At 62.2% G+C, this 115343-nt stretch carries 101 protein-coding genes (1 of these 101 running past the window's edge); 59 read left to right on the plus strand and 42 right to left on the minus strand.

The features are described 5' to 3' along the window. Nucleotides 1–111: 111 nt before the first annotated feature. Nucleotides 112–1488 (minus strand): MFS transporter, encoded by a 1377-nt coding sequence (locus CSQ95_RS17930; protein WP_099410493.1) that lies wholly within the window; start codon nt 1486–1488, stop codon nt 112–114. Between the two features lie 118 nt (nt 1489–1606). Between CSQ95_RS17930 and CSQ95_RS17935 the strand changes: the two genes are divergently transcribed. Further along, nucleotides 1607–2437 (plus strand): helix-turn-helix transcriptional regulator, encoded by an 831-nt coding sequence (locus tag CSQ95_RS17935; protein WP_099410494.1) that lies wholly within the window; start codon nt 1607–1609, stop codon nt 2435–2437. A gap of 458 nt (nt 2438–2895) precedes the next feature. On the opposite strand, the gene CSQ95_RS17940 is transcribed toward CSQ95_RS17935, so the two are convergent. Beyond that, the gene (locus tag CSQ95_RS17940; RefSeq protein ID WP_099410495.1) at nt 2896–4476 is read right to left on the minus strand and encodes an isocitrate lyase; all 1581 of its coding nucleotides are present in this window, start codon (nt 4474–4476) and stop codon (nt 2896–2898) included. Nucleotides 4477–4813: 337 nt separating this feature from the next. Continuing rightward, nucleotides 4814–6118 (minus strand): MFS transporter, encoded by a 1305-nt coding sequence (locus CSQ95_RS17945; protein WP_099410496.1) that lies wholly within the window; start codon nt 6116–6118, stop codon nt 4814–4816. Nucleotides 6119–6270: 152 nt separating this feature from the next. Between CSQ95_RS17945 and CSQ95_RS17950 the strand changes: the two genes are divergently transcribed. After that, a complete protein-coding gene (locus CSQ95_RS17950; protein WP_099410497.1) occupies nt 6271–6987 on the plus strand; it encodes an SDR family oxidoreductase in 717 nt (238 codons plus the stop codon). A gap of 3 nt (nt 6988–6990) precedes the next feature. Here CSQ95_RS17950 and CSQ95_RS17955 read toward each other — a convergent pair whose 3' ends face one another. From CSQ95_RS17955 to CSQ95_RS17965, 3 genes are all read right to left on the minus strand, one after another. After that, on the minus strand, nt 6991–7509 hold the full coding sequence (locus CSQ95_RS17955) for a hypothetical protein (protein ID WP_099410498.1): 519 nt from the start codon (nt 7507–7509) through the stop codon (nt 6991–6993). Nucleotides 7510–7537: 28 nt separating this feature from the next. Next, a complete protein-coding gene (locus CSQ95_RS17960) occupies nt 7538–7918 on the minus strand; it encodes a DUF1993 family protein (RefSeq protein WP_218963617.1) in 381 nt (126 codons plus the stop codon). A gap of 189 nt (nt 7919–8107) precedes the next feature. Next, the gene (locus tag CSQ95_RS17965; protein ID WP_143449999.1) at nt 8108–8602 is read right to left on the minus strand and encodes a hypothetical protein; all 495 of its coding nucleotides are present in this window, start codon (nt 8600–8602) and stop codon (nt 8108–8110) included. Between the two features lie 130 nt (nt 8603–8732). Here CSQ95_RS17965 and CSQ95_RS17970 point away from each other — a divergent pair, with 130 nt between their 5' ends. The 14 genes from CSQ95_RS17970 to CSQ95_RS18035 all read left to right on the plus strand — a co-directional run bounded on the left by CSQ95_RS17970 (nt 8733) and on the right by CSQ95_RS18035 (nt 25279). After that, nucleotides 8733–9158: a hypothetical protein gene (locus CSQ95_RS17970; protein WP_099410500.1), complete on the plus strand. Its 426-nt coding sequence runs from the start codon at nt 8733–8735 to the stop codon at nt 9156–9158. Between the two features lie 27 nt (nt 9159–9185). After that, nucleotides 9186–9611 carry a hypothetical protein gene (locus CSQ95_RS17975; RefSeq protein WP_257218100.1) on the plus strand — a complete coding sequence of 142 codons (426 nt, stop codon included), beginning with the start codon at nt 9186–9188 and terminating at the stop codon, nt 9609–9611. A gap of 98 nt (nt 9612–9709) precedes the next feature. Continuing rightward, the gene (locus tag CSQ95_RS17980) at nt 9710–10666 is read left to right on the plus strand and encodes a bifunctional helix-turn-helix transcriptional regulator/GNAT family N-acetyltransferase (protein ID WP_099410501.1); all 957 of its coding nucleotides are present in this window, start codon (nt 9710–9712) and stop codon (nt 10664–10666) included. A 107-nt stretch (nt 10667–10773) separates the two neighbouring features. After that, nucleotides 10774–11412, plus strand: coding sequence for a TetR/AcrR family transcriptional regulator (locus CSQ95_RS17985; RefSeq protein ID WP_218963618.1), 639 nt, complete (start codon nt 10774–10776; stop codon nt 11410–11412). A 116-nt stretch (nt 11413–11528) separates the two neighbouring features. After that, nucleotides 11529–12338, plus strand: a complete 810-nt coding sequence (locus CSQ95_RS17990) for an alpha/beta fold hydrolase (RefSeq protein WP_099410502.1) — start codon at nt 11529–11531, stop codon at nt 12336–12338. 307 nt (nt 12339–12645) lie between these two features. Further along, nucleotides 12646–14856: a TonB-dependent receptor gene (locus CSQ95_RS17995; RefSeq protein ID WP_180279092.1), complete on the plus strand. Its 2211-nt coding sequence runs from the start codon at nt 12646–12648 to the stop codon at nt 14854–14856. 124 nt (nt 14857–14980) lie between these two features. After that, entirely contained in the window at nt 14981–15976 is a 996-nt protein-coding gene (locus tag CSQ95_RS18000) for a PHB depolymerase family esterase (RefSeq protein WP_099410504.1), read from the plus strand. Nucleotides 15977–16050: 74 nt separating this feature from the next. Further along, entirely contained in the window at nt 16051–16914 is an 864-nt protein-coding gene (locus CSQ95_RS18005; protein WP_143450000.1) for a hypothetical protein, read from the plus strand. Between the two features lie 81 nt (nt 16915–16995). After that, nucleotides 16996–19791: a type VI secretion system Vgr family protein gene (locus CSQ95_RS18010; RefSeq protein ID WP_099410506.1), complete on the plus strand. Its 2796-nt coding sequence runs from the start codon at nt 16996–16998 to the stop codon at nt 19789–19791. Between the two features lie 18 nt (nt 19792–19809). Further along, the gene (locus CSQ95_RS18015) at nt 19810–22080 is read left to right on the plus strand and encodes a DUF3274 domain-containing protein (RefSeq protein ID WP_099410507.1); all 2271 of its coding nucleotides are present in this window, start codon (nt 19810–19812) and stop codon (nt 22078–22080) included. Nucleotides 22081–22161: 81 nt separating this feature from the next. Continuing rightward, entirely contained in the window at nt 22162–23781 is a 1620-nt protein-coding gene (locus tag CSQ95_RS18020; RefSeq protein ID WP_099410508.1) for a DUF2875 family protein, read from the plus strand. Between the two features lie 13 nt (nt 23782–23794). Then, nucleotides 23795–24061, plus strand: coding sequence for a PAAR domain-containing protein (locus tag CSQ95_RS18025; protein WP_070218167.1), 267 nt, complete (start codon nt 23795–23797; stop codon nt 24059–24061). Nucleotides 24062–24146: 85 nt separating this feature from the next. After that, nucleotides 24147–24806 (plus strand): hypothetical protein, encoded by a 660-nt coding sequence (locus CSQ95_RS18030; protein WP_099410509.1) that lies wholly within the window; start codon nt 24147–24149, stop codon nt 24804–24806. A gap of 38 nt (nt 24807–24844) precedes the next feature. Continuing rightward, nucleotides 24845–25279 carry a DUF695 domain-containing protein gene (locus CSQ95_RS18035; RefSeq protein WP_099410510.1) on the plus strand — a complete coding sequence of 145 codons (435 nt, stop codon included), beginning with the start codon at nt 24845–24847 and terminating at the stop codon, nt 25277–25279. Here CSQ95_RS18035 and bla read toward each other — a convergent pair whose 3' ends face one another. Then, on the minus strand, nt 25280–26173 hold the full coding sequence (gene bla, locus CSQ95_RS18040) for a class A beta-lactamase (RefSeq protein WP_099410511.1): 894 nt from the start codon (nt 26171–26173) through the stop codon (nt 25280–25282). Further along, complete coding sequence (locus CSQ95_RS18045; protein WP_099410512.1) at nt 26166–28841, minus strand: PAS domain-containing hybrid sensor histidine kinase/response regulator; 2676 nt, start codon at nt 28839–28841, stop codon at nt 26166–26168. Before CSQ95_RS18045 ends, bla begins: the two co-directional genes overlap by 8 nt. Between CSQ95_RS18045 and CSQ95_RS29190 the strand changes: the two genes are divergently transcribed. Together CSQ95_RS29190 and CSQ95_RS18050 are read left to right on the plus strand one after the other, a co-directional pair. Continuing rightward, nucleotides 28840–29049: a hypothetical protein gene (locus tag CSQ95_RS29190; RefSeq protein ID WP_143450001.1), complete on the plus strand. Its 210-nt coding sequence runs from the start codon at nt 28840–28842 to the stop codon at nt 29047–29049. The genes CSQ95_RS18045 and CSQ95_RS29190 overlap by 2 nt on opposite strands. Nucleotides 29050–29357: 308 nt before the next feature. Then, nucleotides 29358–31589, plus strand: a complete 2232-nt coding sequence (locus tag CSQ95_RS18050) for a TonB-dependent receptor (protein ID WP_099410513.1) — start codon at nt 29358–29360, stop codon at nt 31587–31589. Nucleotides 31590–31780: 191 nt separating this feature from the next. On the opposite strand, the gene gluQRS is transcribed toward CSQ95_RS18050, so the two are convergent. The 8 genes from gluQRS to CSQ95_RS18085 form a co-directional block, all read right to left on the minus strand. After that, nucleotides 31781–32701: a tRNA glutamyl-Q(34) synthetase GluQRS gene (gene gluQRS / locus CSQ95_RS18055; RefSeq protein ID WP_099410514.1), complete on the minus strand. Its 921-nt coding sequence runs from the start codon at nt 32699–32701 to the stop codon at nt 31781–31783. Between the two features lie 167 nt (nt 32702–32868). Beyond that, nucleotides 32869–33297: a hypothetical protein gene (locus tag CSQ95_RS29195; protein ID WP_143450002.1), complete on the minus strand. Its 429-nt coding sequence runs from the start codon at nt 33295–33297 to the stop codon at nt 32869–32871. A gap of 8 nt (nt 33298–33305) precedes the next feature. Further along, nucleotides 33306–37622, minus strand: coding sequence for an RHS repeat-associated core domain-containing protein (locus tag CSQ95_RS18060; RefSeq protein ID WP_180279093.1), 4317 nt, complete (start codon nt 37620–37622; stop codon nt 33306–33308). Continuing rightward, nucleotides 37558–38868: a DUF2169 domain-containing protein gene (locus tag CSQ95_RS18065; RefSeq protein WP_099410516.1), complete on the minus strand. Its 1311-nt coding sequence runs from the start codon at nt 38866–38868 to the stop codon at nt 37558–37560. The genes CSQ95_RS18060 and CSQ95_RS18065 overlap by 65 nt, the downstream gene beginning before the upstream one ends. A 2-nt stretch (nt 38869–38870) precedes the next feature. Beyond that, nucleotides 38871–41012, minus strand: a complete 2142-nt coding sequence (locus tag CSQ95_RS18070; RefSeq protein WP_099410517.1) for a type VI secretion system Vgr family protein — start codon at nt 41010–41012, stop codon at nt 38871–38873. Nucleotides 41013–41090: 78 nt separating this feature from the next. Then, on the minus strand, nt 41091–42131 hold the full coding sequence (gene tssG / locus CSQ95_RS18075) for a type VI secretion system baseplate subunit TssG (RefSeq protein WP_099410518.1): 1041 nt from the start codon (nt 42129–42131) through the stop codon (nt 41091–41093). Then, nucleotides 42095–43936: a type VI secretion system baseplate subunit TssF gene (gene tssF / locus CSQ95_RS18080; protein WP_099410519.1), complete on the minus strand. Its 1842-nt coding sequence runs from the start codon at nt 43934–43936 to the stop codon at nt 42095–42097. Before tssF ends, tssG begins: the two co-directional genes overlap by 37 nt. Before the next feature lie 78 nt (nt 43937–44014). Then, complete coding sequence (locus CSQ95_RS18085; RefSeq protein ID WP_080753567.1) at nt 44015–44827, minus strand: outer envelope protein; 813 nt, start codon at nt 44825–44827, stop codon at nt 44015–44017. A 440-nt stretch (nt 44828–45267) separates the two neighbouring features. Here CSQ95_RS18085 and CSQ95_RS18090 point away from each other — a divergent pair, with 440 nt between their 5' ends. The 6 genes from CSQ95_RS18090 (at nt 45268) to CSQ95_RS18115 (ending at nt 52589) form a co-directional block, all read left to right on the plus strand. Next, a complete protein-coding gene (locus tag CSQ95_RS18090) occupies nt 45268–46782 on the plus strand; it encodes an ABC transporter ATP-binding protein (protein ID WP_099410612.1) in 1515 nt (504 codons plus the stop codon). After that, nucleotides 46775–47851 carry an ABC transporter permease gene (locus tag CSQ95_RS18095; RefSeq protein WP_099410520.1) on the plus strand — a complete coding sequence of 359 codons (1077 nt, stop codon included), beginning with the start codon at nt 46775–46777 and terminating at the stop codon, nt 47849–47851. The genes CSQ95_RS18090 and CSQ95_RS18095 overlap by 8 nt, the downstream gene beginning before the upstream one ends. Beyond that, entirely contained in the window at nt 47844–48773 is a 930-nt protein-coding gene (locus tag CSQ95_RS18100; RefSeq protein ID WP_099410521.1) for an ABC transporter permease, read from the plus strand. Before CSQ95_RS18095 ends, CSQ95_RS18100 begins: the two co-directional genes overlap by 8 nt. Nucleotides 48774–48794: 21 nt before the next feature. Beyond that, nucleotides 48795–49871: a BMP family ABC transporter substrate-binding protein gene (locus CSQ95_RS18105; protein ID WP_099410522.1), complete on the plus strand. Its 1077-nt coding sequence runs from the start codon at nt 48795–48797 to the stop codon at nt 49869–49871. A gap of 120 nt (nt 49872–49991) precedes the next feature. Next, entirely contained in the window at nt 49992–50828 is an 837-nt protein-coding gene (locus CSQ95_RS18110) for an HDOD domain-containing protein (RefSeq protein WP_070218149.1), read from the plus strand. A 135-nt stretch (nt 50829–50963) separates the two neighbouring features. Beyond that, nucleotides 50964–52589, plus strand: a complete 1626-nt coding sequence (locus tag CSQ95_RS18115; RefSeq protein ID WP_099410523.1) for a M28 family peptidase — start codon at nt 50964–50966, stop codon at nt 52587–52589. A gap of 162 nt (nt 52590–52751) precedes the next feature. Here the strand turns inward: CSQ95_RS18115 and CSQ95_RS18120 are convergent, their stop codons facing one another. Together CSQ95_RS18120 and CSQ95_RS18125 are read right to left on the minus strand one after the other, a co-directional pair. Then, complete coding sequence (locus CSQ95_RS18120) at nt 52752–53966, minus strand: MFS transporter (RefSeq protein ID WP_099410613.1); 1215 nt, start codon at nt 53964–53966, stop codon at nt 52752–52754. A 171-nt stretch (nt 53967–54137) separates the two neighbouring features. Next, on the minus strand, nt 54138–55136 hold the full coding sequence (locus CSQ95_RS18125) for an LLM class flavin-dependent oxidoreductase (protein WP_099410524.1): 999 nt from the start codon (nt 55134–55136) through the stop codon (nt 54138–54140). A gap of 216 nt (nt 55137–55352) precedes the next feature. Between CSQ95_RS18125 and CSQ95_RS18130 the strand changes: the two genes are divergently transcribed. Together CSQ95_RS18130 and CSQ95_RS18135 are read left to right on the plus strand one after the other, a co-directional pair. Continuing rightward, nucleotides 55353–56858 (plus strand): dipeptidase, encoded by a 1506-nt coding sequence (locus tag CSQ95_RS18130; protein ID WP_099410525.1) that lies wholly within the window; start codon nt 55353–55355, stop codon nt 56856–56858. 194 nt (nt 56859–57052) lie between these two features. Then, entirely contained in the window at nt 57053–58180 is a 1128-nt protein-coding gene (locus tag CSQ95_RS18135) for a peptidase M24 (RefSeq protein ID WP_099410614.1), read from the plus strand. Nucleotides 58181–58255: 75 nt separating this feature from the next. On the opposite strand, the gene CSQ95_RS18140 is transcribed toward CSQ95_RS18135, so the two are convergent. Then, nucleotides 58256–58723 carry a hypothetical protein gene (locus tag CSQ95_RS18140; RefSeq protein ID WP_099410526.1) on the minus strand — a complete coding sequence of 156 codons (468 nt, stop codon included), beginning with the start codon at nt 58721–58723 and terminating at the stop codon, nt 58256–58258. Between the two features lie 252 nt (nt 58724–58975). On the opposite strand from CSQ95_RS18140, the gene CSQ95_RS29695 reads away from it, so the two are divergent. Further along, nucleotides 58976–59146 (plus strand): hypothetical protein, encoded by a 171-nt coding sequence (locus tag CSQ95_RS29695; RefSeq protein ID WP_180279094.1) that lies wholly within the window; start codon nt 58976–58978, stop codon nt 59144–59146. Nucleotides 59147–59160: 14 nt separating this feature from the next. Here CSQ95_RS29695 and CSQ95_RS18145 read toward each other — a convergent pair whose 3' ends face one another. The 5 genes from CSQ95_RS18145 to CSQ95_RS18165 form a co-directional block, all read right to left on the minus strand. Then, nucleotides 59161–59586, minus strand: a complete 426-nt coding sequence (locus CSQ95_RS18145) for a VanZ family protein (RefSeq protein WP_257218101.1) — start codon at nt 59584–59586, stop codon at nt 59161–59163. A gap of 542 nt (nt 59587–60128) precedes the next feature. Beyond that, entirely contained in the window at nt 60129–60893 is a 765-nt protein-coding gene (locus CSQ95_RS18150) for an SDR family NAD(P)-dependent oxidoreductase (protein WP_099410528.1), read from the minus strand. Nucleotides 60894–60980: 87 nt separating this feature from the next. Then, a complete protein-coding gene (locus CSQ95_RS18155) occupies nt 60981–61502 on the minus strand; it encodes a TPM domain-containing protein (protein WP_099410529.1) in 522 nt (173 codons plus the stop codon). Next, complete coding sequence (locus CSQ95_RS18160; RefSeq protein ID WP_099410530.1) at nt 61502–62332, minus strand: YgcG family protein; 831 nt, start codon at nt 62330–62332, stop codon at nt 61502–61504. The genes CSQ95_RS18155 and CSQ95_RS18160 overlap by 1 nt, the downstream gene beginning before the upstream one ends. Nucleotide 62333: 1 nt before the next feature. After that, nucleotides 62334–62948 (minus strand): LemA family protein, encoded by a 615-nt coding sequence (locus CSQ95_RS18165; protein ID WP_070313665.1) that lies wholly within the window; start codon nt 62946–62948, stop codon nt 62334–62336. Nucleotides 62949–63105: 157 nt separating this feature from the next. Here CSQ95_RS18165 and pyrF point away from each other — a divergent pair, with 157 nt between their 5' ends. Next, the gene (pyrF, locus tag CSQ95_RS18170; RefSeq protein WP_099410531.1) at nt 63106–63930 is read left to right on the plus strand and encodes an orotidine-5'-phosphate decarboxylase; all 825 of its coding nucleotides are present in this window, start codon (nt 63106–63108) and stop codon (nt 63928–63930) included. Between the two features lie 225 nt (nt 63931–64155). Here pyrF and sbcB read toward each other — a convergent pair whose 3' ends face one another. Further along, nucleotides 64156–65604 carry an exodeoxyribonuclease I gene (gene sbcB, locus CSQ95_RS18175; protein ID WP_099410532.1) on the minus strand — a complete coding sequence of 483 codons (1449 nt, stop codon included), beginning with the start codon at nt 65602–65604 and terminating at the stop codon, nt 64156–64158. 158 nt (nt 65605–65762) lie between these two features. Here sbcB and CSQ95_RS18180 point away from each other — a divergent pair, with 158 nt between their 5' ends. Beyond that, on the plus strand, nt 65763–66404 hold the full coding sequence (locus tag CSQ95_RS18180; RefSeq protein ID WP_257218102.1) for a DUF5610 domain-containing protein: 642 nt from the start codon (nt 65763–65765) through the stop codon (nt 66402–66404). Here the strand turns inward: CSQ95_RS18180 and CSQ95_RS18185 are convergent. From CSQ95_RS18185 to CSQ95_RS18205, 5 genes are all read right to left on the minus strand, one after another. Beyond that, entirely contained in the window at nt 66394–67359 is a 966-nt protein-coding gene (locus CSQ95_RS18185; protein ID WP_099410616.1) for a GGDEF domain-containing protein, read from the minus strand. The two genes, CSQ95_RS18180 and CSQ95_RS18185, sit on opposite strands and share 11 nt — an antisense overlap. A gap of 261 nt (nt 67360–67620) precedes the next feature. Beyond that, on the minus strand, nt 67621–67998 hold the full coding sequence (locus CSQ95_RS18190) for an HPF/RaiA family ribosome-associated protein (RefSeq protein WP_070221366.1): 378 nt from the start codon (nt 67996–67998) through the stop codon (nt 67621–67623). 201 nt (nt 67999–68199) lie between these two features. Next, complete coding sequence (locus tag CSQ95_RS18195; protein WP_070221367.1) at nt 68200–68865, minus strand: DUF1345 domain-containing protein; 666 nt, start codon at nt 68863–68865, stop codon at nt 68200–68202. Between the two features lie 38 nt (nt 68866–68903). Continuing rightward, on the minus strand, nt 68904–70175 hold the full coding sequence (locus tag CSQ95_RS18200) for an MFS transporter (protein ID WP_099410533.1): 1272 nt from the start codon (nt 70173–70175) through the stop codon (nt 68904–68906). Between the two features lie 78 nt (nt 70176–70253). After that, on the minus strand, nt 70254–71279 hold the full coding sequence (locus tag CSQ95_RS18205; RefSeq protein WP_099410534.1) for a CDP-6-deoxy-delta-3,4-glucoseen reductase: 1026 nt from the start codon (nt 71277–71279) through the stop codon (nt 70254–70256). Nucleotides 71280–71291: 12 nt separating this feature from the next. Here CSQ95_RS18205 and CSQ95_RS18210 point away from each other — a divergent pair, with 12 nt between their 5' ends. The 4 genes from CSQ95_RS18210 to CSQ95_RS18225 all read left to right on the plus strand — a co-directional run bounded on the left by CSQ95_RS18210 (nt 71292) and on the right by CSQ95_RS18225 (nt 73510). Next, nucleotides 71292–72209 (plus strand): SDR family oxidoreductase, encoded by a 918-nt coding sequence (locus CSQ95_RS18210; RefSeq protein WP_099410535.1) that lies wholly within the window; start codon nt 71292–71294, stop codon nt 72207–72209. 83 nt (nt 72210–72292) lie between these two features. Further along, nucleotides 72293–72553, plus strand: coding sequence for a hypothetical protein (locus CSQ95_RS18215; RefSeq protein ID WP_070221371.1), 261 nt, complete (start codon nt 72293–72295; stop codon nt 72551–72553). A 205-nt stretch (nt 72554–72758) separates the two neighbouring features. Then, a complete protein-coding gene (locus tag CSQ95_RS18220) occupies nt 72759–73028 on the plus strand; it encodes a hypothetical protein (protein WP_099410536.1) in 270 nt (89 codons plus the stop codon). A 242-nt stretch (nt 73029–73270) separates the two neighbouring features. Further along, the gene (locus tag CSQ95_RS18225; protein ID WP_029496207.1) at nt 73271–73510 is read left to right on the plus strand and encodes a hypothetical protein; all 240 of its coding nucleotides are present in this window, start codon (nt 73271–73273) and stop codon (nt 73508–73510) included. Nucleotides 73511–73597: 87 nt separating this feature from the next. On the opposite strand, the gene CSQ95_RS18230 is transcribed toward CSQ95_RS18225, so the two are convergent. The 3 genes from CSQ95_RS18230 to CSQ95_RS18240 form a co-directional block, all read right to left on the minus strand. Then, on the minus strand, nt 73598–74311 hold the full coding sequence (locus tag CSQ95_RS18230) for a glycine-rich domain-containing protein-like (protein ID WP_099410537.1): 714 nt from the start codon (nt 74309–74311) through the stop codon (nt 73598–73600). Nucleotides 74312–74498: 187 nt separating this feature from the next. Then, nucleotides 74499–76346 (minus strand): CHASE domain-containing protein, encoded by a 1848-nt coding sequence (locus CSQ95_RS18235; protein ID WP_257218103.1) that lies wholly within the window; start codon nt 76344–76346, stop codon nt 74499–74501. A gap of 203 nt (nt 76347–76549) precedes the next feature. Beyond that, nucleotides 76550–78316 carry a glutamine--tRNA ligase/YqeY domain fusion protein gene (locus CSQ95_RS18240; protein WP_099410538.1) on the minus strand — a complete coding sequence of 589 codons (1767 nt, stop codon included), beginning with the start codon at nt 78314–78316 and terminating at the stop codon, nt 76550–76552. A gap of 162 nt (nt 78317–78478) precedes the next feature. Here CSQ95_RS18240 and CSQ95_RS18245 point away from each other — a divergent pair, with 162 nt between their 5' ends. From CSQ95_RS18245 to CSQ95_RS18260, 4 genes are all read left to right on the plus strand, one after another. Continuing rightward, entirely contained in the window at nt 78479–78772 is a 294-nt protein-coding gene (locus CSQ95_RS18245) for a DnaJ domain-containing protein (protein ID WP_010395442.1), read from the plus strand. A gap of 106 nt (nt 78773–78878) precedes the next feature. Beyond that, a complete protein-coding gene (locus tag CSQ95_RS18250; protein ID WP_070221376.1) occupies nt 78879–79391 on the plus strand; it encodes a hypothetical protein in 513 nt (170 codons plus the stop codon). After that, the gene (locus tag CSQ95_RS18255; RefSeq protein ID WP_099410539.1) at nt 79381–80166 is read left to right on the plus strand and encodes a hypothetical protein; all 786 of its coding nucleotides are present in this window, start codon (nt 79381–79383) and stop codon (nt 80164–80166) included. Before CSQ95_RS18250 ends, CSQ95_RS18255 begins: the two co-directional genes overlap by 11 nt. 19 nt (nt 80167–80185) lie before the next feature. Then, a complete protein-coding gene (locus tag CSQ95_RS18260; protein WP_070288596.1) occupies nt 80186–81058 on the plus strand; it encodes a hypothetical protein in 873 nt (290 codons plus the stop codon). A 115-nt stretch (nt 81059–81173) separates the two neighbouring features. Here CSQ95_RS18260 and CSQ95_RS18265 read toward each other — a convergent pair whose 3' ends face one another. Next, complete coding sequence (locus CSQ95_RS18265; protein WP_099410540.1) at nt 81174–82076, minus strand: LysR family transcriptional regulator; 903 nt, start codon at nt 82074–82076, stop codon at nt 81174–81176. 103 nt (nt 82077–82179) lie between these two features. Between CSQ95_RS18265 and CSQ95_RS18270 the strand changes: the two genes are divergently transcribed. Then, on the plus strand, nt 82180–83460 hold the full coding sequence (locus CSQ95_RS18270; RefSeq protein WP_254679441.1) for an MFS transporter: 1281 nt from the start codon (nt 82180–82182) through the stop codon (nt 83458–83460). A gap of 6 nt (nt 83461–83466) precedes the next feature. Here CSQ95_RS18270 and CSQ95_RS30305 read toward each other — a convergent pair whose 3' ends face one another. Further along, nucleotides 83467–84114, minus strand: a complete 648-nt coding sequence (locus CSQ95_RS30305; protein ID WP_099410541.1) for a hypothetical protein — start codon at nt 84112–84114, stop codon at nt 83467–83469. Nucleotides 84115–84278: 164 nt separating this feature from the next. On the opposite strand from CSQ95_RS30305, the gene CSQ95_RS18280 reads away from it, so the two are divergent. Further along, nucleotides 84279–84605 (plus strand): hypothetical protein, encoded by a 327-nt coding sequence (locus tag CSQ95_RS18280; protein ID WP_070221866.1) that lies wholly within the window; start codon nt 84279–84281, stop codon nt 84603–84605. A 17-nt stretch (nt 84606–84622) separates the two neighbouring features. On the opposite strand, the gene CSQ95_RS18285 is transcribed toward CSQ95_RS18280, so the two are convergent. Then, on the minus strand, nt 84623–85486 hold the full coding sequence (locus CSQ95_RS18285; protein WP_099410542.1) for a LytTR family DNA-binding domain-containing protein: 864 nt from the start codon (nt 85484–85486) through the stop codon (nt 84623–84625). After that, entirely contained in the window at nt 85483–86598 is a 1116-nt protein-coding gene (locus CSQ95_RS18290; protein ID WP_099410543.1) for a sensor histidine kinase, read from the minus strand. The genes CSQ95_RS18285 and CSQ95_RS18290 overlap by 4 nt, the downstream gene beginning before the upstream one ends. Before the next feature lie 185 nt (nt 86599–86783). Between CSQ95_RS18290 and ugpQ the strand changes: the two genes are divergently transcribed. Next, nucleotides 86784–87527, plus strand: coding sequence for a glycerophosphodiester phosphodiesterase (gene ugpQ, locus CSQ95_RS18295; protein WP_099410544.1), 744 nt, complete (start codon nt 86784–86786; stop codon nt 87525–87527). A gap of 163 nt (nt 87528–87690) precedes the next feature. On the opposite strand, the gene CSQ95_RS18300 is transcribed toward ugpQ, so the two are convergent. Further along, nucleotides 87691–89748, minus strand: a complete 2058-nt coding sequence (locus CSQ95_RS18300) for a TonB-dependent receptor domain-containing protein (protein WP_180279096.1) — start codon at nt 89746–89748, stop codon at nt 87691–87693. Between the two features lie 159 nt (nt 89749–89907). Here CSQ95_RS18300 and CSQ95_RS18305 point away from each other — a divergent pair, with 159 nt between their 5' ends. The 6 genes from CSQ95_RS18305 to CSQ95_RS18330 all read left to right on the plus strand — a co-directional run bounded on the left by CSQ95_RS18305 (nt 89908) and on the right by CSQ95_RS18330 (nt 97562). Beyond that, complete coding sequence (locus CSQ95_RS18305) at nt 89908–90354, plus strand: Fur family transcriptional regulator (protein ID WP_099410545.1); 447 nt, start codon at nt 89908–89910, stop codon at nt 90352–90354. A gap of 119 nt (nt 90355–90473) precedes the next feature. Next, nucleotides 90474–93086, plus strand: a complete 2613-nt coding sequence (gene alaS / locus CSQ95_RS18310) for an alanine--tRNA ligase (RefSeq protein WP_099410546.1) — start codon at nt 90474–90476, stop codon at nt 93084–93086. A gap of 237 nt (nt 93087–93323) precedes the next feature. Then, nucleotides 93324–93551 carry a sulfurtransferase TusA family protein gene (locus tag CSQ95_RS18315; protein WP_010395510.1) on the plus strand — a complete coding sequence of 76 codons (228 nt, stop codon included), beginning with the start codon at nt 93324–93326 and terminating at the stop codon, nt 93549–93551. 243 nt (nt 93552–93794) lie between these two features. Further along, the gene (locus tag CSQ95_RS18320; protein ID WP_099410547.1) at nt 93795–94544 is read left to right on the plus strand and encodes an electron transfer flavoprotein subunit beta/FixA family protein; all 750 of its coding nucleotides are present in this window, start codon (nt 93795–93797) and stop codon (nt 94542–94544) included. A gap of 42 nt (nt 94545–94586) precedes the next feature. Continuing rightward, nucleotides 94587–95519 (plus strand): electron transfer flavoprotein subunit alpha/FixB family protein, encoded by a 933-nt coding sequence (locus CSQ95_RS18325; protein WP_070221858.1) that lies wholly within the window; start codon nt 94587–94589, stop codon nt 95517–95519. Between the two features lie 252 nt (nt 95520–95771). After that, nucleotides 95772–97562: an acyl-CoA dehydrogenase gene (locus tag CSQ95_RS18330; protein WP_099410548.1), complete on the plus strand. Its 1791-nt coding sequence runs from the start codon at nt 95772–95774 to the stop codon at nt 97560–97562. 234 nt (nt 97563–97796) lie between these two features. Here CSQ95_RS18330 and CSQ95_RS18335 read toward each other — a convergent pair whose 3' ends face one another. Next, on the minus strand, nt 97797–98423 hold the full coding sequence (locus CSQ95_RS18335; protein WP_070221856.1) for a glycine zipper 2TM domain-containing protein: 627 nt from the start codon (nt 98421–98423) through the stop codon (nt 97797–97799). Between the two features lie 135 nt (nt 98424–98558). Then, complete coding sequence (locus CSQ95_RS18340; RefSeq protein ID WP_099410549.1) at nt 98559–98993, minus strand: NINE protein; 435 nt, start codon at nt 98991–98993, stop codon at nt 98559–98561. Between the two features lie 277 nt (nt 98994–99270). Between CSQ95_RS18340 and rpsP the strand changes: the two genes are divergently transcribed. From rpsP to CSQ95_RS18390, 10 genes are all read left to right on the plus strand, one after another. After that, nucleotides 99271–99522, plus strand: coding sequence for a 30S ribosomal protein S16 (rpsP, locus tag CSQ95_RS18345; protein ID WP_010395524.1), 252 nt, complete (start codon nt 99271–99273; stop codon nt 99520–99522). Nucleotides 99523–99535: 13 nt separating this feature from the next. After that, nucleotides 99536–100093: a ribosome maturation factor RimM gene (gene rimM / locus CSQ95_RS18350; RefSeq protein WP_099410550.1), complete on the plus strand. Its 558-nt coding sequence runs from the start codon at nt 99536–99538 to the stop codon at nt 100091–100093. A 50-nt stretch (nt 100094–100143) separates the two neighbouring features. Continuing rightward, a complete protein-coding gene (gene trmD / locus CSQ95_RS18355) occupies nt 100144–100890 on the plus strand; it encodes a tRNA (guanosine(37)-N1)-methyltransferase TrmD (RefSeq protein ID WP_099410551.1) in 747 nt (248 codons plus the stop codon). Between the two features lie 131 nt (nt 100891–101021). Beyond that, nucleotides 101022–101405 carry a 50S ribosomal protein L19 gene (gene rplS / locus CSQ95_RS18360; protein WP_010395528.1) on the plus strand — a complete coding sequence of 128 codons (384 nt, stop codon included), beginning with the start codon at nt 101022–101024 and terminating at the stop codon, nt 101403–101405. Nucleotides 101406–101485: 80 nt separating this feature from the next. Beyond that, nucleotides 101486–102145, plus strand: a complete 660-nt coding sequence (locus CSQ95_RS18365) for a CoA pyrophosphatase (protein ID WP_099410619.1) — start codon at nt 101486–101488, stop codon at nt 102143–102145. Nucleotides 102146–102242: 97 nt separating this feature from the next. After that, the gene (locus tag CSQ95_RS18370; RefSeq protein ID WP_070221851.1) at nt 102243–103202 is read left to right on the plus strand and encodes a CobD/CbiB family protein; all 960 of its coding nucleotides are present in this window, start codon (nt 102243–102245) and stop codon (nt 103200–103202) included. A gap of 223 nt (nt 103203–103425) precedes the next feature. Next, nucleotides 103426–103761: a DUF3579 domain-containing protein gene (locus tag CSQ95_RS18375; protein ID WP_070221850.1), complete on the plus strand. Its 336-nt coding sequence runs from the start codon at nt 103426–103428 to the stop codon at nt 103759–103761. Between the two features lie 82 nt (nt 103762–103843). Then, a complete protein-coding gene (locus CSQ95_RS18380; RefSeq protein WP_099410552.1) occupies nt 103844–104293 on the plus strand; it encodes a CBS domain-containing protein in 450 nt (149 codons plus the stop codon). Nucleotides 104294–104498: 205 nt separating this feature from the next. After that, a complete protein-coding gene (locus CSQ95_RS18385) occupies nt 104499–105317 on the plus strand; it encodes an AraC family transcriptional regulator (RefSeq protein ID WP_099410553.1) in 819 nt (272 codons plus the stop codon). Further along, nucleotides 105314–106777: a carbon-nitrogen hydrolase family protein gene (locus CSQ95_RS18390; protein WP_099410554.1), complete on the plus strand. Its 1464-nt coding sequence runs from the start codon at nt 105314–105316 to the stop codon at nt 106775–106777. Before CSQ95_RS18385 ends, CSQ95_RS18390 begins: the two co-directional genes overlap by 4 nt. Nucleotides 106778–106970: 193 nt before the next feature. Here CSQ95_RS18390 and CSQ95_RS18395 read toward each other — a convergent pair whose 3' ends face one another. Continuing rightward, on the minus strand, nt 106971–107711 hold the full coding sequence (locus CSQ95_RS18395; RefSeq protein ID WP_070221847.1) for a GntR family transcriptional regulator: 741 nt from the start codon (nt 107709–107711) through the stop codon (nt 106971–106973). A gap of 387 nt (nt 107712–108098) precedes the next feature. Here CSQ95_RS18395 and CSQ95_RS18400 point away from each other — a divergent pair, with 387 nt between their 5' ends. From CSQ95_RS18400 to CSQ95_RS18410, 3 genes are all read left to right on the plus strand, one after another. Continuing rightward, nucleotides 108099–110759, plus strand: coding sequence for a TonB-dependent receptor (locus CSQ95_RS18400; protein ID WP_099410555.1), 2661 nt, complete (start codon nt 108099–108101; stop codon nt 110757–110759). 202 nt (nt 110760–110961) lie between these two features. After that, nucleotides 110962–113676, plus strand: coding sequence for a TonB-dependent receptor (locus tag CSQ95_RS18405; protein WP_180279097.1), 2715 nt, complete (start codon nt 110962–110964; stop codon nt 113674–113676). A 64-nt stretch (nt 113677–113740) separates the two neighbouring features. Next, nucleotides 113741–114862, plus strand: a complete 1122-nt coding sequence (locus tag CSQ95_RS18410) for an acyltransferase family protein (protein ID WP_099410556.1) — start codon at nt 113741–113743, stop codon at nt 114860–114862. Here CSQ95_RS18410 and CSQ95_RS18415 read toward each other — a convergent pair. Then, nucleotides 114859–115343 carry the end of a DUF5009 domain-containing protein gene (locus CSQ95_RS18415; protein WP_180279098.1) on the minus strand. 715 nt of this gene lie beyond the right edge of the window, so 485 of the gene's 1200 nt are visible here — the last part of the coding sequence; its start codon lies beyond the right edge, outside the window; the stop codon is at nt 114859–114861. The genes CSQ95_RS18410 and CSQ95_RS18415 overlap by 4 nt on opposite strands.

Genomic DNA, 115343 nt, shown 5'->3' on the forward strand with positions numbered 1-115343 from the left:
CCTGCGGCGCTCCTGGCTCACCGTCACCACCTCGATTGTTTGCTTGTTCCTAGTCATATGCACAGTCCTATTCCTATCCGTAAGAATAACGCATAGGCTGTGTCTGGTGAATCAAGGGGCTATTTCAAATGCGAACCGGTAACCCGCAAGTTCGGCCGCCTGGGGGAGTTGCCCGGTGGCCAATTGCGTCGCCATTACTGAATGGGCGACTGCACCTAGTACTGCTATCCCCACGGCTCCACCCAACTGGCGTGCAGTGTTCTGTAGTCCTGCTGCAAGACCCGAGTCTTTCCGTGGAACGCCTGCAAGAACTGCTTGCGTGGCACTCATCATCACCAAGCCGTTGCCAGCGCCGACCAGCAATGTAGGCAGCAGAAATTCGCTGACCTGCAATGGGTGAACAGGTAGCCAATTGAGCCAGATCAGGCCTGCTGCCGACACGAGGCTGCCAATGAAGGGCAACTGTTTAAAGCCAGCGTCCCGCAAATAGCGTGATGCGATCGATGCGATAGCCAGCGCCGAAGCCATTGGCAGTAAAGCCAGTCCGGTGTCGAGCGGACTGCGCCCGTCGATCCGCTGCAGCGCCTGCGACAGAAAGAACATCGACACCGTGAGAACCGCGCCGAGGCTCAACACCATAGCCATTCCGACCGTTACGTTTCGCAGGCGAAATATTTCGAAATTGATCAGGGGCTGGGCCGAACGGCGTTCAGCTGCGATGAAGGCGACGAACATGATCAGCGCGGTAGCCAAGGCACTGAGCACGGTACTGGATGTCCAGCCTGCATGTACCGATTCTGAGATCGCATAGAGAAACGAGGCCAACGTCAGGGTGACAGTGGACGCTCCCAGAACATCGAGCTTCGCCCGGGCGTCGTCCGTGAGCTGTGGTCGCAGACAGCCGGCAACAACCGCAGCCAGGACGATACCGACAGGTATGTTGACGAACATCACCCAGCGCCAGCTGGCTAGGCTCGTCAGCAAGCCGCCAATGACCACGCCAAAGGCGGAGCCCATCGCGGCGCAGGCCGCCCACAGGCCGATCGCTCGTTCCTGACTCGACCCCTTGGGATGGGCGGCGACGATGACTGCCAGCGGTGAGGTCGCCAGTACCGACGCGCCCAAACCCTGCACTGCGCGCGATACCAGCAGCATGCTCCCGGAAGTCGCAAAGCCACCTGCCAGGCTGGCTCCAGTGAACAGCGTCAAACCCCACAACAGAAGGCGCCGGCGCCCATAGATGTCGCTGGCGCGTGCAGCGAGCAACATGAAGCCACCCAGCAACAGCAGGTAGATGTCGACTACCCACTGCAATTGGACAGGTGACAGACCCAGGTCATCGCGCATCGCCGGTAGCGCGACGTTCACGATGGCACCGTCCACCACGACCATGAAGGCACACACGCAGGCGACGAAGGTAGCAATCCAGGTCGATACGCCACTGCGCAGCAGCGGTGGCGGCATCGCCGGTACGGAAGATATAGACATTTGTTGACCTTTCAGCACGATGACGGCGGCGACTGCCGCCTAAAAGTTTGGTAGGAGCCAAGTATGCTGAACAGTATGAAAAGTCATATAACGGTAAATGGACTTAAAATGGTGATAAATGGCCAAACTGAATCCTGAGCATGAGCAACCGGAAGACGACTTCAGCGAGTGGTCGGATGGCCCTCGTCTGATCGCGTTGTTGGGGAATGACGATCAGGCCAGCGAGTACCGCCTCGGAACACGCGAGTACGGTTTGCATCACCACCATCGAGGGCAGGTGTTCTGCGTAGAAGCCGGGCTCATCCATGTGCGGACAGCTCAAGGATCGTGGTTGCTCCCGCCGAACCGGGCCGGCTGGATGCCGCCAGGGGTACCGCATCAAGTACGTGTCAGCGGTGCTCTTGCCGGCTGGAGCGTGTTCATCACGCCGAAATCCAGTGCGTGCTTGCCGAGCCAGCCTTGCGTGATCGGCATCACCGAGGTGTTGCGCGCATTGGTGCGCCGGGCCGCCGAATGGGACAAGTCCGCTCAGCTGGCACTGGACCAAGAGCACATCGTTACCGTCATCCTTGACGAAATCCGTCGCGCGCCGCATGAGTCGCTGCACTTGCCAATGCCGACAAATGCTCGGCTGGAGCGCATCGCTCGGGCGATCCTGGACGATCCAGGTTCGATTCGAACTTTGGAAGCTTGGGCAGATTGGGGCGCGATGTCGGCTCGAACGCTGCGCCGTCAGATGCAGGCTGAAACAGGCCTGAGCTTTGCCCAATGGCGCCAGCAGGCACAACTCACGCATGCCCTGGAAATGCTGGCGCGTGGAGACTCGGTCACGCATGTTGCCGACACGCTGGGCTATGCCTCACCGAGCAACTTCATCGCCATGTTTCGCCGTTCCTTCGGCAACTCCCCGGCACGATACTTTGCGGCGCGTTCTGTTGGCGGCAGTTGAAGCACTGACATCAATCGGCTGCCTCCCATCATTGAGATCGGGCAGGCACGCGCTTGGACGATGCGTACACGCTGGCAGTATCTTTAAAAATGACAGCGGGGATATTCATGCCTGTTTTCTCATGTAATATTGGTCGAACTCGGTAGCCCGGAGGAGAGGTGCTGCTCTCTGCAACATCGGTCCAGGCCGCATGGACGACAGTGTCAGCCTGTGCGAGTTCATCTACAGGAAAGGCCGCAAGGCCGGGCAGAACGAGATCGATATTGATTGCCGGTAAGTGAGTTGGTATCAGCGATATTGCTGGGTGAATCGCAGGCCGTTGCAATCAGTGCCTGCGGCTGTGCATGTCGGCTTACGCGTTCCGCTAAGCCGACCTACGCAACTGCCGCCCGCCGGCGGGCCAGACGCAAAAAAGCCCGCCGAAGCGGGCCTTGTCACTCTACAGTCAAGCCAAAAGCTCAGAACTGGTTCATGGTGTTGTCTTTACCAGCCGCCTTGAGCGCCGCTTCGCCGCTGAAGTAATCCTTGTGATCGTCGCCGATGTCCGAGCCGGACATGTTTTGATGTTTCACGCAGGCGATGCCCTGGCGGATTTCCTTGCGCTGCACGCCGGCCACGTAGCCCAGCATGCCCTGGTCGCCGAAGTATTCCTTGGCCAGGTTGTCGGTCGACAAGGCGGCCGTGTGGTAGGTCGGCAGGGTGATCAGGTGGTGGAAGATGCCGGCTTCGCGGGCCGAGTCGGCCTGGAAGGTGCGGATCTTCTCGTCGGCCTGGACCGCCAGTTCCGTCTGGTCGTATTCCACGCTCATCAGCTGGGCGCGGTCGTAGGCGGACACGTCTTTGCCTGCCGCTTTCATCGCATCGAAGATTTGCTGGCGGAAGTTCAGGGTCCAGTTGAACGATGGGCTGTTGTTGTACACCAGCTTGGCGTTCGGGATGACCTTGCGGATTTCGCTGACCATGCCGCCGATTTGCGCGATATGCGGTTTTTCCGTTTCGATCCACAGCAGGTCGGCGCCGTTTTGCAGCGAGGTGATGCAATCGAGCACGCAACGCTCTTCGCCGGAACCGGCGCGGAACTGGAACAGGTTGCTCGGCAGGCGTTTTGGACGCAGCAGCTTGCCTTCGCGCTTGATGATGACGTCGCCATTGCCCAGCGCGTCGGCCGACACTTCTTCGCAGTCGAGGAAGGAGTTGTATTGGTCGCCCAGGTCGCCTGGTTCAGTCGTCACGGCGATCTGCTTAGTCAGGCCGGCGCCCAGCGAATCGGTGCGGGCGACGATGATGCCGTCGTCCACGCCCAGTTCCAGGAAGGCGTAGCGGATGGCGCGGATTTTGGCCAGGAAGTCTTCGTGCGGCACCGTGACTTTACCGTCCTGGTGGCCGCATTGTTTCTCGTCGGAGACCTGGTTTTCGATCTGGATGCAGCAGGCGCCCGCTTCGATGAATTGTTTTGCCAGCAAATAGGTGGCTTCGGCATTGCCGAAACCGGCGTCGATGTCGGCGATGATGGGCACGACGTGGGTCACGTGGCCGTCGATCTTGGCCTGGATCGCTTGCTTTTCAGCGCCTTGGGCCGCATCCAGCTGGCGGAACAGGCCGCCCAGTTCGCGGGCATCGGCCTGGCGCAGGAAGGTGTACAGCTCGCGGATCAAGCTGGTGACGGCGGTTTTTTCATGCATCGACTGGTCTGGCAGCGGGCCGAACTCGGAGCGCAGGGCGGCGACCATCCAGCCGGACAGGTAGAGGTAGCGGCGGTCGGTGCTGTTGAAGTGCTTCTTGATCGAGATCATCTTCTGTTGACCGATGAAACCATGCCAGCAGCCGAGCGACTGGGTGTACTTGGATGGGTCCGCATCGTAGGCGGCCATGTCGTTGCGCATGATCTTCGCCGTGTACTTTGCGATGTCCAGGCCGGTCTTGAACTTGTTCTGGGCGCGCATGCGGGCGGCGGACTCGGGATTGATGGCGTTCCATGCGCTGCCTTGTTGGTCTTTCAAACCAGCAACAGCTTTGATGTCGTCTTGATATTGGGACATGTGAATCTCCTAAAAAGAAAAGCTATGTTTGAGAAAATCGCCGAGTGCGCCACAACGTCTTGTCGAAGCAAACTGCATGACTAAATAGTAGGCCGATTCGCGCCGATCTTCAAGTCTTATATAAGACATATAACTTAAATTAAGTCTTTGTTTTTCAAAGGCTTAATTATGATTTTTCAGAATATGAAATGAATTTTCAAAAAGTGAGAGGATTTATTGCTGAGTCTGCTGTTCGGAATTCCGCGATGTGAAACGTCTTTTCAGAATTTGGTGCAGCGCGACAAAATCGGGGCGAAAAAAAGCCACCCGAAGGTGGCCTGGGCCGCTGGCGGCTGATCTAGCGTCCCACGGTTTGCCGCTGATCCTTGATGAACAGCGCCGTCAGCATGCCGATCACGCACACGCCGATCACATAATAGGCGGGGCCCAGCACGTTGTTCTTCAGCATCAGGGTCACGACCACGGGCGTCAGGCCGCCGAATATCGCGTACGACAAGTTGTAGGAAAACGACAATCCCGAGAAGCGCACCTGCGCCGGGAACGCCTGCACCAGCACGTAGGGCACGGCGCCGACGACGCCGACGAACAGGCCCGTCATGGCGTACAGAGGCAGCAGCAGGTCGGGGCGGCTGCCGACGGTGGTGTAGAAGATATAGGTACTGATGGCCAGCAGCACCGAGCCGGTGAAGATCACGCGCTTGCCGCCCAGGCGGTCGGCCAGCATGCCGGCGATGATGCAGCCGAAGGCCAGGCAGAGTGTTGCCACGGTATTGGCGACCAGGGTGGTGCGCGGGGCGATGTGGTGGATCTTTTGCAGCAGGGCAGGCGTCATCAAGATGACGACGACGATGCCGGCCGACAGCATCCACGTCAGCAGCATCGACACGGCGACGGCGCCGCGGTGGCTGCGCAGCACGGATTTCAGGGGCATTTCCGTGGCCAGCGCCTTGCGCTGCTGCATTTCCGCAAAAACAGGGGTTTCATGCAGCCAGCGGCGCAAATACATGGCGCCGAAGCCGAAGATGCCGCCCAGCAAGAACGGATAGCGCCAGGCGCCCTCGGCGATTTCTGCCGGCGTGTAGACGGTGTTGAGGCCCGTCGCGACGAGCGAGCCGAGCAGGATGCCCACCGTCAGGCCGGCCGTCAGCACGCCGCAGGCAAAGCCCGTGAAACGGCTCGGTACGTGTTCGGACACAAACACCCAGGCGCCCGGCACTTCGCCGCCCACGGCCGCGCCCTGGAAGATGCGCATCAGGAGCAGCAGCAGCGGGGCGGCCAGGCCGATGGTGGCGTAGGTCGGCAGCAGGCCGATCAGCAGGGTCGGCACGGCCATCATCAGGATGGACAAGGTGAACATGCGCTTGCGGCCAAGCAAGTCGCCGAAGTGGGCCATGACGATGCCGCCCAGCGGACGCACGACGTAGCCGGCGGCGAAGATGCCGAAGGTTTGCAGCAAACGCAGCCATTCCGGCATTTCCGGCGGGAAGAACAACTGGCCGATGGCGTTGGCAAAGAAGACGAAGATGATGAAATCGTAGAATTCCAGCGCGCCGCCGAGGGCGGCCAGCGACAGGGTTTTGTAGTCTTGTTTGGTGAGGGGACGGCTTGCGGCGTGGATGGCGGCGGTGTTGGAAGTAGGCATGTGTCTCGTTCTTGTATGTTATCGGAGATTGCCAGATCTAGCATACGCATTTCCGCCGCGTGAGTAAACGCGGCGCGTATGGGGATCAGCCTCAGCTGTGCTTAATACAACGCCGCTATCATCGGCGTTGACTTCATTGGAAAGGACACAGTATGCATATCATGATCGTGGGCGCCAGCCGGGGCCTGGGACGCGCACTGGTGGACGGTTTGCTCGCTGACGGACATGCCGTCATCGGCGTATCGCGCCAGCAACCCGCCGACTTGCCTGCCGGCCAAGGCACGCGGCTGCAATGGATCGCGGCGGACCTGGCCGCACCCGCGGAGGCGGTCGAACGCATCGCCCACGCAGCGCCGGCCGTGCTGGACGCGGTGATCTACAACCTGGGCATATGGGAAGAAAAGGCCTTCAGCGACGACTACGCTTTCCTCGGCGATGCGGACGATACTATCGTCGACATGGTCAATACCAACATCACGTCAACGATATTGCTGCTCAAGCGGCTGGTGCCGCGCTTGCTGGCCAGCAGCAAGCCGCAGCTGATCCTCACGGGGTCGACGTCCGGCTTGCGCCAGAGCGGCCGCCCGGAAGTGACGTTCAGCGCCTCGAAATTCGCCCTGAACGGCATCGCCGATGCCTTGCGCGAAGGTTTCCGCGCACAGGGACTGGCCGTGACGGCGCTGCAGCTCGGCTATCTGAATACCTACGATGGCTTGTCCGTGCCGCTGGCGGACGCCGCCGCGCGGGGCGAAGGCGAGCTGATCCCCGTGCATGACGTCGTCGCCGTCGTGCGCATGCTGCTGAACCTGTCGAATGCCTCGTTCGTGCGCGAACTGGTGCTGCCGGCGCTGCGCGACGAGCGTTTTTAGCCGCTAGGCGTCTGCGCCGTAGACCTCGGACCAGCCGAGACGCTCTTCCAGCCACTCATCCGCTTCGGACGAGTCCATGTGCAGCAGCAGGGCGCCCAGGCGCAAGCTGTCCTTGGCCAGGGCCAGCACGGCGAACACGGATTCCAGCATGACGGTGTCCAGCTGGCCCTGCAGGTCGCGCGCGGCGATGGCGGGCAGTTGCGCCCAGGCTGCCTGGTAGCTGGCGGCCAGCCAGTCCGGCAGCGGTGGATTGTGCGGGCGGTGGCGCTCCAGCTCGATCAGGGCGATGAGCGCATAGAAATCTTCCTCGCGCGATGGTGCGTTGCCCAGCAGGTGGACGAGCTGGGGCACGGCCGCATACGAGGCGACGCCCACGTCGCCCTGGTGGTGCAGCTCTTCCCACAGCTCATGCCAGACGTCTTCGCCCGCCTGCATGGCCTTGAGCGCCCCGGCCACGTCGTAGGGCATGCGGTAGCCGCCTTCCAGGGTGGGCCAGATGGGATCGTCGAGTGATAACAGCATGGGTTTCCTTCCTCAAATATACAAGTCATTATGGTTGGCGCGCATACGCAAACATATGCTGCACATACTCGGCCTTGCCGAGCGGCACGCCGTTATGGCGCAGGATGTTGTACGCCGTCACCAGGTGAAAATAGAATTGCGGCGTGGCCCAGTTGAGCGCGTATTCCAGGCCCGTCATGTCGAAGCTCAAGCCGCCGGCCAGGGTGATCGATACTTGCTGCTGAGCACTGTTGTCGATGGCGGTGCGGTCCGCGGCGGCCAGCAAGTCCAGCGTGTGCGCGATCAGCGCCTTGGCTTCCGTCATGCTGGCGGGCGTGGCGACCTGGGGCAGCGCCTGCCGCGTCAGCCGGCACACGGCTTCCTGCGCCTGCGTACACGTGAATTCCACCTGCCGCGCCAGGGTGTGCATGTCGGGCGCCAGCCGCGCGTCGAGCAAGTGTTGGGGGGGCGAAATCCAGTGCCTGGGCGCGTTCTTCGCCTTTAGTTAACAGCGTCGTCAGGGAGCGCAGCATCTGTGCAAAGCAGGGGATGGTGATGGCGTAGACCGACATGGATATTCCTCAAGTAGTTATATGACAGGGGGAATGGCAGGCGGCCCCTACGGATGCCCCAGCACGCCGGGGCAATGCTCGAACCAGCCATCGTCTTCTTCCTGCGCAATAAATGCCGCGATCAGCGCCTGCTGCGCGGGCGGCGCTGCGGCCAGCAGGGTGTTGAAGCAGGCGATGACCGAGGCGTGGGGTGTGTCGGCGCCGTTGGCGATGCCGACGAGAAAGTCGCCCGCCCAGTCGGGCAGGGTGGCGATCAGGCGCGGCAGTTCGTGCAGCAGGGCCGTGCAATACGCCGTCTCGCCGAAACGCCAGGCGGCGCGGCTGGCCGTCTGGTAGGCGCCGTAATCGTGCTCGGCCTGCACGGACTGCACAATCGCCAGCGCGTAGTGCGCGCCTTCCTTACCCGTCAGCGCATCGAGCATGGCGCAGTAGCGCTGGAAGCGCCGCTGGGCTTCGTCGGGCGGCATGGAGGTATCGTCATCCTGGACGATGTTGCCCACAATTAGTAATTCGGCTTTCCAGAGTTCAAAGGCTGTCGGCATGGCTGTGGCTGGCGAGAGTGGCGGCGACCATGATTATGCCCCGACCATTGGTGTTTCAGCGTGCTGATTGAACATGCTACAGTCCGCCTTTGCCGCCAGCCCGGTGCGGCTTTGCCTGGATCAATGCGCTATGCCCACCTGGACTTCTCCGCCCCAACTCGTCGCCCTGGCCGCCTTTTATGCGCAGGCGCAGGCCCATCCTGAAACGATCAGCGACGCGGCCTTCCTCGATGCCGTCAAGGCTGCCCACTGGCCCACCAACTGCTGGAGTTACGCGGAAGCGTCGTTCGCCATCATCGCCCCAGCCTGCCTGCTGCGTCCGCATCTGACCGCCGGGCTGATTGCATGCCCCATCGACGCCTTGATCGCGGGTGGCCTGGAGGATGCGGGCGAGGTCATTGCAATCGGCCTGGACTGCGCCACGCGCGACGCGCCATATGTCGAGGTGAGCGAGGAGGGCAGGCGCTGGCTGACACAGGTGTGGCCGGGACTGGGGGAGGCGGTCGAGACCGTGTTCCGGGCCAGGCTGCAAGCGGCGCTGGCCGATGAAGATTAATGTAAATATAAATTGATAGGAATACAAATGATTGCAGGAAACTTCTTCCCTTCCGACTATAAAACTTTTCCTTACAAACAAGGAGATCTGCTGCTTTCCCAAGGCGAAGACGGCAAGTTCTCTGTTTCCAAGGTATTGACGATCGATGCGATCGAAGTTGGGCACGGCGAGGCGATTTACATGGGTGGCAAGGACATCGTGACAACGGAGGACGATTACCTGCTGATCATCGGCTGTGCATACGGCGAATACGAGTTCGACACGGCCGAGGAGGCACAGGCCGCTGCGCTGGACGGCAGTTGGACGGTCAGGATAGGTCACGCTCCGAATCGCAGTCCGGGCGCGGCGGCGGGGCAGTCATTGATTGGCCATGAACCCGTTCATGAAAGCGAGCTGGAGGGCTACCATATGTGGAAGGAAGCGTTTGATGCGGGCGAGGCTGGCGTGTTCTGACTTCGGCGTGGTCTGTTGTGCGGCGGATACTTCTTCTTGACCAGGGAAACTGGTTTACGTTATGGTATACGTAACTACTTACATATATTCTGCTCAACATGTCCTCCAACCTGCAAACCTATGGCTCGCTGATGCTGGCCAGCCGCCTGCGCCGTCTTTCCGATCAATTGTATGCGGGCGTTGATACCAGCTATCTGGCGGCCGGCGTCGAGCTGACGTCACGATGTTTCCCCTTGTTATTGCTGCTGCGCGACAATGGCCCCACGGCGATCACGGCCCTGGCCGCGCAGATCGGGCAGACGCACCCGGTGGTGGTGCAGCTGGGACGCAAGCTGCTCGATGCCGGCGTGGTGGCGGAGCTACCGGACGCCAGGGATGAGCGGCGCCGCCTGCTGGCGCTGTCCGACGCCGGGCAAGCCTTGCTGCGCAACATGGCGCCCCTGTGGGACGACGTGCGCGCGGCCGTCGATACGGTATTCGAGCAAGGCACGCCGCAGCTGATGGCCAGCCTGGACCGGGCCGAAGCGCGCTTGCAGGCGCAGGGCTTTGGCGAGACGATCGCCGCGTGCCGGCGCCAGCGCGAGCGGGCGGCCGTGGAAATCATCGACTACGACGCCGATTACGCGGCCGACTTCAAGCGCCTGAATATCGCATGGCTGGAGCGCTATTTCTATGTCGAGGCCCTCGACGACAAGGTGCTGTCCGATCCGCAACGCTCGATCCTTGACGATGGCGGGCAGATTTTCCTCGCGCGTTTGGACGGCAAGATCGTCGGCACCTGCGCCCTGATCCGCGCCGGCGGAGACAGCATCGAGCTGTCGAAGATGGCCGTCACGCCCGAATGCCAGGGCCTGGGCATCGCGCGCCGGCTGATCGAACGGGCCTTCGACGCCTTCGAGGCCAGCGGCGCCAAGCTGCTGTTCCTCGAGTCGAACAGCAAGCTGGCGCCCGCCATCCGCCTGTACGAAAGCAGCGGGTTTACCCACGTGGCGCGGCCGGCCGGCGACGCGCATTACCAGCGCGCCGACGTCTACATGGAATGGCAAGGCAGGTAGCACATGCCAGGGTGCCACGCGGCGCTCCCCATCGGCCGTCTCCCGCGTTACAATACGTGCTCCCATAACGGAACCACGGTTCCACTATCGAGAGACGCCGACGCCGCATGCCTTCCTTCCCGATGCCCTTCCCGCAGATGATCGTTCCACCGGAGCCCACCCAGGCGCGCAGCAAGCAGGCGTTCGAACGCCTGCTGCAGGTGGGTGAACAGTTGTTGGCGGAAAACCGTTTCGATGAAATCGGCGTGGCCGACCTGGCCAGACTGGCGGAAACCTCGGTGGGTACGTTTTACCGTTTATTGGGCGACAAGGACACCCTGAGCCGCTTGCTGCTGCAGCGCTTTTTTTCCGACATGGTGGAAAAGGTCGAGACCCTGACGGAACTGCGCCAGTGGGAAGGGCGCAGCCTGGAAGAGTTCATCCGTGCCATGGTGGCCATGTTCGTGGCCGTCAACACGGGCCGGCGCGGCGTGTTGCGCGCCTTGATCACGCGTGCGTCGCAGGATGCGCAATTTCGCGACAGGGTGCACCAGATCAATCATCTGATCTCGCAGCGCACGGTCGCCGTGCTGGCCAGCAAGTCGTCCAGCATCCGCCACCCGAACCCCACGCAGGCGATGATGGTGGTGCCGCCCGTGCTGCTGGGCATCCTGAACCAGCATACCTTGACGGGTTCGCTGTCCTTTTTGTCGGGTGCGGCACTCGAGGATGAGCTGGTGCGTGTTGCTTTAAATTACCTGACCTAAGATATTTAGCGATTTAACTTGAAATCGGAATTCGGATTCCGTATTATGTTTTCCAACAGCAGGAAAACATATTCCTGCACCTGAACACAAAGCATGTTCAACAGCAAGGAGACAGAATGCGGCGTCACACGACATCCGATGTTCCATTGCATTACCTCGACCTGGGCAGGGAGCAGGGCGATCCTGCGCAGTCAGAGCCTATTTTTCTGTTGCACGGCCTCGGTTCCTGCGCCGAAGACTGGCGTCCGCAGATCGATGCCCTCGGCAGCAGCTATCGCCTGATCGTGCCCGACCTGCGTGGCCATGGCGCCAGTCCCGCGCCAAACGGCGACTGGCTGATCGGCGACTTCGCCAACGACCTCTTCAATCTGATGGACCAGCTCGACGTGCCGCGCGCGCACATCGTCGGCTTTTCCCTGGGCGGCATGGTAGGCCTGGAAATGGCCAACCGCGCCCCGGGCCGGGTGGCCAGTTTGTGCCTGATCAACTCGCAACCGTTCCAGGGCAGCAAGCCTGCGTCGCTGCTGTTTGCCTACTGGCTGCGCCGCACGGTGATCGCCACTCTGGGTTTGAAGCCCATGGGCAAGATCATCGGCAAGAAACTGTTTCCCGATCCGGCACAGCAGCCCCTGGTCGAACGCTTCGCCACGCAGATGGCGGGCATGGACAAGCGTGCCTACCTGGCCGCGCTCGATGCCATTTTCCACTGGGATATCGACATCCATTTCCAGGCCCTGGCCATGCCCGTCTTCATCATGGCGGCCGACCAGGATTACACGCCCGTCGCCAGCAAGCGGGCCTTTGCCGCACAGTTTCAGCAGTGCGAGATCGAGATCATCGCGAACTCGCGCCATGCCACGCCCCTGGACCAGGCGCAGCGTGTGAATACCTTGTTGCAGTCCTTCCTCGCCACACATTCAAAATAAACAGGCCACTCGCCGCACGGGCAGGGGCCGGGAAACAGTCATCGCAGGGCAGGTGCTCGCTAAGTAATCCTCAGGAAATTATTGTGAATTTATGACGAACAGAACCGGATGCTGTGCAAGGCGCCTGCAGCGACGCAGTGCGAGCACTGCTAGCTGCGGGCAACACCGCACAGCGCCGGTTATGGAAGTCAGAAATCACAATAATTTATTGGGGGTTACTTAGATGCGCACCGGTACCGTGACGTCTTGCGATTCTGCAAACCGGCCGTCTTCCCTGGTGGTAAGCAAGCCTGACATTGGAGACGCTATGAAACTTGCTTTGAAATTGATGCCCGCCGCCCTCGCCGTTGCCGGTGCCTTCAGCTTTTCCACCCAGGCCCTGGCACAGGAGGCCTCCACGTCTGGCGCCGCCAGCGCCCAGGAAGCCAGCGACGCAAAAGAACGCATGGAAACCGTGACGGTCTCTGCCCGCCGCCGCGAGGAACGGCTGCAGGACGTGCCGCTGGCCGTCACGGCGTTTTCCGCCAAGGCCCTGGAACGGGCGAATATCCAGAACCTGGCCGACTTGCAGGAGCGCGTGCCGAACCTGACCGTGTACGCTTCGCGCGGCACGAATACCACCCTGACCGCGTTTATCCGCGGCGTGGGCCAGGCCGACCCCGTCTGGGGCGTGGACCCGGGCGTGGGCATTTATTTTGACGACGTCTACATGGCCCGTCCGCAAGGCGCGCTGCTCGACGTGTTCGACGTGCAGCGCATCGAAGTGCTGCGCGGCCCGCAAGGCACCTTATACGGCAAGAACACCATCGGCGGCGCCATCAAGTACATTTCGCGCCCCCTGGCGAAGGAAAACGGTGCCTCGGCGGAAGTGGGTATCGGTAATTACAATCAGCGCAACTTCAAGGCCGCCTTCAATGTGGCCAACGAGAGCGGCACCTGGCGCGCGCGCCTGGCCGCTGCCAAGCTGGACCGCGACGGTTTCGGCCGCAACACCTTTAACGGCGAACAGGTCAGCGACCAGGACAGCACGGCCGCGCGCCTGTCCGTTGGCTACTTTCCGCAGGACATCCCCCTCACCGTCGTGCTGAGCCTGGACGCCACGGACGACAAGTCCGGCGTGCGCGGCTTCCAGCGCATGGGCGTGAGCGCGTTTGACCCGCTCAAGCGGCCCGCCAGCACGAGCGCCTACGATATCCAGAGCGGCATGCCGGGCAACAACTTCACGCACAACCGGGGCGGTTCGCTGGTGGCCAACTACACCTTGTCGAACGACTGGTCCGTGAAAGTGATCGGCGCCAAGCGGCGCAGCACGTCCGAGCAAACCATCGACTTCGACGGCTTGCCGCAACCGATCGCAGACGTGTTCGGCGATTCGCGCGACGAACAGAAAAGCCTGGAATTGCAGGCCTCGTACAGCGGCGACTACGGCGCCGGCGTGATCGGCCTGTACCGCTTCGAAGGCACGGCCGGCGGCGGCATCTACAACAACTTCCTGGGGCGCCAGTTTACGACCGCCGTCAGCACGGTGGAGACGGACAGCACGGCGCTGTACACGGACTGGACCTGGCCGCTGGGCAAGGTGTGGAGCATCAATGCGGGCTTGCGCCATACGCGCGAGGAAAAGCGCGCCATCGTGCTCAACCGCGCTTTTGCCGATGTGGGCTTCACGCGGCCCATCCAGACGGCGGCCGACTTCGACAAGTCCTTGTCCGTCAGCAATACCTCGCCGAAAATTTCCGTGCGCTATGAAGCGTCGAAGACGACGAATTTCTACAGCAACCTGTCGCGCGGCTTCAAGTCGGGCGGCTACAACGTGCGCGCCAACAACCTGGTGGTGCCCGATTCCGCGCGGCCCTACAAGGATGAAAAACTCGACGCGCTGGAGGTGGGCATGAAGTATGCGGCGCCCGACGACACCTTCGACGCCAACGTGGCCCTGTTCTACAACCGCTACAAGGATATTCAATTGTCCGTCTTCACCAGCTATGTGCAGCCGGGCGGCGTGCCGGGCTTCTATGGCGACTTCACGAATGCGGGCAAGGGCACCGTGAAAGGCGCGGAGTTCGAATTCTCGTGGCGGCCGAACCGCCAGTGGGAAGTCAACGGTTTCCTCGCCTTGCTCGATGCCAACTATGACGAGTTCATGAGCGGAGGCAAGAACATTGCGGATACGCAAAAGTTCAGCAATACGCCAGCCCGGCAAGTGGGCTTGAACGTGACGCGCACGGACCGCGACGTGTTCGGCGGTGCCTTGCGCAGCATGGTCGGCTATGGCTATCGCAGCAAGGTCTATCCGACGACGGACTTGAGCGAAACCCTGGCGCAGGGCGGCTACAGCATCTGGACGGCCGGCGTCGTGTGGGAAGCGCCAAAGAACTGGACCTTCAGTTTGCATGGCAGCAACCTGGGCAACAAGCGCTACCGCACGGATGGCTACAACATTCCCGCCGTGTTCATCCTCGACGGTTTCTATGGACCGCCGCGCCAGATCATCGCCAAGGCCGGTTACAAATTTTAGAGTTCTTCACTGCCGGGGCTGGACCCGCTGGGTCCGGCCTCGCGGGTCGGAAGTGCCGGCTTGACGGGCGTCAAGCCGGGTCGTTGTCGCTGTTTTCGTCGTGAATAATAATCAGGAGACTGGCATGGCACATCTGCATCAGCAACTGCGTCACTTGTTATCTGCACTCATCGCCGCCTGCGGCTTGCTGGCCGCGCTGCCGGCTTCCGCCGGGCAGTGGGACTTCGGCCTGTACGCGAGCCTGTGGGGCTCGCGCGAATACCAGGTCTGGCTGCCGAGCAATTACAATCCGAACACGCCGCTGCCCGTGGTGCTGATGCTGCACGGCTGCGGTTCGGAACCGAACAGCATGGCCGCCGTCAGCCGCTACAACCAGCTGGCCGACAGCGAAAACTTCATCGTCGTCTATCCGCGCCAGAACGTCACGGCCAACCCCATGCGCTGCTGGAATTTCATGTTGCCCTTGAACCAGGAGCGGGGCACGGGCGAGCCTGCCGTGCTGATGGGCATCTTGAACAAGGTCAAGAGCAAATATGCGGTGCAGGACAGCCGCGTGTATGTGACCGGTATCTCGGCCGGCGGCGCCATGGCTTCCATCATGGCCGCATGTTATTCCGACGTGTTCGCTGCCGTGATGGTGCATTCGGGCGGCATGTACAAGGGCGCCACCGGCCTCGTCACGGCGGCTGATTCGCTGTTCAACGGCAGCTCCTTCGACCCGAAAGTGCGCGGCAAGGATGCCTGGCGCTGCTCCGGTTCGCCACGCCGGCTGATGCCGACGATGGTGTTCCACGGCACTTCCGACATCGTCGTCAATCCCGTCAACGGCGAGCAAACCATCGAGCAATTCCTGCAGACCAGCGACTACGGCGACGATGGCCTCGACAATGACAGCGTGCGCTACCGTGCCGACAGCATCGTGCGCCAGACGGTGCCGTACGGCCGCAGCTATTCCATCGACACCTACCTGCATAACGGCGCCGTCATCGCGCAAAAGTACACGGTCGAGGGCATGAACCACGCGTGGAGCGGCGGCCCTCCCGGCTGGCCCTTCAGCGATGAGCTGGGCCCGGACGCCACCGTGATCAGCTGGAATTTCTTCAAGAATTACCAGCGCTGATGCTGTAAGGAACTAGCAGCTTGTACAATGGGGCGCAGCAATTGCGCCCCATTTTTATGCCCGTGAAAGATCCCATGCCTGCTTGCCGTTTGCTGTCCTGTCTTGCCGTTGTATTGCTGTCCGCTTGCGCCGGCGCCGGCCCGTCCGTATCATCGGCGGCCGACCTGCAAGCGTTCGAGCGTGCAGCCCAGCAAGACAGCATGCGCAGCGAGTGCGACTGGAACGTGCGCTATGCGCCCGTCGCGCCCAGGGACGCCAGCGTGGCGCAATTGCAGGCCATCGCCACGGCGCGCCTGGCGGCCCTGCAACTGGCGCCCGCCTGGACCTTGTCCATGCCCGGCAGCGAGGCGCACGCCTTCAGTGACTCGGAGCAAGACCGTGCCGGGCTGCAATTGCTGCTCAGCATCGTCTTGCCAGCCATGGAGCGCTACCCGGCCGGCGTCTTCGCGCGCACGGGCTTGCGCCACGTCGTGCTGGTGAAGGATTTGAGCGTGGACGGCCAGCGCCGCCTGGCCATGCCGGCGCCGGACATCGACAGCGTCGTCTACGCCGACAACCTGCTGGCCGCCCTGTGTCCGTCCGGCATGGAGTTGCGCGTGCACCACGAGTATTACCACTTCATCGAATACCGGCTGTTCAACGATTTCTATTACCGCGACCCCGCCTGGCTGGCCCTGAATCCGGCTGGCACAGCCTACGGCCAGGGCGGCGCCACGGCCTACGGCAAGGGTTTCCAGAACCTGGGCCACCCGCAGCCCGGGCTGGTGAGCCTGTACGCCGCCTACGGCCCCGAGGAAGACAAGGCGGAGGTGTTCGGCTGGATGATGGCGCCCGCGTATGCGTTGCGGCTGCAGCAGTGGACGGCGTTTGATCCCACCCTGCTGGCGAAGCGGCAAAGATTGATGGAAGTATTGGGAACCTTGGAGAATTCTTACTAAATATCAAGTATTTCCTTGCCGTCCCATGGCATTGTCGTTTCTCCAGCTTGATTAAATGCAAGTAAGAATGAGGAGAACGCCATGGACGGTGATGATTCGATATCGGGTGGCGAACGTCCCTTGCGCCTGCGCCTGGGCGTATCCCCAAAGGTGCCCGCCGGTGCGCTGATACCGCAGCGCGTCGCCGGAAGCGAGGCCATCTGTGGCGGGATCGAATACCGTGTGCTGTGCGTCTCGACGCATGCGGATTTGCCGCTGAGCAGTTTCATCGCCTTGCCGGCCGCTATCGATATCGTCACCGACCAGGGGAAGTTGCGCAGCATCTGCGGCATCGTTACGCAAGCGAGTGCCGGTGACAGCGATGGCGCGCTGGCCAGCTATCAGCTGGTGCTGACGGACGCCTTCGCCGTCATGGAAAAGCGCTGCAATACGCGTGTTTTCCGGCGCCTCACGGATATCGAGATCATCAAGATCCTGCTCGACGAATGGATACGCAGCAATTCCGTGCTGGGGCATGCCTTCCAGTATGTGTTTGCCGATTTCTTCGAGGCACAGACGTATCCACAGCGCGAATTTGTCATGCAGCACAATGAGTCCGATGCGGCCTTCGTCCGGCGCCTGCTCAAGCGCAGCGGCGTCGCCTGGTTTTTTCGAGCGGAAGGCAATGCGGATGCGCATGCCGAGCCGGCACATACCCTGGTGCTGTTCAACCATGCCGATGGCTTGCGGAAAAACATGGCCGATACCGTGCGCTATCACGCGGACCGCGCGACGGAACAGCGCGACACCCTGACGTCGTGGAACGAAGTCCGCAAGTTGCAGGCGGGCAAGGTGACGCGCCATAGCTGGAATGAGGAACATCCACGCGCGCGGCCGTTCATGACTGCCGACGCCATGGGGCAGGGCCGGCAAGGCATGCATGGCAATGCCGTTGCCGCCAGCCTCGATGATTACCGCGTGCTGCCGCCACGTGCGGGGAGCGATCATGATGCCTTGTGCCAGTTGGGCATGCTAGCCATGCAGCAGCATGACTACGAAAGCCATTGTTTTCATGCCGAGGGCAGCGTGCGCGACCTGTGTCCGGGCGAATACTTTAGCCTGGCCGAACATCCCGATATCGACGCACTTCCGCCGGCCGAGCGCGATTTTGTCGTGACGGCGCTACAGGTGGCGGCGCAGAATAATTTACCCCGGGAACTGGCCGCCAGGGTGGCGCGTTTGTTCGCGCGCAATCGCTGGCTGGCCGATGATGCATCGCTGCCGCAGCGCGAACTGGCGACGGCGGTGGACGATGGCCCCTTGCGCATGCATATCGAATTGAGCGCTGTGCGGCGCGGCGTGGCCATCGTTCCGGCCTACGACACGCGCATCGACCTGCCGCCAGTTACCATGCAAAGCGCCGTGGTGGTGGGGCCGGCGAATGAAGAGGTTCATTGCGACGCCATGGGCCGGGTCAAGGTGCGCTTTCCCGCCACGCGCAAGGTGGACCATGAGCATGCAGGCGGCACGGGCGCTTCCGACACGGATGCCGATTCGGCCTGGGTAAGAGTCGCGTCGAGCTGGGCGGGAAGCGGACCTGGCAGCATGCAGCAATGCGGCTATCTGGGCTTGCCCCGCGTGGGCAGCGAAGTTCTGCTGGCTTTCCTCGGCGGCGACCCGGACCGGCCCATCATCGTGGGACAGCTGTACAACCACAGTGCGTTGCCGATCGCATTGAGCAAGGCGGGCGACTTGCCGGGCAACCGTTATTTGTCCGGCATCAAGAGCCGCGAGATCAAGGGCACGCGTGGCAACCAGCTGCGTTTCGATGATGTGCATGGGCAAATCAATGCCCAGCTTGCCAGCGACCATGGCTCCACCCAGCTCAACCTGGGCTGGCTGACGCAGGACCGGCGCAATGGCCAGGGAGAGGCGCGCGGCGAGGGCGCCGAGCTGCGTACCGATGAGCAACTGGCGATGCGGGCGGGCAAGGGCATGCTGATTTCTGCCTGGAAGCGCCTGAACGGCGACGGCGGGCACATGGCACGCAGCGAATATCTGGGGCTGATGGAAAATTGCCTGGAATTGTTTCGCTCGCTGGGCAGCTATGCTGCCACGCATCAGGCGCTGGAGAATACGGATGAAGCGCAGCAGGAGCTGCAGCACAGCTTGAAAAGCTGGGAAGGAGGCAGCAATACGCAGCCCCGTGCCGAGCTGGGCGGTGCGGCGGCGATTGCTGTCACGGCGCCGGCCGGCATCAGCTTTGCCAGTTCGAAGGCCATCATCAGCTATGCCGCCGGCAGCATCGATACGGTGGCGCAGCAGCATCTGCAAGCGGTGGCGGGCCAGCGCTACAGTGTGAACGCGGGCAAGGGCATTTCGCTGTTTGCCCATGCGGACGGCATCCGCGCCATCGCCCACCATGGCAAGTTCCTGCTGCAAAGCCAGCATGACGACATGGACCTCAACGCGGCGAAAAATTTGAAGCTCACCGCCAGCGAGGGCAAGCTGACGGGCATGGCCGATGAAATTGTGTTGATTTCCAAGCATGGCGCTTTCATCCGCATCGGCGACGGCATCACCTTTGGCAGCAAGTCGCCACTGAACTTCAATGCACCCAATTTCGTCTTCAATGACCCGCAGAGCATGGCAGTGCAATTGCCAAGCTTTGCCGAAGGCAAGGCCGATCAGCAATTCATCTTTCAATATGAGGGCGACGACAGTCCCGTCGATGGCGTGCCGCCAGCCCCCCAGCTGGCGCCGCAAGTCCAGTTTGCCGTGAAGCTGGAAGATGGCTCGTCGGCCGATGGCCGCAGCGACGGGGACGGCAAGACGGAGGTGCTGGAGCGCGCGGCCATGCACCTGGCCGCCATCGAAGTGTTCAACAACAAGGATTGATGACGCCAGGAGAGTGCAATGGGCAGCTATCCGAAAGTGCCGTACGTGGTGGGCGAAGACGTGACGCTCCTGCATTGCGAACGCAGCGTCTGCAAGAAGGTGAAAATACGCCGCAACTTGCCGGGTAATATCATCGTTATTCACGGCGTCAACGATGTGGGCGTCAGCTACAAGGCGGTGGAGCACGGCTTGTGCGAGGGATTGACGCAAAGGCTGGGCCGCGGCTTTACGCCAGCTTCTTACCGCATGCCTGTGGCGGCGGACAAGGACAGGCTGGAAGACGATCCCGACGCCGTGTTCTTCAAGCGCACGATTGCCAAGGATACCAACAGCCCCGTGATCCCGTTTTACTGGGGCTACCGTGAAGTGGGAGTGAAATGCAAAACGATCAACGGCCAGTTTGTTGACCGCTACGGCAACCGCCTCGACAAGGACCTGTCCAAGGAAGGCGGTCCCTTCGGCAACGCCACCAGCAGCTTGCCCGACATGTGGCGTCCGGGTATCTATGCGCCTGCGGATCCCATGGGCGATGCCTTGCGTCCATTGAGGACGGCGCCTGGCCGCATGTACATGGTATTGGCGGCGCAGCGTCTGGCCGCACTGATTTCCATGATCCGCGATTATGATGCTGACGATACCGTCAGCATCGTCGCGCACAGCCAGGGTTGCCTGCTGTCGCTGCTGGCGCAAGCCATGCTGATGGAAAAGGGGCTGGCGCCGGCCGATAATTTGATACTCACGCATCCGCCATACAGCCTGGTGGACAGCCTGCCTCTGCTGATGCGAGGCGCGGCCTGGTTCGACGGCGGCGAGGATGCGGCGATGAAGCCTTATTACCATTTGCTCAGTGGTGCGCAGACCATGGGCGCCCGCCTGAAGACTTTGGCGAATATCGTGGCCGGTGTGGCAAAGGGCAGTGGCCAGGCCTGCCAGCCGCCGTTTGCCGAACTGAAAAAGGATGAGCATCGCGGCATGGTCGGCAGCCGCTGGCAGAGCGGAGAGGACCGCGACAATCGCCGCAAGGTTTATCTGTATTTTTGTCCCGAAGACATGACGGTGGCGCTGGATAATATCCAGGGCATGGGGTGGGATGGCGTGCCGGATTATGCAATGGGAAGTGAACTCATGGAAGAAGAGGAGACGTCCAGCATTGATGGAAACAGCGTTTTTACTGGACATACCCGCATCGTGGAACGCGAGCAGGTACGCAATGCGCTGGCGGAACTGGGCGGCAGATTTTATCAGCGGATATTCAGCAACAAGACCAGGCTGGATCCGGCCACTGGAAAGACCACGGTGTCGTTGGTAGGCAAACCGCCGCCTTTTGACTTTCCACTGCGTCTCACGACAGAAAGCGAACAGGCACACGTCGATGTTTCATTACGAAAATACCGTGCGCAACACAAGGCGGTGGCCTGGCCTATCAATACCAGGTTGAGCAAGACGGAACAGCGTAACGGCATACGCACCATCACTGGCGAAACATTGAAACAGCCGGTGCCGGCCGATTTGCGCGGCACCTCGCAAATCGATTCGCCCAATATTCCCAAAACTTCCATGATGCGTAACCGTAAACCTGAAGATCAGGGACCTGTGGAAGAAGTCGATCCCTGCGATGCATCAGTAGCACTTACCAGCGGAAGCGGCCTGCACACAAGCGTCGAGGATCGCCCGGATCCGGCCGGCTATCGCCGCTTTCCGGAGCGCGATGAAGCCATACGCGGGGCCGAATTAGCCTTGATGACGGCTGCCTATAACAAGGAAAAGAAACTCGATGGCAAAGGGCCGCTCGATCAACGCAACGTCATTGCCGCCACCCGCTACACGGACGGAAATGTCTTGGCAACCATCCAGGAAAGCCCGAATGAGGCACGCTTGCGCTGGCAGCGGGAGGTCAGCGCCAAGTCTTTTCATAGTTCTATTATCGGTAGCGCGAAGAATCATAGTCAAGTGACCGCGTATGACGTGGCGATTGGCAGCGGCAAGGCTAGTTCGGATCCGCAGTTTTATGCGTATTTATGTGCGGTGGCGGATTGGCGGGTGAAGAGATTACAGACGAAAGAAAAACCTAGAAAGGGAATACTTCTGGAGGAGAGCTTTCTTGCTGATTTTGCAGCATATTTAAGTGCTGAATCACCGTGGCGACGAACAGTTATTGACGGCAATATCAAGTATTACAACACGGGAATTTTGCCTGCAGGATTGCCCTTGCTAACAGGGGCGTTGTGGAAAATTGTAGTGTCACAAACCAAAAACATAAAAGTAGTGAGCGAAAAAAAAGCAAAATAAATGGTTGTCGAACCTCGCCAGTAGCAATTTTCTCGGATCGACTACCGTTTCTCCAGAACTGCATACCCATAGGTGATAGATATGATGACGCTTCGGTGGTTGGGAATATCGATAGTTATTGTCGTTTTATTTTTTGGTTTGTTATGGCTCAGTGCCTTATCGAAGAGCCAGGCACGTGAAATTGCGTTACAGGTGACGGCGCAACAGCTAAAAATACCTGTGGAATCAGAGCGAGAATATGTGTTGGAAGTGATCGGATTTGGTGTGACGCTCGATAAATACCGGCAGGGTAAATTATGGGAAGCCTTGCGAAAGGGAAGTGCTTATACCAGCATACGTGAGCAAGATCCGAAAAAATATCCCTGGACTGGATATGACAAGGATGGAGATGGCGGTAGTAGGGCCTGCGATGCATTGGAAAACGGTGCAAATCTCACTCCCTTGTATTGGGGCTTGCCATCGTTTTATGCTGGCTCGCCGATACTTAATCCCGCCGCGCAACCCAGTGCGGATGAACCGATGGCCGGTCTGGTAGCGGGCGCAAGCACGACGGGTTTATCCTTTCATCTTTTTTCAATTGCACCTTGGAAGTTAGACGAGAGACCGGATCGTTTGTTGATAGATGTTTTTGATTTTTTTGATCGTCATCCTGACGTCCCCTATGTGTTGGTGCATTCCGAAGACAGCCCAGGAACCCGCGATGGCGGGCGCAAGCCAGGAGATAAGAAGACGCTGGTTGATGGCTACTATATCCCCGAAATGCCTGATGCCACAACCGTGTTTATCCTGGCTCGTAGGAAGAGGGTGGAATTTTTGCGTCCATATGTGTGGGAAGACCCCGAGAATAAGTTTGTGCAAGAGAAATTCAGGTCTATGTACTATGATTTGAAAAATTCTCTGGCAAAACAGGACAAAAAACTGGATGAAAACTCCTTTTCTATGCCCCGCCAACCCACCGTCGCCGAATGGCTCGCCGCTGCCGCTGCTTTCGCCCAGCGGCCCGATATCCGTGGCGTCGGCTTGCACACCTTCGATAAACTCAATCCCTGGGAAAATCGTCCGCCGCGCGACTGGAAACCGACGCCGTGGTTTCCCATTCCGTGGAACCGGGAACAGATGGAAACCTTCGACCGATTGCCTTCGTTTGGATTCGTGCACCGGCCCGTGTTCGTCAAGTTCGCGGATGAGGAAGGCAAGCCCGTGACGCGGCGCGATGCGCGCCAGAAGATATTCAATGCAGGCTGGCAGCAGGCGCTGCAGACCTTGCCGGAAGCCGAGCGCGGCAAGGGGCCTTCGCGCATCGTGGCCGGTACGGGAAACCAGCCGGAACAGTCGCTGATGTTGGAAAGCATGCTGCATGACTATGCGGCACAGGGCGGCCCCGAAATCGACAGCAGCAAGAGCGCGCAGTTCATCAATACTGATCTTCGCCTGGGCAACACGGGCGCGGCCACGTGGTTCATGCAGATGGCCATCGGCGTGATGGGCAGCTACCGCGATGGCGGCGCCAGTGCGGCGATTAATTTACGCGACAGTAATGAGGCCAGCATTATTTTTATTACGCCACCATCGGATGCCAAACGTCAGCAGCAGGATGCCAATGGTGATATCTTCCGCAGCCGCATCACGCCGGCCGTCGATCCGGCCAACTACGTGGCGCCATCGGTGGAAGCCATCCTGGAAAGCTCGGCGGGCAAGTAGAACGGGAGGTAGCATGCGCAAAGTCATCCGTTTGGGCGACGCAACGTCGCATGGCGGCAAGGTGCTCAGTTGTGCCGCCACGCACTTCACGGTCAATGGTATCGCTGTCGCCTGCGTCGGGGACTTGTGCAGTTGCCCCATCAAGGGGCACCAAGGCTGCAAGATTGCCAGCGGCTCGTCCCGGCATCGCATCAACGGCATCGCCATCGCCTTTGAAGGCGACACCACTACCTGCGGCGCCAGGCTGCTGGCTGGCGGCGTCAACTTCCGTACCTCCTGACGCGGCGCGCTCCTGGTATTTCCTGCTAACTATATAATCGGCGCTTGGGCAATACCCGTCCCTGAACGTCGATTGAAGGAATGCCATGCCCAGATATATCGTGCGCCCTTTGGCGCTGTGTGTAGTGTCGGCTGTCTGCCTCTCTGCCAGTGCCGCCGAGGCGGTGGTGGATGCGCAGCAGCGCGCGTCCTTGCTGGAGTTTTATGCGCAGCAATATCCGGGCGAACCGGCCACGCGCACCGTGTTCGAGAGCGTGCCCGTGGTCGGTGGCCATGGCAGCGAAGTGGTGGGCAGCGTGGAAACGCCGCCGTATCGCGGCCATGGTGCGCTGTGCCGGACCCAGCGCACCAAGTTCGTGCTGCACGGCGAGGGCAAGCAGGCGCGCTGGCAGGAGGCGGGCATGGAGTATTACGCCTGGCTCGACCGTGGCACTTGCCGCGCGGTGGCCGAACCCGTGCGCATGCTGCAACGGATTCCCGATGTGGAACTGGAAGGCGTGTTGCTGTACCAGAAGCCGCTGCTGGAACGGGCGCGATTATTGATGGCGGGTAACACGGCCTGCGCCCCATTGCGCGCGCTGAAGTTTACGCTGGCGGCTGTCGACGTGGGCGCCGCCGCACCGCGTGCCGAAGAGCGCTACGCGCTCGTGTTCAAGAGCGACCGCGACAGCTACACCCGCGTCTGGCTGCGCAAGAGCGGCGCCCAGTATGACGCCTGGAATGTGACTTGCCCGCCAGTGCTGTAAGCTGCGCTCCCTCGATTTATTTTTTGACTATTGCAACCATGAACGAAAATTCCACTTCCGCCCGCAGCTGGGGCACCATCGTCACGCATAGCGACGAGATGGCCATCATCTACCGCTATGTCGACACCTTCCATGACGACTGGGACCTGTCGTCGCAGCCGGACCGCATCATCATCGCCTGGCGCTATGAGGACGAGACGGGCATGCCCGCGCCGAACGAGCGCGAGCATATGGAAGAGCTGGAGGCGGCGCTGGCGCCCGTAGTGGAAGAAGAGGGCTTCGCCACCCTGGCGCTCGTGTCGACGGGTGAAAACTTGCGTGAATGGATTTATTACACGCAGTCGGGCGAAGAATTCTTCAATCGCCTGAACACGGCGCTGGCGCCGCGTCCAAAGTTCCCGATTGAAATTCGCAGCGCGGCCGATCCGGCCTGGTCCACGTATGCAAGCTTCATGGCAGCTCTGCCGAAGTAATTACGCCAGCGCAGCCGTCACGATACGCGTGGCGGCCGTGATGATGTCCTGATTCGTATCCGCGTTTTTCTGTTCGCGCGTGTAGTACACGGCGATGAGCAGCGGCGCGCCGCTGGGCGGGTAGGCCACGCCGATGTCGTTGACGCTGCCATAGGCGCCCGAGCCCGTTTTATCCGCTACCTGCCAGCCGGCCGGCACGCCGGCGCGGATGCGTTTGTCGCCCGTGGTGTTGCCGCGCATCCATGTGGCCAGTTGCTGGCGCTGCGGCGCCGGCAAACTATTTCCCAGTAATAATTGCTGCAAGCTGTGCGCCATCGACGCGGGGCTGGTCGTGTCGCGCACTTCGCCGGGGATGGCGTTGTTGAGTTCCGTTTCCCAGCGTTCCAGCTGGAATACCGTGTTGCCGATGCTGCGCGCAAACGCCGTCACGGCTTGCGGCCCGCCCAATAATGTCATCAGGAAATTGGCCGCGCTATTGTCGCTGTACTGCAAGGTGGCGGCGCACAGCTCGGCCACGCGCATGCCGTCGGCCAGATGCTTTTCCGTGATGGGCGAATAGGTGACCAGTTCCTTTTTCTCGTAACGCACGTGCTGGTCCAGCAAGCCCGGCTGGCTGACGCTGCGGGCCAGCACGGCGCCCGCCAGCATCGCTTTGAAGGTGCTGGCCAGGGGGAAGCGTTCGTCGGCGCGATAGGCAACGCGCAGCTCGCTGCCCTGGCGCCAGGCGGCAACGCCCAGGCGTCCGCCGGCGGCCTGTTCCAGCGCGGCCAGCTGCGTGTGGGCGGCGGCGATGCTGGTGGCGGGCGCGGCAAACAGCAGCGGTGCCGGGCACAGCAGGGTGGTGCCAGCGGCCAGCAGGAGGGTGCGGCGGATGTGGTTCGGGGAGTCAGTCATGGTCTGTAGGTATTTTCGGAGTGGAAAGGGTAGCCAGCAGTTCGCCGATGGCGAGCAGGTTGGCCGGTTTGGTCAGGTGGTGGTCGAAACCGGCCGCGCTCGATTGACTGCGGTCGTTTTCGGCGCCCCAGCCCGTCAAGGCAACGAGCACGACCTTGGCGCCGGCCGGTATCCGGCGCAGCGCGCGCGCAACTTCGTAGCCGTTCATGCCGGGCAGCCCGATATCGAGGAAGATGACGTCAGGCAAGAACTGCGGCGCCACGGCCAGGGCCTGCGCGCCATCGTGGGCCACTTGCGTGGCATGGCCCATCATGTCGAGCACGGCGGCAAGGGTTTCGGCCGCATCGACATTGTCGTCGACCACCAGCACGCGGAAATGGCGGGCGTTGGCGGCGGGTGCGGGCGCGTCCGGTGCGGCGGGGGCCTTGGCTTCCTCCTTCAGCAGGGGCAGGCGCACGGTAAATGTACTGCCCAGGCCGGCGCCGGGACTGGCCGCCGTGGCGCTGCCTCCATGCAACTCGGCCAGGCGCCGCACCAGCGACAGGCCGATGCCCAGGCCGCCCTGGGCGCGGCCCATGTTTTGGCCCACCTGCGTGAACATGTCAAAGACGGTGGCGATCGATTCGGCGGGGATGCCCACGCCGCTGTCTCTGACTTCGATCAAGACCTCGTTCCCATCGCGTACGGCGCGCAAGGCGATATGGCCGCCGGCGGGCGTGTACTTGGCGGCATTGTTGAGCAAATTGCCCAGCACTTGCGCCAGCCGCGTGGGGTCGGCCTCGAGCGGCAGCGCCTGCTCGTCGAGCGTCACCTGCAACTGGTGATGGTTCGCTTCGATCAGCGGCATGCTCGTTTCCACGGCGCTGGCGATGATGGTTTTCAAGTCCGCGCGTTCGAGCTTGAGTTCGATCTGCCCCCGCGTGATGCGCGCCACGTCCAGCAAGTCGTTGACCAGGTGCACCATCTGATTGACTTGCCGCTCCATCACGTCGCGCACTCTCGCCACGGTGGCGGGCTTGTCGGCGGCCAGGCGCATGATTTGCAAGCCGTTGCGGATCGGCGCGAGCGGGTTGCGCAGTTCGTGCGCCAGGGTGGCGAGGAATTCCGTCTTGCGCCGGTCCATCTCGGACAGGTTATCGGCCAGCTGGCGCAGCTGCTGTTCCGAGCGCTTGCGCTCGCTGATGTCGCTGAACAGCACCGTCAGCAGGCGGCTGCCGGGGCCGCCGAGGCGCGCGGCGAAGACTTCAAACCAGCGCTCCATGGCCACGGCTTCGTTTTCGTAGCGCACGGGCTCGCCCGTCTTGACGACCTGGTCGTACAGGTCGAACCAGTGCTGGTCATGGTCGGGCACGAAGCTGCGGATGGTCTTGCCGATGGCATTGTCGAGGCCCGACTGCTTGACGAAGGCGGCGTTGCCTTCCAGGTAGCGGAAGTCCACCGGGCGGCCCTGCTCGTCGTACAGCATTTCAATCACGCAAAAGGCCTGGTCCATCAGCTCGATCAGGGTGCGGTAGCGTTCCTCGCTGCGGCGCAGCGCATCTTCCACCTGTTTCTGGCGCGTGATGTCGAGCAGCACGCCGGGCAATTGCAAGGGTGTGCCATCGGGCGCGTATTCCGCGCGGCCCCGCGCGATGACCGAGCGGTACTGACCATCGCCGGCAGCGACGCGGTAGCTGGCCTCGAACGGCGCGTGCGCGTGCAGCGCCTGGGCAATCTGCGCACTGACTTGCTCGCGGTCATCGGGATGGATGATGTCCAGGTAGCGCGCCAACGGCGCCGCCGTGGCCGCATCGGCATTGACTGGGAACAGGCGCGCCATATTGCTGTCGGCCGTCACGCGGTCGGCAACGATGTCCCAGTTCCAGGTGGCCACTTCGCCGGCCGCCAGGGTCAGGCGCAGGGTTTCCTCGTTCTGCTTGCTGGCCGTCAGGTCGAGCGAGATACCGGACAGGGCGATCACATTGCCGGCCCCATCGCTGGCGCAGGTGCCGCGCATGTGCGCCCAGTGCAGCGCGCCATCGGGCCAGCGCACGCGGATATCGATCTCGAAATCGCTGGCGCTGGCAATGGCTGCATGCACCACCGCTTGCCATTGCTGCAGATCGCCGTCGAGCATGGCACCCGTCAGCTGCGCATAATCGATGTGGCTGTCAGGCGGCAGGCCCAGATTGGCCTTGAACGCATCAGAGCCGGCCATACTGCCGCTGCCCAGGTCGATCTCCCACGTGCCCATACGTCCGCCCTGCATGGCCAGGCGCAGCCGCTGTTCCGTCTGCCGCTGCTGCGTCACGTCGCAATGCGAGCCCAGCCATTCAACGATGCTGCCGTCGGGCGCCAGCACGGGCAGCATGCGCACGAGCATGTTGCGGTAGCTGCCGCTGACGTGGCGCAGCCGGTATTCCGCCTCGAACACGCTCGTCAGGTGCGACGGCATGACGTAAGGCAAGTTGCGGTCGTCCGGATGCAGGGAATTGAGCCAGCCGCGGCCCAGCAGTTCGGCTTCCGTCTGGCCCGTGAAGGCGCGCCAGGACGGCTGGTCCGCGTCGAACTGGCCGAAGGTTTTCGTGCTCCAGACGATGTCGCAATGGGCGCCCAGCAGCCTATGCGCGGCCTGCGCGGCGGCGGGGGAGAAAATGATGTCGTGGCTGTGCTGGCTTGGTTCTGGCATGGATAAGGTCGGCAATGGTGCGGCGCGCCGCCGCTGCACTGGGATGGGGCAGCACGGCAAGGGCAAGTATGGCGATATTACAGTCAAATACCGGCCCGGGCCTGTCTTGCAGGCAGCATTTTGCCGCCTCGCCGCAATGGCGGCGCCAGGGCCGGAAAATGGGCAAAACAGCAAGCCCCTGAGCGTATTGTGGCTGAATAACCACTAGTCAGGCTTTTATGTTGGTGAATAAATATTTTACATAACAATATTCTTGCAGCGCATAAGCCGCTTGAATTAAATTGGCGCCTTACTTAAAAGTTGGTGTTCATCAGACATCCGAGAGATGCGGCCGGAACCGCTGTCAACTTGAGTGACAGCCAGGACAGAGCCAGTGACGCCGAGAGCGGGGGAACATCCGCTTGCGCTGCTGCACCGTGATGGTGCAAACGATCGTCCAGCGCCGTATATAACCCGGAGACAGGTTGCAAGAAAGACAGATTTCGCAATTCTTTTTTTAAACTTCTGGGAAACCACATGATCAAGATGTCCAAGATGCACAAGCGTTTGTGCGCCAAAAGCGCTGCTATGCTGGCACTGTCCGCTGCCTTGCCTATCGGCTCGGCTTATGCTGATGAAGTCGCTGCTGATACGACCCCTGCCGCCAGCCAGCTGGAAACCGTGACCGTGACGGCACAGCGCCGCAAGGAAAATATCCGCGACGTGCCCGTCTCCGTGTCGCTGCTGCGCGACGAGAAGCTCGACGTGCTCGTGTCCAGCGGCCAGGATATCCGCGTGCTGGCCGGCAAAGTGCCGAGCCTGAACGTGGAATCGTCGAATGGCCGTACCTTCCCGCGCTTCTACATCCGCGGCTACGGCAATACCGACTTCAACATCTTTGCATCGCAACCTGTTTCCCTGATTTACGACGATGTCGTGCAAGAAAATCCCATCCTCAAGGGCTACCCGATTTTCGACGTGGCTGGCGTGGAAGTACTGCGCGGCCCGCAAGGCACCTTGTTTGGCCGCAATACGCCGGCCGGTGTGGTCAAGTTCGAATCCGTCAAGCCGAAGCTGGACAAGGTTGAGGGCTATTACAACGTTTCCGCCGCCACGCACAACACGACCAACTTCGACGGCGCCGTCAACGTGCCGCTGAGCAAAGAATGGGCGCTGCGCTTCTCGACCCTGCGCCAGCACCGCGACGATTACGTCGACAACACATTTACGGGCCAGAAAAACGCGCTGGACGGCTACAACGAACATGCTGAACGCGTGCAATTGCTGTACGCACCGAACACCACGTTCAACGCCCTGTTCAATGTGCACCAGCGCAACACCACGGGCAGCGCGCGCGTCTTCTACGCCAACCTGATCAAGCAGGGCACGAACGACATCGTCGACGGTTTCGACCCGAACAAGTCGTTCACGAATGCGCCGAATTTCCAGCGCCTGCGCACCAACGGCGCCAGCGCCCGCCTGAGCTGGGACCTGGACGGCGTCAAGTTGTACTCGATCACCGGCTTTGAACAGGTCGGCAATTACGTGTCGCATGGCGACATCGACGGCGGCACGCCGACGGGCCCCGGCTTCATTCCTTTCCAGGTTGAAACGGCCGGCGGCATCACCAGCGTGAAACAATACTCGCAGGAATTCCGCGCCGAATCGAAAAATGCCGGTCCGCTGAACTGGCAGGCAGGCGTGTACTACTTCAACGAAGATGCCAACGGTTTTACCGACAACTTCAATACCGACACGCATGTGCTGGCCACGCACCTGGCCAGCCGCCAGAAGAACTCGGCCTGGGCCACGTTCGGTTCCGTCAACTACGCCGTCAACGATGACTTCATGCTGCGCGCCGGTTTGCGCTACACCAAGGACAAGAAAGATTTCAACACGGTGGAAGCGACCAACATCGTGCAGGTCAACCCGACCAGCGCCGATGTCAGCAAAGCCAAGGTCAACTGGGACTTGAGCGGCACCTATAAATACAACAAGGACGTGAACTTCTACGCCCGTATCGCCACTGGTTTCCGCGCGCCAAGTATCGCCCCGGCCAGCGACAAGGTGTCCGTGACAGTTGCCGATGCGGAAACCATCACTTCGTACGAAGCCGGTATCAAGGCCGATTTGTTCAACCGCCGCGCCCGCGTCGCGTTCAGCGTGTATGACTACCAGGTGAAAAACCAGCAACTGACGGTGGTGGGCGGCACGTCGAACATCACGCGCCTGATCAATGCCGCCAAGACGAACGGCCGCGGCGCCGAGCTGGAACTGGAAGGCTTTGTTACGCCGAGCCTGAAGATGTCGCTGGGCGGCAGCTACAACTTCACGGAAATCAAGGACCCGAGCCTGTCGATCGCCACCTGCGCGCAAACGCGTTGCACCGTGACGGACCCGCTGACCACCGGCAACCGTGCCATCATCGACGGCAATCCATTGCCGCAAGCGCCGAAGTGGACGATCACCGCCACGGGCCGCTATTCGATCCCGATGGAAAACGGCGAATTCTTCGTCTTCACGGACTGGGCTTACCGCAGCAAGATCAACTTCTTCCTGTACGAGGCAACCGAGTTCACCGGCAAGCCGATGGTCGAAGGCGGCTTGCGCGTGGGTTACACCTGGGATGCCGGCAAGTATGAAGTGGCCGCGTTCGGCCGCAACATCACCGACACCCAGCGTATCACGGGTGCCATCGACTTCAACAACCGCACGGGCTTCATCAATGAGCCACGTCAATTTGGGGTGCAATTCAAAGGCAACTTCTAAGAACACATAAGCAAACCTGCTGCGCGTCGTGATTTGCGGCCTGCGATGCTCACTGTGCTAAAGCACAGCTGCGCTTCTCGGCCGCAACTCACCGCCGCTCGCTACGGTTTTCTTAAGTGTTTAGTTCCAGGCGCCGGCCATGTGCTGGCGCCTGCATTGCCACCCGCCCGGCTCGCGCCGCGGCGGGTTTTTTATGCGTGCCCGGGAAGGCGCGCCAGCCGCAGCGCCCAGGCGGGAATGGCTTGCCGCCAGAAATCTTCCACGTCGTCGGCGCGCACGTCGAGACCGAGGAAGCGGGCCGCCGGCAGCAGCGCCGACGCCAGCAGTTCGGCCACACCGGTGCCCGTATCGAAGGCGAGGGCGCCTGTCTGTTTCGACAGTTTCTCGCCGCTGTCATTGACTACGACAGGCACGTGCAAAAAGCCGGGATGGGGCAAGCCCAGCACATCCTGCAGATACAGCTGGCGCGGCGTGGAGTCGAGCAAGTCCGCGCCGCGCACCACCTGCGTGACCCCCTGCGCGCCATCGTCGACCACCACGGCCAGCTGATACGCCCAAAAGCCGTCGCCGCGCAGCACGATGAAGTCGCCCACTTCGCTGGCAAGGTCTTGCCGCTGCGGACCCGCCCAGCGGTCCGTAAAGCCGTACACGGCTTGCGGCCCCTGCGGCACACGCAACCGCCAGGCCCGCGCCGCCTTGCCCTGCGCCAGGCCATGGCGGCAGGTGCCCGGATACACGGCGACTCCCCCCTTGGGCGCCCCCGCCTGCAGCACCGAATCCTGAATCTCCTTGCGCGAACAGCCGCACGCATACACGAGGCCATCGTCCTGCAAATGTTTCAGCGCCGCCTCGTACAACGGCAGCCGCCGGCTCTGCCACGTCGCCTCGCCATCCCAGTGCATGCCGCAGCGCCGCAGGCTGGCCAGGATACCCAGATCAGCACCCTCGACATTGCGGTCATAGTCCAGGTCTTCGATGCGCAGCAACCACGTGCCGCGATGCACTTTGGCATCGAGATAACTGGCCATGGCGGCAACGAGCGAGCCCATGTGCAGGGGACCGGAGGGGGAGGGGGCGAAGCGGCCGATGTAGGGGGCGGTCGTTGAGGTCATGCGAAATTTTTTACGAGAATCTGATGTGTTAGTGCCGCAGTATTGGGTGGCATGTGCTACGGCTGCAAGGGAAAGTATCGTTCAGAGTGAAACGCAAGTCAAATCTCGAACTTGATTTTATGAAAATTTTGTTCTTAAAAAGGCGTCTTAATTGTCTTCCATGCAAACTAATATCGATAGTGGCAAATAATTGATGTGGTAAGGTTATGAGGATCATAAAATGCATCTACCTCACCCCATGATCCAGATTGCGGAAGAGTAAGTTGAAAGTTTTCAAAAAACCATTTCCTCATTAATTTCGTGTATTTACCTTCTGGTTTTGATTGAATTTCCTCAATATTTTTTTCTGGACCGAAGTCCCAGAATTTTATAGGCCCATCATTTTTTTCAAAAAAAACAATTACAATTAAAGTTTCCCTTGGATTGTTTTCATTTTTCAAATTTGCTTTATAAGATATGATCTGATCATCTCTTGTTATCCAGTCTTTCCATATTTCTTTTTTTGACTGTGAAAGCAAATCATGTCTTTTCATGCCTTTAAATAAGGTTATGTATTTTCCGACATTTAATGATCCGTTGGAGGTGTTTATTTTCATTATATGTGTCATTTTAGTTTTATTTTTGGACCGATTTTTATAACCTTGGTTTTGAAATCAGACAGGAAGAATTGTTGGCCTCCACCATTGCCAAATATAGTAGCATCTTGAGCCATTGCAACGCTTGTTGCTACACACGTGTCTTTTTTAACTCTATAAGCCTGTACGTCTGGACGATAGCCAAATTTTCTATGCGGTAATACTTGCAATAATTCCCCTAGTTTTGATTTGCTTCCCGATGCTTTTGTTAATGTATCTTCGTCAAAATAAAATCCCGATTGGCCTGGAACTCCTCCGTAAATAATGGTATTTGCTTTTAAGATGGTGTTTTTCCAGTTGTCTCTGCCTTTGTATATACCATGTCCTTGCCATTGGCTTGCCCAAGCTGCTGGATTTTTTCCAATGCATGGATCACAATTTGTGTTTTTATTGCATTTTCTTGATAGTCCTAGTGGGTCGACCCAACCCGTTGGATTTGTGGCATATCGATAGCTATTCAATCCTCCCAGTAATCTGATGGGATCTTGCGTCAGGTAACGTCCTGGCTCTGGGTCATAGTACCTATATCGATTGTAAAACAGCCCCGTTTCCCCATCCTCATACTGCCCCTGAAACCGCAGCGGCTGCTTGATTTCTCCCTCGACGTGCAGCAAGCGTCCCCATGCCTTGTAGCGTCCGCTCCAGACCACGTTCCCTTGCGCATCCGTCAGTTCGCGCGGCGTGCCCAGGTGATCGCAGTGGTAGTAGGTGATGCGGTCGTGCGCTGCCGCGCCGTCGGCTGCCGCCAAGGTATGCTGCCATGCCGAGGCATGCAGCGCTTCACTGTCCGCCTGTTCTTGCGCAATCGCCGCTTGCAGTTCGGCATCGTGCCGGGTGGCGGGTAAATCCCACTGCGCCACGCGTGGCCGGTGTACGGCGCTTGCCTGTCGGCAGGCTGGCGAAGCGATCCTGGCCAGCGGCACGAAGCTGTCCGGCTCGTACAGGTATGTGACCGTTTCTTCGTGTCCAAGTTCCTGCGCCAGCGTGTCGCCATCCCAGACGAAGAAAGTGGTGCTGCTGCCACAGTTGGCGGGCTGGTCTTTGCTGATGTCCTGTTGCTTGCTCCAGCGTGCTTCTTCTACCCGCTTGGCGATGCGACGGCTGAAGGCGTCATAAAAGTAGCGGGCGCGGTGGCGCGACTGGCGTTCCGTCCTGCTGGCGTGGCTGAGGCGGTTTTCGGCGTCGTAGTGCAGTTCCAGGTCGCTCCAGGTCGACTCCCTGCCTGGAGGATGGAAGCGCTTGCCGGTGGCGTTGCCTTGCTCGTCGTAAGCGTATTCGGTATCGCCATAGTTGTTCACGACGTTGCCGGGCGCGGGAGCCTTGTCGACCAGATTGCCTGCGGGGTCGAAGGCGAAGCGTTCCGCCAGGCCCGGCTGCACGGCGGCCAGCAGCTGGCCGACGGGATCGTAGGTATAGCTGAGTTTGCCAAGCGGGCCGGCAGCGGTGGCGCCTGTCTGAAAAATGGTTGTCAGGTTGCCTTGCGCATCGTATTCGAAGCGGCGTTCGCGCACGGGGGCGGGTGCGTCGGCGCCGCGCGCCAGGGTCAGCTGGGTGAGCCGCGATTGCGGGTCGTACAGGCGCGTGGCGAGCAGGCCGCTGTTGCCCAGGGTGCGCTGTTTTTCGCGGTGCAGTTTGTCCCGCTCAACATCGACCACGGTCTGGCCTTGCCACAGCACGCCATGCCAGTGGCCGGAACCGTAGCGCAAGGTGTCGATGCGGCGGCCGTTCGGCAGGACCGTCTGGATGCGGTTGCCCAGCTCATCATAGGCGTGCGTCATGACAAAGCTGGCGTCCGGCGCGCGCGGGGCGTTGGGCAGCCTGCCGGCGTCGGGCAGGGATTGCAGGAAATATGCGCTGTGCTCTTCGGTCAGCTGGCCCAGCGCATCGTGGAAGAAACGCTGTTTGGCTTGCGGCGCGGACACGCCCGTCAGCCGCCCCAGCGCATCGTAGGCGTAGCGCACCACGCCATCCGACGTGGTCTTGACGGATAACAAACCGAGCGCGTCGCGCAGCAGTTCCGTGCGTTGCTTGCCGCACTCGGTGGCGCTCAGGTTGCCGGCCTGGTCATAACTGTATTGCGTGCGCTTGCCGTCGAAGCCCGTTTCCGACGTCAGCCAGCCTTCCGCGTGATACGCGAGCCGGTAGCTTTCGCCCTTGGCGTTGATCAATTCCGTCAGTTGCAGTGCGGTATCGTAGCGGTACTGCACCGTCTGGCCGATGGCGTCCGTGCGTTCCACGGGCAAGCCCTGGCCGTTGTAGCGGTAGCGCGTCTGCTGGCCGGCACCATCCTCGTGCAAGACCAGATTGCCGTCCGCATCGTAGGCGTACTGTTCACGGGTTTGATCGGGCGCCGTGAGGCGGATCAGGCGGCCCAGCGCGTCATATTCGTAGCGCGTGGCATGGCCCAGTGCATCGCGCGTCGTTTCCAGCCGTCCCAGCGCATCGTAGGCATATTCGCTGGTGTGGCCGGAGCAATCCGTATAGGCGGTCAGCCAGCCCTGGCGGTTGTACTGAAAATGCTTGCTGCCGCCCCTGGCATCGACCAGTTCCACCAGCTGGCCGCGCTGGTCGTAGCGGTAGCGCGTGACGTGGCCCAGCGCATCGGTGATGCTGACGGGGCGGCCTGCCGCATCGTATTCGCGGCGTGTGGTATTGCCCAGCGCATCCGTGAAGGCGACGGGCTGGTTCTGGCCGTCGTAGTCGATGTTGCTGCTGTGCCCCTTGGCATCGGTGCTGCGGGTCAGGTTGCCGGCTGCATCGTAGGCGTAGCGCGTGGCGGCGCCGTTGGCGTCGATATCGGCCAGCAGCATGCCGTCGCGGTCCCATTCGCGCCGGCCCAGCGAGGCGGCCTTGCCGTCGATCACGCGGCGCACCTCGGTGACCAGCCAGTTGGCGTCGAACGTATATTCGAGGACGCCGCCGTTTTCCGTGACGCGGCTCGTGTCGTTGTCCACGTAATCGATGCGCGTGTGCTCGCTGCCATCCCGGGCGCGCGTGGCGATGGCGCGCGCCTGGTAGCTGTTGGCCACGGTGACGGGATGGCGCTGCGCCAGTTCCTGTTCGCTCAATGGCGAGCCGCGCCAGCGGGCGCGCAGCGCGTCCAGGCTGATCCATTCCAGTTCGTACGTAAAACCCGTGTAGCTGCTGCACGACGTGAGCAGGTGGTGACGATAGCTGTAGCGGCGCGTGTCGCCCAGCGCATTCGACTGGCTGACCAGGTTGTAGCGGGGCGCGAAGGGCGGCTGGCTACCGTCCGTTTCGCTGGCATAGGCGTAGCGGACATGGCAGAGCCGGCTGCCGTCCGCCAGCACTTCGTCAACCCGGCCGATGCTGCAGGACAGTTCTGTCTCGCCGCGCATGGCTTCGAGCACGCTGCCATCGTCGCTGCGCAGGCGCAGCAGTACTTCGCCCGGTTTGGCCTCCATGAAACGGTCGATGCTGATGCCGCGTCCATCGCGCCCTTCGCTGCGCACGAGCGCAAAACGCTGCGTGGCAATCGGCGCCGACGGGGCCAGCATGGCGTTGACGCCGTCGTAGCCGTGCGGCAGCCAGCCGCCTTCAGCGCGCGCGTAGCGGTCGCTGCTGCCGTCGCGCCACAGCACGATAAAGGAGTCGGTGCCGTCGCGCGTGAGCGTAAAACCTTCCTTGCGGCTATCGTGCTGCTGGCCCGCTTCCAGGCCAGGCAGGCGCAGGGCGCGGCCGCTGTCGTCGTGCAACACGATGCCGGCGTCGCTCAGCGACAGGCTGGTGGTGTAGGGCGTGGACCAGCGCGCGCCCAGCAAGCCCCAGTCTTCGCATTCGGCGCCGGAGCGGTAGCAGCGCGTCCAGGCGATGGGGATGCTGCGCTCGAGCGCGAAATCCGTCTGGTACAGGATTTCCTGGCCCGTGCCGAAATGCACGGGCTTGCGGCCCTTGACGGGTTTTTTCGCCGGGCCGCTATTCTTGGGACAGCAGTCAGAGGGCGGTTCCGATTTCGGTTCTTTCTTGCCACGGCTCTTGCCGTCGTCGCCGCCGTTTTTCGGGGGAGGTTTGTCGAGTTTTGGGGGCGGCTTGTCCGGTTTCTTGCCGACCAGCTTGTTCTTGACCTTGTTGATGGTCGGGGCTGTTTTTTTTCCGAGAAACTTGCTCAGTATTTTTCCACCAGGAATCTTGCTGAACACCGCCGCTTGCAGTGCTGTGCCTGCCGCATTCATGACGATGTCCGAGGCCGTATGGAGTAAATCAGGGGTCTTGCCTGTCAATACGTAGTCGGCCGCCTGGTCGAGCACCGTGGCCGACGCTTCCATGGCCGTGCCTGTTGCAAGGGTCGCCGTGCCGGCAACCGCGCCGGTTGCTGCCGCTGTTTCCATCGCGGCAGCTGCCGGCAGGCCAACGCCGGTTGCTGCAGCGCCCAGTCCGGCGACACCCAATACGGCGCTGCCTGTCAGGACGGCGCCGCCCGCGTCCACCAGGTCTTCGGCGGCGCCATGCATTTTCTTCGAACCATGATCCTTGTAGTCTTGTGCCGCTTCCCGTACCGCCACCTTCAGTTCCTTGAGCACGGGCTTGGTCGTGGCGGCACAGGTTGGTCAGCGTAAATTGTTCCAGTCCCGCCAGGTACGGACATTGCTGGTCGGGAGGCGTGCTGTTCCAGTACGCGAAATCGAAGTCTTCCGGTAACAAGGGGACTTCGTCGGCACCCCATGTGTCTTTTTCCACGATGTGTCCGGCCAGTGCGCGGCGCGGCAGCCAGCCACGGCCGATAACGGCCAGCCCCGCCGGCGCGGGCAGCTCCTCGCCGCCCGCGCCTTGCCAGAACTGGGCGGCCGTGCACGGCAGCGACGGCTGCGTGATGCGGGGGGCGGGCACCTCATCGATATGTTTCCCATCCAGATACCAGTGCCGCGCAAAACCGCGCCCCAGCGGATTGGCCTGGCAGGTATCGTGCTTCGCCGCGTTGCAGTCATCGGCCTCGATGCGGCATTGCCCGCCATACGCGTAGGCATAGTGCAGCGGTATTTGCAGGAACGGTTCAGGCGTGGACAAGTACCACGGATTGGGCCGCAGCAAACCCGCCGTGGCAATGCGGGCGCAGCCTTGGGCCAGGCGCGTCAGGATGGCTTTCTTGCGGAAGGCGCGCTCGCCGCACACTTGCAGGGTCTTGTCGATCAGGGTCTTCTTTTCTGACCGCACCTTCAGATTGACGAGAAATTGCGGCATCGCGTGCCCGCGCGGCGCGTGCGCCACGCCATTGACGATCACGTCGCAGCGCGGCTTGTAGGGCGCGAAGTCGCTCTCCTGCACCGTGCCCGCCTGCGTGTCGTCATGCAGGTGCCGGTCTTCCGTGGCCAGCGGCGACTGGCGCGCCATGGGCAGCAGGCTGGCCACGCCATCCGCGCCGCAGGGGCCGAGCGTGTAGCCCATGCGCGCCACCACCACGTGAAAGGCTGCGCCAAACTGGTCGACCATGTCGAACTGGCTGGCCGCGTGCGGCGTGCGGTTGTCGAACAGCAGGTTGGGAACGTTGAAATGGGCGGTGCCGGCGTCGTTCATCGTCAGCCCGGATTATTGTCGATGTCGTCGCCGTGGATCTGCACCTTCGATCTGCCGCGGATGATGATTTCATCGGCAACCAGTTCAATGCGTCCCGGCGTGATGGTGATGCTGGACGTACCTACCGTCATCGTGTGCGAATCGGCGGCCGTGAGTGTGCTGTCGGCGCCGACGATGACGCTTTTCGCCAGGCCGATCTGCTCGGCCTGCGCCAGCACGACGGTGGTGTTCATGGCGCCGATGACGGTGGTCTGGTAGGCGGCGCCGATGGTCAGCACCTTGGCCAGGCCGATCGTTTCATCCTTGGCCAGGGTCACCCGTTCCGAGCGGTGGCCGTCGATCTGCACCTGCTCGTTGCCGCCCACGTGTTCGCGGCGGTTGTCGCCGATGTCGATGTGTTCGTCGTGGTCCACACGCTCCCTGCGGTTGTTGTGCACGGTGATGTCTTCATCGTGGTCCACCGTCTCCGTGCGGTCGCGCTTGACGTGCACGGTTTCATCGCGGTCAATGGTTTTGCGCCGGTCGTTGCCGACCCAGTGCGACTCGTCATGCTCGACTTCGATGCGCTGGTCCTTTTCCGCGTGCAGCCACAGCTCTTCCGCGTCCTTGCGGTCTTCGAAGCGCAGGGCGTTGGCGTGCGCGGCGGAACCTTTTTTTGACGAGCGGCTCAGCATGCCGCTCTGCGTCTTGTTGGCCGGTAGCTCCCACGGCGGCATATTGCGCGCGTTGTAGACGCAGCCGATGATGATGGGCATGGCGACGTTACCGTCGAGAAATTGGACGGCCACTTCCATGCCCACCCGGGGCAGGCTGATGTGGCCGAAATTCGGGCCGGCCCAGTTCGATATCACCCGTATCCAGGGCGAGCTCTTGTCGTCGAAGGTACCGAGTCGGTCCCAGTGGAATTGCACCTTCACCCGTCCGTAACCATCCGTGTGGATTTCTTCGCCGGGCGGCCCGACCACGGTGGCCGTCTGCACGCCGTAGATCTTCGGTTCGCGGCTATGGAAGTTGCGGCCGGGGCGCCAGGGGATGTCACGGGCGATGCAGGTGAATGTGTTGCTGTAGTGAGAGGTGGCGCCGTGTCCCTGCTGATAGTTGTTGCTGGCGTAGTGGTGCACGGACAGGATCAGGTATTCGCTGGCTGCGCGGTCGAAATGCCCGCCCAGGGTGAACCAGCGTCCCGGTTGCGCTGTGCGGTCGTTGCCCTGCGCCTCGAACAGCTGGCCCTGGGCATCGCGCTCTTCCATGCGGCGCTGGGCCAGTTGCTCGCCATCATTGATGTTTTTAAAACCGTAGCTGCCCGTGTTTTCATATACCTCCAGGGCGGGCACGGCGCCTTGCCGGTTCAATGAGTCGCGGCTGGCGCGGGCGCTGCGCGGATTCTTGAAATTGAAGCTGGCCACCGTCATCTGGCTTGGGGCCATGCGCCGTACCGTGCTCCATTGATGCACGCCATCGTCTTCCAGGGAACCGGCCTGGTGCTGGAAGGGCATTTCGCTCAGTTCGCCATCGATGGCCTGGCCGGTGGTGCTGTCGTCGGACAGCCACAAGGTGTGGCCGTCGGCACGGTGTTCGTAGCGGTAGTGCCAGCCCAGCTGCTCCCAGTGGCGGTGCAGCAGGTTGTGGTCGCTCTCGTTTTGCTGGCAGGTGTAGGTGATGGCGGGGTCCAGGCCGCTGGCGGCCAGCTTGTAGTCGCGCATCAGGTAGTCATCGAAGACCTTGTCCGTCAGCGCCGCCACCGTCAAGCCGTGGAAGGCGACATTGTTTCGCCGCAAGTGCAGGTGCGACAGCCACGGCTCCAGCACCATTTCATAGAAAGCAAAACCGCCGTCCGTGCGCAGGAAGCGGAATTCGAACACATAGCCATTGAAGTAGCGCAAGGTGCCGTCTTCGCGCACCAGTTCGATGGTCACCATCTTGCCCATCACTTTGTCGAGGGCGATGCAGGCGTCGTCGGACAATACTTCCACCACATAGGAAAAATTGCGCGACAGGCTTTCGCTGGCAGTGAGGCTATTGGCCAGGAACTGGACGCCGGCGGGGCCGTCGCCATGCGGAAAGTGCAGGCGCAGCAGGCGCTGGCCCTGCATGTCGCCCACTAATGCCGTCCATGCCGCCGTCGTATCGGGGAACTGGCTCATCGTGCATCGCTTCACGTTAGGAATCGTTGGCCGACTGTAGCAATAGCGAACACAAGCGTTTTTGCGCGGCAACAAGATTCAATCGTTGAGTGAGGGCATCAATTGCATTTCGTAATGCATGTCATCGCGGTGGCGCGGCGTTGTTGCATCGCCGAGGAAACTGTTGCGGCCGAGGCCAGCTTGCCCGGTGGCCGTCAACGCCATTCCCCGCACATCGCTGGCGCGCAGCACCAGCACGATGTCGTAGCGCACGAGCGGCTGACGGAACAGCATCAGCATGTGCCGCAGCGCCGCGCTGGCCGGGGCGCGCGGCAGGAAGCCGGCGTGCTGTTCCGCAGTGAGCGGGCCGAGGCGCAGGTGCACGGCCAGGTCCGGGCGGCGGCAGCGCTCGCCGACGGTGGCGCGCTGGCCCAGCACGGCGTTTGCCATGCCCAGCGCCGTTTGTTCGCGCGGCGCCAGCACGTCCATGGCGCCCGTCGCCTCGTCGATATGGCAGGGCACGCCAAAGTGGTCGGCGAGGATGCGCGCCATGACGACGGACGAGATGTTGCGCTGCTGGAGCAAGCCGCTGTACAGGCCGGCGGCGGCCTCGTCCTGGCTCGGGCGGCATGCGGCCAGGGCCAGCAGGCGCGTCAGGAAGTCCCCGCTGTGGCCGGCTTGCTCGATGCGGTATTTTTGCCAGGCCTGGTAAAACAGGACGACGGCGCGGCTGGAAAACAGGTCGAGAAAAGCGCGCGGGCTATTCTCTCGTTCGCTGTACTGGTGCGCGGCAATGCGCTCCGAGTAGTGGCTGGGCAAGCTGCCCTGGCAACCCAGCAGGCCCATGAAGGTGGGCGTGATGTGGATATGGTGTACATGACCCGACAGCAGCGCCTGCAGCAAGGCATCGGCGTCGGCGATGCCGTTTGTCGTGAGCGTCTCGACCTGGCTGGCTGGAAAGCGCAGCGAGACGCTATTGTCGAAGCGCATGACCTTCGCCAGCGCCGCGTGTTCATCGATGCCGTGTTCGGCCAGCCAGGCCAGCAGCAGGCGCAGCACCTGGAAGCACTCGAAGCGCTGCGGCGCGTCGAGCAATTGCTGGATCACGCTGGCGTGGCGTCGGCGCTGCGTTCTGGGCATCGTAGGATTTCCTCGCCGCTGCGATGGGACAGCAGCGTCAGTTGGCTAAAGCAGTTGAGCTGGCTGTTCAGGGCGAAGTAGCGCTGCAGCACCTGCGCGAAGATGTACACGCTGCTGCCGACAAACGCTTGCTCGTCAATGCCCAGGCGGATGGCGATGCCGGGCATCAGGGTGGGAAACGGCACGGTTGGCATCCACGCGCGCGTGCTGCCGTGCTCGAGCGTGACGATGCCCTGGATCAGCCGTTGCGTGGTGGGCGAATGGGGCAGGTCGTACAGACTCAGCATTTTCTGGAAGTCGCCCAGGCCAGCCTGCGTCAGGCTCGAGTAATTGAGCGACAGGTGCGCAATCAGGCGCCAATGCGTGTCCGCCAGGAAACGCATGCTGGGCGTGGGCTTGCGCAGGAAGCGCGCGGGGATGCCGTCGGGCACGTCTTCGGCCAGCAGGTCGCCGCTGGGCGAGCCATAGTGCAGCTGCGTGGGCAAGTCGCGGTTGCTGCACAGCAGCTGCGTCGAAACGGTGGCGCAGGCCGCGCTGCCCGGCGAAAACTGCGGGTCGATCAGGCTCAGGCGCATTTCATGGCCGGGGCTGACGGCCGCCACGGCTTCGTCGCGGTGCGCCAGCCAGTATTGGCCATGCTCAGTCCGAGAACCCTGCGGCGTGGCATACAGCGGCAAGAAGGTGCTCAGACGCTCGCCGGCCTCGTCCTTGCGCACCAGGGTGACGGTCTCGATGCTGTGGATGTCGTAGGCAAACGCATGCGTGGCATCGGCCACCAGCGCGTAGTCGGGCTCCGTGTGCGTGAGGCGGATCGGCACGCCGGACTTGGCAAACAGGTTGACGACGGGCGTGCAGCCGGGCAGCAGGTTGTCGCGGCTGACGCCGGACAGGAGCCGCGCCTCGTGGCTGTCGCTGCGCACGCCTTTGAGCGGCAGGTGCAAGGTGAACTGGCGGCACTGTTTCGGCAGCAAGGCGGCCAGCAGGGACCAGGCGACATCGATGAAATGGAATTTTTCCGGGAAGGCGAAATACTCGGTCAGCAGGCGCAGGGCCGGGTGCGAGCGGGCGGAAACGGGGATCAGCGCATCGTCGTCGGCATAGCCGGCCGGCGCCATCGGCGTGCCGTCGACGGCCAGCCACGGACTGTGTTCGTCCAGCGCCACATACGCGCCCATGCCGCGCAGGAACAGGGCGTCGAGCAGGGCCGCGCGCACGGACGGTTCGCCATCGGCAAACAGGCGCAGGCTGGACAAGCCGGCCTGGTCCAGTTGGTAGTTGTCGCTGCTGCTGGTGAACTGAATGCTGAGCAAGGCGCTGGCGCCGGCGGGCAGGCGCAGGCCGGGCGGCGCGTCGATGAGCGGCGAAAAATGCAGGCGAGAAATAGCCAGCGGCGCCAGGGTCACGTCATACGCGCTGGTGAATTTGCAGGCCACGCCCTGCACCGGCTGCGAGCGCAGCACGGTGCCGCGCGCCACATGCGCCACCTGGGCCAGCTGGCCGCCGCCCGGCGCTTCGTCTGCCGCGATGCGCACGATGGAGCATGAGGGAAAGGGCCGCAGATAGTGCGGGTACAAAGTTTCCAGCAGGGAATGGGTGAATTGCGGATAGGCGTCGTCGAGGCGCTTGGCGACCCTGGCCGTGAGCAGGGCGACGGACTGGATCAGGCGCTCGACGTGCGGGTCTTCACAGGTGTCTCCGGCGATCAGCAGGCGCCCGGCCGCTTTCGGATAGCGGCTGGAAAACTCGCGCGTGTACTGGCGGAACAGGCCCAGCTCACGCTCATAATACGGCAGCAGTTGTTCCACGGTCGCGCTCTCCGCCAGCAGGAAAGCTTCATGCTGGCATCAGGCGCGACGGTGGGTGTTGATACGTGACAATGATTCTTAGAAATGGTATTCCGCGCGTATCATCGGCGTCTTCGCCGTCTGGCCCACGTTGCCCGTGGTGGCGGGCGAGTTGCCGAACTTGTTCTTCCAGTACTGGTATTCGAGGCCCACGCGGAAGGTGTTCTTGGCGCTGCCCAGGGCCGCGCCCACGTCGTACATCACTTGCATGTCGATATTTGTTTCCACGGCCGTGTCGCGCCCCACTTCATCCTTGCCTTTCGAATCGATGAGGTTGAAGAAACCTTCGAACGAGAACAGCGGCGACAAGGGGATGGCCCAGGCGCCCGTCAGCATGGCGTGCGTTTTATACGTGTAGCGGCCCGTCACTTGCGAGATGGGCGGGAAGGCGCCGCTGGGGGCGTTGCTTTCGCGCAGCAATAGCAGGCTGGTGTTGAAGAAGCCGGGCACATCCCACATCAGGGTCGGGCCGGCCACCAGCATGCGCTTGCGCGAGTTGTAGCCGACGTCATTTTTCGTGTTGACGTCGAAGCCCAGGGTGACGCCGACGCCGCGCACGGGGCCGAACTTGATGTCGCTGCCGCGCACCTTGCCGATGTCGATGGTGTTGCGGTACACCAGGTACGCCTCTTGTGCGCCGGACGTTTTACCGAGCGCGCCGGGGTCCTTGCTGTCGGACATCAGGAAGTCCAGGTTGACGAAGTTGCTGCCGTATTTGTAGCCGCTGGCGTGCGTGATGGCAAAGATGTTTTTCTTGATGTCGTCCGGGTTGAACGGCTCGCGGTAGTCATTGCCGGCGCGCCAGCTCAGCGCGGTATCGCTCCATTCGGCAGCCTGGGCGGTCGCGCCCATGCCCAAGGTGGTAGTAAGGCAGAGCAACAGACACGGTATGGTTTTTGGCACTTTCGGCTCCTGATGGCGGTGTTGGAAAACGGGAAATGAAATAGCAGGGGGCGTAGCCCGCATGAAGCGCTGCGATGGGGCATATTGCGCGCCGTTCAATCCATGATGCGAGAAGCGCCGCGTCGGGCGATATGTCTTATCTGCATACTTACTATCAGTTCTTGCATATAATCATCGCACCTTCTCAGCCTTGCGGGGCAAGGCGGCCGCTGTAAAGCTGATAATTTTTTTCAAAATTGTATACAGGTGTTGTTTTTTTGTGGAAATGGAAATGCGCGCCGCCGCGTCATCCCCCAAGCGCCGCGGATGCCGATACGATAGAGACAAGAGCTTGAATTTTTCCACCGGCGATGATGCCGGCGACCCCGCAGCGAGGCACGAAAAAAACAATGACGGCACGCCTGGAATTACACGACATCAGCAAGCGCTATCCGGCCGTGGTGGCCAATGACGGCATCGACCTCACCGTTGCGCCCGGACAAATTCACGCCGTGCTCGGCGAAAACGGCGCCGGCAAATCGACCTTGATGAAAATCATCTACGGCGCCGTGCAGCCCGATCGCGGCCGCATCGTGTGGAATGGCCGCGAGGTGGACATCGCCAATCCGTCGGCCGCGCGCGCGCTGGGCATCGCCATGGTGTTCCAGCACTTTTCGTTGTTCGATACCTTGACGGTCACGGAAAACATCGCCCTCGGCTTGCCCGCCGGCACCAACATGGCGGAGCTGGCCCAGCGCATCGAAGACACAGCGCGCCAGTACGGCCTGGACCTGGAACCGCAGCGCCACGTGCACACGCTTTCCGTCGGCGAATGCCAGCGCGTGGAAATCGTGCGTGCCTTGCTGGCCAAGCCGCAACTGCTGATCCTCGATGAGCCGACGTCCGTGCTGACGCCGGGCGCCGTGGAAAAGCTGTTCGCTACCCTGCGCCTGCTGGCGGCCGAAGGTTGCAGCATCCTGTACATCAGCCACAAGCTCGACGAGATCCGCGCCCTGTGCCATACGTGCACCGTGGTGCGCGCCGGCAAGAACGCGGGCGTGTGCGACCCCTCGCAAGAGTCGGCGGCCAGCCTGTCGCGCATGATGATCGGCGCGGAGCCACCCGCCGTCACGCGCGTGGCGCGCACGCCCGGCGCCGCCATGTTGAGCGTGCGCAATCTGGATTTGCCGAAGAGCCATCCGTTCGCCACGCAATTGATCGATATCCATTTCGACGTGCGGGCGGGCGAGATCGTCGGCATCGCTGGCGTGTCCGGCAATGGCCAGCAGGAATTGCTGGCCGCCCTGTCGGGCGAGGACATGCGCGCGGCCCCCGCCAGCATCGTGCTCAACGGCACGCCTGCCGGCCGCCTGCCGCCGGGCCGCCGGCGCGCCCTCGGTTTTGGCTTCGTGCCGGAGGAAAGGCTGGGACGCGGCGCCGTGCCCGACATGGGGCTGGCCGACAACGTGTTGTTGAGCTTGCAGACCCCCGCCACCATCCGCCACGGTTTCCTGCGCCGTGGCGCGATCGCGCAGCGGGCGGCCGCCATCATTGCCCGCTTCCAGGTGAAGGCGGGCGGGCCGCAGGCGCTGGCGCGCAGCTTGTCTGGAGGCAACTTGCAGAAATACATAGTCGGGCGCGAAGTCATGCGCGAACCCACGGTGCTGGTGGTGGCGCAGCCGACCTGGGGCGTGGACGTGGGCGCGGCCGCGCAAATCCGCGCCGAACTGCTGGCGCTGCGCGACGCTGGCTGTGCCTTGCTCATCGTGTCGGAGGAACTCGATGAGTTGTTCGAAATCAGCGACCGCCTGCTGGTGATGGCAAAAGGAAAGATTTCACCGTCGCTGGACGTGGGCGAAGCCAGCGTGGATCTCGTTGGGCAATGGATGAGCGGGCTGTGGCCGCAGGAGGCTGCCCATGGCTAAGTTTGCCTTGCGCCTGGAAGCCCGTCCTGCACCGTCGCGCCTGATGTCGTGGCTGTCGCCCGTGCTGGCCGTGCTGTTGACCGTGCTGTGCGGCGCGCTGCTGTTTATCGCGCTGGGACATGATCCCTTGGCGGGCCTGGCCGTCTTCTTCGTCGAACCCTTGCGCGACGCGCATGGCTGGTCCGAGCTGGGTATCAAGGTGGCGCCTTTGCTGCTGATCGCCGTCGGCCTGGCCATCTGCTTTCGCGCCAACATCTATAACATCGGCGCGGAAGGGCAGCTGACCCTGGGCGCCATCTGCGGCGGCGCGGCGGCCCTGTACCTCGATGATGGCGTGGGGGGCGCGGCCATCATCGGCATTTCCCTGCTGGCCGGCATGGCGGGCGGCATGGCGTGGGCGGGCCTGGTGGCCTGGCTGCGCGACCGCTACAACGCCAGCGAAATCCTCGTCTCGCTGATGCTGGTCTACATCGCGCAATTGCTGCTCAGCTATCTCGTGTATGGCGTGCTGCGCGACCCGGAAGGGTTCAATTTTCCCCAGTCGAAACTGCTGTCCGACGGCTTGCTGTTGCCGATGGTGATCAGCGACACGCGCTTGCACGTGGGAATCGTGTTTGCCTTGCTGGCCTCGCTGGGCGGCTGGCTGTATCTGTCGCGCAGCATTGCCGGTTTCCGCCTGCGCGTGGGCGGCATGGCACCGGCCGCCGCTCGGTATGCGGGCTTTTCCTCGCGCAAGACCTTATGGTCGTCCCTGCTGATCTGCGGCGCCCTGTCCGGCCTGGCGGGTGCCTGCGAAGTGCTGGGACCGATGGGGCAGCTCACGCCCACCGTGTCGCCCGGCTACGGCTTTGCCGCCATCATCGTCGCCTTCGTGGGGCGGCTGCATCCCGTGGGCGTGATTTTTTCCAGCTTCGTCATGGCCCTGTTCTATATCGGCGGCGAACTGGCGCAGTCGCGCCTCGGTTTGCCCAGCGCGATTACGGGCGTGTTCCAGGGCATCTTGCTGTTCGCCTTGCTCGCTTGCGACGTGCTGATCCAATACAAACTGCGCTGGAGGAAACATGGATAACCTGGCCCTGACGATAGCGCCCTTGATTGCCGCCAGCATCAACGCGGGCACGCCGCTGATGCTGGCCGCGCTCGGTTTATTGGTGAATGAAAAGGCGGGCGTGGTGAACCTGGGCGCGGAAGGCATGATGCTGGTGTCGGCCATCACGGGCTTTGCCGTGGCCGTCAACACGGGCAGCCCCACCCTGGGCTTTCTGGCGGGGGCGGGCGCCAGCATGGTGCTGTCCGGTTTCTTTGCCTGGCTGACCGTGTGGCTGGGCACGAACCAGTACGCGACGGGCCTGGCTTTATCTCTGTTCGGCGCGGGCGCGTCCACGTACATCGGCCTGAAGTACGTGGGCAACAGCTTGCAGAACGGCCGCTTCGGCATCCCTTTATTTGAAGACATTCCCGTGCTGGGGCCGGCCCTGTTCCGCCAGCATCCGATGGTGTATCTGTCGCTCCTGCTGTGCGTGGCCATCGCCTGGTTTCTGTACCGCACGCGGGCAGGATTGGTGCTGCGCGCCGTGGGCGAGTCGCCCGCGTCCGCGCATGCGCTCGGCTATCCCGTGCGGCGCATCCGCCTGGCGGCCGTGCTGTTCGGCGGCGCCTGCTGCGGCCTGGCCGGCGCGTTTTTGTCGCTCGTGTACACGCCGCTGTGGGTCGAGGGCATGGTGGCGGGACGGGGCTGGATCGCGCTGGCGCTGACCACGTTTGCCACCTGGCGCCCGGCGCGCGTGGTGGGCGGCGCCTACCTGTTCGGCGGCATCACGATATTGACGTTCCATGCGCAGGCGCTGGGCGTGCCCGTCGCTTCGCAGCTGCTGTCGATGCTGCCGTATCTGGCGGCCATCGTCGTGCTCGTGCTCATTTCCAGCAATGCCAATTACATCAAGCTCAACATGCCCGCTTCGCTGGGGAAAAATTTCAATCCCGGAAATTAATCACTCACCACAAGGAAAACCATGTCCAAGAAACTAGTATGCGCTGCCGTTTGCAGTGTTGTTTTGATGCCCGTCATGGCTGCCGCACCGGCCACCGTTCCGCTGAACGTCGGCTTCGTGTATATCAGCCCCATCGGCGACGCGGGCTGGACCACCCAGCACGACCAGGCGCGCAAGGAAATGGAAAAGGCGCTGGGCAACAAGATCAGCACCAGGTTTGTGGAAAACGTGCCGGAGAGCGCCGATGCGGAACGGGTGATCCGCGACCTGGCGCAAACGGGCAGCAAGCTGGTCATCACGACTTCGTTCGGCTACATGAATCCCACCTTGAAAGTGGCGAAACAATTTCCTAATGTGAAGTTCATCCATCTGACTGGCTACAAGACGGCCGTCAACGTGGCCAACACGAATGCCCGTTTCTACGAAGGCCGCTACCTGGCCGGCGTATTGGCGGGCAAGATGAGCAAGACCCACGTGGCCGGTTATGTGGCGGCATTCCCCATCCCGGAAGTGTTGCAGGGAGTGAACGCCTTCACGCGCGGCATGCGCAGCGTCGACCCGAAGGCGGAAGTGAAAGTGGTGTGGGTCAATAGCTGGTTCGATCCGGGCAAGGAACGCGACGCGGCCATCACCCTGATCGGCCAGGGCGCCGACGTGGTCACCCACCACACGGACTCGACCGCCGTGGTGCAGGCGGCGGAAGAGAAGGGCAAGTATGCGATCGCCTACCACTCGGACATGAAAAAGTACGGGCCGAAGGCGCAGCTGGCCGCCGTCACCCACCACTGGGGCGACTACTACACGAAGCAGGCGCAGGCCGTGCTGGACGGCACGTGGAAGTCCAGCAGCACCTGGGGCGGCATCAAGGATGGCATGGTCAAGCTGGAAGGCATCAATGCGGCCGTGCCCGCCGACGTGAAACAGTTTATATTGGCGCGCGAGAAAGACTTGGTTGCTGGTAAGCTCAATCCTTTCAGCGCGCCGATCAAGGATAACGATGGCAAGGTGCGCCTGGACAAAGGCGTGCTCGACGATGCGGCGCTGACGAAGATGGATTATTTTGTCGAAGGCGTGGCAGGGAAAGTTTCCGGAAAGTAATAGGGTTGCGTATAAACTTGCTGTAATATTGCCGGAAACGGGAGCCAGGCCGGGGATACATGCGCGTTCCCGGCCCACCCACACAGCAGAGCCTAATAGGCCCGTACCGGAGATTGACCCATGGACAGACTGGAAGTATTCAAGATTATCGCGTTGCAAGCGAGCAAGGGCGAGCTGACGTTCCCCGCCAACGTCAAGGCCACCTTGAAGCTGCAGGAAGCGCTGGACGACCCCGATTGCCATATCGAAGCGGCCGCCCGCATGGTCATGGCCGAGCCGCTGCTGTCGGCGCGGGTCGTGGCATTGGCCAACTCGGCCGCCTACAACCGTTCCGGCAATGAAATCGCCAATGTGCGCGCAGCCGTTTCGCGCCTGGGCTTTGCCACCTTGAAATCGATGGTGGCGTCCGTCATCGTGCGCCAGCTGGGCAGCCAGATCACGGACCCGCAATTGCGCGCCAAGGCGGCCAGGCTGTGGGAACATACGGCCCACGTGGCCGCGCTGAGCCAGGTTATCGCCCGGAAAGTCACGCACGTGGACGTGGAAACGGCCATGTTCGCCGCCATCGTGCACGAGGTGGGCGGCTTTTATCTGCTGTCGCGCGCCGAGGAATATCCGGGCCTGCTCGACGACAATACCGAAGACTGGATCGAATACGGCGAAAAGCTGATCGGCCGCGGCGTGCTGCGCCAGCTGCAAGTGCCGGACATGGTCTTGCAGGCCGTGGAAGGCATGTGGCACGGCGGCAGCACGTTTCCGCCCCGCACCCTGGGCGCGACCCTGGTGCTGGCCAACGATCTGTCGCCCGTCGGCTCGCCCCTGCACCCGCCGGAAAGCGCCGCGCGGCGCCAGGCGGCGGCGAAGATCGACTTCGGCATCGGCGGCAGCACCCTACACACGATACTCGAGGAATCGGCCGAAGAGATCGAATCGCTGGCGGCCGCCTTGCTCGTGTAATTTACTCGGCCATGACATCCCCGCCTTGCTGCGGGGATTTTTTTCGTCCGCATTTTGCCGCGCCTTCCCCATGGCATACAATCGCCGGCCCGGCTATCCGCCGGACTGAATGCCTCCTCTTATCCAAAGGATCTTATGCAGAAGCTGTTTTCTTCCCTGGCCTTGACTGCGCTGACGTTTTCCGCCCAGGCCGCTACCGGTTTGCCCGTGGTGCAGGAAGCGCCCTTGCGCGCCCACCTGGCCTTCCTGTCCAACGATTTGCTCGAAGGCCGGGGCACGGGCCAGCGCGGCGCCGACCTGACGGTGGCGTACCTGGAAACCCAGGCGCAGATGGCGGGCCTGCAACCCGTGCGCGGCAACAGCTACCGCCAGAGCGTGCAGATCGCCGGCGTGAAGTCGCTGCCGGCCGAGAGCAGCCTGCAGGCCGTGGCCGGCGGCAAGGCAGTGCCGCTGGCGTTCGGCCCCGACTGGGTCTGGGCCACGGGCGACTCCGTTGCCACGCACACGTTCGACGCGCCGCTCGTCTTCGTCGGCTACGGCATCACGGCGCCGGAAGAGGACTGGAACGATTTCAAGGGCGCCGATGTCAAAAACAAGATCGTCGTCATGATGGTCAACGACCCGCAGCCGACCGCGCTTGATCCGAACCGCTTTGCCGGCAAGGCGCTGACCTATTACGGCCGCTGGACGTATAAATTCGAGGAAGCCAGGCGCCAGGGCGCCGCGGGCGTCTTGCTGATCCACACGAAACCGTCGGCCTCGTACGACTGGAGCGTCGTGCAGAACAGCTGGAGCGGCAGCGAACGCTTCCAGTTGGCGGACCGCACGGCCGGCACGCCTCTGCAAGGCTGGATCGCGGAAGATGCGGCGCGCCGCTTGTTTGCTGCGGGCGGGCAAGATCTGGACGCCTTGCGCGTCAAAGCGGAAAACAAGGATTTCCAGGCCGTCGCCTTGAACGCCAAGCTGTCGGGCGAGATGAAGTCCATCGTGCGCAAGGTGGAGCAATTTAATATCGCCGGCATGGTGCCGGGCACCGACCCGGCATTGAAAGATGAAGCCGTCATCTACAGCGGCCACTGGGATCATCTGGGCAAGCAGGGTAAGGATGACGAAAAAGCGGGCGACACCATCTACAACGGCGCCGTCGACAACGCTTCCGGCATTGCCGGCTTGCTGGCCATGGCGCAGGAAGCCGTCAAGAAACCGGCGAAGCGCACGCAGATCTTCCTGTGGGTGGCGGCCGAGGAGCAGGGCTTGCTGGGCAGCGGCGCCTACGCGGCCGACCCGCTGTGGCCGCTGGACAAGACGGCCGCCGCGCTGAATCTCGACAGCCTGAACTTCGTGGGCGCCACGCATGACATCGGCGCGCAGGGCAGCGAGCGCACGGAGCTGGGGGCGATGGCGGCGGCAACCGCCAAAGCCATGGGCATGCACATTGCTGCCGTGCGTCCCGACCTGGCCGGCGGCTATTTCCGCAGCGACCATTTCAGCTTTGCCAAGGCGGGCGTGCCCGCGTTTTCCATCAATGGCGGACGCGAGTACATCAAGGACGTGGCAGCGTCGAAAGCCAAGGCGGCCGCCTACGGCCCCCGCTACCATCAGGTGACCGATGAGTACGACGCCAGCTGGGATCTGTCCGGCATGACGCAGCAGGCGCAATTCACCTTGAACCTGGGGCAAGCCGTGGCGAATGCGGCCAGAATGCCGGCCTGGAAGGCGGGCGATGCGTTTGGCAAGGCGCGCGGGCCGGCCGCGAAATAAGACGTGGTCTGTGCAAACAACGTTGTCGGATTACGCGCGGCCTCGCCGCACCTCGGCGGCCCCGCTAATCCGACCTACGCCTGTTCGCTTGGAGCAAGTGCGTAGGTCGGGTTAGCGCGCCAGCGCGTAACCCGACAACATTGTTGGCCCGGCAGCGCCGGATCAAGCCGCCCGTTCCAGCCTGCGCTGCGTATGCCGGTACTTGCTCCACACGATCAGCAGCAACAGCGGCATGGCGCCGCCGACCGTGCACAGGGCTGGCCAGCCGCCGGCGGCAAAGCTGGCGCTGGCCAGCGCGGAGCCAGCCGAGGCGCCGATGAAGCCGCCCGCGATGAAGACAGTGGTGACCCGCGCCCGCGCATGCGGAGCCAGTTTATAGATGATGGACTGGTGCGTCACTTGCAAACCCATCACGCCCATGTCCAGCAGCACGATGCCGATCAACAGCAGCGCCAGCGAATGGGCGCCGAAGCCGATCAGGGCCCAGCCCGCGATCGAGGCGACGGCCAGCAGCCACGTGGCCTGGCGCGCATAGCCGCGGTCGGCCATGCGGCCCGCCGTATTCGCGGCAAAGGCGCCCGTGGCGCCGGCCAGGCCGAACAGGCCGATCTGCATTTCCGAATAGTGGTATGGCGCGCCGCTGAGCAAGAAGGTCAGGCCCGTCCAGAACACGCTGAAGGTGCCCAGGCCCAGGCCCGAGAACAGGGCGCGCTGGCGCAGCAAGGGTTCCTGGCGGATGATGTCGGCCAGGGAAGCCATCAGCTTGCCGTACTGCAGCTTGCCGCGCGGCGCTTCGTTCGGCAGGATGCGGCGCAGCATGACGAGCAGGGCGGCCACGACGATGGCGGCCAGCACGTAGACGGTGCGCCAGCCGCCGCTGATCTGCGACACGGTGCCGGAGACGGTACGCGCCAGCAAGATGCCCAATAATAAACCCGTCATGACGGTGCCCACCATGCGGCCCCGGCTGTGGTCGGGCGCATACGAAGCCACCATGGCCGTGACCACCATCAAGGCGCTGGCCGTGATCCCCATCAAGACGCTGGCGACGGCAAAGACGATAATATTCTGGCTGGTGGCGGCCAGCAACAGGGCACCGATCTTGGCAATCAGCATCCACGTCAGCAACTGGCGGCGGTTCAGTACGTCACTGAGGGGGACCAAAAACACGATGCCCAGCACATAGCCGATCTGCGTGGCCGTGACCAGGTAGCCCGCTTGCGGCACGCTTACGCCAAACGAGGCGGCCAGCATGGACGTGAGCGGCTGCACATAGTACAGACTGGCGACGAGCACGCCGGCGGACAGGGCGAACAACAGGATGCGGGTGGAGCTCAGCAGGGTGCTGGCATCGACGGACGAGGGTGCGGATTTCATGCGGTACAACTTTCTTGGAATGATGCTTTTGGATGAGCATGATAGCGGGGCTGCGCATTTCTTGCCGGGCGCGGCCGATTTTGTGACTGGACGCGAGCAAAAAAATCCCGGCGATCGTTGCCGACGGCCGGGAAAAGGGTATTTGGGGAAATACCGAGGAAGACAGTGAAGTTACTGCGCGCGCGCCAGCTCCGCACGCACTTGCGCCGTGATTTCATACGAGCGTAGGCGGTGCTGGTGCTCGAAGATCTGCGAAGTGATCATCAGTTCGTCGGCACCCGTTTCGGCGATGAAAGCGGCCATCTTGGCCTTGACGGTGTCCGGCGCGCCGATGGCCGTGCAGGACAGGACGGCATCGAGCATGGCGCGTTCCTGCGGGCCCAGCTGTTCCAGGTAACCGGGCACGGGCGGCTGCAAGCGTGACGGGCGGCCCGTGCGCAGGTTGACGAATGCCTGTTGCATCGACGTGGCGCGCAAGTGCGCCTCGGCATCCGTGTCGGCGGCGAAGACGTTAAAGCCCAGCATCACGTACGGTTTTGCCAATTGCTTCGACGGCTTGAAGTGTTCGCGGTAATAGGCCACGGCTTGCATCATCATCTGCGGCGCGAAGTGCGAGGCGAACGCATACGGCAAGCCCAGGTGGGCGGCCAGCTGGGCGCCGAACAGGCTCGACCCGAGTATCCATACAGGCACTTTCGCGCCCTTGCCGGGCACGGCCAGCACGCGCTGGCGCGGCTCGTCGGACATATAGTCGATCAATTCCAGCACGTCCTGCGGAAACTGTTCTGCGTCGGACTGCAGGTCGCGGCGCAGGGCGCGCGCCGTCGTCTGGTCGGAGCCGGGCGCGCGGCCCAGGCCCAGGTCGATGCGGCCCGGGTGCAGCGCTTCCAGCGTGCCGAACTGTTCCGCGATGACGAGCGGCGAGTGGTTCGGCAGCATCACGCCGCCCGCGCCCACGCGGATGGTCTTGGTGCCGGCCGCCACATGGGCGATGACGACGGCCGTGGCGGCGCTGGCGATGCCGGGCATGCCGTGGTGTTCGGCCAGCCAGTAGCGGTTGTAGCCCCAGCGTTCGCCGTGCTGCGCCAGGTCCAGCGTGTTCTTGAACGACTGGCTGGCGTTGCTGCCTTCGGCGATGGGCGCGAGGTCGAGTATGGAAAATGGAATCATGGTAGCGATATCGGGACGTGGTGGAAAATCACAATGGACGATTTGTCTATCCCCTGACGCTGGCAGGGTCACCCATGACGGCGTGGCGGGGAAGACAGGCTGTGCACATGATAATGCGAATCGGGAATTTGCGTACTGATCGGTAAAAAACTCGTGTCGATTGGAAATTGGCGTGGGCGATGCTAGAGTGGGCCTCCCCACTTCACGCGCCCCGCCATGTTCAAGAAACCCCTGCTGTTGTCCCTGCTTGGCCTGCTGCTGCAGCCCTCCGTTCACGCCGCCCCCGTCAGCCCGCAGGCGCAGGAGACGGCCCGCTACGCGCTGGCCACCTATCCCGAACCGCTGATCGCCAGCCTGGCAAAGATGGTCAGTTTCAACACGGTGGCCGACCCGGCCGTGCCGTTTGCCGACAATCCCCAGCACACGGGTTTTAAACGCTACCTGGCGGCCGAGGCGCAGCGCCTCGGTTTCGATTTCCACGATCATGGCTACGTGGTGATCATCGGCATGGGCAAGGGCAGCGAGCGGGTGGGCGTGATCACGCACGGCGACGTGCAGCCCGTCAATCCCGCCACATGGGCCCGTTCGCCGTTCGAGCTGGACCGTACCAGCGAACCGGGCAAACTGCTGGGACGGGGCACGGAAGACGACAAGGGCCCCATCGCCACGGCCCTGTACGCGATGAAAGCCATCCAGGACAAGCAAGTGCCGCTGAGCAAGCGCATCGAGCTGTACGTGTACATGGCCGAGGAGTCGGACTGGGAACCGCTGAAACAGTTCCTCAAGACCCACACGCCGCCGCAAGTGAACATCACCATCGATGCGGAATATCCGGTGGTGACGGCCGAGAAGGGCTACGGCTCCATCAAGCTGACCTTGCCGCCGCGCACGGCCATGCCGGCCGACGGCGCCCCCGTGCTGAAGAGCCTGACGGGCGGCTTTTTCGGCAGCCAGATTCCGGAAGACGCCACCGCCGTGATCGAACGCGCGCCGGCCGCGCTGGACGCGGCCATCCGCGCCCGCGCGCAGCAGCAGAAGGGCATGCGCTACAGCTACGCGCGCGAGGGCGGCACCTTGACGGTGACGGCGCTGGGCGTGTCGGCCCACTCGTCAAAGCCGGAAGACGGCGTCAACGCTATCAGCATGCTGGCCGACGCCCTGGCCGTGCAGCCGTGGCAGGGCACGCAGGCGGCCGACATGCTGTCGTTCCTGAATGAACTGGTGGGTACCGGCATTTACGGCGAACGCTTCGGCCAGATCGCCTACCGCGACGGTTTCATGGGGCCGATGACGGTGGCGCCTACCGTGCTCAAGCAGCAAGGCGGCGAGCTGGAACTGAATATCAACTTGCGCCGTCCGCAAGGCAAGACGGCGGCCGTGCTGCAGCAGCAGGTGACGGCCGCCTTCGATGGCTGGAAGGCGCGGCGCCTGGTGCCGGCTGCGCTGCAGGTGCAGATCGGCGAGCCGTGGCTGCAGACGAACGCGCCGCAGATTCCCACTTTGCTGTCCGTCTTCGAGCACTACACGGGCATGGCGCATCCGCAACCGGTCGCCATCGGCGGCGGCACCAATTCGCGCCTGTTCCCGAACGCCGTCAGCTTCGGCCCGGCCATGCCGCACACTGTCTACACAGGGCATTCCGAGCACGAGTTCATCACGGAAAAACAGTTGCTGCTGAACTTGCAGATGTACACGGCCGTGCTGATCGAACTGGCGAAATAGGCGCTTGCAAAAATAGAGGGAAGTCATAGACTGCAAGCCGGAGACCAGTCCGGGCGCCGAACTTTTTATGCGCGTGCTGGTCTTACGTTTCCATGTAGGAAGGGAGCAGCTATGCATGAACAACAGGACGCCCGCCTGGCGCCAGGCAGGGCAGGCGGGGCGGTGCCGCGCCGGACGCCGCACGAGGGGTGGTCATGAACTGGCCGCTGGAACTGGAAGTGGCGCACAAGCTGGCGCAGATACGGGGCTGGCTGGAACAGGAGCGTGCCGGCGCCGTGCGCCTGCGGGGCGTGGACTGGTTTGCGTGGGCCACGGCGGGCGCGTCGAACAGCCATTGCCATACGGCCGAGTGCGGTTGCGCGGAAGTGTTGGTGACGCGCGACGCGGCCTACATCCTGACGGACGAAGCCGAAGCCATGCGCATGCGCGAAGAGGAAGTGCGCGGTCCATGGACGTGGCAGGTGTCGCCCTGGATGCAGCCGCAGCTGTATGAATTGCGCGAGCATTTCGTGCAGCATGCGGCTGGCGGCTTGCCTGTTTTGTCCGACCGGCCGGGCTTGCACGAACGCAGCCTGCCGGTGGCCCTGCGCGAAGAGCGGCTGGTGCTGCTGGAATCGGAGCAGCAGCGTTACCGGCTGGTGGGGCAGCAGGCTGCCGGCGCGGCCGCCGATGCGCTGCGCCAAGCCCGCCCCGACTGGAGCGAGCTGGAGCTGGCTGCCGCGTGCGTGCGCGCGCTGTCGCTGCGGGGTTTGCAAGCCGTGCACGTGCTGGTCAGCGGCGAAGACCGCCAGCGGCGGTACCGGCGCGCGCCGCCAGCCCAGGTGATGCTGGGTACGCAAGCCGTGCTGGCCCTGTGCGCGCGGCGCTTCGGCCTGTGCGCCAGCCTCAGCCGTCAACGGCGCTTCGGCCCGGCGCCGCGCCGCGCCGATGGCGTGGCCGTGGCCATGGACGATGCCGATGCTGCCATGCTGGCGCTGGAAGCGGTGGCGCTCGACGCGTGCGAAACGGGGCATGCGCTGAGCATGGTGTATCACGCGCTCGACAGCGCCTACGCCTATGCGGGCCAGCCCGACACTGTGCGCACCAGCCGGCAGGGCGGCATCCATGGCTACCTGGCGCCCGAAGTGGCGGCCGGCGCGCACACGGAAATCATCCTCAAGCGGGGCATGGCGCTGGCCTTCCACCCCAGCCTGCCCGGCAGCACGGTGGAGGACACGTTTTTGCTCGACGGCAGCCAATTGCACAACCTCACGCATGACCCGGCCTGGCCTTCGGCCGTGGTGCAGGGGCGCAGCCGGCCGCTGACCCTGGCGCTGGCCTGAGGCGGCTTGATGCGGCCAGGGGTGGAAAACCTCGGCAAGTGTCCCTCGGCGAGTGTGGGCCAGCCCCGGCGCATGTCAATAGCGCTGCATCACGCCTTTTTGCACGCTGACCCGCTCGCCGATCTGGAAGGCGGGCTGGGTATTTTGCACAAAGGTGCGCGTCGTGCCATCGTCCAGGCGCAAGGTGACGCGGTACAGCATATTGCCCGCCGCCCCCGAGGTGCTGCCGGCGGTGCCAGATGTGCCCGCCTGCATGTCGGCACTGCCTTGATCCATGCTGCGCGGCACGGTTTCTATCGATTGGACCGTGGCCGAGCTGATGTTCATGCTGGACTGGGCCGCCGTATTGCTGCTCATGCCGGTATCGGTGGCGGTGCTGGCCGTGCTGCTGGCCGGCATGCTGGTTTGCGGCGTCGTGCCGGCCGGTGCAGCATAGGTTTCGCCGCTATTGCTACGTGCCAGGCCGGTATTCTCCGTGGAATGGCAGGCCGCCAGCAAGGCGCATGTCAGGCCGGTCAGCAGCAGGGTTGTTTTCGATCTCATCTTGGTCTCCTCATGGTCGCACACTCAGGATCGGTACCCGCAGTGATTGCGGATAGCAGCGATTGCTGCATGTAAGAGCATGGCGGAACCAGGATGTTCGGTGGCCGGCATTGCCGATTGAGATAGATCAAGCGGCTAATTGCCGTGCTTGGTATAAAAGATGCTGGCAATTACCACTTCGTGCGGCTGCACGCTTCCTCACTGTTGAATCGGGAGAAAAAATGTCATCTGGCCCTACCGCAAAACTGATCGATGAGTTGGTGCTGGCCGTCGGCGGCACCGCGCGCGATGCCCGCGCGCGCCATGGGGGCTGGCAGCCGGCGCGAGGCGCGCGCCCTGATGCGCCGCCTGGGCACGCGCAGCGCGCGCAGCCAGGGGCAGTTACGGCTGGAATTGCTGGACAGCGAAGCGGACCGCGCCTGACGGGCGGCGCCGCGTCAGGCGTCGGGCAGCGGCGCGCCCTTGCCGAGGGCGGCGGCGACCATTTTCGGCCAGAGGAAAGACAGCGGCAGGCAGACCGCCGCGGCCGCCGTGATATCGACCACCCAGTCGCTGACGGCGCCATGGCGGTAAGGCAGGAAACTCTGGATGAATTCGTCCAGCGCGCCCATGGCCGCCACCATCAGCACCGACAGCAGCGCCCGGCGGGCCATGCCGCCGGCCGTGCCGCTGAACAAGATCAGGGCCAGTACGCCATAGCCGAAGGAGTGCAGCACGCCGCCCGATGCATATTGGCCCACGTCGGCGCGCACGCCGGGGATGTCGCCGATTAAAATCACCAGCACATACAACACCAGGGCCGTGCGGTAGCGCAGGCGTTCGTAGCGGTCGGCAAAACAAAGTTCGGGCAAGGGTACAGGCATGATGCGTCAGGATGGGTGGAAAGGCAGTCACAATATCATGGGCGTGGCGGGGCACCGTGTTTTTGCGCAAGAGCTTGCTGGTCAGGAAAAAAAAGGCCCGCGGGGGCGCGGGCCAAAAACCCAAATGAAATGGGTCAAGAGTTGAGAGTTGCTCGGTACTTACCCTGTCGCGCGCCTTGCCGGCGCCCGCCACGGTCATGAAAGGGGAGTGGTGTGCCATGGCGGCACACCTGTCTGTAGTCAGGCATATCGGTTGCCTGTACAGCAGATGAAGCAAGTATAGGGGTCGAAGATGACGGGCTGATGACACGCCGCAACATTTTTTTGCGGCAGGCGGAATGAGCGGGAAGATTGCGGGAAATGGCAAGAATGGCCATGTTGCAGCAGCGATGGCAAAAAAAAAGCCCGCTGGTGAAAGCGGGCTTAAAACTATTTTCTTGGAGGAGAATAGTGGAGACAAGTGCATTATGCTGCGTCGCACGATATGTGTCTAATGATCTTTTTAGATATGCATTATTCTTTTTTGATATAACTCGATTGCGTCACTCTTTCACGGCCACCGTGTAGTTGAGCGCCATGCGTCCGCCATCGACATAGATGGTCTGGCCCGTCATGTAGGTGGCGTCGTCGCTGGCCAGGAAGGCGGCGATGCCGGCCACTTCTTCCGGCTCGCCGCAGCGGCCCAGCGGCGTGCGCGACAAAATCGTGTGGCGCGCCTGCGGGCTCGACAGCACTGCCTGCTTGGCCAGTTCCGTCAGAATGGTGCCCGGCCCGATGCCGTTCACGCGCACGCCGTGCGGCGCCAGGTTCAGGGCCATGACCTTGGTCAGCTGGTTGATGGCGCCTTTCGACACCACATATGGCACCTGGTTCGGGATCGCCAGCTCCGCATTCACGCTGGACATATTGATGATGCAGCCGCTGTTGCGCTTGACCATCTCGCGCGCCACGGCCTGGCCGCACAGGAACATCGACTTCAGGTTGATGCGCATGACCCTGTCGAAATCGTCTTCGCACACGTCGAGGAAATCGGCCGCATGCGTGACGCCCGCATTGTTGACGAGGATATCGATGTGCCCGAACTGCGCCAAGGTTTCCTTCAGCATGGCATCAACGTCCGCTTTCTGGCTGACGTCGGCGCAAAAGAAGCGCGCCTGCGGGCCGAGGGCGGCCGCCGCCTGCGCGCCTTCGTCCTTGATGTCGACCAGCATCACTTGCGCCCCTTCGGCGATCAGGCGGGTGGCGCAGGCCAGGCCGATGCCTTGCGTGGCGCCCGTGACGATGGCGGTTTTATTGACTAATTTCATGTGTGCTCCTCGGCGGGGTATGGGGGCCGCGCTGCCAGGAACACCAGCCCGCGCGGCAATGGGCAGATTTTAATCCCTGGGCAGGAATCAGAGGAGGATGGGTTCGTTCGGCAACTGGTTGCCGCGCGTCCCATTGGCGGGGAAGTGGCTTTGCAGCAAGGTATTCAGCTGCTGCAAGGCATCGAGCGTGCTGTCGTGGTAATTGCCCTCCTTGAACCCTTTGGTCATGGTGCGGCACACGGCTTGCCACTGCTCCGGCGTGACGCGCCGGCCCACGTTGCGGTCGGCCACGATATCGACCTGGTGTTCGGCCAGGTTGATATAGATCAGCACGCCAACATTGTCTTCCGTATCCCACACGCCATATTGGGCGAACAGTTCGCGCGCCCGCTCGCGGTTGCTCACGCCTTGATAGGCCATGCCCGGCGTCAGGGCCGCTTCGACGATCAGGCGCACTTCGGCCCGGTGCATCGTTTCACCGTCGGCAATCGCCGTTTCGATGGCTTTCAGGGTGCGCTCGGGAAAGGCCTGGCGCGCCGTCGCCGGCGTGCCCCGCAAATGTTTCAGGGCCCGTCCGCAGCGCTGTCCGAATGTCAGTTGTTTCGTCATTACCAATCTCCCGAGGCGCCGCCGCCGTCAAAACCGCCGCCGCCGCCACCGAAACCACCGCCGCCACCGCCACCGCCAAAACCACCGCCACCGCCGCCGAAGCCGCCACCGCGGTTGTTCAGCGCCTGGTTCAAGATGCTGCCCAGCACGACGCCCGTGGCGCCGCTGGACCAGTTGCTGCCGCGCTGCAGCCGGTTCGGCCCGCCGCGCGAGCGGAACACGGTCACGAGCACAAGAAAGCCGAAGAACAGCAGCGGCAGCCAGAAGGTCAGGCCGCCCGCTTCCACGGTCGCCGGGGCCTGTTTTTGCGCCGGTGCGGGGAATTGCTCCTGGTTCAGCAGGGTAGCGATGGCGCCAATGCCGGCCACCAGGCCGCCGTAATAGTCGTTTTGCTTGAAATGGGGGGCGATGACGTCTTGCAGGATGCGTTTCGATTGCGCATCGGTCAGCACGCCCTGCACGCCACGGCCCGCTTCGATGCGCAAACGGCGCAAGGACGATGGGTTGTCCTTCGCCACCATCAGCAGCACGCCGTCATCGACGCCCTTGCGGCCCAGCTTCCAGGCATCCGTCACGCGGATGCTGTATTGCTCGATGGCTTCCGGTTCCGTGCTCTTGACCAGCAGCACGGCGATCTGGCTGCCCGTCTTGGCTTCGTAGTCGGCCAGCACGCCTTCCAGTGCCGCTTTCTGCTTGTCATCGAGCATGCCGGCGTTGTCCGTCACGCGCGCCGCCAGCGGCGGCACGGGCTGCAAGCCCTGCGCGCTGGCGGGCAAGGCTGTCCACAGCAGCGCCGTCGCCAGCGCCGCCAGATAAGACCAGGCTTTCATCTTATTTGCCGAAGTTGACGGTCGGCGCGGTCGAAATGGCTTTTTCGTTTTCCACCGTGAACGAAGGCTTGACCTTGTAGCCGAAGACCATCGCCGTCAGGTTGTTCGGGAAGCTGCGAGCATGCACGTTGTAATCTTGCACGGCGGCGATGTAACGCTGGCGCGCCACGGTGATGCGGTTTTCCGTGCCTTCCAGCTGCGACTGCAAGTCGCGGAAGCTGGTGTCGGCTTTCAGATCAGGATATTTCTCGGACACCACCATCAGGCGCGACAGGGCCGACGACAGCTGGCCCTGCACCTGCTGGAATTTTTCGAAGGCGGCCGGGTCGTTCAGCACTTCGGGCGTGATCTGGAAACTGGTGGCGGCGGCGCGCGCCTTGGTCACCGCTTCCAGGGTTTCGCGCTCGTGCGTGGCATAGCCCTTGACGGTGTTGACCAGGTTGGGGATCAGGTCGGCGCGGCGCTGGTACTGGTTGACTACTTCGCCCCAGGCGGCCTTGGTGGCTTCGTCCTTGCTCTGGAAGTCGTTGTAGCCGCAGCCCGTCAGGATGCCGGCCAGGACGGTGACGCTCAGGGCCAGGCGCAGCCATTTGGTGAATTGATTGGTGATTTGCATGATGGGTTCCGTGCAGAGTAAAGGAGGTGGGGCAAATATACCTGAAACGGCCCGCCATGTCGGTTTAATAAGCGCCGGCCGCCGCCTCAGCCTGCCTTCCCTGGCCAGCGCCGCGTTACAATACGGGGTTTGCAACTGAATATAGAGAAGGTGTGCCGTGAATTTCATCAATAAATTATCCGCCGCATGGACGGCCAATAATTCCCTGCTGTGCGTGGGACTGGACCCCGACCTGGCGAAACTGCCGGCCGAACTGCGCGACTTGCCCGATGGAATCACCACCTTTTGCACGCGCATCATCGATGCCACGGCCGACCTGGCCTGCGCCTTCAAGCCGCAGATCGCCTATTTTGCCGCGCTGGGCGCGGAAAAGCAGCTGGAAGACATCTGCCGCTACGTGCGCGAAAATTACCCGCACATCCCCCTGATCCTCGACGCGAAACGGGGCGACATCGGCGCGACAGCCACGCAATACGCGCGCGAAGCGTTCGAACGCTACGGCGCTGACGCCGTCACCGTGAACCCCTACATGGGCGAGGATTCGCTCGATCCCTACCTGGCGTGGAAAGACCGCGGCGTGATCATCCTGTGCCGCACCTCGAACCCGGGCGGCTCGGACCTGCAATTCCTCGATACGGACGGCGTGCCCCTGTACCAGCGCGTGGCGCGCCTGGTGGCCGAGAAATGGAACAAGAATGGCCAGTGCGCGCTCGTCGTCGGCGCCACTTTCCCGGAAGAACTGGCGCAAGTGCGCGCCATCGTGGGCGACATGCCGCTGCTGGTGCCTGGCATCGGCGCCCAGGGCGGCGACATCGCCGCCACCGTCGGCGCGGGCCAGACGGCGAACGGCATGGGCATGATGATCAGCTCCTCGCGCGCCATCATCTACGCCACGCCGCAGGACGGCGAAGACTGGGCCGACGCGGCGCGCCGCGTGGCCATTGAAACGCGCGATGCGATCAATCAACACCGCGCAGCGTAGGTCGGATTAGCGGCGACGCCGCGTATCCGACACCACCACGCTCGGGCCAACAATGTTGTCGGATTACGCTCTACGAGCTAATCCGACCTACGGCCGTATTGGTGGTTCAATGAGTAGGTCGGATTAGCGGCGTAGCCGCGTAATCCGACAATATCGGTAACGTCAACAATGTTGTCGGATTAGCGGGGCCTTGCCCCGCTAATCCGACCTACCCGGCCTGGTCCTTCAGTCGCGCATGGGCGCCACCATCTCCGCGTAATCGTACAATTCGCCCAGAATCTCTTCTCCCCGCTCATCGACCGATTCCGACAGCACGTCGATTTCCGTAAACAGCATCTCGATGGTACGGGCGCCGCCGTCGCCGTCGAACAATCGGGCGGCGCGGTGCTGTTCCCAGCGCAGGCTTTCCGCCTCGCTCAGGGTTTGCGGGAAATTGCGTGCGCGGTAGCGGAACAGCAATTCCTGCAGGCGCTCGTCGGCAAACGAGGGGCGGGCCGTGGCCAGCTTGGCCGGCGTTTCGCGACGCAAGGATTCGAGCAGGCGGCGGTCGTCGTTGCTGACGAAACCGTTGTACAAATCCTCATCCACGTCCAGGGCCGTATTGGCGCCCGGGCGCTGGAACACTTCGGCCCAGATGGCATCCATGTTCGGCGCCGCGGCGGCCAGCTGGGCGTTGATCTTCGCCGCATCCACGTCGATGCCCCATTGCGCGGCCATGGCCGGCGACAAGGTCTTTAAATTGCCGACCAACATGGGCGACTTGTTCAAATGGACGCTTTTCACGGGCAGACGCGTCATCCCTTCGGGCATGGCTTCCTTGCGCGTGAACAAACGCGTGCGGATGGTGTCGGCGTCCAGCTCGAACAGTTCGCGCGGGTCGTAGGCGCAGTCCCAGACGAGGATTTCATTTTTATTGCTCGGGTGCGTGGCCAGCGGCCAGACGACGCCCAGGCAACCCCGTTCGGCGGGGAACATGCCCGACACGTGCAGGAAGGGCTGGCGCTCGCCGGCGGCCAGGTGCATGCCCATTTCGCTGGCGACCCTATCCTTCTTGTGCAGAGCCAGGCAGAATTCGAACAGTTTCGGCTGCTTTTCGCGGATCAATCGTGCCAGGGCGATGGTGGCGCGCACGTCGGACAGCGCATCATGCGCCGCTTCGTGCACGAGGCCATTGGCCTTGCTCAAGTGTTCCAGTCTAAAGCTGGTCTGGCCATCGTCGCGCTTCGGCCATTGAATACCTTCCGGGCGCAGCGCGTGCGTCATGCGCACCACGTCGAGGATGTCCCAGCGGCCGCAATGGTTTTTCCATTCGCGCGCGTACGGGTCGATCAGGTTGCGCCAGAACAGGAAGCGCGTGACTTCATCGTCGAAACGGATGGTGTTGTAGCCGACGCCGATGGTGCCCGGCTCCGAAAAGGCCGCTTCGATGGTGGCGGCGAACTGGTGTTCGGGCACGCCCAGCTGCAGACATTGCTGCGGCGTGATGCCCGTGATCAGGCACGATTGCGGATCGGGCAGGAAATCATTTGCAGGCTGGCAATACAACATGATCGGTTCGCCGATCTCGTTGAGTTCGGCATCCGTGCGGATCGCGGCGAACTGGGCCGGGCGGTCGCGGCGCGGCTGGGCGCCAAAGGTTTCGTAGTCGTGCCAAAGAAAGGTCTGGTTAGTCATTGATGGTCGTAACTTAATGTTGCTGAATGGGTTATCCGGGCCGCTAAAAACAAGCCGCCGCTTCAGTTTTCTGAAAACCTGCCGATACTACACGAGAGGATGGTCATCATCGCGTTTCCCGCATGGTGGCATACATTGTCCGTTCAAGGAGGTCTATCGTGTCAATTCCCATCGCCGCAGGCGGCAATTCCACCCCTTCCGTGACTTCCGTCAGTCCGGGCGTTGCCGGCAAGGACGATAAAGTCCAGCAAAAGGATGGCGTCAACGCTGAAATGAGCGTGAATGACCGCAGCAAGCTGCAATTGAACGCGTCCATCATGCAGGCGTCGCTGAACGTGTCCATCGGTTCCGAGAACGAACCGCTGGCGCTGCTGTACAAGACGGCCATCACCAACATCAATGAAGCGCTGAAAGGCCAGTACGGCGACGATGCGATCCAGAACGCGGCGTCGCAGGACAACAGCGCCGAAGCGACGGCGAGCCGCATCGTCTCGCTGTCGACGGGGTTTTTCGACGCGTTCAAGAAACAGAACCCCGACATGGACGACGATACGGCCCTGACCAAGTTCATGGACACCATCAGCGGCGGCATGGAAAAAGGTTTCAAGGAAGCGCGCGACATCCTGGGCGGCTTGAAAGTGCTGAACGGCGATATCGCCGGCAATATCGACAAGACGTATGAGCTGGTGCAGAAGGGCTATGCGGATTTCATCGCGGCGCACAGCAGCAAGAAGGATGATGCGGCCAAGCCGGATGCTGCCAAGCCGGCCGACAGCAAGGCTGCCTGGGCTACAGCATGACCCGGTTGCGGCCCGATGCTTTTGCCCGGTAAAGGGCAGCGTCGGCCGCCGCGATCAGCGCTTCGTCGTCCTGTTCGGCTGCCAGGCTGGCCACGCCGAAGGAACCCGTGATGTGCGGCAGCGCGCTGCGCATATCGGCGAAGATGACGGCTTGCTGCATGCGTTCGCACAAGCGTTCGGCGACCCGCAAGGCCACGTGTTCGCTGGTATCGGGCAAGATCACCATCATTTCCTCGCCACCATAGCGCACGGCAAAATCCGTGGGCCGCAGGGCCGCGCCCAGCACTTGTGCGGCAATGCGCAGCGCCTGGTCGCCCGCCTGGTGGCCGTGCGTGTCGTTGAAACGCTTGAAATGGTCGAGGTCTATCATCACCAGCGACATCGGCGAGCCGCTGGCGTGGGCCGTGACTATCATGGTCGGCAATAAATCGGTGAGCCAGGCGCGGTTGTACAAACCCGTCAGGCTGTCGACCATCGACATCTGGCGGTAGAACTCGCCCAGTTTCTGCCGGCGGCGCAGCAGGGCGTTGGCGGCGCGGATGCGGAAAGACAGCAGCCGCAGCAGGTTGCGCGCCAGGCCGTTCGATTGTTCGATCAATTCCCAGACGACGGCCGCGTCGATCACCAGCAAGTCAGTTTCTTCCAGGGCGGAAATGGCGGCCAGGTTGCTCGCTTCATCGAGCACCGATTGTTCGCCCACGCTTTCGCCGGGCAAGACCTTGCTGACGGTGCCGTCATCCATGCCCGTGTGGATGTCGGCGGCCACGGCCAGCGAACCGCGCAGGACGATATACAGGCTGGTGCCCTGTGTGTCGGCAATGGCTTCGCCCGCTTCGAGGCGCATGACGGGGCAGGGCGCCAGCATGGCGGCCGTCTGGCTATCCGCCCCATCGCGAAATAGCTGTAAATCGCCGATGTTGCAGCCTGAAGCGCCGAAGTTGCCGATCTGTTCCACAATCACACTTTCAAAAAGCCGGCGCGCGCGAGCAGGGGGCCGGTAGCTTCATGATAGCGTAAAGCGGCCTTGGCTGTAACGGCAAAGGCTTGCTTGGTGTCACTTTCTGTGGGAAATACGACAATTATTTCATTGCCGTGTTAATAAGTTGAAATGCTTGCTGTTCTACTATGGATGTTGTCGCGCAGGAAGGTGGCTCCAGATGTGCAAAGGCAGCCTTGAACGGCTGCCTCAGTCTCTGGAAATCCTGCAGGAGGGGAGTTACTCGGCGGTTTCTTCCGCTTCGGCCGTATCGATCACGGCATTCTTGCCGGTGGCGTGGCGCTTGCTGTCTTGCAGGCGGCCCAGGGCGCTATCGATGGCGCGTTTCAGTTTGTCGGTGGCGCCGGCAACGGATTGATGCACGGTGGCGTTCTGTTCGGTCACGGCAATCGGTTGATAGCCAGCAACGCGTGCTTCCATGACGCAGCGGATATCGTCGGCGCCGCCTTTCGGGCCATTCGTGTCGCTGATATGGACTTCGATGCGGGTCAGGTTGTCGCGGAAGCGGCTCAGTGCGCTTTCAAGTACGGATTGCACATGTTCGTTCAGTCCAGCGGTGTTGGCGATGGTGCTGTCGGTATGAATATTGATTTGCATATGCTTACTCCTGTCAATTCAAAAAAAACCCATCTCAGGCGTGCTGCGGCCTGGTTGCTGCCTCATGCACATGACGTCTGTGCATGGAACTTATCTTACTCCTCTTTCCAGTATTTCAAGAGGGTGCGCACGATTAAGATGAGCTTAACCCTACACCCAGGTCAAGTTTCCTCGCGGAATTTTTTCAAGCCGGCGCCAGCTTTATCCATTGATGAGGCCGGCCGCGATATTGATCGACAGCCCCAGCACGACCAGGTTGAAGAAAAAGCTCAGCACGGATTGCCCCAGCACGATCTGCCGCATCAGCCGCGTCTGTACGGAAACGTCCGACGTTTGCACGGCCACGGCGATGGTGAAGGCGAAATACAGAAAATCCCAGTAATCGGGGTTTTGCTCGTCGTCGGGAAATTTCAGGGGGCGTACTGCGGGGTCGGCCTGGTAATACAGGTGGGCATAGTGGAAGCAGAACAGGGTGCCGACGAGGAACCAGGAACCGACCAGTGTCAGGATCGTCAAGCCGTAATGCAGCGCGCGCTCGTCGGGCGCCATGTCTTTCATCGAAGACAGTTGCGAGACGATGGCCACCAGGCTCATCACGGATGCGACGGACAGGGCCGACAGGACCGTGGTGGCCCGCTCATCCTGGCGCGCCGCCATCACCTTGACCTTGTGATGGTTGGCGCGCATCATCATCCAGGCCATCGTCGCCAGGTAGAACCAGACGGCGACATTCCACGCCGTCAGCAAACGCGTCATCTGTTGCCAGGAAGAGGGCAACAGCAGGCCGACCGCCACGCCGATGGCCGTGGCCATGCTCAGGTGGGGGCGGCTGCGGATGAAGCCGTGCAAGGGAAGCGTGATTTTCATGGTGCAAGTTCGTCAGTGGCAATAGCGCATCTTAGCCTTTAGTTTGCGGTCGCGGTGGGCGTCCTGGCGGCCGCTTCCTTTTCGTGGTGGGGGAAGCGGTCCATGCGCGACAGCACGGGGAACAGCACGGCCCACACGCCCGTCACGGCCAGGGTGGCGGCCCCCCCGAAGAGCACGGCGCGTACCAGACCGAACCAGCCGGCCGTCAAGCCCGATTCGAATTCGCCCAGCTCGTTCGAGGCGCCGATGAAGACGGCGTTGACGGCGCTGACACGGCCGCGGATTTCGTCCGGCGTCTCGAACTGCACCAGCAGGTGGCGGATGTAGACGCTGACCATGTCGCCGGCGCCCATCAGGAACAGCGCCGCCAGGGCCAGCGGGAAATAGCTGGTGCTGCCCAGCACCAAGGTGCCCAGGCCGAAGACGGCCACGCCGCCGAACATCCAGGCGCCCACCCGGCGCGTGATGGGGAAGAAGGCCAGCGCGATCGAGCACAGGGCCGCGCCGGCGCCCGGCGCCGTGCGCAGCAAGCCCAGTCCGCTGGGGCCGATATGCAGCACGTCATGCGCGAGCGCCGGCAGCAGGGCCGTGGCGCCGCCGAACAGCACGGCGAACAGGTCGAGCGAAATGGCCCCCAGCACGATGGGTTTCGACCAGACGAAGCGCAAGCCTTCGAGCAAGGTGTGCCAGCTGGCGGGTTCGCGCTTGACCACTTGCGGCGCCGGCGTGGTGGCGCGCATCAGCAGCACGGACAGCACCAGCAAGGCCGACGAGATCAGATACACGACCTTGGGGCCGAAGTAATACAGCAAGTCGCCCAGAGTAGGCCCCAGGATGATGGCCACGTGCGAGCTCGACGAACTGAGTGCGAGGGCGCGGCTGAAGTGTTGCGTGGGCACCATGTTGACCAGCACGGCTTGCGTCGCCGGCATCATGAAGGCGCGCGCGCTGCCGAACAGCACCAGCACGGCGAACACGGGCCAGACGATGGAAATATTGCTTAACGTAAACGCCAGCAGGGCCAGCGCGCAGGCGAGCTGCGCCGTCAAGCACCAGGCGATGATGTTGCGGCGGTTGTAGCGGTCGGCCACGTGGCCGGCCGGCAAAATCAAGACGAGGAAGGGGGCGAACTGCGCCAGGCCGATCAGGCCCAGGTCGAACAGGCTGCCCGTGATCTGGTACACCTGCCAGCCGATGGCCACGCTTTGCATCTGCACGGCGACCGTGCCCAGCACGCGGGCGGACAGGTAACAGGCGAAATTGCGGTGACGCAGGATACTGAAGCCGTTGCCGGCGGAAGCGAGAGACATGACATTTCCAGGGAACAGCGGGGTGGGGCGGGTGACGGCAGCGGATGCAGCGCCAGCAGCACCCCGCTGTCTGGATGCTTATTTGGCCAGGTCGGCTTCCGTGGTGAAAGCGTCGGCGTAGAACTCGTCGGCTGGCAGCCGGCACAATTGCACGAAATCGCGGTTGGCCGATTCGACGACGATGGGCGCGCCGCAGGCATACACCTGATACGCGGACATGTCGGGCAAGTCGGCGATGACGGCCTGGTGCACGAAGCCCGTGCGGCCGCCCCAGGCGTCTTCCGGCAAGGCTTCCGACACGACGGGCACATAGGTGAACTGCGGCAAGTCGGCGGCCCACTGGCGGCACAGCGCATCCATGTACAGGTCGTGCGGACGGCGACCTCCCCAGTACAGGGTGATTGGGCGCGGGGATTGCTCGTTGATCATGTGCTCGACGATGGCTTTCAGCGGGGCAAAGCCCGTGCCCGAGGCCAGCAGCACGACGGGCTTGTCGGAATCTTCGCGCAGGAAGAAGGTGCCCATCGGGCCTTCGAAGCGCAGGATGTCGCGCTCCTTCATCGTGCCGAACACCTGGTCGGTGAACAGGCCGCCCGGCAGGTGGCGGATGTGCAGGGTCACGGGACCGCCTTCGGCGGGCGCGCTGGCCATGCTGTAGCTGCGGCGTTTGTTGTCACGCAACATGATTTCGATATACTGTCCGGCGCGGTAGTTGAGGCGCTCGCTGGCCGGCAACTGCAGGGTCAGCACGACGACGTCGGGGGCGACCTTCTCGATGGTGGTCACGCGCGACGGCATTTTCTTGATCGGGTAGTCGCTGCTGCCCGCCACTTCGCGCGCTTCGATGATGAGGTCGGCTTCCGTGGTGGCGCAGCAGAACAGGGAAAAGCCGGCAGCTTCCTCTTCCGGCGTCAGGGCGCGTTGCTGGTGCGCCTTGTGCTGGACGGTGCCGGCAAGCACTTTGCCCTTGCAGGAACCGCAGGCGCCATTTTTACAGCCATACGGTAAGCCCACGCCGGCGCGTATCGCCGCCGCCAGCACGGTTTCGTCCGCTTCACAGCTGAACTGGTGGCCGCTGGGCTGAACAGTAACTTGAAAAGTCATACAATCCTTGAGATGAAAAATATGTTAAAGCACTCTTTGCGCAAGCCCTCAGGCTTGCCGCGCCTGCTGATCCTCGGCTGCGGCGACGTCGGCATGCGGTTGCTGCCCCTGCTGCGCGCGCGCTTTCGCGTCTTTGCCGTCACCAGTCAGCCGGTGCGCCGCGCGCAGCTGCGGGCAGCCGGCGCCGTGCCCATCGTGGCCAATCTCGACGACCGCGCCAGCTTGAAACGGCTGGCGGGACTGGCGACGATGATCGTGCACCTGGCGCCGCCCTTGTCGTCGGGTTTGCTGGACCGGCGCACGCGCAATCTGGCCGCCATTTTACCCGAGCATGCACGCATGGTGTATGTGAGTACCAGCGGCGTGTATGGCGATTGCGGCGGCGCCTGGGTCGATGAAACGCGGGCTGTGGCGCCCGCCAATGCGCGGGCGAAGCGGCGCGTGGACGCCGAACAGGTCTTGCGTGGCTGGGGCGCGCGCCGCGGCGCCACGGTGGCCATCCTGCGCGTGCCCGGCATTTATGCGGATGACCGCCTGCCTTTGAAACGCTTGCGCGAAGGCACGCCGGCCCTGGCCGCGGATGACGACGTGTACACCAACCATATCCATGCCGATGACCTGGCGCGCATCATCGAACGGGCCTTGTGGCGGGGCAAGCCGGGACGCGTGTATCACGCCAGCGATGACAGCGAACTCAAAATGGCCGAGTATTTCGATGCCGTGGCCGATACGTTTGGGCTGCCGCGCCCGCCGCGCCTGCCCCGTGCCGAGCTGCGGCAAGTGGTCACGCCGATGCTGCTGTCGTTCATGTCCGAATCGCGCCGCCTGCACAATACGCGCATCAAGCGCGAGCTGGGCGTGCGCCTGCGCTACGCGCGCGTGGCCGATGCCTTGCAGGCGCTGGCAGCCGGCGGGGGCCGCATCGGGTAAAATGGCCGGTTATCTGCGCACTTTGCTGGGCCGGCGCGCAGCGCGCCGTTCCCGCGTTGCGCCACTCACTTAAGGAAGACAGCATGAGCACCCTCACTTACGAAGCATACCTGGACGAGGTCACCACCGTCCTGACGGAATTGTACGACCTCGACGACGACGCCGCCATCAAGCTGGTCGTGGCGGCGCAGGACGCCGAATTTTTTGTCCCGCACGATGCGCATGAGGAAATGCGTACCGTGGAGCAAGCCAAGAAAGATGCGGTCGCCCTGTTCGAGCGCAAGCAGAACCGTCAGCAAACGCAGGAAAAACAACAACAGCGCGTGCGCCAGCAAAAGAAATAAAAATGGTGTGCTGTGCCTCTGGCCGTCAGGTCGCGGGGCAGCACGGGCTGCGGCGCAACGCCGGGACCGTGCCATTTGATGCAGCGCAAACGTGTCATGGCGCGCTGGCGATATGGTGAGCAATGTCGTCACGCGTCCGGGCTCTTGTGGCGGGCTCGGCATCTACAATTAGCGCGACGCTGTTTTCCGTCAGCAGGAGCGAGCAATGCGAGCTACGAGTCACCCCAGCAAGGAGCAGGTCCGCGCGTATATGCGCCGGCGCGAACGTGCGCTGCAGCCGCCGCCGCCGCCCGATGAAATTCGCCGGCAACTGGCCTGGTGCCGCATCGACGATTTTTCATGCAACTGCCTTTCCGTCACCCCGGCCGGCGTGGCCGCGCAAGGCTGGCAGCTATCCGCGGAAATGACCCGCCTGGGCGCCCTCATGGCGATTGCCTGGCTCATGCGCAGCGGCGTTCCTCATTGTAAAAATTGATGACTTGCAGCAAATTTTTCCGATTTGGGTTATCCTCTAGCACATTCCAAGTGCGTCAATTCTCTTCAATTATCACAATTTTGCTTTAAGTTACGCAAAAATCAACAATAGCGTGTATTATATTGTTTGTGGCGTAAAAGCCGCATAAGTGATGGCGCTTTTTAGTGTGTTTACCCTGAATTATAGCGAAAGAGGCATTCGGCTTCTTTTTGCTCTAATACAACAAGTACGGATTTTTGATCATGTCTCTCAAACAAATTACTTCTTTGCCTACCTACAACCCGAATCGCGTCCTCGATGCGATCATCGACAAGCTGCAACTGAAAAACGATGCCGCCTTGTCGCGAGCTCTGGAAGTGGCGCCACCTGTTATCAGCAAGATTCGTCACAACACCTTGCCGATCGGCGCCACGATCCTCATCCGCATGCATGAAATCAGCGATTTCAGCATTCGTGAACTGCGCGAGTTGATGGCTGCCTAAGAGCGCCTGACAGACGGCAAACTGAGAGGTGCCGTCTGGGTAAGTCAGGCTTGCCGCGTGCGGCAGCCACATCTGTTTTCCGCCGTTCTATTGCGGGTCGCGGTTCAGTACCGGACGATCGACATAGAAGCGCCCCATTTCCAGGCCAGTCGAAGACGATTTGACCACCGCTGCGGCCAGAGAGGCAGGCGCGCTGGAAAACGCGGTGCTGGCCGCGCCCGTCGCGCGGCCCGAATACGCCGTCGCCTGCACGGCCGCACTGGAAAACGCCGTCTGCACGGCCCGGCCCGAGTAAGCTGTGGCCTGTACCGCGGCACTGGAAAATGCTGTTTGTACCGCGCGTCCCGAATACGCTGCCTGTACCGCACGTCCCGAATACGCCGCCTGTACGGCGCGCCCCGAATACGCCGTTTCTGCGCGGATGTAATCTTCCCCGAACGTTTGCTCATACAACTGCTTCATGCGCTCGCCCACGCGATGGTGCGCCGCTTCGTCGTCTTCACCGCGCAAGCCGATGTACGGAAAGTGATGGAGGAAGTAACCGAACACCTGCTCGCAGTCCGCCGCATATTTCAGGGTGTCGAGGATGTGGTAGTGCCAGAAGGTATCGACATCCATCAGTGGCGCCGTTTCTTCTTCCGGAAACTGTTTCATCAGGATCAGGAAGCGGCGGTATTCGAATTCCACCGCATTTGCCTTTTCCAGGCTCCATCCTTCGCCTGACTCCCGGTGCATCAGCTTGACCTTGATCGCGTCCAAATTCAAATCGGCAATTGCCTTGAAACTGTCGTTCGTATCCATGAATGTCCTTTTGTAAAGAGCGTTGTGGGAAATACGGTGAAACAAGGGAAGGCGGCGGGTGTGTACTCCTGGCAAGTAGTCGAGGAATGCCTGCCCATGGCGGGCGGGCGCTGAGTTGTTCAACATCAATATTGCATCTAATTACGAAATATGCAAGCTGAGCTTGCTTCATGCGGGCGGGCGCCGATCAGCTGCTGGCCCGGCTTTCTTCCTGGTAGGGAAACGCGGTAGCGTCCGCGCCCAGCGGTACGCTGACGTGTACGCTCATGCCGGCGCCGGGGCTGCTTTCGATGTAGAAAGTGCCGCCCAGCAACTTGATGCGTTCCTCGATGCCCACCAGGCCAAACGAGCCCAGCTTGTTGCGCCCGTCGATGGCCGCGCCCACGCCGTTGTCGCTGATGCTCATCGATACCGTATCGCGGCACTTCTCCAGCTTGACCTGCACGCGGCTGGCATTCGCATGCTGGGAAATATTGCTGAGCGACTCTTGCAGGATACGGAACAGGGCCGTCGCGCACTGGTCGCTGAGGCAAATGTCGCCATGGCTTTCATGCACTTCGCAGGCGATGCCCGTGCGCTGGCGAAATTGCGCCACCTGCCATTCGACGGCCGCATTCACGCCCAGGTCCAGCACGGTAGGGCGCAAGTCGTTGATGATCTGCCGCACGCTTTTGATGGTGGCGTCGATCTGCTCCAGGGTCGAGCGGGCGCGCGCGTTCAGGCGCGGGTGGCGGCGCTGCGTGCGCGAGGCCAACATGTCGGCGTCGATGCGCAGCACCAGCAGGTTTTGTCCCAGGTCGTCGTGGATTTCGCGCGCGATGCGCTTGCGCTCTTCTTCCTTGATCTGGTCGGCGTGGGCCGCCAGCCGGCGCAGTTTCTGGTGCGACAGCTGCAGGCGGATCTGGCTGGCGCGCAATTCCTCCGTCATGCCCGTCGCCATCTGGATGGCGCGCCGGCGCGACGACGCCAGCGTGTGGAACAGCATGTACAGCAGCATGGCGCTGGCAAAGCCGATCAGCAGGGCCAGCCATGGCAAAAAGACATCGAAGCGCGTATACAGGTCGCTCTTGCGCACGCTGAACAGCGCTTGCCAGACGCGGCCATTGTGTTCGATCAGCATCGTGCTGCTCAGGTAGCGGCCCGAACTGCCGGGCAGCCACCACGGCGCATGCATGCCCGCCGTCGTGCTGTCGAAGATGGGACGCATGTCGTGCGGCAAGTTCAGTGCTTCGCGCGCCTGGGGGCCGATATCGAACAGGGTCAGGCGCACGTTACGCACCGGCATGTCGGCCAGCGCGCTGCGCATCATCGTCACCAGGTCGTAGCCGATGCCGACGGATCCCTGGTAAGCGGCGCGCCGCTGCTCCACCGTATCGACCGGCATGCCGTAGCGGTATACGGGCAGGCGCATGGCCATGCCCGTCAATTGGGGCCGGCCTTCCATCGGCACGGGCACGCCGGAATTGCTGATCTGCACGGAGTCGCGCGACTGCGCCAGCATTTCCGCGATCAGGGGGCGCGCGGCGATGTCATTGCCATACTTTTCCGGGGCGCTGGCAATCGGCTCAATGTACACCAGTACGGAATAACGGGCGCGCGGGGCGGGCGGATGGATGGCAAATGCCGGATAGCCGTCGCGCCCGGGCGGATAGTCGCGCTGCATGGCCGCTTCGAAGGCGCTGCGCTGCGCGTCGTCGAGTTCCTGGCTGTAATTGAGATTCATCACCCCCGGGTAGTTCTGTTGCAGGGCGATGTTTGCCACGTAGCGGTGGAATTGCTCCCGGCTCACGTGTTCGTTGGCGTGGAACAGGCTGGCCGTGCCGCGCAGCAGGTTGGCATACGACTTGACGCGCGATTCGATGTTTTTCCGCGTATTGCGGGCCAGATTGTCGAACAGGTCGCTGGCGTCGTTTTCGATCGACAGCGAGGCAGCCATGTAGAACAGCAAGCCCACCACTATCGACATCACGAAGCCGAGCAGCCAGAGCGGTTTTTTTTCAGCAGATAAGGGGTGTTCGCTGGCAGTAGAAGACATCGCCATCCGCATCAGGAAGAGGAATCGGGGGCCGCCTGGGCGACTGTGTTATACAAGCGCTATTGAAATTGCAAATTGCTCAATAGCTGCCTAATATACAAAATTATCGTGAATGTAGTCAACAGGCAATATTCTGGGGTGACATATGTTATTGAAACGAAAAAAAACCGCCGCAGCGGTTTTTTTGTGGGTCGTCCGGCGCCTTATTTTGCGGGCTGCCAGCTGTCTTTCAGGGTGACGATGCGGTTGAAGACGGGCTTGCCAGGCTGGCTGTCGACCCGGTCGGCCGCGAAGTAGCCGTGGCGCTCGAACTGGAAGCGCTGTTCCGGCTGGGCCCGTTCCGCGCCCGGTTCCAGCCACGCCTGCACCACTTCCTTGGCCAGCGGGTTCAAGGCCAGCTTGAAGTCCTTGCCGCCCGCGTCCGGCTGCGGGTCCGTAAACAGGCGGTCGTACAGGCGTACTTCGGCGGGAATCGCCGTCGGCGCGCTGACCCAGTGCATATTGCCCTTGACCTTGTAGTTGGCGCTGCCTTCCGTGCCAGACTTGCTGTCCGGGAAATAGTTGCAATGCACGGCGATGACCTTGCCGTCCGCATCCTTGTCAAAGCCCGTGCACTCGATCACATAGCCGTAGCGCAGGCGAACCTTGCTGCCCGGCTTGTCGTCGATGGGCGGATACAGGCGGAAATAGCCCTTGTTCGGCACTTCCATGAAGTCGTCTTCCTCGATCCACAGCTCGCGCGAGATGGGGAAGGTGCGCAAGCCCCGTTCCGGGAAGTGCGGGTGCACGGGCGCCGTGCATTCCACGCTGTCGTTTTCCGGGAAGTTGTCGATAATCAACTTCAAGGGGCGCAGCACGGCCACCGTGCGCGGTGCCTTCGGGTCCAGGTCTTCGCGCAAACAGCCTTCGAGCACGCTGTAGTCGATCCAGCCGTCGGATTTCGTCACGCCCGTGCGTTCGCACATCAATTGAATCGCTTCCGGCGTGTAGCCGCGGCGGCGCATGCCCACCAGGGTCGGCATGCGGGGGTCGTCCCAGCCGTCGACGATTTTTTCTTCCACCAGCTGGCGCAGCTTGCGCTTGCTGGTGACGATGTAGGTCAGGTTCAGGCGCGAGAACTCGAACTGGCGCGGCACCGGTTGCTGGAAGAAGCCGCCGGCGGCCAGGGTTTCCAGCAGCCAGTCGTAGAACGGGCGGTGGTCCTGGAATTCCAGCGTGCAGATCGAATGCGTGATGTTTTCCAGCGCGTCCGAGATCGGGTGCGTGTAATCGTACATCGGATAGATGCACCAGGCGTCGCCCGTGCGGTGGTGGTGCGCGTGGCGGATGCGGTAGATGGCCGGGTCGCGCAAGTTCATGTTCGGCGAACTCATGGCATCTTCGCTCATCTTCGCGCGCAGGATGTGCTCGCCATCCTTGAACTGGCCCGCCTTCATGGCACGGAACAGGGCCAGCGATTCGTCGCGCGGACGGTCGCGGAACGGCGAATTCTTGCCGGCCTGGCCGAAATTGCCCCGGTTGGCGGCCATGTCTTCGGCGCTCTGGCTGTCTACGTAGGCAAAGCCGGCCGTGATCAGGTATTCGGCCATTGCGTACAGCTGGTCGAAATAGTCGCTCGCGTAGTGCAGGTGGCTCTGGCCATCGGCAGTCTTCGGTTCCCAGTCAAAGCCCAGCCATTTCACGCTGTCCATGATGGTGTCGACGTATTCCTGCTCTTCCTTGGCCGGATTGGTGTCGTCGAAGCGCAGGTTGCACTGGCCGGCGTAGTCGCGCGCCAGGCCGAAGTTGACGCAGATCGACTTGGCGTGGCCCACGTGCAGATAGCCGTTCGGCTCCGGCGGGAAACGCGTGATCACCTGGGGCAGGCCGGGACGCACGTGCGCGCCGGCAGCCAGGTCGGCTTCGATGATGTTACGCAAGAAATTGGGCGCCAGCGCTGGCGCGGCGGTATTCGGTTTATCGTTGCTCATTGATCAATGCGGAAGAGTGACAGTAAAAAGCATTTTACCGTACCGCAAGCGCTTTATAAGCACGTATTTGGCCCCATATCCCAGCATGCAAGCGACGCGGGCGCCGTTCTATAGGATAATTCGCCTTTAATTAGCAAACAAAACGTGACCCCGGAGCCATTTATGGAAAATTTGTATAACGTCCTCGGTGTCGCGCCCAATGCCAGCGACGATGAAATCAAGAAGGTTTACCGTTCGCTGGCCATGCGCTTCCACCCCGACCGCAACCAGGCCCCCGGCGCCGAGGCGCGCTTCAAGAGCGTCACCAAGGCGTATGAAATCCTGGCCGACCCGGCCAAGCGCGCCGAATACGACCAGAGCGTCAACCACCGCATCATCATCGATCCGGAAGCGGAAGCCTATGCCCTGTGGTGCGGCGTGTTCCGCCTCCACGGCACGGTACTGCCGGCCGACTAAGCACGCTGGCGGCTGTTCGGTACAGTCCGGATGATTTAAAAAACAACAAACAATGGTGCTTTTGCCTTTATGTAAAAGTACCAAGCATCACATTGGAAAGCACAGCATGAGAAGAGTACACCCTGAATTCGCGTACCAGTCGCGCGAGCTGGAAGGCCAGATCGACGGCATCCTCGGCGACCCGCCGAACCGCAAGAACTATAAAAGCATGGTCGACGCGCTGGTGAGCGAGTACGCGAGCGGCGGCGGCATCGAAGACGTGAACATGCTGGCCTTCGCGCTGGTCGACCACATCACCTTCAGCGACCCGAAGGGCTTGCTGGCCGAAAGCGAAGACTACGAGTTCGGCGACCCGGCCCGCGTGTTTTCCATGGCGACGTGCGCCGCGCCGGAAGCGGCGAAGATGTACGCCGCCATCGAAGAGAGCTTCCCCGACCTGGCGCGCCAGGCCATCATCACGGCCTTCCTGCACAAGAATCCGCGCCTGTGGGACGACGACGACCAGTCGCTCGACCAGCTGGCTGCCAATGACGACGGCGACGACGAGCACGATGAAGACGAAGCCACCGACGATTTCGCCCAGATGTTTGACCAGGATGGAGACGACCATGGCCGATAATGAACAAAAAAGCAACCTGCCCGCGCTGACGAAGCAGGTCACGGAACTGGTGCTATCCGGTTCGCTGGGCCACGCCGAGCAGGCGTTTGCGGACGCGGCCGACCAGTACGGCGACCTGGCCGTGGTGGAAGTGCTGAGCGCCATCCCGCCGCAAGTGACGGCCCTGCACCTGGCCGGCTTCGACGGCGGCAAGATGTCGCTGGCCACCTTGCTGGTGCCGCCGAAAGCCTGGGCCGACAGCCTGGCCTTCATCGCCGCCACCTGGAGCGATGACCAGATCGAGGATGATCCGGAACGCATCGCCGAAGCGCTGTTCGCGCACATCCACGGCGTGGTGTTTTCCACCGACGACGCCGAGCGCCGCCGCGAGCTGCTGCTCGAAGCATCCGCCACCGACTGGGGCGCCACGGCGTTCGCCATTTTGTTCTCGATGGCGCCGAAGGAAATCCTCGAAGTGGCGGGAGAGATCGTCATCAAGGGACCGTACGTGACGGGCGTGACTTCGTCCGACAATGACATCGTGCCGCTGGCCATCGAACTGGCGCAAGCGAATGAAGACGGCTGGGACCGCTCGCTGTTCGAACTGTTCCCCGACTTCCGCCACAGCGCCGACCTGGCCGACGCGGAATACTCGGACGACCCGGATGAAGAACCGACCATGTTGCAGCGCAGTACCAAGGAATTGCTGTACCGTCTGCGCAAGCAAGTGCCGAGCACGCGCAGCGCGCCGCGTTCCAGCACGCGCCGCAGCCTGGGCACCGGCATTTTCTCGTAATGAAAGCAGGGAATCACTAATGCTGCCAGCAATTGTTGTAGAGAATCTTCCGCGCCTGGTGCGCGCCATCAAGCTGTTGCCGGGCGACCCGCGCGAAGACGCGGCGCTGAACCTGGCCGACGAATTGACGGGCATCACGGCCATGGTGGCCGAGAAGTTCACGAATGAACGCACGGCCGACGGCATCCAGAAGGCGCTGTACCTGACTGTGGGCGGCGTGTCGCTGGGCCTGGAGCAGGCCGTCACGCATGAGGGCGACCAGGCCGCCCTCGACTTCCTTGTCGAGCACGGCGCCGAGCACGCGTTCCAGGTCGGCTTTCGCCTGATCAAGGACCTGTCGCAGCTGCCGGAAGACGCCCTCGTCGGCGAATACGACCAGGACCCCGTCTACCTGCAGCGCCGTTTGCGCGAGCTGTTCATCGATATTTGCCAGGCCGACCCGAACCAGAACTGGGCCGGCTATGAAAAGTATGCGTTGCAGTTGCAACAGCGCAAGGAAGTGCAAGCCGTCGTGCGCCTGGCCGGCTGGCTGCGCCGTCACCACGACAACGGCCCCGTCAGCGACAGCGATTTGAATGCCGAGGGCGTCATCGCCCTGGCCATCATCTTCGCCATCGAAGGCGGCGGGCGCATCGTGGCGCGCACGGGGCAAAAGGAGTTTGAACGTTTCGTGCGTTCCGTGCGCAAGAACAAGCCCGACTTCGAGGAAGGCTGGGCCGCCCTGGTGGCCAAGGTGCCCGTGCAGCACCATCCGGTGTTGCTCGACCGCATCGCTTCCTACCGCCGCAGCTGCACCGTCGTGCAGAAAATCCTCACGCGGGCCAGCATGAAGAGCCTGTTCGAGGACCTGGAGAATTACGCGGGTTCCGAGCTGGATGCGGATTATTCGTGATCGTTGGTGTCGGATTACGCGGCGGCTTCGCCACCGCTAATCCGACCTACGCCGGCGCGCGTGCCGTAGGTAGGCTTAGCTGCGGCACAGCCGCAGCGTAAGCCGACACGCCGGCCTACGCTCCCCCTTCCATGGCCGCTTCCTCGGCCAGCTTGACGAATGCCGCTACCAGCGGCGACGTCTCTTCTTCCCGTTGTGCAAGTAATAAACTGGTGGTCGCCTGCGGGTCGGCGATGGGGCGGTAGCACACGCCATCCATGCGGATGCGGTCGAACGAGGCGGGCAGCACGGAAATGCCGCAGCCGGCCGCCACCAGGCCGATGATGGTCGATGCTTCGCCCGCTTCCTGCGTGACCTGGGGCACGAAGCCGGCGGCCTTGCACAGTCGAAAAATCTGCGGATAAATCCCGGTGCCCGCATCCTTGGGATACATGACAAAGCCTTCGCCCGCCATGTCGGCAATCGCGATGCTGTCCTTGGCCGCTAGCGCGTGGGCGACGGGCAGCACGAGGAACAGCGGGTCCTGGCGCAATTCGGTCAGGCGGATGTCGTCCGGGTACGTCGTTTCCGGCGGGCGCACGAAACCCAGGTCCATCGTCCTGCCCGAGATCGCTTCCAGTTGATGCAATGTCGCCATTTCATGCAAGGTCAAGGTGACGTGCGGGAATTGCTGGCGGTAGCGGTTGATGACGGTCGCGAAGTAGGGTGTGAACGGCGTGGAAAAGGTAAAACCGATGCGCAATTCGCCCGCTTCGCCCCGCTGTGCCCGGCGCGCCGTGACGGCCGCCTGTTCCGACAGGGCCAGGATGCGCCGCGCATCGTCGAGAAACAGCGCGCCTGCCTGCGTCAGCCGCACGGAGCGCTTGTTGCGCTCGAACAACTGCGCACCGAGTTCCGCTTCCAGCGCCTGGATTTGCTGGCTCAGCGGCGGTTGGCCGATGTGCAGGCGCTCGGCCGCGCGCGTGAAATGCAGCTCTTCGGCAACGGCGACAAAGTAACGGAGGTGGCGCAGTTCCATATAAGTAATATTTTAAAAGTATGAGTTGGGCCTTGAATATATATTGGACGATATGAGTTGGCAATCCTAAGATGAAGACTCGCTTCCTTTCCGAAACACGGCCATGTCTGATTCATCGCTTGCCTTTGCCCCCGCCACCTCGTCTGCCATCCCGGTTTCTCCCGCCGCACCCGCGCCCCGCACGGCCATCGCCAAGGGCTCCATCGAATTCAAGCGCAGCAACCGCGCCCTGTTCTTTGGCGGCTTTTCCACCTTCAGTTTGCTGTACTGTATCCAGCCCCTGTTCCCGCTGCTGTCGCACCAGTTTCATCTGACGCCCGCGCAAAGCAGCTGGTCGCTGTCCGTGTCGAGCGGCTTGCTGGCCATCTCCTTGGTGCTGCTCAGTGCCGTCTCGGACCGGGTCGGGCGCAAGCCGCTGATGGTGGCGTCGATGTTTTCCGCCGCGATATTGACGATCTTGTCCGCCTTCGCCCAGGATTATGCGCAACTGCTGGCCATCCGCGCCGCGCTGGGCATTGCCTTGGGCGGCATGCCGGCCGTGGCCATGGCTTATCTCGGCGAGGAAATCGAGGGGCCGTCGCTGGGACTGTCGATGGGCTTGTATATTGCAGGCAGCGCGTTTGGCGGCATGTCGGGACGCTTGATCGCTTCCATGCTCAGCGATTTCCTGTCGTGGCGCTGGGCCCTGGGCGTGCTGGGCGTGGCCGGCGTGCTGGCGGCGGCGGAATTCTGGCGCAGCCTGCCCGCGTCGAAAAATTTCGTGCCCAGCACCAAAGGCTGGAATGCGCTGCCGCACGCGATCAAGCAACATTTTTCCGACCAGGGCTTGCCATGGCTGTTCTGCCTGGCTTTCGTGCTGATGGGCTGTTTCGTCAGCCTGTATAACTACATCGGCTACCGCCTGCTGGCCGCGCCATTTGGTTTGCGCCAGAGCACGGTCGGTTTGCTGGCCTTTCTGTACCTGATCGGCATCTTCAGTTCCGTGTGGGCCGGCCGCCTGGTGGACCGGCTGGGGCGCCGGGGCGTGCTGTGGATCATGCTGTCGGTGATGCTCAGTGGCATTGTATTGACCCTGTTCGACTCGCTGCCGCTGATCGTCATCGGCATGGCGCTGGCTACCTTCGGTTTCTTTGCCTCGCACTCGATCGCCAGCAGCTGGGTTAGCCGCCGCGCCCGCGCGCCGCAGGCGCTGGCCTCGGCCTTCTATCTGCTGTTCTATTATTTGGGGTCAAGCCTGATCGGTTCCGCCTCGGGCATGATGTGGGGCTTCGACGGCTGGACGGGCGTCATCATCATGCTGGGCGTATGCCTGGGCGGCGGCGTGCTGATCGCCTTGCGCCTGCGCCATCTGCAGCCGCTGGGCGCGCGCGAAGCGGTGGGCTGAGCCCGGCTATTTGGGGCAGTTGCCGATCATCGTTTCCCCCTGCTTGCCCGCGCGCGTGGTCACGCACAAGGTGCCCAGCGCGCTGGTGATTTTATACGTGCGGCTGCCCCTGGCCTCATTCGCGCCCACTTCCTCGATTTTCGATGCCTCGTACCATTTCGGCGGCACGGCTGCGTAGGCTTCGGCAAAGCCTTGCTGCATGCGCTTGAAGCCCGTGTCCTCCAGTTTTTGTTCTCCCCGCTGGGGGAATTCCTTGCGCAAATCCTTGTCGATCTTGCCCACGTCGCGCTTGGCTTGCGCCAGGATGTCGGCGGCGCTGGGCGCTGGCGGCGCCGTGATCGCTTCCTGCATTGCCGGTGCTGGCGCCGGCTCGGCGGCGGGCGCGGGCAGGGGGCGGCTGACGGGCGCCGGTATGGTTCGGCGCGGCACACGTTCAGCGGCCGGTTTTGTGCTGCGCAAGGCTATCGGCTTGGGCGGCGCAGGGGGCGTGTAGCGCAGCCAGGCGATGGCCGGGCCCTGCGGCAAGTGCTCCTCAACGGCAAGGCGGGGGCGCGACAGCAGGATCACATAGGCCAGCCCCGCGTGCAGCAGGACGATCAGCAGCAGGCCGGGAGCGCGGCGGGGCAGGGGTGGCAGCGAGGTCATGGAGGGCATGGTGGTTCAGGTACGCCAATGTATCTGAAGGATTTGATAATTATCTAGAATGTCACAAGCGCTTACAAAAAAATGCCCCATGGAAATTTCAATGCCATGGCGCGTGGCGGGGAACCTTGGGCCGGCCTGACGATCCAACTCTCGATACCATGGGAGGACAGATCATGATGCAGGTAAAGGAAGTGGCACGGCGCTTTGGCGCCATCGAACACGCGATCGGCCAGGCGGCCCAGTTGTGCGGCAAGCAGCAGGGCATGCCGATGGACTTGAAGGATTGCATCAACCAGCTGGACCAGCAAAAGAGCGCCGTGCGGCAAGCCATCGACACGCAGGACGATGCGCGCATCCGCCAAGCCGTCGACCAGATGGAATCGCTGGGCGACCGCGCCAAGCGGGCGTGCGGCACGGCGACCAGCGTGACGCCGGAAATGAAGAGCGCCGTGCTCAAGGTCCACGATGAATTATCGGACCTGAAGCATCAGCTCCACTAGAACCTGGCTCTTGTGCGCTACATCTGCCGGAACAGATGGGCATATAAAGGGCTGACGCGCAGTTGCGCCGGATGCTGGCGCAGGGTCAGCGACAGCTTGCCCGCCTCGTCGCGCACGGCCGTGGCGATGGCGCTGGCATTGACGATGGTGCCCCGGTGGATTTGCCAGAATTGTTGCGGGTCCAGCTGGGGAAGCAATTCCTTCAGGCTCGTGCGTATCAGCGCTTCGCTGTCCTGGCATACGACGTTGATGTATTTGTCCAGCGCCTCAAAATACACGACGTCAGCCAGCGCGATCATGCGCACGCTGTTGCCCACGGCCGCCCGTATCATTTGCAGGCGCGGCGCGGGCGGCACCATGGCCTGCAACTGGGCCAGCAGGCGGGCCAGGTTGTCGTCGCTGGGGGCCGCTGTGATGGTTGCCGCCACCGGCGCCGCCGCAGCGGCTGCTGCCGCTGTTGCCGCTGCTGTCCCGCTGGTGCCGGCGCTGTCGCGCAGGCGTTGCTGCAAGCGTTCCACCGTCTTGCCCAGGCGCGCATCGTTGACGGGTTTTAAGACGTAATCGGCGGCCGCGTGCTCGAAGGCGGCCAGCGCATATTCGTCGTAGGCGGTAACAAACACGATGTGAGGGAACGCGATGCCGTCCGGCCACTGTTCGGCCAGCTCTTCGGCCGCTTCTAGGCCCGTCTTGCCCGGCATCTTGATGTCGAGAAATAGAATGTCGGGCTGCAGCGCCAGGCCTTGCTGCAAGGCTTCCACGCCATTGGCGCAGGTGGCAACGATGTCGAGTTCCGGCCATAGCCGGCGCAGGGCATGCGCGAGGGCGGCGGCGAGTATGGGTTCGTCTTCGGCGATCAGGGCGCGCGGGGGGGAACTTGTCATGGCGTGGGGCTCGTGGTGGTGGCGTGAATCGGTAAGTGAAGGCGGGCGATGACGCCTGCCGGTGTGTTGGGGGCCAGCGACAGGCTGGCGGCTTCGCCATGCATGCCGTGCAGGCGTTCGCGGATATTCGCCACCCCCAGCTGCGTGCCCTTGGTCTGGCCCGGATGGTCGAGGCCCAGGCCATCGTCGCTGACGGTCAGCACCAGCGCGTCGCCGTCCGTGGACGCCTGCACGTGGATATGGCCGCCTTCGATCTTCGGTTCCAGGCCGTGCTGGATGGCATTTTCCACCAGCGGCTGCAGCAGCATGGGCGGCACCTTGATATCGCGCAAGGCCTCGGGCAAGTCCAGCGCATAGTTCAGGCGCGCACCCATGCGTATCGACATCAGGCCCAGGTAGGCTTGCATCAGGGAAAACTCCTGCGCGAGGGTGGTGGACCCGGCGCGCGAGGAACTCAAGGTGGCGCGCAGATACTGGATCAGCTGGTCGAGCAGCAGCTGGGCGCGGTCCGGATCAAAGCTGATCAGGCCCTGCAGGTTCGCCAGGGTGTTGAACAGCATGTGCGGTTCGATCTGCGCCTGCAGCAATTGCAGCTGCGCCTGCATGGCCTGGCGTGCCACGGATTCGGCGCGGGCCTTTTCCTCGGCGGCCACCATTTGCAGGCGGGCAATCTTTTCGCGGCTGGAGAAAAACAGCACGGCGCCGCCCGTGGCCAGCAGGGTAAACACGAGCGTGCCCATCATTTGCGTGGGCAACAGCTTGTCGAAGCCGCCCACGTCCACGCCCGTCAGCCAGCCGAACAGGACCAGGCCCAGCATTTGCGCCACGGGCACGGATAGCAGGATGATGAGCATGAAGGGCAGGAGTCTGGGCCGCTGGTCCGCGCCCCATAAAGTCAGGCGCATGCCGTCGATCAGCAGGAAGGCGATCGTGCCGATGCACATCGAGGCGATCAGGTTTTGTCCGAAATGGCTGCCCGGATTGAGGATGAAGGTAATGACCAGCGCGCAGATCGCGTTCAGCACCAGCGCATAGCGAGAGTCGAGCAGCATGCGGTAGTAGGGAAAGCGGCGTCTGGCGGGGGCGTCGGCGGAAGGGGCGTCGGAGTTCATGGAAGTGTCTGCTGGTAGCGATGGGGCATTGTGTGCCAGCGCAGGCCAGGGCGCAACAGGGCTGCGACGAAACGGTGCCGGCGCGTCGCCATTCGCAGCATCGCGCCGCCAAACGGAGCCGCTTTACTTTTCACGATGGGCGCGGGATAGTATGGCAAGACAGTCTTTGCTATAAAGGAATCCTCATGTGGCCCTATCCACGCACCCTGGCGCACCGTGGCGGCGGCACCCTGGCGCCTGAAAACACCCTGGCCGCCCTGCGCTGCGGCCTGGCCTACGGCTACCGCGCCATGGAATTCGACGTCATGCTGGCGTCCGACGGCGTGCCCGTCGTCGTGCACGACCCCGAGCTGGGCCGCACGGTGGCCGGCAGCGGCCACGTCAACGATTACACGGCCGCACAGCTGGGAACGATGGAGGCGGGCGCCTGGTTCGGCCCGCATTTTGCGGGCGAGGGCGTGCCCACGTTCGAGGCCGTGGCGGCGTATTGCAAGGCGCAGCACATCTGGATGAATATCGAGATCAAGCCGGCGCCCGGCTTCGACGTGCCGACGGGCGAGACGGTGGCGCGGGCCACGCGCGATTATTTTGCAAAGGAAATTGCTGAAGGAGAGTTATTGCCCTTGCTCTCGTCGTTCAGCATCGCCGCCCTGGAAGCGGCGCGCCAGGCGGCCCCGGAACTGGCGCGCGGCTGGCTGGTCGAACAGATACCGGAAGATTGGGCGCGCACGGCGAAGGACCTGGATGTGGTGGCGCTCCATTGCGACCACCACCAGTTGACGCGCGCGCTGGCGTTGGAAGTCAAGAAGGCGGGATTGGGACTGTTCTGCTACACCGTCAACACGCCCGAACGGGCCAGCGAGCTGCTGGCCTGGGGTGTGGATGGGTTTTGCACAGACAGGATAGATTTGATCGGAGCGACGGAATAATGCGAGGCATACTCAGCGGAAATCCGGGGGCAGTCCCTTCGGGAATGGAATTTTCCCCATTGGAAAAAATTCCCCCGGACGGGTCTGACCCCGGCAGTTGTCCGGACCATGGTGTTGTCGGCTTACGCGCTTGCGCGCTAAGCCGACCTACGTTTCAAGCGGCTTAGAAAGTCACGCGCACGCCTGCCGTAATATTACGCCCCGTCAAAGGCGCCGCATTCTTGATGAACGAGGTGTGGCTGTACGCCAGCTCATTCGTCAGGTTGTTCGCCTTGATGTAGAACTGGGCCGGCGTGGTGCCGATGCGCGTGTCGTAGTTGGCGGACAGGTTCAGCATGTTGTAGCCCGGGGTTGCCGTTTCGAACGCGGCCACCTTGTCTTGCTTGCCCACGCGGTAGAACTCGGCCACGCCGCTCCACGCCTGCCAGTTGGCGTCGACCTTCACGCCAAAACGCTGGGCCGGGATGCGCGGCAAGTTGCCACCATCGTTGGCCAGCTTGGCCCGCACGTAGTCGCCGAACACGCTGGCGCCGAACATGGGGTTCAGTTGCTGGCGCACTTGCCCTTCCACGCCCGTGAACGTGGCGTCGCGCTGGGCGTACTGGATCAGCTGGAAGCCTTCATGGCTGTCCAGCGTGCTGCCGAAGATGTAGTTGTCGACCTTGTTGCGGTAGGCGCTGGCCGAGAAGGTCGTGGCGCCCGCATATTTGCGCAAGGTCAAGTCGATATTGTTCGACGTTTCCTTGCCCAGGTTTTGATTGCCCAGTTCATACGTGGCCGTGGCCATGTGCACGCCGTGCGCATACAGTTCCTCGGCGCTGGGCAAACGGTGCGTGCGGGAAATGGTCGAACCGAGCGAATACTGGGGCGCGAATTTCCACACGGCGCCCAGCGAGACCGACGTGCCCTTGGCGCTGCGGTCTTGTAGGGTGGCGCTGTCGACCGCGATGTCTTGCCACTCGTGGCGCAAGCCCGCTTCGAAGCGCCATTGGTCGAGCTTGTATTCTTCCACCAGGAAGGCCGCGTGTTTCTTCGTGACCGTCGGCGCCACGTAGGCTTCCTCGCCCAGGGCAGAGAAATCGCGCTTCGACGTTTGCAGGCCGACGACGCCGCGCCAGCCGAAGACGGGATGGTGTTCCATTTCCAGGCGCGCGTCGTGGCCCTTGTTTTTAAATGTGGTGGCGATTTCCGTGCCTTCGATTTCATCGTGCTTGTAATCGGTGAACGACGCGCGCAGGCGCAGCTTGGCGAAGCCGGGCACGGGGTCGCGCAATTCGCCGCGCACATCCCAGCGCTCGCTTTTCAGCTTCACGTAGGGCACGGCGCCATTTTCGTGGTCGTGGTCATGCTCGTCTTCACCGCCATGGCCGTGGCCCTCGTGGCCGCCGCAGTGCAAGTGCGTGCCGTGCGGGTGGCAGCTTTCGAATTCGTGGTTGTGGCCAGGCAAGCCGTATTCCGCATGCTGGCTGGTGAAGGCCAGGCCCAGGAAGCCGCGTTCACCCACCCACGACACGCCCACGCTGCCCGTGTCCGTCTTGTTGTAGCTGCCGGCTACTTTGGAGCCGCCTTCCCAGCCGCTGCCGACCTTGTATTCCTTCGCATCGCGCTTGACGCCTTCCGCGTGGAAGGCGATGTTGCCGGAGCCGCCAGTCACTTCAAAGGCGCCCGCCTTGTCGCGCGCGGCCGAGTTGGCGCGTACTTCCGCGCTGCCTTCGAAGCCTTTGGCTGGCACGCGGGTGGGGATTTTCTTGTCGATCACATTGACGACGCCGCCGACTGCGCCGCCGCCGTAGGCCAGCGCGGACGGGCCGCGCAAGACTTCAAGCTGTTCCGACAGCATCGGTTCGGCCGCGACGGCATGGTCGGGGCTGATGGTCGAGGCATCCTGCACTTCGGCACCGTCGGACAGGATCTTTACACGGGGGCCATCCATGCCGCGGATGATGGGGCGGCTGGCGCCGGCGCCGAAATGGCTGGACGTGATGCCTGGCTGGCCGGCCAGGGTTTCGCCCAGGGTCGCTTCGCGGGCGCGCACCAGTTCCTCGCCTTCCAGTACGGTCACGGGGGTGCTCATGTCGCCGCTGCCCAGGGCCAGCGCGCTGGCCGAAACGGTGACGGCAGGCAAGGTGGCTGCCTGTTGCGCCAGGGCGCTGGCGGGGGCGGCAAAGGCCAGCATGATGGCCAGCGCGAGGGGAGTGGGTTGGTGAGGACGGACGGACATGGGCAAGAATTCCTTTATCGGCTATCGGTGTTGGCAGGGTTGGGGCAGCGCATGAACAGGAAATAGCCTGCCCTAAGATGATAATGATAACCCATTATCATTAATGTGTGGCAGTTTTTCCGGGCAGTAGATACAGGCGGATGGTGTATTCTGTCGGCTATGGAACGCACAACACGTCAAAAAACCGCTATTCAAGCCGCCATCGAGTCGGCCCAGCGCCCCCTGTCGGCGCAGGAAATCCTCGAACAGGCCAGCTTGCAGGTGACGCAGCTGGGCATCGCCACCGTTTACCGCAACTTGAAGTCCTTGGTGCTGGAGGAAAAGGTGCACGTGGTGACCTTGCCTGGTGAAAACCCGCGCTACGAGTCGAACACGGCCGCCAATCACCACCACCACCATTTCCAGTGCACCACGTGCCAGCGCGTATTCGACGTGCATGACTGTCCGGGCGACTTGAAGCGCATGGCGCCGCAAGGCTTTGTCGTCGAGCGCCACGAACTGACCCTGTACGGCCGCTGCGCCGACTGCAATGCGGCCGCCGGCGCCAGTGCGGTCGCCGCCGGTGCCGCCCCGCACGCCTGCGCCAGCGGCCACGATCCGGCCTGAGCGGGCAGGCCGTCGATGTTGGCACGTGCGCAACAATGCCCGTGCCGGCCGTCAATGCCGCACCCCATATCACGTATAATCTTCCCTTTAAAGCTGCCGCCACTCTTTGCCAAAAAAACATGAAATCATCTGAAATCCGCGACAAGTTCCTCAAATTTTTCGAGTCCAAGGGCCATTCCATCGTCCGTTCCAGCTCCCTGGTGCCAGGCAACGATCCGACCTTGCTGTTGACGAACAGCGGCATGGTGCAGTTCAAGGATGTGTTTACGGGCACGGACAGCCGTCCGTACACGCGCGCCACCTCCGTGCAGCGCTGCGTGCGCGCCGGCGGCAAGCACAACGATCTGGAAAACGTCGGCTATACGGCGCGCCACCATACGTTCTTTGAAATGCTGGGCAATTTCAGCTTCGGCGACTATTTCAAGCGCGACGCGATCCAGTACGCATGGGAACTGCTGACCAAAGTGTACGGCTTGCCGGCTGACAAGCTGACCGTCACCGTGTACATCGAAGATGACGAAGCGTACGACATCTGGGCCAAGGAAATCGGCGTGCCTGTCGAGCGCATCATCCGCATCGGCGACAACAAGGGTTCGCGCTACGCTTCGGACAATTTCTGGCAGATGGCTGATACGGGCCCATGCGGTCCATGCACGGAAATCTTCTACGACCACGGCGCCGACATTCCTGGCGGCCCGCCGGGTTCGCCTGACGAAGACGGCGACCGCTTCATTGAAATCTGGAACTTGGTGTTCATGCAGTTCAACCGCGACGAAGCGGGCGTCATGCACAAGCTGCCGAAGCCGTGCGTCGACACGGGCATGGGCATGGAGCGCCTGGCCGCCGTGCTGCAGCACGTGCATTCGAACTATGAAATCGACCTGTTCCAGCACCTGATCAAGGCTGCCGCGCGCGAAACGGGCGCCACGGACCTGGAAAACAAGTCGCTGCGCGTGATTGCCGACCACATCCGCGCCGCCGCCTTCATGATCGTCGACGGCATCATTCCGGGCAGCGAAGGCCGCGCGTATGTCTTGCGCCGCATCATCCGCCGCGCCCTGCGCCATGGCCACAAGCTGGGCCAGACGAAACCGTTCTTCTACAAGTTGGTGGCCGATCTGGCCATCGAGATGGGCGGCGCCTATCCGGAGCTGGAAGAGGCGAAAGAAAACGTCGCCAACATGCTGAAAGCCGAGGAAGAGCGTTTCGGCGAAACGCTGGAAACGGGCATGAAAGTGCTGGAAGCGCAGCTGGCCAAGGATGCCACGGGCATCGACGGCGCCACCGCTTTTACTTTGTACGAAACCTACGGCTTCCCGCCGGACCTGACGGCCGACATCTGCCGCGAACGCAATATCAGTTTCGACCAGGCTGGCTACGATGCGGCCCTGAAGGAAAGCCAGGAGCTGTCGCGCAAGGGCGGCAAGACGCACAAGGACAGCAAGGTCGAGTACACGGGCGAGAAAAACAAATTCGTCGGCTACGACCAGTTGACGTTCAGTAGCAAGGTCGTCGCGCTGTACGCGGCCGGCACGCAGGTAGCTGAACTGAAGGCGGGCCAGGACGGCATCGTCGTGCTCGACACCACGCCGTTCTACGCGGAATCGGGCGGCCAGGTGGGCGACCAGGGCGTGATCGCCTCGGGCGCCGGCAGCTTTGCCGTCAACGACACCCTGAAAATCCAGGCCGACGTGTTCGGCCACCACGGCGTGCTGGAGTCGGGCGTGCTGAAGGTGGGCGACGCCGTCTCGGCCGAAGTCGACACGGCCAAGCGCGCGCGCACCATCCGCAACCACTCGGCCACGCATTTGATGCACAAGGCCTTGCGCGAAGTGCTGGGCAGCCACGTGGCGCAAAAGGGTTCGCTGGTCGACCCGGACAAGACCCGCTTCGACTTCAGTCACAATGCACCGATGACAGCCGAGCAAATCGCCGCCGTGGAAACGATCGTCAACAAGGAGATCCTGGAAAACCGCGCCACGCAAGCCCATTTGATGTCGTTTGACGACGCCGTCAAGCATGGCGCGATGGCACTGTTTGGCGAGAAGTACGGCGACGAAGTGCGCGTGCTCGACATCGGCAGCTCGAAAGAGTTGTGCGGCGGCGTCCACGTGCAGCGCACGGGCGACATCGGCTTGTTCAAGATCATCGGCGAAAGCGGCGTGGCCGCCGGCATCCGCCGCGTGGAAGCGGTGACGGGCGAGGGCGCGTTGGCGCTGGTGCAAACCATCAACCGCCGCCTCGTCGAAGCAGCCAGCGCCCTGAAGGCGCAGCCGGAAGAACTGACGGCCCGCATCGTCCAGGTGCAGGACCACGTGAAGGCGCTGGAAAAGGAACTGGCCGCGCTGAAATCGAAACTGGCCTCGGGCCAGGGCGATGAGCTGGTCACGCAAGCCGTCGATGTCAACGGCATCAAGGTGCTGGCGGCCGTGCTGGACGGCGCCGACGTGGCCCGTCTGCGCGAAACCATGGACAAGCTGAAGGACAAGCTGAAAACGGCCGCCATCGTGCTGGCCAGCGTGGCGGACGGCAAGGTCAGCCTGATTGCCGGCGTGACGGCGGACGCGACTTCCAAGGTCAAGGCGGGCGAGCTGGTGAACTTCGTTGCACAGCAAGTGGGCGGAAAAGGCGGCGGACGCCCCGATATGGCGCAGGCTGGCGGCACCGATCCGAGCGGCCTGGCGGACGCCCTGGCCGGCGTACCGGCCTGGGTCGGCGAACGCGCAAAATAAGGCGTAAGCTAGAAGGCATGCGGGGTTTTCGCCCCACAGCCCCTTGAAAACGGCCCGCAGACGGTGTTTGCGGGCCGTTTTGCCGTGTGGAATCTCGTTGTGACACCACAACAGCCGATGAACTATTTTGGTGCAGCGCGTCAATGCCCCTGATTTAGAGTAGTATGTCGAAAATCAGTACAACAAAACAATGGTGGGATATTGATGATGAGCGACACACTACTTGATACCGAGATTATGGAATTTCACAAAGAACTCGACGCGCGCGGCTTGAATTGCCCGTTGCCGATTCTGAAGGCGAAAAAGGCTTTGTCAGAGCTGCAGAGCGGGGAAGTGCTGCGCATCATGGCAACCGATCCCGGTTCCGTGCGCGACTTCCAGGCTTTCGCCAAGCAAACGGGCAATGCCCTGCTGTCGCACGTGCAGACGGGTACCGAATTCGTCTTCTTGATGCAACGCAAATAATTCTGCCAGCCGGGGCCGCCGTGGCGCGGCCTGGTTTTCCTTCCCGAATCAGCCCTTTTGCTGCCCTGCAGCGTAGCGGCGGTCCCCCTTGAAATCCCCGAAGCTGGACAGTTTAGATGGATTGCTCTAACAAAAAATCGCACGATCGTGCTTAAATTCGGTTCAGGATTCAAATTTCTCTTATAATCGAACGCACAATCAGCACTTGATCCGTCATTTTTATAATTTCCCAAAGGCATAGCTATGAAAGTCTTGGTACCCGTCAAACGCGTGGTCGACTATAACGTCAAAGTCCGCGTCAAGAGTGACGGCACTGGCGTCGATACCGCCAACGTCAAAATGTCGATGAACCCTTTCGATGAGATCGCGCTGGAAGAAGCGATGCGCCTGAAAGAAGCCGGCAAGGTCACTGAAGTGGTCGCCATCTCCTGTGGCGTGACGCAGTGCCAGGAAACCCTGCGCACGGCCATGGCCATCGGCGCCGACCGCGGCATCCTGGTGGAAACGACGACCGAACTGGAACCGCTGGCCGTGGCCAAGCTGGTCAAGTCCCTGGCCGAGAAAGAACAGCCGCAACTGATCATCCTGGGCAAGCAGGCGATCGATGACGACAGCAACCAGACGGGCCAGATGCTCGCTTCCCTGCTGGGTTGGCCGCAAGCCACGTTCGCTTCGAAAGTCGTGCTGGAAGATGGCAAAGTCACCGTCACGCGCGAAGTCGACGGCGGCCTGGAAACCCTGGCATTGACCTTGCCAGCGATCATCACCACCGACCTGCGTCTGAACGAGCCACGCTATGTGACCTTGCCGAACATCATGAAGGCAAAGAAAAAGCCGCTCGAGACCGTCAAGCCGGAAGACCTGGGCGTCGATGTTGCGCCACGCCTGAAGACCCTGAAAGTCGTCGAGCCAGCCAAGCGCTCGGCCGGCATCAAGGTGCCGGACGTCGCCACCCTGGTCGCCAAGCTGCGTACCGAAGCCAAAGTCATCTAAGCGCGGCCTCGCCGTTTATCCAGAACAATTACAGGACACATCATGGTCGCATTAGTTATTGCTGAACACGACAACGCTACCTTAAAGGGCAGCACCCACCACACCGTGACCGCGGCTGCCCAGTGCGGCGGCGACGTGCACGTACTGGTCGCAGGTTCGAACGCCTCGGCTGCCGCCGCTGCCGCCGCGCAAATCGCCGGCGTGACGAAAGTCATCGTGGCCGACGCGCCATACTTTGCCGACGGCCTGGCCGAAAACGTGGCCGAGCAAGTGCTGGCCATCGCCGGCAACTACAGCCACATCCTGGCGCCAGCCACCGCCTACGGCAAGAACATCCTGCCGCGCGTGGCCGCCAAGCTTGACGTAGCGCAAATCTCGGAAATCACCAAGGTCGATTCCCCGGACACCTTCGAGCGCCCAATCTACGCCGGTAACGCCATTGCCACCGTGCAATCTGGCGACAAGGTCAAGGTCATCACCGTGCGCACCACCGGTTTCGACGCCGCTGCCGCCACCGGCGGTTCGGCTGCCACGGAAACCGTCGCTGCCGTTGGCGACAATGGCAAGTCCGCCTTCGTGGGCCGCGAACTGGCCAAGTCCGACCGTCCTGAACTGACCGCCGCGAAAATCATCGTGTCGGGCGGCCGTGGCATGGGTTCGGCCGAGAACTTCCACATCCTGGAACCGCTGGCCGACAAGCTGGGCGCCGCCATGGGTGCTTCGCGCGCCGCCGTCGACGCCGGCTTCGTGCCGAACGACTGGCAAGTGGGCCAGACGGGCAAGATCGTCGCGCCATCGCTGTACATCGCCGTCGGCATCTCGGGCGCGATCCAGCATCTGGCCGGCATGAAAGACTCGAAAACCATCGTCGCCATCAACAAGGATCCGGAAGCGCCGATCTTTGCCGTGGCCGACTACGGCATCGTGGGCGATCTGTTCGAGATCGTGCCGCAACTGGTCAAAGAACTGGGCTAAGTCTCGCCCGATCCGGTTTTGTGTAGAGCGTATTCCGGTAGGGAGCGTCTGCAGCAGATTGTTCATCGGAAGTGCGGACAAGGCGCGAGGAGGACGCATGGATATCCATGCTACGACGAGCAACGCCGTCCCCGCTTTCGAGGGGCTGTCTGCTGCTGATGTATTCCTCTACCGGGATACGCTCTTACTACAAAGCCACGCCGGCCCGCCCCACACGGCGAGCCGCGCGTGGCTTTTTTCTTGGAGAAATAGATGAGCTATCAAGCCCCGCTGAAAGACATGTTGTTCGTCATGAACGAACTGGCCGGCCTGGCCGAAATCCATACTTTGCCTGGCTGCGAAGACGCGACACCCGACACGGCCGAAGCCGTGCTGGAAGAAAACGCCAAGTTCTGCGGCGGCGTGGTGGCCCCCTTGAACGGCCCCAGCGACAAGGAACCGAGCTTCTGGCACGACGGCCAGGTCACGACCTCGAAAGGCTTCAAGGAAGCGTTCAAGGCCTACGGCGAAGCGGGCTGGCAGGGCGTGCAGCATCCGACGGAATTTGGCGGCCAGGGCTTGCCCAAGCTCTTGGCCACGCCCTGCATCGAAATGCTCAATTCGGCCAGCATCTCGTTCGCCCTGGTGGCCCTGCTGTCGGACGGCGCCATCGAAGCGCTGCTGACGGCCGGCAGTGACGAGCAGAAAGCCACCTACCTGGAAAACCTGGTCTCCGGCAAGTGGACGGGCACCATGAACCTGACGGAGCCGCAGGCGGGGTCCGACCTGGCCGCCGTGCGCACGCGCGCCGTGCCGCAGGACGATGGCACCTATAAAGTGTTCGGTACGAAGATTTTCATCACCTACGGCGAACACGACATGGCGGAAAACATCGTCCACCTGGTGCTGGCCCGCACGCCGGACGCACCGGCCGGCGTAAAAGGCATTTCGCTGTTCATCGTGCCGAAGTTCCTCGTCAATGCGGACGGCAGCCTCGGTGCGCGCAACGACGCGCACTGCGTGTCCATCGAGCACAAACTCGGCATCAAGGCCAGCCCCACGGCCGTGCTGCAGTTCGGCGACCATGGCGGCGCCATCGGCACCCTGGTGGGCGAGGAAAACCGCGGCCTCGAATACATGTTCATCATGATGAACGCGGCCCGCTTCGGCGTGGGCTTGCAGGGCATCGGCCTGGCCGAGCGCGCCTACCAGCAGGCCGTGGCATTCGCCAAGGACCGCGTGCAGTCGCGCGACCTGGCCGGCTCGCCCGGTCCGGTCTCCATCATCCACCACCCGGACGTGCGCCGCATGCTGATGTCCATGCGCTCGCAGACGGAGGCGGCGCGCGCGCTGGCCTACGTGGGCGCGGCCATCAGCGACGTGGCGCACCACCATCCGGACGCCGACGTGCGCGCGGAAAGCCTGGCGACGTACGAATACCTGGTGCCCGTGATCAAGGGCTGGGCCACGGAAATGTCGCAGGACGTCACGCGCGACGGCGTGCAAGTGCACGGCGGCATGGGTTTCATCGAAGAGACGGGAGCCGCCCAGCATTACCGTGACGCCAAGATCCTGACGATCTACGAAGGCACGACGGCCATCCAGGCCAACGACCTCGTGGGCCGCAAGACGGTGCGCGACGGCGGCGCCGTGGCAAAAGCCATCATCGCCCAGGTGCGCGCTACGGAAGCCCAGCTGGGCGAACTGACCGGCGCCGACTTCCAGGCCATGCAGCGCCACCTGGCCGAAGGTAGCGCCGCGCTGGAAGCGGTCGTGGAATATGTGGTGGCAAACATGAAGACGGACATCAAGGCCGTGTTTGCCGGCAACGTGCCGTATCTGAAACTGGCCGGCATCGTGCTGGGCGGCTGGCAAATGGCCCGCGCGGCCATCGTGGCGCAGCAAAAGCTGGGCGAGGGCAGCGGCGACGCTTCGTTCTACAAGGCAAAGATCGCCACGGCCCGCTTCTTTGCCGACCACATCCTGTCTCAGGCACCGGGCTTGCGCGCCACCATCATCGACGGCAGCGCCGGCGTGATGGCCTTGTTGGAAGAGCAGTTTTAACCGGGGTCAGACCCCCCTCGTCCGCTAACGCCGAGTTTGACGTTGGCATTGTTGAGGGTCAGACCCCAGCAGTGTGCTGAAGGCCCGCAGAGGCAAAAAAAGCGCTGGAGATCGCTCTCCAGCGCTTTTTTTAACCACAAAGACAAATGCCGGGGTCAGACCCGCCGGGGGAATGTGCGCCAATGGCGCGCATTCCGATCCCACAGGGACTGACCCCAGATTTACTCTGCATTCTTAACGGCGGGCGATGCCGTTGCCGGAATTGCGTACCAAGTCGCCAGCCGCCAAGCCAGGGTCCTGGTCAAACGCGAAATCGGCCTTGGCGCCCGTTTCGTATTGCACGGTGACGGTCCAGGTCTTGGCGTTCTTCATGTGGCCTTCGACTTGCTTGCCCGCGTAGGCGCCGCCAGCGGCGCCGGCCAGGGTGGCCAGGTCCTTGCCGCGTCCGCCGCCGACCTGGCGGCCCAGCAGGGCGCCGGCCACGCCGCCGCCGATCATGCCCAGTGCGCCGCCTTCACCGGCTTTTTCAGTGACGTTGACTGCCAGCACCTTGCCGCAATCGGCGCAAATCTGATGCTGCGGCTGCTTGGAGGGCTGGCTGGCGTAGGAGTTGCCCGCCTTTTGCGCGGCCTTGGCATTGATGATGGCCTGGTCGTATTCGCCCTTGGCGTCGCGCAGGCATTGCATGCGGGCTTTCGAGCTGCTTTCTTCTGCGCACAATTTCTTGTCGTCCGCATAGCGGGTGTTGGCTTGCTTCGTGTCGTACGCGTATTGCGCCTTCGGCGACAGGTTTTGCGCGAAGGCGGATGTGCTGAACAGGGCCGTGACGGCGACTGCGAGGATGAGTGGGCGACGAATCATGATCTTCTCCTAGGGGGTGTTAAATGAGCCAGTAATGTTGGCATTGTGAATGCAGTATAGAGGAAAATCATGATTGCTTACCAACACTTACATGTGCGTGCGGGGCGACGGATAGATGTCATTTCCATGCGGAAATTAACCGTAGGCGCCGCCTGTGTACAGCAAGTCGAACAGGCGCGCCATGGTGGCGATCAGCACGCCCGCGCCTAGCATCAAGGTAGCGACCAGCACCACGGCCAGGGGCCAGCCCGTGTCCGACAGGCGGCTTGATGCGGCATTGTAGCGGGCGTCCCACTTGTCGTCCGGCATCAAGCCCAGGACCAGCGCTTCCAGGAAGCCGCCCAGCGCGGACAGGGTCAGCGGCAATATCTGATAAAACCAGTCGGCCTCGGGAAACAGCTGATACAGCAGCGCGCTGGCGGGCAGGGCGGCCAGGTGTAGCCAGCCCCAGCGGTCTTTGGCGCCGTGCAGGTAGAAGCGGTGCGCGCCCAGCGTGCCCAGCAAAAAGGCCAGCAAGGTGGTGAATGCCTTGTTCTTGTGCGACTGTTGCAAAATGGTAGCGGTGGTCATGGGACTCCAGAGTTGCTCATCAGTAAAGATTGCCAGTATCGGTCATTGCCTCGCACAACGATAGCACTTTCCTGTGGCGTTTATGCAATGATTTCGCCTGAGTTCAAGCCATGGCCGGTACGATAGACGCAGACGCCTATTGCGTCTTCGGCCTTGACTGGTCATAATGTTTGATTAGCCCAAATTACACGCCCGTCATCATAACGCTTGCTGCCTGGCGGTAAAGCGCGCTATAATTTGCGGCTTTTTCCGCCTCAGCACACTTTTTGGAAATATTATGGTCGTTATTCGTTTAGCTCGTGGAGGCGCCAAGAAGCGCCCGTTCTTCAACATCGTCGCTACTGATTCGCGCAATCGCCGCGATGGTCGCTTCATTGAGCGTATCGGTTTTTACAACCCGATGGCGCAAGGTGGCGAAGTTCCACTGCGTATCACCGCAGACCGTCTGGCCTACTGGCAAGGCGTTGGCGCACAATTGTCGCCAACCGTTGCTCGCCTGGTAGCCAGCAACAACAAAGCAGCAGCTTAATTAGATCACTGGTTTGACGGTCAAGACTGCATCCGGGGTGAAAGTCCCCGATGACCTGGTACAGGTAGGCTATGTCTCCGGTGCTTATGGCATTGCTGGCGGGGTCAGGGTCACTCCTTTCTCCGACGATGCGGATGCATTATTAAGCGTCAAAACCTGGTGGTTTGATAAACCGACCTTGCATGATGTTCAAGTCAGGCAAGCGAAGTTACACGGCGGCGACGTCGTGGCCCAGCTGGTGGGTGTGGTCGGGCGGGATGCCGCAGAAGCGCTGAAAGGCGTGTCTGTGCAAATTCCGCGTAGCCATTTCCCGACGCTGTCGGCCGATGAGTTTTATTGGTCCGATCTGATCGGACTGACAGTCGAGAATTTGCAAGGCGAGTGCCTCGGCACAGTGCACGACATGATGAGCAATGGTCCGCAGTCGATCTTGCGCGTTACGCCCGTCGCCAGTGCCGATGAGACCGTTGAAAAGGCGCCTGAGCGCCTGATCCCGTTTGTTGGCCAGTTTGTCATTAACGTTGACAAGGCTGCCAGCAAGATCACGGTCGACTGGGGCCTCGATTATTAAACCGCCTGCGCATAACTTTGCGCCGGGCAAACGTTGCAGGATGGTGAACGATGCAATTTGATGTCGTGACCCTGTTCCCGGAAATGTTTGCCGCGCTGACGCAGTCGGGTGTGACCCGGCGCGCCTTCGAGCAGGGGAAATGTGGCTTGTCCTTGTGGAATCCCCGTGATTTCACGACCGACAATCACCGTACCGTGGATGACCGCCCGTATGGCGGCGGCCCCGGCATGGTGATGATGGCCCGTCCCCTCGAAGCGACAATTAATGCCGCCAAGCAACGTCAGGCCGAATTGGGACTGGCGGCGCCCCGCGTGGTGTTCATGTCGCCGCAAGGCCGTCCGCTGACGCACGCGCGCGTCACGCAGCTGAAAGCCGAGCCTGGCCTGGTGATCCTGTGTGGCCGCTATGAAGCCGTGGACCAGCGTTTGCTGGACCGTTGCGTCGACGAGGAAATCAGCGTCGGCGACTTCGTCCTGTCGGGCGGTGAATTGCCCGCCATGGCGCTGATGGATGCGGTGATCCGCCTGTTGCCCGGTGTCTTGAACACGGAGGCATCGGCCATCGAGGACAGCTTCGTCAATGGCTTGCTCGATTCGCCGCACTACACGCGGCCGGAAACATACGAAGGCATGGCCGTGCCGCCCGTCTTGATGGGTGGCAATCATGCCGAGATCGTCAAGTGGCGCCGCCAGCGCATGCTGGAAGCGACCGCGACAAAGCGGCCTGACCTGCTGGTCAGTGCACGCGCCGCCGGCTTGCTCAGCAAGACCGACGAAAAATTCTTGGCCAGCCTGTAAGCCGTCTCCGGACGGCCGGCAGGGTGGCCAGTAGTGCCGGGCATGTTGCCCATATTGTGTTACCCATCCTCTACCGGGCGGATACTTGCTATCCACAGTGCGCCGGCATGATGGTTTTCGGAGTTATAAAAATGGACTTGATTCAACAATTAGAGCAGGAAGAAATTGCTCGTCTGGGTAAAACCATTCCTGAATTCGCACCAGGCGATACCGTTATCGTCAGCGTCAACGTAGTCGAAGGCACGCGCAAGCGCGCCCAGGCTTACGAAGGCGTCGTTATCTCCCGTCGTAACCGTGGCCTGAACTCGAACTTCATCGTTCGCAAGATCTCGTCCGGCGAAGGCGTTGAGCGTACGTTCCAACTGTACTCGCCGCTGATCGCTTCGATCGAAGTGAAACGCCGTGGTGATGTTCGCCGCGCCAAGCTGTACTATCTGCGTGAGCGTTCGGGTAAATCGGCGCGTATCAAAGAAAAATTGCCAAACCGCCGCGTTGTGGCGAAAGCAAGCGCGTAATATCAGCGTCTGCGTTGGGAAAAGGGGTACCGTATTGGTGCCCCTTTTTTTATTCTGAATTGCTAATGGGACAAGCTGCCATGGCCACCATCGCATTTGATCCAAAACAACTCGCCATCGATTCGATCGCCGGCGAGGCGGCGCTGGACGCCGTGCGCCTGACGCCGGACTGGCTGCGCCAGCGCCTGGCCGAACAGCCTGACTGGCAGCCCGAGATCACCCAGGATTTCCTCTCCGCCCGCGCCGTTCCCGTGCGCGCCGCCGTCCTCATTCCCCTGGTGCAGCGGCCGCAGGGCTTGACCATTTTGCTGACCATGCGCACCGACCACCTGAGCAGCCATGCGGGCCAGGTCAGTTTTCCCGGCGGTCGCAGCGAACCGTTCGATGGCTCGCCCGTGGCCACGGCCTTGCGCGAAACGGAAGAAGAAGTGGGCCTGGCGCGCGAGCACATCGAAGTGCTGGGCTGCCTGCCCGACTACCTGACGGGCACGGGCTACCAGGTCAAGCCCGTGGTGGGCCTCGTGACGCCGCCGTTCGAACTGCGCGCCGACCCGTCCGAAGTGGCGGAAATCTTCGAAGTGCCGCTGGCTTTCCTCATGGATGGCATCAACCATCAGCGCCTGTCGGTGGAATTGCCGGGCGGACGGCGCTCGTTCTACGCCATGCCGTACGAGCGTTTCTACATTTGGGGCGCCACGGCCGGCATGCTGCGCAATCTGTTTCACCTGCTGCGCGCGTAAAATGGCGCCGCGCACGTAATAAGTTTGATTCCAGCACGGCACTGCGCTATCGTAGCGGGCATTGCGGTATTGCTGAAAAAGACAAAAAGGACGTTTGATGACATTTCTCTCCATACTTTGCGCATTGCTGATCGAGCAGCTCAAACCTTTGCGCGCGGATAATCCCATCTACGCCGAAATCAAGAGCCTGGCGATGCGCATGGAGACCTGGTTCAATGCCGGCCACGCCAGCCACGGCCGCATGGGCTGGTTCCTCATGATCGGCGCGCTGATGGTGCCGACGGCGGGCGTGTACTGGATCTTGCTCCACTACCAGCTGACCCTGCTGGCCTTTGCCTGGAACGTCCTCATCGTCTACCTGACCCTGGGCTTCCGTCATTACAGCCATTACTTCACCTCGATCCAGCTGGCCCTGAGCGCCGGCGACGAAGCGACCGCGCGCACCTTGCTGGCCGATTGGACCAAGCTCGACACGGTGGGCATGGAAGCGAGCGAGATCGCCCGCATCGCCGTGGAAAAAGCCCTGATCACCACGCACCGCAATGTGTTTGGCGTGTTCTTCTGGTTCCTCATGCCACTGGGTCCTGCCTGCGCCGTGATGTACCGCGTGGCCGAATACCTGGCGCGCGCCTGGAACGAGCCCGAGCACATGCGCAATGAAGCGTTCGGCCAGTTCGCCGCGCGCGCCTTTTACTGGATCGACTGGATCCCCGTGCGCCTGACGGCCGTGGCGTTTGCCGTGGTCGGCAATTTCGAGGACGCCATCTATGCCTGGCGCAATTTCGCCCAGCGCTGGCAGGACGAGTCCATCGGCATCATCCTGACGGCCGGCGGCGGCGCCATGGGCGTACGCCTGGGCACGCCAGCGGAAACGGCCGCGCGCGTGCTCGTCACGCCCGACATGGCCGTCGACGACAGCGACAGCGAAAGCGATATCCTGCCGGGCGAAGAGCCGGGCGCGCGCGCCTTGCAGAGCACGGTGGGCCTCGTGTGGCGCGCTTTGCTGCTGTGGATGCTGTTGCTGCTGTTGATGTCGGGCGCCGTTTTCCTCGGCTGACGCGGGCGCACATGCGCCATCCATGCGCCTTGCGCGTGGAACAAGGTTAAAATAGGGGCTGGCGCGCAAGCGTGCCGGCCCCTGTTTGCATCGTCAGGGCAGATCGAGGTAGAACCCAAGTCTTCTATAAGATATAATACTGGCTTACCGCAGCAAACGTAGTTGACTACCAGCCCGGCTTACCCGCCGGGGCCATTCACGCAATCCAGTCCCGACAAGCCACATGGCCGAGTTATCTCAAAAAACAGGGGAGCTCTCAGACGAGTTCTTCATCCTTGGTCTCACCAGCAATGGCAAGCAATTCCGACCCAGCGATTGGGCCGAGCGCCTTTGTGGAGTGATGTCCTGTTTCAATCCCGACGGTGGCGGGCGCAATGCGCACCTCCAGTATTCGCCCTACGTGCGCCCGACCGTCGTCAATGGCGTCAAGTCGGTGGTGGTCAACACCAAGCTGCGCGAGATCGAGCCGATGGCGTTTCACTTCGTGCGCGAATTTGCCAAGGATAACGACCTGCAGATCGTCGAAGCCTGCTTCCTGCCGCCCCCCGAAGAAAAATAAGACCGTTTCATTTGATTTAGCGCAAAGCCGGCCACGGAGGGCTGGCGTAGCGTTGGCACTCTGCCTCAAACGGAGTGGCGACATGCGCATCGGCGACATCTGCACCCTGCATACCATCCATTGCCAGCGCGACAGCAGCGTGCAGGACGCGGCGCTGCTGATGCGCCAGCACCACGTGGGCGACCTGATCGTGGCCGAACAGCCGAATGGCGAGCGCGTCCCCATCGGCATCCTCACCGACCGCGACATCGTCATTTCCGTCATCGCCCTCGGTCTCGACCCCGCCAGCCTGCTGGTGGGCGACATCATGAGTGCGCAGCTGCTCACGGCCAGCGAAGACGAAGACGTCTACGACATCATCGAACGCATGCGCGTCAACGGCATCCGCCGCCTGCCCGTGGTCAACAGCCTGGGCGCGCTTTCCGGCGTCGTCAGCATCGACGACTTGCTGGCCTTCCTGGCCCAGGAGATGGCCGAGCTGGCGCGCATCAGCAGCGGCCAGCTGGTCCACGAAAAGCGCACCAGAAAATAGGAACACCTGTCAAAACCTGCTGCGCGTCGCGCTTTGCGGCCGGCGATGCTCACCGCACTAAAGTACGGTTGCGCTTCTCAGCCACAAATCACTGCCGCTCGCTACGGTTTTGTCAGGTGTTCCGCTAGCCCGTATTGCGCAATTCCGGTCAAGCCACGGCTTGCTGAAAATGCTACAGTCGCTGCTCGTTCAACGGGAAGCGCTCATGCACTATCTGGCCAAGGCACTCTGGTATATCGAATCGCATTATGCGGACGATCTCTCGCTCGGCGATATCGCCCACGTGGGCGGCGCTTCGCCATGTCATTTGACGCGCGCGTTCGGCCTGGCCACGGGCCACTCCGTGATGCGCTATGTGCGGGCGCGCCGGCTCAGCGAGGCGGCACGCGCGCTGGCCCTGGGAGCGCAAGACATCCTCGCCGTTGCCCTGGAAGCGGGCTACAGTTCCCATGAAGCCTTTACGCGGGCCTTTCGCGAGCAGTTCCATGTCACGCCGGAAAAGGTGCGGGCCCAGCGCCACGTCGCCGACCTGGCGCTGGTGGAAGCCATTAAAATGGATGTGGCGCCTGGCGTGCCTTTGGCGCCGCCCCGTTTCGAGCAAGGGCCCGCCTTGCTGGTGGCGGGCCTCGTTGAGCGGTATTGCGCGGAATCGTCTGCCGGCATTCCCGCCCTGTGGCAGCGCTTCCTGCCCCATGTGGCGCCCGGCCAGCTCGTGTATGGCGTGTGCTGCAACAATGACGACGCGGGCAATTTCGATTACCTGTGCGCCATGCCGGTCAGCGATTTTTCACAGTCGCCCGATGGCTGGACGCGACTGCGCATCGCGCCGCGGCGCTATGCCGTGTTTCATCACCGCGGGCATATTTCCACCATCCGCGCCACCTGGCGCACGGTGTGGAACGAGTGGCTGCCCCAGTCGGGACTGGAAGTGGCCGACGCGCCCGACTTTGAACGCTACGACCGGCAATTCGATCCCGCCAGCGGCGTCGGCGGCGTGGAAATTTGGCTTCCCCTGAAAGCATGAGCATGCCCGATACCTTGTCTGCGCCGGCCCTGTTCGCCGGCACCACCGCGCTGCGCCGTCGCCTGTCGCAAATCGCCGCCGCGCTGGCGGCGGGCCTGCCCCTGTACTGGGTGCTGGGACCGCAGCCGCTGGGCCCGCTGGCCTGGTGCGCGCCGTTGCCCGTGCTGTGGCTGGCCCTGTGCTCGTCGCGCCGCGATGCGGCCTGGATGACCTTCCTGGCCACCGTGCTGGGTCTGTCATCCAACTTCAGTTATTTTCGCCTGCTCATGCCCTTGCCGGCCGTGCTGACCGTGATCACCGTCAAGGCACTGCTGTGGCTGCTGGTAGTGCTGGCCACGCGGCGCCTCGTGCTGCGTTACCGGGCGTCGTGGACGGTGCTGGCGTATCCCGTGCTGTGGGTGGCCATCGATACCCTGATGGCGGCCTTGCTGCCCGATGGTAACTGGGGCAGCCTTGCGTATTCGCAAGCGGACAATGTTGACATATTGCAGGTGGCGGCCCTGGCCGGCGTGCCTGGCCTGCTGTTTCTGCTGTGCCTGGCGCCGTCCGCGTTCGCCTTGCTGCTGGCCGGCGGGCGCGCGTATGCGCCAGCGGCGGGCGCGACGTTGCTGCTGCTGGCGGCTGCGTTTGGCGGTGGCGCCTGGCGCGTGCAGGGCGCACCGGCAGCAAGCGGGCCACTGGCGGGACTGGCGGCCATCGACGACTTTATCGGCCCGGCCACGCCGCCGGCACGCGCGCAAGCCGTCTGGGACCAGTACGTGCGCCACGTCGAACAGCTGGCCGGGCAGGGCGCCAGGCTGGTGCTGTTGCCGGAAAAGATAGCCGTGCTGGCGCCCGCGCAGGCGGAAGCCGTGCGGCAGCGCTTCCAGGCGCTGGCGCGCGGCACGGGCGCGTGGATTACCCTGGGCATCGGCGTGCAAGACGCTGCCGGCCGGCGCAACCTGGCCTGGCTGTTCGCGCCCGATGGCGCCGCGCCCGTCAGCTATCAAAAACATCACCTGGCGCCGCCCGAGCGTGATTTTCTTGCCGGCAGCGCGTATGCCGTGCAGCCGGTGGCGGGTCTGGCCATGGGCCTGGCCATCTGCAAGGACATGCATTTCGCGCCCCTGGGGCAGACGTATGGCGCGGCCGGGGTGCAGGCGATGCTGGTGCCGGCCTGGGATTTTCAGCTGGACGGCTGGATGGGCGCGCGCATGACGGTGGTGCGCGGCGTGGAAAACGGTTATGCCGTGCTGCGCGCGGCGCGCGAGGGGGTACTGACGGTCAGCGACGCGTATGGCCGCGTGCTGGCGGAACGGGCCAGCAGCGTCATGCCGGGCAGCACCTTGCTGGCGCCGTTGCCGGCGCACCCGTCCGTCGCCACCTGGGCTGGATGGCTGGGGCCGCTGTTCGGCTGGCTCTGCGTGGCGCTGGGCGTGATGCTGCTGTGCGCGGGACGCCGCACCATGCCTTCTTCCTGATGGGAAAAGTCAGATTTTGCTGCAACGCGCAAAAACGCATTGCGCAGCCCTTTTTATATTCTCCGTACGCAGGTCAGATAATCGCCGCCGATTCATTCGCCATGGCCGTGCATATAATAGGCGTGATGGCGGCATATATATTGCACTGCAATAAATGGTGTTATCTGGTATTCGTGAAATGCGGCGATTGGTATTAATTGGTACTTAATTCAGCCACGAAGTCATACATATCGCCGCGGAAGTAGGAGCGGCAAAATTCCACGGCGCGGCCATCGCGCAAAAAGCCCAGCCTTTCCACCGACAAGCCCGCGTCGCCTTCCTCCGCCTGCAGCAGGCTTGCCTGCTCGCCCGTCAGCAACAGCGCGCTGAGGCGCTGCAGGGCGCGCACGGGCCGGTTGCCCGCCTGTTCCAGCGCGTCGTACATCGACACGTCGACGGCGTCGAGCGCCGGCAGGCAACTAGCGACGATGGTCGCGTATTCCAGGCACATCGGTATTTCGTCCGCATAGCGGATGCGGTGGAAGCGGTACACGGGCGCACCCGGCGACAGCCGCAGGCGCAAGGCTTCTTCCGGCGTCACGGTGCCCTCTGCGCGCTTGAGCCACACGCTGCGCGGCGTGCGTCCGCGCGCCCGCATATCCTCGGAAAAAGAGGTCAGTTTTGCGAAGTTTTTCTCGATACGCGTATTGATGAAATTGCCCGAGCCGGGGCGGCGCACCAGCAAGCCTTCGTTGACGAGGCCATCGATGGCCTTGCGCACGGTAATGCGCGAGACGGCCAGGTCGCTGGCCAGCTGGCGCTCGGCCGGCAGGGCTTCGTCGGGGCCGAGGATGCGCTTGTCGATCGCTTCGCGCAGCGCGCGCTGCAGTTGCTGGTACAGGGGCAGGCTACTCGTCTGCCCCAGGCCTTGCATGATGTGAGCCAGGGTTGTCATACGCTGAAGGTCTCCGTTACGGCGCGTTGCAGACGCGCTCTGTATCTGTTTTATGTCGCTGGATAATACCAAAAAAGACCGTTATAAAACCAATTTGAATTATCAGGGCGGCAATTTATGCCTGCCCTCGCTGGTATTTACCCCGCTCACACGGGCTACAAATTGATTTCGCTGAAGTGGTCTGTGTGATTCAAACAACGTTATAAAAAAAAAGTTGCAACTGGTAGTGTTCTGGTATTGGATAGTAGTATATTGGCGTTGAATTGGTTTTGTAAGTGGTTGTGCCGAAGGGTCTGCAGCATGCCGCAGTAGTAGGCGGGCTGGAAAGAAGACCTACGTTAAAAATGAAAAGGTTCCAATCCTGGAGCCTAAATCAAGGGGGAGTACATGAAACGCAATTTGACACCTGCAGCTGCCGTCGTGAAATCCGGTTCGCGTAGCCGTACGCCGATCGCTGCGGCCGTTGCCGTGATGGTCGCCGGTCTGTCCTTTTCGGCGCAGGCGCAGGAAGCGCCTGCCGAAGACGTGGCCACCGTGGTGACGGTGACCGGCGTGCGTGCCTCGCTGGAAAAATCGCTGAAGCAAAAACGTAATGCGGATTCCGTGGTGGAAGTAGTCACCGCCGAAGATATCGGCAAGATGCCAGACCGTAACGTGGCTGACGCGATCCAGCGCCTGCCAGGTGTGAATACCCAATCGTCGGCCGGCGGCGAAGGCGGCTTCGGCGAAAACGACCGCGTCAGCCTGCGCGGCACCAGCCCCAGCTTGCAGCAAACCCTGTTCAACGGCCACGCCATCAGCACCGGCGACTGGTTCGTGCTGAACCAATTCGGCGGCAACGTGGGCCGCAGCAGCAGTTTTTCCTTGCTGCCATCCGAGCTGGTGAGCTCGGTAGTGGTGAGAAAGAGCGCCACCGCTGATCTGGTGGAAGGCGGCGTGTCCGGTGCGATCGACGTGATCACGCGCCGCCCGCTGGAGTTCAAGAACAAGTTGACGGCCGAAGGCTCGATTCAGGCCAACTACAATGACCTGTCGGAGAAAACCCAGCCCCAATTCTCCGGTATGGTGAACTGGAAAAACGACGACAATACGCTGGGGATCATGGTGCAGGGTTTCTCGCAAAAGTCGGAAGTGCGTCGTGATGGCCAGGAAATCCTCGGTTACACGGCGATTTCTGCCGACAAGGCTGCTGCGCAGGCGCATCCTGATCTGGTGGGCGTACTGGCCCCTACCTTCATAGGCGCGAGTTTCTTCCAGCAAAAGAAAACCCGTGAGGGTGGTGCGTTTGATATCGAGTTCAAGCCGAACAAGGATCTGACGCTGGATTTGAATGGATTCTATTCGCAATTGAAGGCGCCGCATTCGAATACCAACCACCTGGCCGCGCCGAGTGGCTCGATCAATGCGGGGATGGTGCCGACGTCCTACACGGTGCGCAATAATACGCTCGTGGCGGCGAACTTCACGAAGAATGCCGGCGAGGTCGACAATATTTATCGTCCGGACGCAGGCGGTGAAACGTACTATCTGGACTTCAACTTCAAGTACCGCGCCAGCAAGGACCTGACCTTCACCGGCAAGCTGGGCAAGACCCACGGCGTGGGCTACGACCGTGATGATGTGTACTACCAAAACAAGGTCGATGGCGGCATGAACTATGCGCTCAATGGCATGAGTCCGGCTACCGTTTCCTATCCGGGCGGCACGACCACGGCGCCATTGGGCACGGCGTGGATCGGTGGCGGGGAATCGCAGTCGGTCGACAAGGAACTGTATACCCAGATCGATGGCGAATTGCGCCTGTCGAGCGGCATTTGGGATTCCATCAAGTTTGGCGCGCGCTTCACCGACCATAAACGTACCGCCGAGCACCCATTTGAAACGGGGCCTGGCGCGACAGGTCTGGACAGTGCCGGCCCCATCTGGAACGGTACGCTGTATCCGGGTAATTTCGCTTCCAACCTGGGCGGCAATTTGCCTACCAACTATTTCCGCTATGACGGCGATGCCCTGGCAAAATGGGCGGCGATTCCGGGCAACCGCAATCCTGACCGCGTCGCTCGCCACAACTGGCGCGATGAATTCAAGCTGCAGGAAAAAACCCAGGCAGTCTACGGTATGGCTAATCTGACCGGCGATAACTGGAGCGGTAACTTCGGCGTGCGCGCCGTCCATACCAAGCAGTCCACGACGGTGAATGCCAGCGGCGGTCCGATCACAGGTTCCGCATTTGGCGCCTACTCGCAAAACACTTATGATCGCAGCTATAACGACTTCCTGCCTAGCGCCAACATCAAGTTTGATGTCCGCAACGATCTCGTTGTGCGCGCGGCATTGGCCAAGACCATTGCGCGCCCTGACTATAGCGCGTTGGGCGGCGCCGTATCGCTGAATGAGGATTCCCTGAGTGGTACCAAGGGCAATATCAACCTCAATCCTGTGCGTTCGAACAATGCCGAAGTCAGCGCCGAGTGGTATTTCGCGCCAAAATCGGCGGTCTCGGCCGGCATCTTCTACATGGATTTGAATTCGATCGTGGCGCAACGTAACGTCAACGCCACCTATTTCAATACCAAGGTTGGTGCTGACAGGGTGTTCCAGGTGACCGAGTCCTACAACACCAAGGGCAAGAACAAGGGCGTCGAGTTGAGCTATCAGCAACCGGTGTTCGGTGATTTCGGCGTACTGGCCAACTACACCTACGCCGACGGCAAGCTGAACGATGGCAGCGAATTGCTGAACGCGTCGAAAAACACCTATAACCTGACCGCTTTCTACGAAGCACACGGTTTTAGCGCGCGCCTGGCCTACAACTATCGCTCGGCCTACAAGGCCGGCGTGGACCGTGGCGCCAGCCAGCACGTCGACGACAGCAGCACGCTGGCAGGTTCGCTCAACTACAAGATCAACGAGCACTTCACGATCACGTTCGATGCGCTTAACCTGACCAACGAAACCATCAAGATGTACGCCGAAAACAAGGATCAGCCACGCGCGTTCTACAGCAATGGCCGTACCTTCTACCTGGGCCTGCGCGGCAAGCTGTAAGCAAGACGATCCGGCCTGATGCACCCGCGTCAGGCCCGGTCTTCCTCGGTCTTTCAAGGCAAGTTCCTGTTTCAGGGGCTTGCCTTTTTTTTCGGCGCTCCCGCCGGTCTTTGTCCCTTTCTGCTGCACCCCGTCGTTTGCCGTCTGTACTCATCCATAAAACCGTCCCGCCAGCGCGGCGGGCATCCATAACGAGGAGTCTATGAACAGCCGTTTGCATCCCGTATTACACCCCATCGCCGCCGCAGCCGCTTTGTTGTCCATCAATATGGCGGCACAGGCGCAGCAAGCCCAGTCCGCCTCGCCGGCGATGCAGGAAGTCGTCGTTACCGGTATCCGCGCTTCGCTGGAGCAGTCGCTGAGCCAGAAGCGAAACAGCGATTCCGTGATCGACGTCGTCAGTGCGGAAGACATCGGCAAGTTGCCCGACAAGAACGTGGCCGATGCCGTGCAGCGCGTGCCGGGCGTGAATATTTCCTCGTCGGCCGGCGGCGAGGGCGGCTTCTCGGAAAATGACCGGGTCAGCATCCGCGGCACCAGTCCCAGCCTGACGCAAACCCTGATCAACGGCCACGCCGTGGGTACGGGCGACTGGTTCGTCACCGACCAGGTGGGCACCGTGGGGCGCAGCGTCAGCTTTGCCTTGCTGCCGTCGGAAATCGTCAGCCGCGTCACCGTGCAAAAGAGCGCGCAGGCGGACCTGGTGGAAGGCGGCGTGGCTGGCTCCATCAATATCGAGACGCGCAAGCCCCTCAGTTTCAAGCAGCCGTTCACGGCCGAGCTGGCCGTGCAAGCCATCTACGCGGACTTGCCGGGCAAGACCGATCCGCAAATGAATGCCCTGTTCAACTGGAAGAACGAAGCGAAGACCATGGGCGTGCTGTTCCAGGTGTTTTCCGAGAAGCGCCACGAACGCCGCGACGGGCAGGAATTCTTCGGGTATGGCGCCATCGACGCCGACAGCCCGGCCGCGCAAAAGCATCCGGAACTGGCCGGCGTGCTGGCGCCGCTGGGCATCAACTCGGCCCTGTTCGAACAGGTACGCAAGCGCCAGGGCGGCAGCATCGATCTGCAATTCAAGCCGACGTCTGATTTGATGCTGGACGTCAACGGCTTCTATTCCAAGCTGGACGCAGCCAATTACAACCGCAGCTTTTATAACCAGCCGGGCGCCAACCTGAATGCCGTCGACAATGACGGCAAGCATGTGGGTGTGATTCCCAGCGCGTTTACGGTCAAGAACAATACCCTGGTGGCAGCCGATTTTCCCGCGTCGCAGTTTCCTGCCGCGAATGCCACCACGCCGTACAACGGTCAGCTGTATCCGGCCCTGGTGGACCAGATCTACCGCCCCGGCTCGAACTCGTCGACCGCCTACATCGACTTCAACGGTAGCTACCGCCCCAGCGAGCGCCTGCGCATCACGGGCAGCCTCGGCTACACGCGCGGCATCGGCGAAACACCCGTCGACCTCGGCTATGAGGCGGGCTTGACCGGTGTGGGCGTGTCGTACCAGCTGAACGGCCTGTCGCCGGCCAGGCTGAATTTCCCTGGTCTCGACATTTCCAGGTTATCGAATGCGGTAACGGCATCGGCCTGGGGTTCCCACGTGGAAACCCTGGACACGGAAAAATACGGCCAGGCCGAAGGCGAGCTGAGCATGGATTACGGCGTGCTGGAATCGCTGAAGTTCGGCGCGCGCTATACGGAACACCACCGCAATGTGGCGTGGCCGGAAAACCGCAGCTGCGCCGTGTGCGACGGCACCACGAATGCACCCTTGCCGAAGTGGAATGGCGGCACCTATCCCGGCGACTACGGCAAGGGCCTGGGCGGCAATGCACAGGGACGCTACTGGCAGCTCGATCCGGCCGACCTGGTGGCGTGGGCCAACAAATATGACAATACGGGCGGGCCGAACTCGCGCAACTGGCCGGCCGAACTGGACGTGAAGGAAAAGGATAGCGCGGCCTACATCATGGCCAACCTGGCAGGCAACAAATGGCGCGGCAACGTGGGCGTGCGCGTGGTGCGCACGCAGCAGACGACGGTGACGAACGTACCGGGCGGCGAGAACCCGATCGGTAAGGAAAACATTTTCGGCAGCTACACGCCCACCGTCGTCAAGCACAACTACACAGATGTGCTGCCGAGCGCGAACATCAAGTTTGACCTCAGCAAGGATCTGGTGGCCCGCGCGGCGGTGGCGAAAACCATGGCGCGCGCCGACTACAGCGCCCTGGTGGGCGCCGTCAACCTGAACGACCAGTTGCTGACGGGAACGGGCGGCAATCCGGACCTGAAACCGATACGCTCGACCAACTACGACGCTACGCTGGAATGGTATTTCGCTCCCAAGGCCATGCTGTCCGTGGGGGCCTTCTACATGGACATGAAATCGTACGTGACGTTTGGTACGACGCCCGTGAGCTACTACAATAATACCTTCAAGAAATTCAACACCTATGTGATCCAGTCGCCGACGAATATCGGCGCCAAGAACAAGGGTGTGGAACTCAGTTACCAGCAGGGCTTGTGGGGCGGTTTCGGCGTGGTGGGCAATTACACCTATACGAATGGCAAGGCCGACGATGGCGCCGCCGTGGTCGGCAGCTCGCGCGGCACCTACAACCTGGAAGGCTATTACGAGGACGAGCGGCTGAGCGCGCGCCTGGCCTATACCTACCGCTCCAGCTTCCTGGCCGGCCTGTTCAGCAGCTCGCCCCAGTATGTGCATGGCGTGGGCAACCTGGCCGCATCGCTCAACTACAAGATCGACGAGCGCTATTCGCTGACCTTCGATGTGCTGAACCTGAACAATCCGGTGCTCAAGTATTACGGCGCCAACCAGGACCAGCCGACGGCCCTGTATTCGAATGGCCGCCAGTTTTACTTTGGCCTGCGCGCCAAGTTGTAGTTTTTTTTACTGGCTTTCCGCCACAAGCGGGAAGCTGGTTTTTATCTTTTTGAATTGTTTGACCATGACTATTGCACCTCAACGCTACCTCGCCCTCGACGTCCTGCGCGGCCTGACCGTCGCCCTGATGATTGTCGTCAATACGCCTGGCGACTGGGGCGCCGTGTATGCGCCTTTCCTGCATGCCGAATGGCATGGATTTACCCTCACGGACCTGGTCTTTCCCAGCTTTTTGTTTGTCGTCGGCAATGCGCTGGCCTTTGCACTGGGCAAGTATGAACACCTGGGACACGGCGCCGTGCTGGCCCGGCTGTGCAAGCGCAGCGCGCTGATCTTTCTATTGGGCTTTTTGCTGTACTGGTTTCCCTTCTTCAAGATCGACGACGCGGGCCAGTTCGCCTGGTCGCCGCTGTCGCACACGCGCATTCCCGGCGTGCTGCAGCGTATCGCCGTGTGCTATCTGGCCGCCGCCCTTATCCTGCATTACGGGAAGACGCGCGGCGCGCTCGTCTTCAGCGCCTGCGCCTTGCTCGGCTACTGGGCCATCCTGGCCTGTTTTGGCGACTACAGCCTGCACGGCAATGCGCCGGCCAAGCTCGACCTATTCCTGTTGGGCGACAGCCATTTGTACCACGGCGAAGGCATCGCCTTCGACCCGGAGGGCGTGCTGGGCACCTTGCCGTCCATCGTCAATGTGATTGCTGGCTACCTGGCGGGCAGCTTCGTGCGCCAGGCGGCGCCGGCGCAATTGCGTTCCAGCCTGGTTCGGCTGGCCGTGGCCGGCGTCATCTGCGTGGCCGTGGCCCTGTGCTGGAACGAAGTTTTTCCGATCATCAAGAAGCTGTGGACCAGCTCTTATGTGATGCTGGGCATCGGCCTGGACTTGCTGCTGCTGGCGCTGCTGATGTTCATCATTGACGTGCGTCAAATGACGTGCTGGACCTACTTCTTTGAAGTCTTCGGCAAGAACACCCTGTTCATCTACCTGGTGTCGGAAGTGCTGGTGATCATCGCGTTTACCGTGCGCATCGGCGGCGGCAACCTGTATCAGTGGCTGTACCAGCACTGGTTCACGGGCTGGGCGCCGGCGCGCATGGCTTCCTTACTGTTTGCCGTCAGCTTCATGCTGCTGTGCTGGCTGATCGCCTACGCAATGGACAAGCGCAAGATCTACATCAAGGTCTAAAATTTCAATTTCAGCCCGTAACGCGTGGCCAGGGCAGTGAAAAACAGCATCAGGGCGGTGACGGCGGCCGCGTTCCACAGTCCGGCCGCGCCGCCCGTTGCCAGATACGGCCACCAGAAGGGCGGCAGGTGCAGCACGGCCGCCAGCTGCTGCCACAGGTCGGGCACGATGTAGGCGAACAGGGCATTGGTGCCGGCCGGCAAGAGCACCACGGCCCAGGCGCGCCAGCGCCACACGTCGATGACGATGTAAAACACGAGGAACAAGGCCAGGATGAGGGCGCTGCACACGAGCGTGTAGGACTCCGTCGCCGCGATCTTGTTGATGTGGTGATACGGCCGCAGCAGCATGCCGGCCGCGAACATGCCCAGCGCGAACCACGCCATGAAGCGGACGCGCTGCCCATGGCTCAGGGCGGCGCCGCGCAGGAACAGCTGGCCCACCACGGTGCCGGCCAGTACATTGGCTGCCGTCGAACCGA

The sequence above is a fragment of the Janthinobacterium sp. BJB304 genome, assembly GCF_002735765.1.
GTDB lineage: Bacteria > Pseudomonadota > Gammaproteobacteria > Burkholderiales > Burkholderiaceae_D > Janthinobacterium.

Coding starts and splice junctions, on each gene's coding strand:
- CSQ95_RS17930 (WP_099410493.1), bottom strand. CDS start 1,488: ATGTCTATATCTTCCGTACCGGCGATGCCGCCACCGCTGCTGCGCAGT.
- CSQ95_RS17935 (WP_099410494.1), top strand. CDS start 1,607: ATGGCCAAACTGAATCCTGAGCATGAGCAACCGGAAGACGACTTCAGC.
- CSQ95_RS17940 (WP_099410495.1), bottom strand. CDS start 4,476: ATGTCCCAATATCAAGACGACATCAAAGCTGTTGCTGGTTTGAAAGAC.
- CSQ95_RS17945 (WP_099410496.1), bottom strand. CDS start 6,118: ATGCCTACTTCCAACACCGCCGCCATCCACGCCGCAAGCCGTCCCCTC.
- CSQ95_RS17950 (WP_099410497.1), top strand. CDS start 6,271: ATGCATATCATGATCGTGGGCGCCAGCCGGGGCCTGGGACGCGCACTG.
- CSQ95_RS17955 (WP_099410498.1), bottom strand. CDS start 7,509: ATGCTGTTATCACTCGACGATCCCATCTGGCCCACCCTGGAAGGCGGC.
- CSQ95_RS17960 (WP_218963617.1), bottom strand. CDS start 7,918: ATGCACACCCTGGCGCGGCAGGTGGAATTCACGTGTACGCAGGCGCAG.
- CSQ95_RS17965 (WP_143449999.1), bottom strand. CDS start 8,602: ATGCCGACAGCCTTTGAACTCTGGAAAGCCGAATTACTAATTGTGGGC.
- CSQ95_RS17970 (WP_099410500.1), top strand. CDS start 8,733: ATGCCCACCTGGACTTCTCCGCCCCAACTCGTCGCCCTGGCCGCCTTT.
- CSQ95_RS17975 (WP_257218100.1), top strand. CDS start 9,186: ATGATTGCAGGAAACTTCTTCCCTTCCGACTATAAAACTTTTCCTTAC.
- CSQ95_RS17980 (WP_099410501.1), top strand. CDS start 9,710: ATGTCCTCCAACCTGCAAACCTATGGCTCGCTGATGCTGGCCAGCCGC.
- CSQ95_RS17985 (WP_218963618.1), top strand. CDS start 10,774: ATGCCTTCCTTCCCGATGCCCTTCCCGCAGATGATCGTTCCACCGGAG.
- CSQ95_RS17990 (WP_099410502.1), top strand. CDS start 11,529: ATGCGGCGTCACACGACATCCGATGTTCCATTGCATTACCTCGACCTG.
- CSQ95_RS17995 (WP_180279092.1), top strand. CDS start 12,646: ATGAAACTTGCTTTGAAATTGATGCCCGCCGCCCTCGCCGTTGCCGGT.
- CSQ95_RS18000 (WP_099410504.1), top strand. CDS start 14,981: ATGGCACATCTGCATCAGCAACTGCGTCACTTGTTATCTGCACTCATC.
- CSQ95_RS18005 (WP_143450000.1), top strand. CDS start 16,051: ATGCCTGCTTGCCGTTTGCTGTCCTGTCTTGCCGTTGTATTGCTGTCC.
- CSQ95_RS18010 (WP_099410506.1), top strand. CDS start 16,996: ATGGACGGTGATGATTCGATATCGGGTGGCGAACGTCCCTTGCGCCTG.
- CSQ95_RS18015 (WP_099410507.1), top strand. CDS start 19,810: ATGGGCAGCTATCCGAAAGTGCCGTACGTGGTGGGCGAAGACGTGACG.
- CSQ95_RS18020 (WP_099410508.1), top strand. CDS start 22,162: ATGATGACGCTTCGGTGGTTGGGAATATCGATAGTTATTGTCGTTTTA.
- CSQ95_RS18025 (WP_070218167.1), top strand. CDS start 23,795: ATGCGCAAAGTCATCCGTTTGGGCGACGCAACGTCGCATGGCGGCAAG.
- CSQ95_RS18030 (WP_099410509.1), top strand. CDS start 24,147: ATGCCCAGATATATCGTGCGCCCTTTGGCGCTGTGTGTAGTGTCGGCT.
- CSQ95_RS18035 (WP_099410510.1), top strand. CDS start 24,845: ATGAACGAAAATTCCACTTCCGCCCGCAGCTGGGGCACCATCGTCACG.
- bla (WP_099410511.1), bottom strand. CDS start 26,173: ATGACTGACTCCCCGAACCACATCCGCCGCACCCTCCTGCTGGCCGCT.
- CSQ95_RS29190 (WP_143450001.1), top strand. CDS start 28,840: ATGGATAAGGTCGGCAATGGTGCGGCGCGCCGCCGCTGCACTGGGATG.
- CSQ95_RS18045 (WP_099410512.1), bottom strand. CDS start 28,841: ATGCCAGAACCAAGCCAGCACAGCCACGACATCATTTTCTCCCCCGCC.
- CSQ95_RS18050 (WP_099410513.1), top strand. CDS start 29,358: ATGATCAAGATGTCCAAGATGCACAAGCGTTTGTGCGCCAAAAGCGCT.
- gluQRS (WP_099410514.1), bottom strand. CDS start 32,701: ATGACCTCAACGACCGCCCCCTACATCGGCCGCTTCGCCCCCTCCCCC.
- CSQ95_RS29195 (WP_143450002.1), bottom strand. CDS start 33,297: ATGAAAATAAACACCTCCAACGGATCATTAAATGTCGGAAAATACATA.
- CSQ95_RS18060 (WP_180279093.1), bottom strand. CDS start 37,622: ATGGAAGCGTCGGCCACGGTGCTCGACCAGGCGGCCGACTACGTATTG.
- CSQ95_RS18065 (WP_099410516.1), bottom strand. CDS start 38,868: ATGAACGACGCCGGCACCGCCCATTTCAACGTTCCCAACCTGCTGTTC.
- CSQ95_RS18070 (WP_099410517.1), bottom strand. CDS start 41,012: ATGAGCCAGTTCCCCGATACGACGGCGGCATGGACGGCATTAGTGGGC.
- tssG (WP_099410518.1), bottom strand. CDS start 42,131: ATGCCCAGAACGCAGCGCCGACGCCACGCCAGCGTGATCCAGCAATTG.
- CSQ95_RS18085 (WP_080753567.1), bottom strand. CDS start 44,827: ATGGGCGCGACCGCCCAGGCTGCCGAATGGAGCGATACCGCGCTGAGC.
- CSQ95_RS18090 (WP_099410612.1), top strand. CDS start 45,268: ATGACGGCACGCCTGGAATTACACGACATCAGCAAGCGCTATCCGGCC.
- CSQ95_RS18095 (WP_099410520.1), top strand. CDS start 46,775: ATGGCTAAGTTTGCCTTGCGCCTGGAAGCCCGTCCTGCACCGTCGCGC.
- CSQ95_RS18100 (WP_099410521.1), top strand. CDS start 47,844: ATGGATAACCTGGCCCTGACGATAGCGCCCTTGATTGCCGCCAGCATC.
- CSQ95_RS18105 (WP_099410522.1), top strand. CDS start 48,795: ATGTCCAAGAAACTAGTATGCGCTGCCGTTTGCAGTGTTGTTTTGATG.
- CSQ95_RS18110 (WP_070218149.1), top strand. CDS start 49,992: ATGGACAGACTGGAAGTATTCAAGATTATCGCGTTGCAAGCGAGCAAG.
- CSQ95_RS18115 (WP_099410523.1), top strand. CDS start 50,964: ATGCAGAAGCTGTTTTCTTCCCTGGCCTTGACTGCGCTGACGTTTTCC.
- CSQ95_RS18120 (WP_099410613.1), bottom strand. CDS start 53,966: ATGAAATCCGCACCCTCGTCCGTCGATGCCAGCACCCTGCTGAGCTCC.
- CSQ95_RS18125 (WP_099410524.1), bottom strand. CDS start 55,136: ATGATTCCATTTTCCATACTCGACCTCGCGCCCATCGCCGAAGGCAGC.
- CSQ95_RS18130 (WP_099410525.1), top strand. CDS start 55,353: ATGTTCAAGAAACCCCTGCTGTTGTCCCTGCTTGGCCTGCTGCTGCAG.
- CSQ95_RS18135 (WP_099410614.1), top strand. CDS start 57,053: ATGAACTGGCCGCTGGAACTGGAAGTGGCGCACAAGCTGGCGCAGATA.
- CSQ95_RS18140 (WP_099410526.1), bottom strand. CDS start 58,723: ATGAGATCGAAAACAACCCTGCTGCTGACCGGCCTGACATGCGCCTTG.
- CSQ95_RS29695 (WP_180279094.1), top strand. CDS start 58,976: ATGAGTTGGTGCTGGCCGTCGGCGGCACCGCGCGCGATGCCCGCGCGC.
- CSQ95_RS18145 (WP_257218101.1), bottom strand. CDS start 59,586: ATGCCTGTACCCTTGCCCGAACTTTGTTTTGCCGACCGCTACGAACGC.
- CSQ95_RS18150 (WP_099410528.1), bottom strand. CDS start 60,893: ATGAAATTAGTCAATAAAACCGCCATCGTCACGGGCGCCACGCAAGGC.
- CSQ95_RS18155 (WP_099410529.1), bottom strand. CDS start 61,502: ATGACGAAACAACTGACATTCGGACAGCGCTGCGGACGGGCCCTGAAA.
- CSQ95_RS18160 (WP_099410530.1), bottom strand. CDS start 62,332: ATGAAAGCCTGGTCTTATCTGGCGGCGCTGGCGACGGCGCTGCTGTGG.
- CSQ95_RS18165 (WP_070313665.1), bottom strand. CDS start 62,948: ATGCAAATCACCAATCAATTCACCAAATGGCTGCGCCTGGCCCTGAGC.
- sbcB (WP_099410532.1), bottom strand. CDS start 65,604: ATGACTAACCAGACCTTTCTTTGGCACGACTACGAAACCTTTGGCGCC.
- CSQ95_RS18190 (WP_070221366.1), bottom strand. CDS start 67,998: ATGCAAATCAATATTCATACCGACAGCACCATCGCCAACACCGCTGGA.
- CSQ95_RS18195 (WP_070221367.1), bottom strand. CDS start 68,865: ATGAAAATCACGCTTCCCTTGCACGGCTTCATCCGCAGCCGCCCCCAC.
- CSQ95_RS18200 (WP_099410533.1), bottom strand. CDS start 70,175: ATGTCTCTCGCTTCCGCCGGCAACGGCTTCAGTATCCTGCGTCACCGC.
- CSQ95_RS18205 (WP_099410534.1), bottom strand. CDS start 71,279: ATGACTTTTCAAGTTACTGTTCAGCCCAGCGGCCACCAGTTCAGCTGT.
- CSQ95_RS18210 (WP_099410535.1), top strand. CDS start 71,292: ATGAAAAATATGTTAAAGCACTCTTTGCGCAAGCCCTCAGGCTTGCCG.
- CSQ95_RS18215 (WP_070221371.1), top strand. CDS start 72,293: ATGAGCACCCTCACTTACGAAGCATACCTGGACGAGGTCACCACCGTC.
- CSQ95_RS18220 (WP_099410536.1), top strand. CDS start 72,759: ATGCGAGCTACGAGTCACCCCAGCAAGGAGCAGGTCCGCGCGTATATG.
- CSQ95_RS18225 (WP_029496207.1), top strand. CDS start 73,271: ATGTCTCTCAAACAAATTACTTCTTTGCCTACCTACAACCCGAATCGC.
- CSQ95_RS18230 (WP_099410537.1), bottom strand. CDS start 74,311: ATGGATACGAACGACAGTTTCAAGGCAATTGCCGATTTGAATTTGGAC.
- CSQ95_RS18235 (WP_257218103.1), bottom strand. CDS start 76,346: ATGTCTTCTACTGCCAGCGAACACCCCTTATCTGCTGAAAAAAAACCG.
- CSQ95_RS18240 (WP_099410538.1), bottom strand. CDS start 78,316: ATGAGCAACGATAAACCGAATACCGCCGCGCCAGCGCTGGCGCCCAAT.
- CSQ95_RS18245 (WP_010395442.1), top strand. CDS start 78,479: ATGGAAAATTTGTATAACGTCCTCGGTGTCGCGCCCAATGCCAGCGAC.
- CSQ95_RS18250 (WP_070221376.1), top strand. CDS start 78,879: ATGAGAAGAGTACACCCTGAATTCGCGTACCAGTCGCGCGAGCTGGAA.
- CSQ95_RS18255 (WP_099410539.1), top strand. CDS start 79,381: ATGGCCGATAATGAACAAAAAAGCAACCTGCCCGCGCTGACGAAGCAG.
- CSQ95_RS18260 (WP_070288596.1), top strand. CDS start 80,186: ATGCTGCCAGCAATTGTTGTAGAGAATCTTCCGCGCCTGGTGCGCGCC.
- CSQ95_RS18265 (WP_099410540.1), bottom strand. CDS start 82,076: ATGGAACTGCGCCACCTCCGTTACTTTGTCGCCGTTGCCGAAGAGCTG.
- CSQ95_RS18270 (WP_254679441.1), top strand. CDS start 82,180: ATGTCTGATTCATCGCTTGCCTTTGCCCCCGCCACCTCGTCTGCCATC.
- CSQ95_RS30305 (WP_099410541.1), bottom strand. CDS start 84,114: ATGCCCTCCATGACCTCGCTGCCACCCCTGCCCCGCCGCGCTCCCGGC.
- CSQ95_RS18280 (WP_070221866.1), top strand. CDS start 84,279: ATGATGCAGGTAAAGGAAGTGGCACGGCGCTTTGGCGCCATCGAACAC.
- CSQ95_RS18285 (WP_099410542.1), bottom strand. CDS start 85,486: ATGACAAGTTCCCCCCCGCGCGCCCTGATCGCCGAAGACGAACCCATA.
- CSQ95_RS18290 (WP_099410543.1), bottom strand. CDS start 86,598: ATGAACTCCGACGCCCCTTCCGCCGACGCCCCCGCCAGACGCCGCTTT.
- ugpQ (WP_099410544.1), top strand. CDS start 86,784: ATGTGGCCCTATCCACGCACCCTGGCGCACCGTGGCGGCGGCACCCTG.
- CSQ95_RS18300 (WP_180279096.1), bottom strand. CDS start 89,748: ATGTCCGTCCGTCCTCACCAACCCACTCCCCTCGCGCTGGCCATCATG.
- CSQ95_RS18305 (WP_099410545.1), top strand. CDS start 89,908: ATGGAACGCACAACACGTCAAAAAACCGCTATTCAAGCCGCCATCGAG.
- alaS (WP_099410546.1), top strand. CDS start 90,474: ATGAAATCATCTGAAATCCGCGACAAGTTCCTCAAATTTTTCGAGTCC.
- CSQ95_RS18315 (WP_010395510.1), top strand. CDS start 93,324: ATGGAATTTCACAAAGAACTCGACGCGCGCGGCTTGAATTGCCCGTTG.
- CSQ95_RS18320 (WP_099410547.1), top strand. CDS start 93,795: ATGAAAGTCTTGGTACCCGTCAAACGCGTGGTCGACTATAACGTCAAA.
- CSQ95_RS18325 (WP_070221858.1), top strand. CDS start 94,587: ATGGTCGCATTAGTTATTGCTGAACACGACAACGCTACCTTAAAGGGC.
- CSQ95_RS18330 (WP_099410548.1), top strand. CDS start 95,772: ATGAGCTATCAAGCCCCGCTGAAAGACATGTTGTTCGTCATGAACGAA.
- CSQ95_RS18335 (WP_070221856.1), bottom strand. CDS start 98,423: ATGATTCGTCGCCCACTCATCCTCGCAGTCGCCGTCACGGCCCTGTTC.
- CSQ95_RS18340 (WP_099410549.1), bottom strand. CDS start 98,993: ATGACCACCGCTACCATTTTGCAACAGTCGCACAAGAACAAGGCATTC.
- rpsP (WP_010395524.1), top strand. CDS start 99,271: ATGGTCGTTATTCGTTTAGCTCGTGGAGGCGCCAAGAAGCGCCCGTTC.
- trmD (WP_099410551.1), top strand. CDS start 100,144: ATGCAATTTGATGTCGTGACCCTGTTCCCGGAAATGTTTGCCGCGCTG.
- rplS (WP_010395528.1), top strand. CDS start 101,022: ATGGACTTGATTCAACAATTAGAGCAGGAAGAAATTGCTCGTCTGGGT.
- CSQ95_RS18365 (WP_099410619.1), top strand. CDS start 101,486: ATGGCCACCATCGCATTTGATCCAAAACAACTCGCCATCGATTCGATC.
- CSQ95_RS18370 (WP_070221851.1), top strand. CDS start 102,243: ATGACATTTCTCTCCATACTTTGCGCATTGCTGATCGAGCAGCTCAAA.
- CSQ95_RS18375 (WP_070221850.1), top strand. CDS start 103,426: ATGGCCGAGTTATCTCAAAAAACAGGGGAGCTCTCAGACGAGTTCTTC.
- CSQ95_RS18380 (WP_099410552.1), top strand. CDS start 103,844: ATGCGCATCGGCGACATCTGCACCCTGCATACCATCCATTGCCAGCGC.
- CSQ95_RS18385 (WP_099410553.1), top strand. CDS start 104,499: ATGCACTATCTGGCCAAGGCACTCTGGTATATCGAATCGCATTATGCG.
- CSQ95_RS18390 (WP_099410554.1), top strand. CDS start 105,314: ATGAGCATGCCCGATACCTTGTCTGCGCCGGCCCTGTTCGCCGGCACC.
- CSQ95_RS18395 (WP_070221847.1), bottom strand. CDS start 107,711: ATGACAACCCTGGCTCACATCATGCAAGGCCTGGGGCAGACGAGTAGC.
- CSQ95_RS18400 (WP_099410555.1), top strand. CDS start 108,099: ATGAAACGCAATTTGACACCTGCAGCTGCCGTCGTGAAATCCGGTTCG.
- CSQ95_RS18405 (WP_180279097.1), top strand. CDS start 110,962: ATGAACAGCCGTTTGCATCCCGTATTACACCCCATCGCCGCCGCAGCC.
- CSQ95_RS18410 (WP_099410556.1), top strand. CDS start 113,741: ATGACTATTGCACCTCAACGCTACCTCGCCCTCGACGTCCTGCGCGGC.